This window comes from Pareuzebyella sediminis, from assembly GCF_008367235.1.
GTDB classification, from domain to species: domain Bacteria; phylum Bacteroidota; class Bacteroidia; order Flavobacteriales; family Flavobacteriaceae; genus Pareuzebyella; species Pareuzebyella sediminis.
The window spans coordinates 115344-230686 of record NZ_VTZS01000002.1; the positions used below are offsets into that span (position 1 = coordinate 115344).

The window sequence follows — 115343 nt, forward strand, 5'->3', positions numbered from 1 at the left end:
CATTCCCGTGTGTTTTCCTTAGGGCGAGGGTAAGCTCGGTGCCAATTTGCCCGCAAGCCCCTAAGATTAAAATCGATTTTTGCATTAAAAGTGCGTTAAAGTGTGAGATGGGGTAAAGATAACTGTTTTCAAAATTTGTACATTCGCCCTATGACGAAATGGGTCTTTTTAGGGGTATTCATATTCTTGTGTTTGTCATGCAAAGAGAAGAAAGCTGACATGGGGAGTAATGAGACCGAGAGTCATGAGATACCCTCTGACGATTGGCCCAAGAAAAAAGGCATAGACCCTAAAGCCCAAATGCAATTAAATGATTGGGCGGAATACCAGACGCTGGAAACCAATTTTGATGCTTTGTATACGGTGGCCAATAGAGAAGATCTGAGCTTGGTCATAGAAAATATGATCGAGGCACAAAAAAATTTGGCGAAATCTAAATACCCTGAACCCTTTGACACGCCACGGGTAAAGAGTCGTCAAAAAGTATTTACTACTTATATGTTGAAGGTAAAAGGAGATCTTTATTATAGAATCGACCCGAAAGAATCGATTCTTCAGATGATATCGGCTTATAATGCGTTCCGAAACCAATTCAATATTATTATCAAAAATACGTTGGACACCAAATTGATTTTGGAAGAATGAATCTTAAGTATAAAAGACTAGGGTTCGGAATCGATTTAATTTTCTAGTTTTCCCAAGGCTAGATTTCAAAAGTCCACATAAAATTTAGGTCCTCGGTCAAAGGCTTTAAGCGCTTTGATATCGACGATGCAAATCCGTTTGCCGCCTTGGCTCCCTATTTTTAAGGGATCAGTTTTTTTCCAATCTTTTGATTTCTTTTTGTGGTAGAGCGTAATGGGTTAAAGGTAGAGGTTTGGAAATATAAAATAGAAAAGGCCGGGTTTACCGGCCATCTTTCTGTTTATTTTATGGAAGTCTATTCTTCGTTCTCCGCTGCTGGAGGTGGATTCTTTCTTGCAACCAAGGCTTGTTTGCTCAAACTGGCCAAATTAAAATTAGGATCCAACGCTAAAGCCTCATCGATAATGGCTACGGCAGCATCAATATCCTCTTTGTTCCCGTTGTACTTCGCCAAGCCTTTAAGATGTAAAAATGCCGCTCTAATAGGTACTTCATAGGGTTGTTGTCTTTCATAGAAAGCATATTTCATATCGTCTTTAGCATTGGCAATACCATATTCAATATTTTTCTCGGCCCCTGTATTGTCGCCAGTTTGTATTTTAAGATCGGCAAGTTCGTAGGCCAGATAGGGATTTGGGTTTCTTTTAAAAAGCTCCTCGAACTGTTCGATAGCACGTTTAGGTTGATTAAGCGCTTTTAAGGATACTGCTTTTACTTGAACTGCCATATCGGAATCCGAGTCGTTTTTTTCTATACCGATGGTGTTCAAAGCTTGAAGATGCTGATTGTTGTTCGCATATACATAGGCCAACGTATCTTTTCGTTCCTTTGATGGAGAAATCACATTAAGATGGGTAAGGGCATTTATAACACCGTTTACGTCACCTTGGGCACGCATTTCTTGGTAAAAATCTTCATAATGCTTTTGCAATTCACTTTTGGTTTGCGCATTCAACGAAAAGCCTATGAGCAGAATTAAAATACCGAAAGTTTTTTTCATCTTTAAATGTTTAGTGACTCGATTTTGATTGTTTTGGTGGGCAAAAGTACTAATATTATTGCTATGTATCTGTTAATAAAAGCAGTAATGAAGTTAATAGCCATAAAAAAAAGGTGCAGAAAGACACCTTTTTTTAAATCGGATGGTAGCTACTTGTTTTAGGCAACAAACGTCATGTCCGTTTTCCGATACATCCTTAAAAGCAAGGCATAGAATGCAATACTTTTAGTATCCTTGTCGATACATGATTTTAAAAAATCATGAAGATTTCTAAACCACAAGTTGGCATGTAATGTCGGAATACAGAGATTGATCTTTTGAGGATCATAATCCGTATCATCCATTACAATATCCATTTCGACACGTCTTCGATGATAGTCGATGGAAACATCGGTCGCATTGTAATGCTTTTTTAGGAGTGCTATATGCAACTTTTCCAAATTTTGGGGAACTTTTTGCTTCGGAGTGTTATGGGCAATCAAAGTTTCGATTTCCATCAAAACCCGCCCATGTATACTTGAATTTTCCATGGCAAAGAGTTTTAAATTGAATATAAAATTAGCTTTTAATCGATGAAATACACCTTTTGTTAACAAGAATCGGACAATTTTGTTGTAAAAATGCCCTTAAGTGTGGTCAACGCAAACTAAATCGTTGTAGTAAATCTAAAGCCTTTAACATTTATGAGGTTATGGGCATGTACAATCTTTCCATTTGAGTTCTTATTGGATTCATATTCAGGTGGTTGTAGGCCTCGTAAAAGAGCTTCCGAGGAGTAGTACAATTGTTTGGTCGGATGGTACGGGTATACGCTATTGAATGTTTCAGACCACCAATCGTTAGCCAAAATTTCTGTGATAGTACGAATACAGTCATTAAGATGAACCAAGTTTACGGGCATATTTCCATTGGACAAGTTTTTTCTTTTAGCGAGCATGGTAACGGGGTGTCTTTCCGGACCAATTAAACCACCGAACCTAATAATCGAAGTTTCCCGTTCCTTGTCGTTCTTAAAAATACGCTCTGCCGTTAAAAGTTGCTTCCCTGACTCTGTAGCGGGTTGAGGATCCGTTTTTTCGGTGACCTCCCCTTTAATATTACCATAAACCGAAGTGCTGCTTACAAAAATTACTTTTTCTACCGAGCTGACGCGAACGGCCTTGTGCAACCACTGCATTTTCTTAACAAAGTTTTCATTAGAGCCTCCACGTAACTTGGGGGGGACATTAATTATAATGCAATCTACGCCCCTCAGAAAATCCGTGATATCGCCCTGAACACCGTTTTCAGATATTGAGATTTGATAGGGTATAATGCCTGACATTTTCAATAGGGGTAGTTTGTGTTTTGAAGTGGTGCTACCATGAACCGTTCTCCCCTCATTCAGCAATGTCTTTGCCAAGGGCAGCCCCAACCAGCCACATCCTATTATGGCCACTTTATTAATCAAATCGTACAGTTTTAGTGGTTAGAACGGCATCGTTTAGAACGAATGGCATGGGAATACTGTTTTCTGGGCGTTTCGGAAGGTTTAATGGTGCTTCTCCTATAAGGTTGTTCGATGCCTCATAGAAGGTAAGCTCTAAATAGGTATTTTTAGGAAAAGTGAGCTGTAGTTCCGTATAGTTGTTGTCACTTACAAAGTGCGTCAAGAGCCGAGGCCCTTTTCTATTTTGAAGATAGAAAGAAGATAACGGTATTCCATTAACAAAGGCTTCGGTAATTTCCGTAGTATTAGTAAAAATATCCAAACGATTGATGGGTCTTTGGGGAGTGATACAAACGGTTATTGACCTGTTGTTGCCAATAAGGGTATCTTGCGTTTTTTCTATATTCATCTCGGCAATTTCCTTAACTGGGGCCGGAGCAAGCTTGGTAAAATGGGTTTGGTACTTACTACCCAATGCAAAATATTCGTCTGGATCAGACGCTTTTTGAGGCTCTTTGAAATATTCTTGGTTCCAATCTATTAAAACATGGTCATAGGTGGCCCAATGGGCTTTCTTCTCATCCAAATTTAATATGTACAGTAGACTGCTGGGTTTCCCATTTTCCCGATCGAAACCGGAATGGAAGTGTGCTATTATAATGGTAACGAAAAAAGTTATGAGAAATATATGGCCCCATATTCTTTTATTGCGATAAAATCCGAAAACAGGAAGAAGCAGAAAGAATAACAATGAGGTCAAAACGGTAGAGGCTACAAGCATTTTTAGACCTAGGCCAACGGTAAAACCTTGAATAAAAGGGGTGTAGAGCCAAAGACCGGGAAGTGCTAAAACAATCAGTAACAATGCACTGGGCTCTTTTTGGTTTACTGTGACGAGTAAAGCTGCAAGAAGGGCAAATACAGGTACAATAAAAAAACTGGCTCCCGGCAAAAATATCGCTGCCCCACCACATAAGATCAACCAGATTACCAGGGGCGCAACTAATAGATTAGGGGGTGTAATTTTTTTAAAACGATGATAACTTAAGAAGCCAATGGCTATTGAGAGCGTGACAAAAGCCAATATATAGGTGTATCCATTGTATGTAAAACCATGGAGCATATCGCCATAGCTGGGATATGCCCACTTTAAAACGGGCCATGCATAATATCCAATCAGTCCATTGACAACTATGGTGATCAACATCGGGACAAAGCCCATCAGAATATCTTTGAACCCCAAGGTCTTTCTACGAATGCCTTTGATCAATAGTAAAACGAAAGCGATTACTGCAATCACCAACATGGGCCAGATGTAGTCAAAGGGATAGGAAACCATGCCTATAAACGGCATATTGAAATAGACAAAATCATTAAGACTTTTTAAATCGCCTAGATCGGCATTAGCAAAATAGTGAAGCAGTGGCATGAGATAGCTTCCTTGATGGGCCAAGGTATTTTTATCGAGTCGTTCATAGGAGTCTTGAGCCGTATGGTAGTCGAAATGGTCATCGATGAAGGCGAAATTGAAACCTTCTATATCCCTATGCTCCCTAAAAACGGTCAGATCGGTATCATTGGGCAATAATTTATAGATGCTATAATACAGTGAATTGGCCATAGGATATGCGGGGTTAGCAGCTATGAATCCTTTTACGAGATTTTGATTGCCCCTATTCGTCTCCATAAAGGTATAGCTAGGGCCTCCACTGCCGCGAGCTTCAAAATTTAGTACCAGACCGACGTCTTTTGCCCACGGGTGGTCGTTCACAAAAAGATCGGCACCGTTCAAGCCAAGCTCTTCCGCATCAGAAATCAAAATGATGATATCATTTTTGGGTTTTTGGTTTTCTGACATAAAAGCACGTACACCTTCCAATATAGTAGCTACTCCGCTGCCTGCATCACTAGCGCCTAACGAAGAATGTGGACTGCTGTCATAATGGGAAAGGACAAGAAGCGCTTTTCCGTCTTCTGAGCCCTCAATTCGGGCTAGAACGTTTACTACCTTACTGAAGTTGGCCCAGTCACCGGCGGTATAGCCCACTTGAAGAGTGGCTTCCAAGCCCAATTTTTGAAGCTCCGATACAATGTAGTCCCTTACTTTGCTATGTTCGGGAAAGCCCACCCCATGGGGACTTTTCGATATTTTTTTAACATGATGCAAGGCTTTTTGGGTTGAAAACTCAGTCGTTGAAACCTCTTCTTCGGGATCATAGGTGGGCATCGAAGTCGTATAGGCCAAATAAGCAGCTAAGAGGAGCAATAAAAATGTTATGGGCGAAGGGATATTTTTCATCGATTGAGCTTCTCTTTATAAATGTATGAAATTCCCATCGTATGGCGATTCATGAGTGTGGAGACTTTGATCTTATCGGGAAATAAAAAAGTAAGAAATTTCAACAGTTTTACATAATATTCAGGCAACCAATCAATTATTTTGTTATATTTAATATTTAACCTAAAAACCAAACAATATGGGAATCAAGAGTTTTATGGGGCGAAGGGCGAAGACAGTCGCTAAGAAAGATTATGATGCCCCTATTCTGGTATCGGATTACATGACTTCGAAATTGATAACTTTTTCGCCTCAGCAGTCTATTTTAGAGGTTATGGAAGCCTTTGCAAAATATAAAATATCAGGAGGGCCGGTGATGGACGATAATGGGTTCTTGGTCGGTATTATTTCCGAAGCGGATTGTATGAAACAAATTTCAGAGAGTCGTTATTTCAATCAGCCCATACTCGACAAAAATGTGGAAAACTTTATGACTACGGAAGTGGAGACTATTCCCCATGACATGAGTATCTTTGACGCGGCCGGGGTTTTCGACAAACATAATAGACGACGGCTGCCTGTCATGAAAGATGATATTTTGGTGGGTCAGATCAGTCGAAAAGATATTGTCATCGCTGCATTAAAATTGAGTGGTCAGAACTGGAAATAGTAGAAAGGACTCTTTTTTGGGTCAAAAAGATATATGTCGATGCCCTCTAATAGAGGGCATTTCATTTAGGAAATCTTAAATTGTAGGGCAGTACCTATTCTCTTTTGACAATCATGAAAATATCATTATCAAGTGGAAGATAGCCCAAATCATAAACGAAATAGTAAATCGTTCCTTTTTTGGTGGTGTACAAGTTGGTGATATAGTCAAAATCGAAACCCTTATCGAGCAGACGCGTTCTTGAAGTAGTGGTTTTTCCGTCCTTCAATGGGAAACTGTCTAGAATTCTATAGTTCTTTCGAAGTCGGTTATTGATATTACGTATAAGATTCTTACTGTCTTTATTTACCTTGTTGTGATAGGAATTTCGACAATAGTCAGAGCAGAACTTTTTGTCGGTTCGACCCATTATTTCAGCCCCGCATTCTGCACATTTCTTCTTCAAGTCACTGCCTTTTGTAATTGAACTTCACTTCTTCTTCGCTTCCGTCCTCATGACCTATTAGGCCGTAAATATTGATTTCGTCCGCACTGATTTTTTCAAAGGTAAATCCTTGAAAATAGAGCCGGTTTCCGTCTATTTTAATAAGTTCAAACCGCTGTACCTCGTCTTTTTCCTCCCAGGCCTTGAGAACACCGTCAAAATGTTTGAGTTCGAAAACCAAGGTATTCCTGAGCTCGCGTATATGGCCCAGCTCATAAAAAGCTACTTGTCCGTCGACGACCAGTTTAAAAGAAAACATCATCGACCCACCGAGGGGCGGCCCCCAGATTTCTTCGGTAATTCCACCAAAAGCTTCTCCCCGCCAATGGCCCTCCATCCAAGCAATTTCTGAAATAGTGGCTTCGGGAACATTTTTATTTTCAGGTACTGAGAGCGTATTTTGGGCTTTTAAACCTACTGGTATCAAGGCAATTAGCAAGAAATAATATTTCATAACAGTAATGGCTAGACATTTACAAGATACGAATTATCCATTCACCTAGGAGGCCGCTCTTACCACGATTTGGCAACCATATACTCTATTTATCTGGAATTTTAAGGTTTATCGAGGCGACCGATTTGACTTTTGAAGGGTATCCAAGGCAAGATAAAAGTCTTTCATGGCCCTGATTTTGCGTGGGTCTTCCGCTACGGCGGCCGTCGTAAACATCATTATGCCACTGGATTTTCCGGACAAACCTCCACGCAAAACAGTTAAGAACTCCTCCGGTGATATGGTTTCGGGGTCGTTGTAGGCCTGCACAATGGGCCAAATTTTTGGGGTTTCCTTATCCTTTGTTTCAAGCCGTTCGCTGAGCCACATCGTATTCTCTGCTACCCAGTCTGGTTTTCGCCCCATGCGTTTGTGATACACCATGGGCGAAAAAACATCGACGGTTGTTTTTAATAAATCATAATCCAGCCCTAAAATGCGTTCTCTGGCTCCGTTGAATTCGTCATCTTTCCATGGGCAGTGGTAGAGGCCCACTAGGGCATTTGGCCTAACGCTTTTGACGATTTGCTTAATTTCTTGGGCCCAGGAAAAAACGACTTCCGTTCGCCATTTTCGCCATTTTTCTTCTTCGTTCGTTAATATCCAATTCGCCTTTTCTGCCAAGGTTCCGTGAGGGATTATTACTCCAGAAGCTTTCGTAAATGCGGTCAGGCACGATTCATTGAAACAGGTTTCGGGCAATATCGTTTCAGGTTCCTCGAACTGGGCGTGCCAGTGTACATAATCCATCCAAATACCATCAAGTCGAAATTTGGAGAGAAGTTCTCTAAGCTGTGCCATGCGGTAGTTGCGAAAGTCGCTGTCAGTAGGGCAAACTCCCATAAACCATGAAGCCGCCGGCGCCTTCTCGCCATTTTTCAGGATAGGCCATGCCTCTGGATGCTTTTCAACGTAATTTTTACCATTTAAGGTGGCAAATTCTGCAAAGACCATGATGTTTTCAGATTGGGCTCTTTGCATTAGAGCCTTGTTCAAAGACCCGCTGTGGACAAAAATGGAATTTACCCCTAATTCGGGCAAGGTATACCCTTGTCGCCATAATGCGTTCGGGTTCCCATAGACCCCTCTTATTTGTACTGCTTCTTCTTGGGCAATTACGGTACAGTGGATCGACGATACCAACAGAAGGGAAGAAAATAAAATGATATTTAAAAGGTATTTCGGCATAAAACCTTGGCGATTATTAAAAAAATTAGATAATTACAATATCGAACTTTCTGAGCAGGCCGTCAAGACCGTCTTTCGAGAACTTTGCTTTGGTTATTTTATTTTTAGAAGGGTCAATCGTGAAATTTTGGGCTGTCACAAGATTGGCGTTTTGGAGATTGGTGCGGTCAAAAATAGCGGCGTTTAAATTGCACTTCTCAAACAAGGCTTCATTCAATTCCGTTTCCGTAAAGTCGACTTTTATCAATTTACAGTTAACGAATTTTTGTTTTTTCAATGTCAAACCATAAAAGGAGGAATAGTCGAGAGTACAATCAAAAAAACGGAAATCCATCAAAAAATCGTTACACTCATCGAACCGGAGTCCTACCATTTTACAATGGGAGAAGGCTATTTCCTTAAAGGTTGTATGTTTTAAGTTGGAGTTGCTGAGGTTACAGTCGATGAATTCACATTCCATAAAATTTTGATTGTCCAAAAGGCCGTTCGAAAAATCACATCCCTCAAAAATACAGTTTTCATATTCCCCTCGTGGAAGGCGTTTCTGGGTATATGTTTTTCCCTTGAAGGTTTGATCTGCGATAAAGGAACTCATAGCTTTTTAATTTATTGGTATCATATCTAACGTGCCGTCCATAGTTACAATGAATTCGTTAAATGAGGGAATTTTTCTATTTGAACATAGGGGGAGTGAACCACTCTATTGTAAATAGTCAAGTCTTTTTTTCCAATCGTTAAGGTACTCTTTACGCCATTTGTTAACCGTTTTGGCCCCAGGCTTTCCATTTTCGATGTATTCCGTTTGTGTCCGGTCGGTCCAATATTGTGTTCCATGACCGGTTTTCTGAAAGCGACCTCCCCAACTTTCGGACTCCGGATTCTCCGGATTCCCATGGAGTAAGTATAAAACGGATGGGGTATCTCCCATTTTGATATCCTTTTTCTTTTGAAAAAAAAAGCGCCCTAAATGTCCTTTTTGTTGAATATGCCTTTTCACGAAGGCTTCGTTTCCATAGTCGTCCAACTGATATCCGCCCATGTACATGCCCCTGAAAGTCGAATTGTTCTCTATGAAACATAGGTCAGGGTGTTCTTGATATACGTAGTTTCGCGAGAGGCTGTCTTGTTGGGTATTCCAGGAGCCAATATAGTACGCCCTTATATTCGGTTTAATATGTGGGGCCTTGTGGAGTGCTTGAGCCAGGTCGGTCATAGCGCCCCAAATCAAAATATACAAAGGTCTTTGGTCCCCTTTTTCTGCTTCGGAAATAATCAACTTTGCCCCTTCACTGATTGAGTTATCAGGGCTTGGAGCGGCTTGTGCCTGAATGGCCCCCTGAGCGGTAACGGACCTTAGGTATTCTGGAGAGGGGTAGGAAGGCGACTTTTTCTTGAGTTTAGGATAGTCTTTTTCATACACTGCAATGGTTTCCAAGATATGCTTTTTACGCCCCTTATCGGGAGGAGAAGAAATCAGCCCCACAATGTCAAGGGTGTCGGCATATAAAAATAGATGCACGAGCGACTGGTAATCATCTGGGTCACTACCACCAATATCCGTGGAAACAAGTACGCGTGGTCTAGACGTTCGATCCGTACATGCGATAAAGATAGATGTAATTGTCAAACAGAAGAGCATGGATCGAGCTAAAACGGAAAGGGCTTTTCTGTTCATTTCTACAAGATAATTAAATAATTCTTGACCTTGTAATTCACTAGCGGTGATGCGCTTCTAAATGTTGCTCTAAAAGGCGCTTTCCGTAGTCGTTGCCATTTGGGGTTCTGACCACGGTATGGATGTGGTTTCGGGTAGGTACTTCTTTGTTCGCACCAGGTATTCCTACGGCAATTTGATGATCGAATTCGATTAACAACACCGGACTGTGAATTCGGTAGTAGAATACGGCATTTTCACTCGTATCACCCACCCAGGCGAACGAAGTTTGATTAAGGTATTGCGATACCTCTTCCATTTTTATATCATGGTGCCCCTCACGCATATTGGCAACGTACTGGTCGATGAGATGAAGCAAGGTCTCTTTTTGTCCTTCATTGAATTCGGACACGCTCAAGCCTTGGTAGTTCAGGGTAAGATTATCTTTATTGGCAGCGGCCACGTTATTGTTTTGAACCTTTCTCGTAGCGATGATCGCTTTTTTTCGCTGTGCATCGTCCAATGATCTCATAAGGCCTAGACCGAGGTTTTGTTCATCTTGAAACAGGGTATTGCCCTTATATTTACCGGTAGTCGTTAAAACGGGTTCTGCTCCCATAAAAACAGGCGACATTACAATTTGATCGCCCATCACAAAATAGTTGATAACCAAATGATGGCCATCTAACTGCCAACCCCAGGGCGCTGTGGCAGAAGGTTCGCCCATGATCGTGAAAAAATAGAGATTTTCATCGTAGTCGGCCGAATTGTCGTTGAGTTCACGAAGGGTTTGGTCGGTTTTCATGATGTCTTTACTGAGTTGAAGACCTTTAGCACTTAACGAAGCTTGAAGAAGCTTGAAGGCGGCCTTTTTTTGGGCCGTATCCATCATTTTCAAACTCATTCCCTGTCGCTTATAGATCCCATTGTCTACGTTCGACCATTTACGCCATTCAGGGTCATCGATTGGAAAGAGAATCTTTTGTCTTTGTTCGTTTGATAGGATACCTATAAAAGCCACGGCGCTTTCAACAATGGGCTTGGTAGAAACACCCGTACTGAATATTGGGAACAACCCTTCGGGTTCACCCTCTTCGGTGAAGATACCGTGATAAGGTTGTTCTAGCGCTCGGGCTTCCATTTCCGCGAAGAATTGTGCTACTTTATTTTGGTTATCAATAGCACTTTGTTCACTTTTTTTCGGTTTTTCAGAACAGGCGATACTACAAAGAATGAATACGAGTGAAATCTTTTTTAGCATGGGTCGGTTTTGATGGTATGAAGGTAGGATGAAGATACCAAAAAACGGAGACATCCTTTTCTTTTATTCCGTTGGCTCGCCCGAATCAATTTGTTGGTATCCAAAGCGCTTCTTAAGATATTCGAAGATCAGAATATTGGAATACAACAGGCTGAAGCAATAAAAAAAATCCTCTACAGGGATGGTTCCTAAGCGAATTCCCAAATTTTTTGTGTTGTTATAGAACACGATGGGCTCGTTTGTGAAGCTTCCGGTAAGCCAAGAATTCACTACTAGAAAAGGAATCAATATGAGCAAAAAAGAAAGCATATAGGTTCTGAAAATTGGGGGCCTATAGTATGTCTGTAAGAACATTAAAATTGAAAAAAGGCCAAAACTTACCACCGTATATAACCGATCGAAATGCATTATTGCAATACTTAAGGCTACAACCCCAAATACGACAGGCAAAAATCTGGCTACTGATTTTGGAAGTCCGAACCTTGGAAGGAAATAGACCAATGCATAGTGTATGAAGTTACTTGCATAGGGAATTAAAAGAAAAAAAAGCCATTCTTCTATTGGGAGCGTCGCAATGCGCCATCCAATTAGATAGTCATCGTTGAAACCCCAGACCCCCCAAATGGTAAAGAATACGTCCCAAATGATGAATATCGAACCTACTAACAGCAGTGCGCCGAAATAGGGCTTCCAATATTGTATGAAGTGAATACGCTTGCGTTCAAAACTATAAATAAAGGGTACCGAAAAACTGAGAAGGTCTATAATGAGATAAAGGTAGGGGTTCATTAAATCTTAAAGTATTCTTTGGGAACGAAAAGCATTCCAAAGCATTCGCCTTCTTCTTTCCCCAGATGTTTATGGTGCCTTTTGTGGGCTTTCCGTAATCCGATCAAATAGGGATTCTTGGTTCTTTTGAACCATTTAAACCGCTGATGAATAAGCACGTCGTGCACCATAAAATAGCACAGTCCATAAAGAAAGACTCCTAGGCCTATGAAAAATCGATAATCAATCCCATTTACCGTACCAAAATAGAATAGCAAAATGCTGGGTATAGCGAAGATGACAAAGAAAAAGTCATTTTTTTCAAAGGGGTGTGGATAACCAGGTTGATGATGGTCTTGATGGAAATACCACAAAAAGCCGTGCATCACGTACTTATGGGTCAACCAAGTCACCACCTCCATAATACAAAAAACAAAAACCGTAAGAAGTATGTATGCTATTATGTTCATAAATAAAACTTTAAATCCTGAAGGTCTTGCGAGTATATAGTTTTGAGAACAAGACCATTTTTGCAAAATTGTTCACCCTAACCCTTCCTTGCAGGAGTTTGTCGGGGGAAAGGGCGCATATTTTATGGTAAAGCCCATGGTAATAACGGTAGGCCAGAAGCACGGCATATCTTGAGGTCAAAGGAAGTTTTTTAATGCCCTCCAACGCTACCGAAAAATCCTTGGCTATATCTTCTTCTATATCCCTTTTATCTGCTTCCGTAAAGTTACCAAAATCTACTTTAGGAAAATAGGTACGCCCCAATAAATGATAATCCGCTTCCATATCCCTTAGGAAATTGACCTTTTGAAGGGCAGCCCCCATGTGTTGGGCAGCAGGTTTTAAGGCTTCATATTTTTTGGGATCACCAGCGACAAAAAGAACCAGGCACATGAGGCCGACGACCTCGGCAGAGCCATAGATGTATTTTTTATAGCTCTCGGGTTGGAATGTGCTGACGTCGCCCAAATCCATGTACATGGATTCAAGAAAATCGTCTATAAGGTTTTGCGGGATATCATATTGACGTTGTGTGCGGCAAAAAGCATGTAAAATAGGGTTTGTTGATATTCCAGAATCCAAAGCTTGCCTATAATCTTCGACGAAGTCGTCTAGAAGTTCACGGCGGTCAAAAGTCGTAAAGGTGTCGACAATCTCATCAGCAACGCGTACAAAACCGTAGATATTGTAGACATGTCTCCTGATGACAGGGTCGAGTAGGGTAATAGAACGAGAAAAGGAGGTGCTGTAGCGTCGGGTCACCAATTTGCTCGCCTCATGGCTTACTTCATGATATAGATCTATATAGTTCATACAGCGGCATTAATTATCAGTTCACTTACCAATTTCCCGGAAATCAGGGCCGGCGGAACCCCAGGCCCTGGAACCGTTAACTGGCCAGTGTAAAAAAGATTGCCTAATTTTTTATTTCTCAATGATGGGCGTAAAACCGAGGTTTGCATTAGCGTGTTCGCAAGGCCATAAGCATTACCGCGACAGGCATGGTACCGCTCCTTAAAATGGGTGACGCCGACTGATTTTTTGAAAACAACCTTGTCTTTTAAGTCAACAGCGGTATGTGCCTTGATACGCGAAAAGATCAAATCTAGGTAGTGCTCTCGAACCGCTTCGGTATCTTCTAAATCAACGCCCACCGGAATAAGAAAAAAGGCACTACTCGAATTAAGGGGTGCTAAACTTTCATCGTTTTGCGACGGAAAATTTGCATAGAATAAAGGTTTCTCAGGAAACTGAGGATGATTATATATAGCTCGGGTATGCGCTTCAAAATCCGTGTCAAAAAACAGGTTGTGGTGTTGCAAGCCCTTTACATCGCCTTTTAGGCCAATATAATAAAGTAATGAGGATGGCGCAAATGTTTTCTTTTTCCAATAGGACTGCGAATAATTACGATAAGTATCAGGCAATAGGGTTTCGGTATGTGCATAATCGGCTCCACTGACCACCAAATCAGTTTCTAAGGTTGTGCCATTGACCGCGATGGAAGTGACTTTTGAGTCACTAACGGTTATTTGGGAGACTTCATGATTGCACAAGATTGTAACGCCGAGACCGACTGCGAGTTTTTCCATGGCTAGAACCACTTGGGTCATACCTCCTTTAGGGTACCATGTGCCTAAGCCAAAATCGGCATAGTTCATGAAACTATAGAATGCCGGGGTATCTTGAGGCTTAGCCCCAAGAAAGAGCACGGGAAATTCCAAAATACGTTGTAAATTTTTGTTCAGGGTCACTTGCTTTGCCTCCCGGGCAATAGAAGTGACAAAGAGATGCAACCGACGTATGACGGGCCAACTGATAAGTTCGGTCAGAGACTCTCCGGGGCGATATACCAACCCGCCCATAGCGATTTCATAGTTTTTTTTTGCCTTTTTCATGAATGTCTTGAGGCGTGTGCCACTACCAGGGTCCAGTTTTTCAAAAATAGCGACGATGGCCTCGGGATTATCCGGAATGTCTACAAATTCTGCGCCCTCAAAAAAAACGCGATAAGCTGGGGATAGTTTGACGAGCTCATAAAAATCGGCTACGGTGTGGCCAAAATCTGCAAAAAAACGTTCGAAAACATCAGGCATCCAATACCACGATGGGCCTCTATCAAAGCGAAAACCATCAGCTTCCAAAATGGAGGCCCTACCGCCGATTTGATCGTTTTTTTCTAAAACGGTAACTTGAAATCCGGCCTTGGCTAAGTAGCAAGAAGCGGCAAGAGATGAGAAACCGGAACCAATAATCACCACTTTTTTCATTAAACGTGCTCTGATAGAACGAATATATCCTAAATTTGATTAAAAAGAAAAAAATATTCCTAAAAGACGAGGCTTATGGACTACGCTTTTATTGTCGAAATGCTTGAAGAAATGAACAGCTATCAAGAGAGTGGTTCAAGTACGGCAAGCGTGGAGGGTTTCCGGCACTGGTTGAACCAAAAAGCATATGAACGTGAGAGCCCGACCGTTTTGGCCAGTAAAAATAATCTAGAAGCCAATACACTCGACAATGAACTCTGTAAACAAGTGTTGCTTCTTGGCCGGTATGCTAAAATAGTTTTACGTAAAGGTCTTCAAGAATACCCAGAACTTATAAATGAAGACTTTACCTATCTCTACAGATTGATCGATTATCCCTACCTGACCAAAATACAATTGATTGAAAAAAACGCCCATGAGAAACAGGCCGGTCTGGAAATTATCAAGCGGTTGGTAAAACGAGGACTTTTTGTAGAGTCGCCGGATCCGAACGATGGACGAAGTAAGCGGATTTCGGTAAGTCAACGCGGTCGTAATCTGTTCTTAAAATCTATGAAAGACGTAACCCTCACCTCAAAAGTACTTACCGGTCAATTACCTGTTTCTGATAAAGAAACACTTTTGCATTTACTTAAGGAACTTAACCTTTTTCACGAAATGCTCTATTATAATTTTAGGGAAGATGATATAGAGGTGTTGGCAAGTTTGAATGGAAGGGATAACTAGAACTTCAACAAATACGCCTTTTTAAATGGGCGTATAATGAAAATTAATAATCCGGAATACGTACTAAGATAATACTTTAAATAACTGTTTTTCAATATAATAAGTGTTTTCAAACGTTTACAAACGAAAGTAATTATTTTATAACCGACTACCGTTTGCGCATCGTTCTAAGTTTGCTGTGTCGAATCAAGGAGGTTCGATGGCATTAACTGTTTAACGTAAAATTATTTATTATGAACGCACTTAAAAACAAAGTACAGTTGATTGGAAACTTGGGTCAAGACCCTGAGATCGTAAACTTGGAAAATGGCAGCAAGCTGGCAAAGTTTTCTTTGGCCACCACAGACAGCTATAAAAATGCAAAAGGGGAAAAGGTCGACGATACCCAATGGCACAATGTTGTGGCGTGGGGGAAAACCGCTGAAATCGTAGAGAACTATCTCGTTAAGGGAAAACAAGTGGCAGTAGAAGGGAAATTGATACACCGAAGCTATGAGACCAAGGAAGGTGAAAAGCGCTATATCACCGAGGTAAAATGCAATGAACTTCTTATGCTTGGAAAATAAAATTGTAAGGGTTCACGTGGGACAATTTGCCGGGTAGGTGTACAACGTAAATTGTCCCACTAAACCTTTAGAAAGGTGATTGTTGCAACATTAGGTTGACCTGGCCAATCACCAAAGTCTTCGTCTTAACTTCTTGAGGTACGATTCTACACGATCCCTATCCGGAACGGTCGTGATCTCTTTCTTTTCCGCTTCCAAAAATGCCCGGTATGCCAACGTATCGTAACCCTTCATATAATTATACCTGCCTACCAAATAATGGCTTTCCCAAAAATCTGGATTTAATGCGACAAACTCGGAAAGCAACTGTTGTTCAATGTGCCCTTCTTGTGCAATGGCCGTCATAATTTTTTCACGTAAAGCTCGATATTGCTCATAATTTTGGTAGGAAATAGTTTTTAAAAATGGGTCTTCGGCTATGCTCAATTCGGTATTGGATATCGTTTCCGTACCCGTAAACCTGTTGGCTTTTTGAAACACTTCCTTAAGGTCGTACGCAACGAACTCACCTAATTGATATGGATTGCTAGACACCCAGACCAGTAGGTCTTCTGGCTGAAAGACGATACCATGATGTGCCAATAATTGGTTCAGTGCTTTCTCGTTGCCATAGCCGATGGGTTTTTCATCCAAACCCTTTTTATCCCGAAGAATATTAACGGCAATTTTAGGGGTGATTTTTGGGTTTTCATCCAAAAGTTCGGCCATACGGTCGAATCGATATTTCGAATGACTTTCCATAATCTGTTTTTGGTTTCTAGTATCATCGGCATAGGCCGCACTTTGAAAGTGGTTGGAACAGACGAGTTGATTTGTGTTCTCTACCTCATAGACCCCAAAATTCTCTGGAGAAACTTCTATGAGCGCTGCTTTCTTATCCTTGGCACTACCTACAAAAATGGATTCCGAAACGAAAACCTCTCTTTTTTTGGCAATGGCGATCGCTTCATCGATGGTCGATGCATATTGTAAAATTTCACGGGTTACAAGTGATATAGGGGTTTTGGCGACCAAGGGAAATTTTGATTTTCCGGCATTTATGGTTACGGTCAGTCCCTGATCGTTCATGCCCGATACTACACCGATCATTCCTCCCCAAGTGACGGACATAAATTTATGCCCCTTATCAGGAGCTACGAAGGCGATAATTTTGTGCTTTGCAAACTCATCGCCGGCATAAAAATCAAAATTTCGGGCGATGATGAGCTTACCATTTTCAGAGTGGTCGCCCCAAGCTGCAAAAGAAGAACAGCCCACCAAGGCTAAATCCTGAAGGGCATGGCCAATGTCGTGTGCCCCATGAAAATAGAGCACCCTTGGATAAGGGGCGGCAATAAAGTCTAGGTCGGCAGAGGCATATCGCGAAATACCATAAATCTCTGCTTTGTATTGCTCGTCGATGTTGAGGTACATCTTCCTGTTGAACCAGGCCAAAAATTTTCGCAAGAGTTTTTGTTTGGCTTTCGAAGGCACCAAATCATCTATTTTATCTACGAAAATATGTTCTTGCCTTTGAAACAGTTCTCTGGTCAGGCTCCCGGTTTTCAGGCCGAGTTCATAGGGGTCTCCGTTTACGTAAAGTTCCCAAAGCCCTTCTTTATTTTGGATCAAAAAATTGTTTCCCAGTATATACGATGAATCAGAAACCTTTGTACGTGGTTCAATCTGTGAACCGTAGTCACTGGTATCGGGTATGTCGCGCAGCGATTTCGAAACTCCACAGGAGCAGAGGAGTGCCATTACTAAGAGACTCAAGACTTTCGATGTAAGAAAATGACCCTTGGCTTTGACATACCATAAAGAATATGCAATAAAAGACCTAATAGGCCAGCACCTAGTGGCTTGCTTTCGTCTCATGGGCTTTAAAGTACTTTTTTCCGTTATGAGGAATGCTTTTTTAAATCTAAATTCCGTTCGGTACGCCGTATGGCCAACTTGTCTTTATAGTCAAGCCATTTTTGGCCACGGTATTTGCGGCTGATATTATCGATATGTCGCATTATAAAAACATTGTAGAGCATATGGGCAAACCGTGCCGGATGTCGGGGCAAAGCACGTAAAGTCATTGAAAAGCCTCCGTTAAGATAGCGGATGGAATGCCAGTAACCACTGGGCATGTATAGGGCATCACCGTGTTGCATTTCCGCTCGAATACCCTCGGCATACTGCAGGGCGGGATATTTCTTGAAATCGGGATCGTCCATATCGATATCCTCTACATTGTGAATGGAAAATGGTACGCGATATAGGTATTTGGTCTGTTCCGGTGAAAATAGGGTGACCGACTTATCACCGTCAAAATGAAAATGCATGCTATCGGGCAAATCGATATCGTAATGCATGAAAACTTTTGATTTTCCTCCCCCAAAGAATAGGGCGGGCAGTTTCTTGAAGAATTTTAATCCGATGTCGGGATATTCAAAATCTTCAAGGAGTTCTGGCATTTTATGGAGAATATTGTAAAAGAAAATTCGCAAATCGGTAGGTTGGGTCTTTAAAATCTCTATGTAGTCATAGAGTTTCATTTCCTTTACCGGAGCATACACACTTTCTTTATCCTTTGCGGGCTCGTTGTCGTATAATGGAACGATTTGATCACCGGCCTTTTGTTGTATATAATCGAGTTTCCATTTTTTATAGGCAGGCCAATTTTTGGTCAGTCCCGTAATCAATACCGGCTTTTGTGGTTTATAGTATTTTTTAATGAAATCTGCTTTTGAAATGTTGTCGACCCGATCTACCGGGGTCGTCCTAAATTGTCCCATGATGGCGTTATATTATAATTAACTATCGGGTGTATGATCGGTCAAGTTGAAAATGATTACGGATGTAAGGAAAACAACTTTTATCAAACCCAAATATATTTTCGTTATGCCGATTTATTGTTTTTTTCGCCTTTCAGTATCTTGTTCAGTAGATACTCGCCGCCCAAAATTTCAGAACAAGTTACAATGCTGCTAATCGTTACTCCTAAAATACCATGCATATTGAGGCTTTGGCCCGTAAAGAAAAGGTTCTTTATCTTGGTTCGCGGAGATATAAATGACTTTAACGGATTGTTGACGTCTTTTACATATCCATACATGGCACCTTTATTACAATTGATATAGTCGCGATACGATAAAGGGGTGGAGGTGTGCACCGATTGTATGCACGCACGGATATTCGGGAATTTTTTTTCTAGCTCATTTAAAAAGGTCTCTGTTTTGGCCCGTTTGAACTCCTCATACGTCTCGCCCCGGTTATTTTTGTGGGTCACCGTATTGAACGTTCCCGCCCAGGGTTCCACCTCTTCATAGCGCATATACGTTATGGCGGTCATCTGGTCGCCCCATTCGCCTTGGTCTTTGCGAGCCCCCATTGATACCATATAACTTTCTGGCCAAGTTTTTTGCGTGTATTCGTGACCGTTCCAAACGGCTTTGTAATTTTTAAAATGATAATAATTACGGTTGAGGTACTTGAATGTCTTTGGTTTGAGCACAAAATGAATGCTAAAGGCAGAAATAGTACTTTCAATGTCTTCAATACGGTTCACATACGATTTTCTTAAGTGCTCGGTACCTAACAATTTCAGTGTCACTTTCGGCTCGATATTCGAAATAAAGAGATCGCCTTTCACGATAGCGCCCGTACTGGTCTCTACCGAAACGACGGTCTTGTTGTCTACTTCAAAGCCCGTAACCTCTTGATGTTTATACGCCTCTCCGCCACTTTCCTTCAATTTTCGGAGGAGCATTTTGGTGATTTGGCTTCCTCCATCCGCGCAACGATAGGCACTCTGTATGTATGAATTAACCGAAAGGGCATGCACATAAAAAGGTGTTCTATCTGCTTCCCCTGCATACAGAAGATTGGAGCCCGCAAGCACGGCACGCAATTTTTCATTCGATGTAAAGGAATCTATTAAGGCCTTTGCCGGAAGCTTGAATAATTCGGTATCGTTATGATATGGTTTTCCTAACTGAAGATTATAGAGTGGGAATCTGGCACATGTCTCCTTAATCTTATCGCAATAAGCCTTAATGGCTAGCCTTTCTTCAGGAAATTTTTTCGATAAGGTTTCATGAAAATTATCATATCCCTGGGCATGTGGATATTCGTCGCTATCGTTATCGAAAGTAATGATATCGAAACCGTTCTCATCGAGTTTTTTCAAGTGTAGTCCATCTAGAATATCTAGATAATCAAAGTACCGGTATAAATTTTGACCTTCATTGAGTCCACCTAGGTAATGTACGCCGGTGTCGAAAATAGTGCGTTCTCGTACGAAAGTTTGTAGGTTGCCCCCATATTGGTTGTTTTTTTCAAGCACGCATACACTTTTACCTTCACGGGCCAAAATAATGGCAGCCACCAAACCTCCCATGCCGCTTCCGATAACAACTACATCGTATTTCTCTTTCATAAGGGCAACATTATATTTGGTAAAAAAGCGACTCGATTTTTTGAGGCCAAAGTTCTATACTTTACTGCGGATAGGTAGCTTATCTTAATCTTCGCCCGCCTTTTTTAGGATTATAAAGTTATCATTTTGTTCATCAATTGTGAAACCGAACTTTTGTATTTCTTCGATATCAGGAATGGCTCTTTCGATACGTACCATCACTCGATTTATTCGTTGTAGGTCGATATTTTCTATGACCTTGGTATCGATTGCTCCGTAATCAATGAGTAAAGTGTCGGTATTTGGCCCAATAGTTTCTTCGAGGGAGTCCACCACTGTAATTTTACTGTATTGTCGAAGTAGAAAACTGTTTTTCAATACCTTACGGGTTTTTTCGCTCTCAAGATACACGCGTATCTTTCGGTCTATGGAGTCTAAGGCGAGAAGTAAATCTAGCTGCCCATAGCTATTAGAAATATGGGCGATCTCTTCCTTCTCCCCAAATTGACTCAGAAGGTAATTATGGAATTTCTGGTTTGTTTCAAGATCATTTTTGACCGAACGATATATCGTATCACCCTTGTATCTAAAATTTTCGAGAATCGTACTATGCCAATAAGCGCTATCTTCAACCGCATGGCGCAATCTTCTGAACTCTCGCCTGAAATAAGCGCCTATTTTTTTTGAGCGTTCCGTGTAGGTCTGCCCAAAACGAAAGTCGTCTGCAGCTATTCGAGGCAAGATTTCGATTGTAATGCTTCCATCCCTGATGATAAAACTTCCTTTAGGCAGTACCTCGGAATTTCCATGAATAAGAACAGGAAGAATATCTAGGTTAAAACGTTCCGCAAGATAAAAGGCCCCTTTATGAAAGCGTTTGATTTTATTGCTGGTGGAACGTGTACCTTCAGGGAAGGCAATTAAACTAAAGCCCTGATCAACCTTTTTTCGCAGGTATTCCTCGCCGTTTTCTATTCCGCCCGAAACGGGATAGGCCCCTGCCAACTTTGCCGCCTTGCCGAAAATAGGAGAGTTGTATACCCAATCATTAACTAAGAAAATAATCTTCGGGTTCAGCATACCTATGGCCAGAATATCTAAAAAAGAGGTATGGTTGGCAATGAGCATAGCGGGCTTATCGAACGTTTCTCCCTGAGGATTCTTAATTTTTTTAGAGACGAAAGGGTTGGTATAAAGTACCGATTTCATCAATTTGGAAACGGTAGTATGAAAACCCAAATTGGGTTTTAAATTTTGCTTGGGATAACCTTTTAAAATAATCATGGCATATGCGGAATGCATAAGTCCACCTAAACCGAAGTAAAAGAACGAAAGGGTGGAATGAATCAGATATCGCAGCGGAATGGGTCTTTTCCGGCTGCTTCCTATAAAAAGCTGGAATAAAAGTGGCTGGGCGGCAAAGGCCACGAAGACAGCCGACAAAATACCAATTAGGGATACGGTAGAAATGGTGATGAGTACGGGATGCTTGGCAAAAATCAAAGCTCCCACGCCCGCAAGCGTCGTAATTACCGATAAAATGATAGAAGTTTTATGGGTAGAGAAGACGTTTTCATCGGTCCTAAAATCGGTGAGTAGTCCGTTGGTAACAAAGATGCTATAATCGACTCCGAGGCCAAAAATGAAACTGCAAATTATAATATTGAAAATATTGAACTCAATATGTAAAAGCCCCATAATACCTATGGTCAAAAACCACGTCAGAAATATGGGCAAGCCGGTCACTAAGGTCAGCGATACACTCCGGTAAAATAAAAATAGAATGAGTACGAGAACGATAAGCGAATATCCGATCAGACGGTTGAAGTCGTTCTTTAGGTTACCTAAAAAGGATTCGTTCACTTGTTGACGGTCTATCAACAAAGTGTTGGGTTCATCGTCAAACTGTTTACGAAGTGCATCGATGTGTTCGTCGTCGACCTTGACCAATGATGTTATAGTCGTACCATTGTCATCATCAACGATAAAATCATCGACTGCAAACGATTTTATTTCATTAAAGTCGTCGATTTCCATAGGTTCAAAATCAGCGCTCAATAAATCGTAAAAGGGATTGAAAGTGGTAGGCTTAAAACCAAATTCGGTACCGCTCTCAATAAGCTTATTGCGGATCTCAGCAATTTTTTCACGACTCCAGAATTCTTTCCATGCCTTGATTTGTGCTTCTTGTGAACTATTTGACCTGATGAGGCCACCTATAGAGCTAAAGCTGATGATCTTCTTATCGGCCTCCAATCTTTTCATCTCACGGTAGAGGGAATCATTGCGCTCCAACACCGAATCGGTCGGGGCACCATACGTAGAAAGGTAAATTGACTTTGAGCTAATATCCGTGAGCTTTTCCAATCGCTTTCGAGCGTCCAATAACACCTGGGATTCGAAGTTCAATTTGACAAGGTCCTGGTTGAACACCACTTTGTGGTAGGTAAATAGGCTAATGCCAAATACAATCGCTAAAATTGAAATAGCCCATTTCGAACGATGAAAATCGAACAAGGCTATTTTATCCAATACGGTTTTCTGTTTCGACTTTCGAACTTCATACCGATACACCTGTGGAATGAAGAGGAGGGCGAATATCGAAGCACCAAGCACACTTACGGCGGCAAAAATGCCTAAATCTTGTAAGGCTTGCGATTCTAGAAAGAGGAGGCATAAAAATGCTGAGGCCGTGGTTAAACTGCTCATTAAGATGGAGGGGGCCACCTCTTTATAAAGGGTCTGAATTGAATTTCCACTACGGATATGGGTCAGGATATGCAGGGCATAGTCTAGGGTTACCCCAAGAAGCACAGAACCGATGCCCAAAGAAATAATTGAAATTTTATCGCGTAGCAGATATAAAAAGGCTATTGAAAGCAACGCCCCGAATACCGTCGGTAAGAAGAGAATGAACGGGAGGGCCAGTTTTCTATAAAAAACGATTAAGAGAATGATGAGCAAGGTCATTGCTATGCTTACTGTAAACTGAATATCACTTCTAATTTGCTTGGCATTGGCAACGGCAACCAATGCTGCCCCATAATATTCACTGCGGACTTTAGAATCATAGGCGGAGTTGAGCTCTTTTTGAAGAGCGTAGAGCGCATCCGAAAAGGCCGTGTTTTTATCGGTTTCATTTGATCCGAACCTGGGGGTGATAAATAATAGAATATTAGACTCCCTTTCATCGAGCAAAAATCCATTCTTCAACTTGAAATCTTCCGATATGCCCAACTGCTGTAGCTTTTTCAAGGCTAGAAAGGTCAACCCCAAAGGATCTTTGACGATATTTTTTTTAGCGACGATACCAGAAGGAGAGATCAAAGTGTGGTAGTTTGATTCCGTGATTTTAGCAATGCTATCGCGGTCAAACTTTTCGGTGATGGCCTCATAGTCGGTATCTTCCAAAAAGAGGGGAAGGTTCGCATAGATCAGTTCCATAGTTTTTGGTAGATCGTCACTATTTACCTTTCCCTGAACAGTCTTAATGTATTGCCCTTGATTCTTTTCCAGACTATCAAGGAGGGCATTGGCATAGCGCATCATATCATCCACGGAGCCCTGATCTAGCTTCTGTACGTTCACCACGATCTTGTCGGTAAACGTTATTGATTTGAGTACTTTCTGAATTCTTTTGACCTCTTTATTGGCTGGAATTAATGCGGTAATATCATCGTCGAACTGAACTTTTGAAGACATTAGTGCAAGCCCGAACAAGAGCAAAGAAATGACAACTAGGGATTTCCACCGATGCTGACCGATGAATCGATATGTTCGATACAATAAATCAGCCATTGTTTATTGCCATTTTTTTCCTTTTCATGAACATAAGTATTACATAACCGGTAATCCCGAAGAGTAAAGACATCAAAATAGCCAATGCAAAACTACCTATTACATAGACTTTCAAATGTTGTAATGCAGGAAAATTTGTAACGGCTTTATCGATTGAAAATGACATTTCCTCACCTGTTATCCACATTCCCATTCGTACACTAAGATAAACCACAATCGGTATTAAGGGCGGAATACTCACGTTGGAGAAAGCAAAGGCTATGGATTTATTCAGTCTGAAAAAAACGGCTAAAGTAAACACGAGCAGGGTCTGAAACCCCCAAAAAGGTACAATGCCAAGAAAAACACCCAATGCGATGGAAAGCGCTTTTTTTTTAGGGGAATCGTTACTTTGAAGTACATTTTCAAGAAAAAATTTTTTAAACCCCTTTTTTTTTATTTTTCTGATAAGGTCGCGCGGTTTTATGTAGAAAATCGTGATGACGACCAAGCAGGTATTCAAAATACTTATTCTCGTAAAGTCGGGAACCGTTCTAAAGTGTGATACTCTTTCTCTCTCATTGTAGGAAATCTGAACGGGAACGTTTTTTACCAGAGTTCCTCGCCAGGCCAATCGAACGATAACTTCGATTTCGAGTTCAAATTTTGAGGTATAAAGCTTTAGCTCTTTCAGGGGCTCTAGCGGATAGAGTCGGAACCCACATTGAGTGTCTTTTAACCAAATACCTGTCTCGAACCAAAACCAGAAATTGGAAAATCGATTCCCAAAACTACTTTTTCCCGGCACATCGGATTGTGCCATATTGCGAGATCCAATATAAAGAACATTTTTGTTCTCTTCTTTATGTAGTTCGCTCAAGAAAATGGAAATATCCTCTGGGTAGTGCTGGCCATCTGAATCGATGGTAATGACATATTCGTAACCTTGTGCGGTAGCCTCGGCGAAACCTTTTTTCAGGGCATTTCCCTTGCCCTTGTTTCTTGGGAGGTCGATAACATGGGTTTGAGGATACTCCTTTAATATACGGTGTGTGTCATCGGTAGAACCGTCGTTGACTACGATAATATCTGCCGTACGTTCCAAAATGCCCTCCAAGACCCTTTTAAGGGTGCCGGCGTTGTTATAGGTAGGCATCACCACACAGCACCTGAATCGCTGCATAGTATCTTGAAGTATTGGGGTCGGGCTTGGCACTGATTAATTTGTTAAGAAGCACGGTCTCAAAAAGAATCTAAGATACAGATCAGGAGCCCGTCAATGGTTTTTATCGGCCTTACTGGCCAATAAGAATACTAATCTAACTACGTTTTGTTTTACTACAAAGATAACGATTAGAGACCTTGAAACAATTGTCTTTCATTATCATTGAATACTTTTGATCGCAAAGCATATCCTTTCACAAATTTTTTGGCCCCCTCATCTGTCATCGAATTATAATTTTTTAGGATAAACGCCTTATCGTCATCGATGTTTTTTTTATAACCGGTAATTTTAGGGGCATTTTCTTGAACGCTCAACCTGATACAACGAATTTCCACATTGAGGGAATCTGATGTCACTGCATAGTCCAAAAGTGATACTCCTTCTTTAAAAAGGCTCTTTTTGTCTTTTAGTCCTTTGGCATATTTCGCCATCATGGTGCCTACCGCGCCTTTATAGGCTACTAATACTTTAACATCTGTTGTTGTCACAGAAATCAATTTGGAATTCAATTGTTCTACGGCTTGTTCATCGCCCGAAGCTTTTATATAGGCTGTTCTCACTTCCGAAACATCGATTTGAGAAGGGGTTCCAAGCGTCAGGCTGAGTAGTATAAGTAGATAGCTTATCTTCATTGTACGGTTTCCAGTACCTTAAATTTGGCACTCAGTTTTAGTGCTAAGGTATCATCGAAGGTAGTCGTATTCTTAACCTTTAGGATATCGCCTTCTTCACTGAAGTTTAGTTGTAGTTGTATGAGATCGTTCTTCTCGGGATTGATAATTGCCATGAATTTTACATTCGTTGCGACCGATAGAAAAAGCGATTTGCTTGTGGCCTTTTCCGCTAGCTCCTTAATAATCTGTATCATACAAACCCCTGGCATAACAGGGTTTCCAGGAAAATGCCCCTTGAAAACATCATGTGCGGCATTTAGTTTTATGGTCGCTAGAACCGATAGGTCTTCGTGCTCAAAATCCACAACGGAATAGAGTCCTTCAATCAACATAATTTACAATTTAAATTTATAGGCCGCTCCTATTTGAAAAACGCCGTTCAGGTTACTGCCTTCTTCTTCATAGAGATTGTCCTCACCCAAAAAATCGATACTTATGGTGCCCTGTTTGTACCGGGCTTCCAAAATCAGGCCAAAACCGAATTCGTAACCAACACCTCCCAATATTGAAATGTCAACCGGCGAAATCTCTTCATCGATATTAAAATTGGTCAAATTGACGAAATTGTTTTCAATATTGATGTCTAGCCCCATCCCTATAATAAAATGAAAACCTTTGTTCGGGCGCACATAAAACTTATTAGGAATTCCAATCGATATATAATCGATATTCACATCGCTATACTCATTCGAATTTGAGTTTCCGCCTTGTCTTGAATACAAGACTTCGGGTTGTAGGACATAGTAATCTGTAATAGGAATATGGACAAAACCGCCCACATAAATTCCCGATTTTGAATCAAGTTCCGTTTTGCTGATCTTTGATCGGTTTAACCCCATTTTGATGCCGGGTCGCGTCTGTGAAAACCCCATAACGACAGGCATCAGAAGAATAAAGACAAAGATTTTAGTTACTTTACCCATTTATAGTGCTTTTAATGCAATTTTAAGGTCGATGTTGGAGTGATCGATACGTATTTCCCGTGCAATGTTACCTTTTATTCCCGAAAATAGAAAACTTACCTTTTCGTTGCCGTTGCCCGTTCGGGCAATTTTCTTCAATTGGTTGTCCACATAAAAATAATAGTGCTTTTTATGTCGGCTATTGAGTTCAAGGACTAAATCCGATCCGTCTGTAAAGGATTTTGTAACAGGAGCTTGTTCTTTAATTAGTATTTCGAAATCTTTTCTAAAAAGATCAAGCACTATTTTTCTATCGATTTCTTTTAGAATTTGATTCACTTTAAAATCACTGCCTTGCAAGGTGAAATCGAAAATGGTGTTGCCCATTTCGGTAGTAAAGACTACACGATGGTGTTCAAGGCCTATTTTTTTTATGATCAACAGGCCTCCCAGCCTTTGGTCAAAGGCATTAATAGTCGCTTTATATACATAATCTTGCCTAGCATCGGAAAAATAAGGGTTTTCGATTTTCATTAGTCTTGACTCGGTAGGTTCGAACCCGTTTCTTTTCGGATATGACTTACACCCTATTAACAATAAAAGGCAAATACTATTGATTAAAAACCGCATCGGATATGGATTCGTTCACTTTGCGATTGGCAAATTCAATTTTGGTATAGTCATCCGAAGGTTCTATCATTTTAACGCCAATGACTTCAGCCTTGTCATTAAAGGTTAGGTGAAATGCCTTTATAATTTCTGAAAGTTGATTGTCTTTCGGTAAAAAATACACCAAGCTATTGCCGCCTTTCTTGAAATACTCAATGAAGAACTTACTTTCGTCGAACATATCCCCGCGAATACTTGCAGTAATCAATTGGTTCAGCTGTTTGAAGATTTTACTTGAACCTACGTCGAGATTACTCTTATTTCCGTCATCGTTAATATAGAGTGTCTGGTCTTTAAATAGTACGGAATAGTCGAATGGTTCTATATATTCCCAACGTACCAAATCGGGGGCCTTAAAAGCAAGTTTTCCCTTAGATTCAATATCATTCTCCAAGAAATCCAGATGTTTGTATTGACTGAAATCACTGGTAATGGTCGTCGTAGCCTCAGCCCGATTTTTAACCTCTTTTCGAAGTGCCGTTGCCTCTGGAGGCGACATTTTGGTTTGTGCAGTAATCTGGGTAAGGGCCAAAATAAACAATAGTGAAATCCAGAATATCTTAATTTCTTTGGAGGTACGGCTTGGGCGGTAGGGTACTGTCTTAAGCATAGGCTTCTATTTCTAGCAACTGGTCAACGGTCACCGAACGTAAGTTTTGTCGCTCTAAAAATAACAATAACTGTTCCAAAACAGCTACTGTCTTGTCGCTCGTATCGTGTAGTAATATAATATCTCCCTTAGAAACGGTACCGATTATTCGATTTAGGATCTTTTTTTTAGATCGAGAAGTAGTATCTAGAGAACGTACGCTCCAGCCGATGGATTTTAGTTGTAGCCTACTTACGACACCTTCTATGGCAGGATTGGTAACACCGAATGCGGGGCGGTACAACCTCATGCGCTTACCGGTAATTTTTTCGACCAGCTCCGTTGTTTCCATCAACTCTGAACTCACCTTTTCAGGGCCAAAAAAACCAAATGATCTAGCGTGTGAATAGGTGTGATTGCCCAACGTATGCCCGTTGTCTAGAATGGTATGAAGAACATCAACATGTTTTTCTACCTGGCGGCCAATGCAGAAAAAGGTGGCCTTGGCATTATATGCTTCCAAAAGTTTCAATATCCTTGGGGTAAACGCTTCGTTCGGGCCGTCATCAAAAGTAATGGACACCCAATTATTGCTAACTGATGCATTGGCACAAAGCGACTCCAAATGATAGTTCCATCGAATCATAAAAGAGCCCAGTGCCGTTATGCACAACCAGGGAATAATTAGGACCATTAAAGACCACCATGGAGTAATGTCAATGAGAGAGAGCACAATTAAAACCAAGCAGAGCACCAGGCCCGTGCGATTTACCGATCTGCGCTTCAGCATCTTCGTAATAAAGTGAGACTATGGTTTTCCCCACGATATTGATTGTAAAGTAATACGGTTCCAGTGGTGGGCTTGCTCTTTTGGTTCAGTTGCACCGCTTCCGGAACGGTTTGGGTCTTGAGAATTTTATTGGCTAGCCAAAAAGCAAATCCTGAGGCGGTATCAAATTCACCGCAAAGATGCTTGTAATATGCTTGAGGCGTATCTTTAAAGAGGTCGTTGCGTAGTGTGTCGTAATAATGGTCAAACTCTATATCGCCGTTATTGCCCAAAATGACAAGGTCTATGGTCTCTGGAAGGGTCTTGCTCTCTTCTAAGAAAGATTTGACTTTTGCAATCAGACTTTCTTTCGATAAGGTGTTGTAGGTGCTTATGGCAACCAGTTCGGCATAGCACGAAGGAAGTTTTTTATTGGATAGCACAAAGAAACTGGCCCCTTCACCCATGATCATACCTTTTGTTCCCGATTGAAGCAAATCTTTCGTAGCTACGGGTTCTTTCTTAATATGCCCGATCAGCTTATGCGTATCGATGTGATGGCTTACAAGTTCGTCAACACCGCCGACCAAAATATTTTCCGCCTCATTGTTTTCCAGCATCATTTTACTATCCATAAGGGCAGACTCGAACGAAATACTCGAATGCACGAAGGTGAAGTTATGTCCTTTGCAACCGATGCCCAAGGCAATCTGACCGGCCACGGTATTATGAGATGACTGAATGAAGCGCGTAGGGGTTAAAAATTGTTCGTTATTGTCTATAATGGCACTTACAAATTTTTCGGAATCACCTATACAGCCTAAGCCAGTACCGACTATTATGGCATCTACATTCTCCAAACCAGCTTCGGTCATTGCAATTTGTGAGCTTACCGTACTCATTTTTATTCCCTTTGCCATTCTTCGTGCGGCAGCAGGTGGTATGAATTGCTTGTAGTCCGGGTCGATGACTCGAATTTCGGTATCGAAATAGGAAACCACGTCGGTGAGAAATTCCCTGTTGTTGTAGGTTTTTTGGGCTGAAACCGAACCTATACTGTTAATGTAAATTGGTTTCATCACGCTTCTTTGGAAAAAATTAAGGTGGAGCAATTTCCGCCGAACCCGAAAGAGTTGGAAAGCACGGTACGTAGCTTTTTTTCTTTCAGTTGGGTCTGCGGAATCAAGTCGAACTCTTTCATTGGAGTCTCAAAATTGAGGTTGGGGTAAATTACGTTATGCTGTAGGGCTAAAACCGAATATACCGCCTCTATCCCGCCGGCAGCGGCCAAAGTGTGGCCCGTAAAGGCTTTGGTAGAACTGAAAACTGGCACATTCTTACCAAAAATACGTAGTAGTGCCCTTCCTTCGGATAGGTCGTTGTTCGGGGTGGCCGTACCGTGTGCATTAATATAGTCAATATCATTCTTGTTCAAACCGGCTACCTTCAAGGCCTTTTCCATGGCCAACACGGCACCGTCGCCATCGTCGGAAGAAGCGGTTTGATGAAAGGCATCGTTAGCATTTCCATACCCTTTGACATATGCCAAAACATCCTTATTTCTGCGTTTCACTATTTCTTCGGATTCTAAAACTAGATACGCTGCAGCTTCCCCTAAATTCAGGCCTTTTCTGTTTTCATCAAAAGGGGTATTATGGGTATCAGATAAAATCATTAAAGTCTTGAACCCGTTAATGGTAAATTTGCAAAGACAGTCGGAACCCCCTACAATGACGCGGTCTAACAAACCTGATTTTATCATTCGGGTACCGAGCATAATAGCATTGGCGGCCGAAGAACATGCTGTGCTGATCGTTGTGACCAGACTTTCCTCTAGCCCAAGATATGCGGCAATTTTTTGGGTAGAATCACCGGCATGCAGCCCGTTAATGTGGCCCCAATGTCTATCGTTCTGAAAATAGTCATAATAGTACTGCTCTGATTTGTCCATTCCGCCCACCGTGGTGCCTGAAATCAAACCAGTTCTGCAGTCATTTATGTCTTGAACATGGGCCGATTTAATGGCCTGAGCGGCAGCTACGGCACCCAAAAGAGCCGTTCTTGAAAAAGGTAAATCTAGAGACAGGCCCAGTTGTTGTTTCAACTCGGCATTGGTAGCCTTGATCTCCCCCACCATAATTTCATTCTTATGGATTGTATCGATTTTGGTAATCCTGGAGATGCCTGCTTTTTCCGAAATCAAGGAAGCATGGTTATCCTCTGGGGTATTTCCTATGGCAGATAGAACGCCCATTCCAGTTATCGCTACGCTTTTACCCATATAAGATTGAAACTATAATAAAATTAGCGGTTAAAGTACGAATATTCGATATTTTGAACGAATTTTTAAGATATTACAGGCAACGTTCGAAACCAAAGGTAAGCGATATAGGATGGTATTTTGGCGGTATTCAAGTAGTTCTGTTTGCCGTAATATAGGCAGCCATGGTATTGATCGATTCAAAGATTTTTCTACCTTCTTTTGGGTCGGCCAGTTTAATACCATAATCCTTGTCGAGCATAACGATCAGTTCAAGGGCATCGATTGAATCCAGTCCTAGTCCTTGGCCAAAAAGAGGGTCATCATTGGCAATTTCATCAACAGAAATATCTTCTAAATTTAATTGCTCGATAATTTTTTCTTTCAATTCCTGTTTTAATTCACTCATGTCTTTCGATATAATCTGGTTAATTCATCCGTAGTGTACGGATAGACGCCGGTTCTAGCTATTAGGTATAAAAAAGCGTCGTATTCTTGTTTGTCCACATCAACCCACCCACATAATATCTTTTCGGTCTTTCCGGTAGACAACAGACTGTCGCAATAATCGGTCAGCAATCGAGGATTGAATTCGTCAAAGATAAAAAAACTATTCTCAGAATAAAGCGAATGTCTAATGCTTATTTCACCTAAACAGATATTAGGTAAGGTGTAAACAAATATAGCTGGACTGGCATAAGGATGTACCGAATCTGTAATGGATGCACTATGTTTTCTGTCCGTATCGAGACTTGAAGACTTGTTCGAAAATACCAGTGCCGTATTTTTTTCTACCGAGTCTTTTAGCAAAGTTTCGGCAGCAATGAATGCCAGTTTGCTCAGTGTATCCATTTTAAAGAATTTTGGATACCGTATTTCCATATGTTTATAGGCCTTCTTAAGAAAGGAAGAGAGATCGCCGGTCTTTTCGGTAAAGAGAACCTCGTCATTCTTTACGATGTTGTTATCGATAATTCGGCAGTAGGATGCTATGTGAAAAGAAGAAGGCTTCATGGCTTTGCGCTTTGGAATATGGCCGCTGTATTGCAGCCCCCAAAACCGGAGGCGGTCTTAATAAATGTACGCAGGGGTTTTGACGTAGTATCTTTGATAATATTGAGGGGACGGGAAACGCCTAACTCTTGAAATCCTTTAGAGGCAAAGAGCATATTCTTTTGCAACGAATGCATGCCAATCAAGGTTTCCAATAATCCGGAGGCCCCTAAGGTATGCCCAAAATAGCCCTTTAAACTGTTAAGAGGTGTCTTTTGAAGGTTGGCCCGGTTAAAAGCGATAGCCTCCATTTCATCATTGAACAAGGTGGCCGTGCCGTGGGCCGAAATGTAGTCTATACTTTCAATAGAAAGGCCCGACTGCTCCAGTGCAGCCTGAACACTTCTAAAAAGCCCCTCTCCGGTTCTTGAAGGGCCGGAGATATGATTGGCATCGTTACAAGACGCTTCGCCCATAATTTTAACCGCTTCCCGGGCCATTTGGCGCGTATCGGCCGTAACCAAAACACTACTTCCGACTTCACCTATATTAATGCCCGAACGCGTTTTGCAATACGGACGGCAAGGTTCTGGACTAAGAGCCTGAAAGGCATTGAAACCACTCATAATGAACTTCGTAACCAGATCGCCACCTACGACAAGAACATGGTCGTACGTTTTCTGGGAGATTAACCTTTTAGCCACCGCTAAAGCGAGCACTCCTGAGACGCAGGCATTTGACAAGATGATGGCATCGTTTTGAAATTGGAAGAATTCTTTTATCTTCTTTCCGAGCTGGGCCAAATAGGCCCTTTTTTCAGGAAAAACACTATGCTTCTCCAATACATCGATATTTCCTTTGGTCGTCGAGACAATCAAGCCGACGCGGTCATCAATTTCCAAGTCCGCCTTTTCCAAAGTATCCGATAGGGAAGCGATCAATATTTTTTCCAGTCGCGTATAATTTTCGGTGGGCCGAAGTCTTTCAAACTTTTCGTTCAATAAATCGTCTGAAATTCGTGAAGAATAAAATGGCCCTTCAAGTAGGTAACTGTCTTCTACCAATTGCAAACTTGAAACGCCCTCTTTTATTTGGGCTATCGCCGAAACACTGTCAGGGCCATAGGCAGAAAAGATATTGTTATGTGACAGGAATACGCTACTCATCTAAAAGGCCAACTTTTTTCTTCCACTTTGCAAAAAACTCTGGAATTACCAAAGACAATTCTCCATGAAGTTCTACGAAGACCTGTACGGTCTCTCCGGTGCAAACCAGTGCTCCTTCCTGATTGAAAATTTCATATTTAAATATCATTTTCGCTGCGGGGGAGTCAATATATGTGGTCTTGATTTTAGCCACATCACCATATCGCAAAGGTAACTTATGTTCGCAGGCAGATTTAACGATTGGTGTAGAGAAATTGTGGGCCTTCTGATGAAGGTAAGAAATACCATGGTGTCGACCAAAGGCCTCCCTACCGTCTTCAAAATATTGTATATAGTTGCCGTGCCATACGATGCCTAAAGGATCGGCTTCCGCAAAACGTACCCGTATTTCACTAGTATGGCTAATTTCATTTTTTAGTTTAGACGGCATTTTTTCGTTTATTGTAGCTAATGGCGATTAGTGTAGTGAATAAAAAGAAAGCAAAGAGTTTGCCAATTTCAGGGAGCAAGTCGGTAAAACCTGCGTTCCGCAAAAATACATCATAGAAAGCATTTAGTCCCCAATTCATGGGCGATAAATGGGACAGGACTTGCATAAATTTCGGCATGGCGAATACCGGAACCCATACCCCACCAATAGCAGCAAGTATAACTACGAAGGTAGCCCCAAAGGGGGCAGATTGCTCTTGGGTTTTTGCTACAGTGCCCAATAAAAGGCCCAAACCTACAGCGGCTAAACCTGCAAAGAATGCGACCAGAAATAGTAACGGCAATCGGCCGGAGATGTCAAGTTTAGGAAGACCGATGAGCGGAAAAAGAAAGATGCCCACCATAACCATGACCGCAAATTGCAATAAGGAAATCGCTAAAAAAACAAGGGTTTTTCCGCCAAGTACGGTAGCATAGGAAACCGGGTTTGTACGTAATCGTACAAAAGTACCTTGGTTTTTTTCGTTGACCATATTGATGGCCAGCGGCAAAATGATAAAAAATATCGCAAAAAGTGTCCATGCGGGTATATTGTGCTGCGTTGAATTCGGAATAAGTATCTTGTCTCCCTTGGTAGGAACGATCTCCGTGAATGAAATAAAACTTTCCGTTTCGAATATTTCTTCTAAAGGGTCATCGGTCAGTTGTTCTTGAAACGTTTTGTAGATGGTTTCGGTCTCGATTTTGGAAATCATCTTGTCGATATTGTTGCGTACCGAGCTTTTGAAGGATTGCTGGGTCGCTGGATCGAAATAAAGCTTTACCTCCTTGGGTTCAAGGTTTGATTTACCGTTTGGTATATTCTCTTCGTTGTCACTGAACTTTGCCAGAATAGCGTCTACATTTTCATTTATTTTCAGGTCAAGATCCACGGAGAGATTCTCGGGAATTACGATGGCTAACTGATATTTGCCTAAGGACACTTGATTTCTAGCACGTGTTTCGGAGGTATCCGTGTCTACGCGAAATAGATTTGACTCGGCCAGGTTATTGAGAATATCTTTGGAGACCGATCCTTTATCATTGTCAACTACCAGAATGGGCAGTTTGGTTTCTTGAATGCTTTTAAAAGAGTTGTCCTGAATTGTTGTGATGACCACGACCAGCAATACCGGCATTAGAAAGAGTACGGCAAGCCCACCTACATCGCGGGTAATCAGTAAGAATTCCTTATATGTAGATGCCCAAAGTTTATGCATGGTCTCGAAGTGCTTTACCGGTTTTGGCCAAGAATACTTCTTCAAGGTGTTGGGCATTATCCTGTCCGGCGATCAAGGCGGCGGGTTTGCCCACGCAAATTAATTGCCCGTGGTCTATTATGGCGACGCGGGTACAAAAGTTTTCTGCTTCGTTCAAGTGATGAGAGGTATAGATTATCGTAGTTCCCGAGGCGTTCAACTGTTTCAGGTGTTCGATGATCACATTTTTTGATTGCACGTCGACCCCGACCGTAGGTTCATCTAAAAAAAGCACTTTCGGACGATGTAAAATACTGGAAATTAAATTTACACGTCTTTTCATCCCTCCAGAAAACGCTTTTATTTTTTTATGGGCAAATTGAGATAGGCCTAAAGTTTTTAAATGGGTATTTATTTCGTCTTTCAGTCGTTTTCCCCGAAGGCCATACATACTTCCAAAATATCTCAGATTTTCATAGGCCGTGAGAGAGGGATAAAGGGCATACTCTTGAGGAACGATGCCAATACGTTGTTTTAGGGCATTCTTATTGTTTTTATAGTCCAGGCCGTCGATACTGAATGACCCAGAGGTAGGTTTTAACAGGGAGCTTAGTATCGATATCAAGGTTGTTTTTCCAGCTCCGTTTGGCCCAAGCATCCCAAAAATTTCTCCCTCATCAATGGTGAGGTCGAGATGATTTATAGCGTATGTATCTACACCTTTGTATTTTTTAGAAAGTCTATTGATTTGAATCATAGCATTAGACGGCTTGAAAAGTGTAGTAACGAATTTAGATGGCTTTTTTTAGTTTCTTAAAGAAAACGGCTTCCCTGTGAGAAAGGTCTTCTAGCTCGTCGGCAACTTTATTATAGGCATCGGTCCTGGCACTTCTATTTCTATATATTCGGGAAGCCTCCACGGCAAAATCGCGCCAAGAATCACCGATCTCGGTCATTTCTTTTGAGAGTTCCATGAGCTCTTCATTTTCCAAAACTTGGCTTGCCTCTTGTAAAAAGGCCGCATAGATGTATCGAAAGCCACCTCCTCCTGTACCAATTTCTTCTTGCATGCGAACAATCTGGCCTAAGTAATGATTCGCTTTTTTGACTCCCACTTTTTTGGGCCACTTACGAATCAATTTTGAAATGGTTTTAATTCCCTTAGCCCCCACAACGGGTACTGGGGCAAGCATTTCCCTACAGGTCTGTCTTATGCCTTTTTTAATAGCTTCTTTCAATTCTAGGGTTTCCGGGAATGCCGTAGGATAGTAAATGTGTCCTTTAGGGGCGAAAGCACCTTTTGCGAAACGAACCTTTTCCAATTGCTTTTCCGTTAAGGTGGTCACCTCTTCCATAACGGGGTCACTTATGAGGTAGTTTGCCCCTTCTTTTCCATAAACCACCAAATTATGGGCATTAAAATGAAAACGGTATTCGTCAGGAAAATAAACCAGATTATAAACCCCGACTTGAAGCCCGACTGGATTATTATTTTTCAGATTTTCGTCAAGTCGTGCTTGGGCGGTCTTTGGGTTTTTGAACTTTTCCCTCTTTATTTTGATGCCCACGCGCTTTGCAAAACGGTTAAAGATATAACCGGGCATGGCACGATAGGTGATTGCGGGGGCATGATTTACTTTGAGTAGCGGTATATAGCAAAACAAGAGCCCTGAACCTATTCCAAAAACCATGGGTTCACTAACTTCAAAACCATTGTATCGCATCAAGTTACTTACTACACCGTTTTCACAATGGGCCGATTGTTTGTGGCTAAAGTTTATTTCCATCTATGGTTTTTCGGGAATGTTTTTCAGTTCATCAATACTAATATCGAAGATATCGGCATATTTTTGAAGGGTTTTATGTTTCAATTTTTTGAAAACGGAAGGTTTGAAATGTCGTTTGACCCTCCATTTCCAAAAGCCGGCGTAGCTGGCAAGAATGGGTAAATCCATTTTATGAAGTTCCATGTAGTACTCAATAGGGCTCGTCTCTTCGTTCATTACCCGTTGCCTGGCCTTTGAAACACGCTCCTCAATTTCCCTGATCGCATTGTCCAGGGCTATGGTTTTGGGATCCCATCCCGAACTAAGTTCCGTGATATAGTCGCCATTTTTGTCAACCGCATAAGTCAGTTCCCTAAATTTTTTAGATTCAAGTACACTTTTATCCTGTGGTACTTCTTCTTTTTTCACCATTACTATTTTATGGATTAGTAGAAGCGATTTCTAATGTTCATGTATTAGAAAATTCAATGTACAAGCTACGATTAATTCCTCTTTTATAAAAGTAGTAGAAGCTATTGTACAACTACTAAAAGCCTCGTTATCGTAGCGTGATAAAAGTTTCCCATTGGTAACTATGGTATCGCCAACTTTGGGCAATCTAAGAATCTCTATTTTTTTTATGGCACTGATATACCCTACAACATTGCTGCTGGTTCCTTCGGTATCATTAGGGTCATAGAAACTTTGGCCTACAATCGTTGCACAGGTCTGCGCTGCATTCTCAATGAGTCCGGTTTCTGACAGGAGACCATTTTGAACAAAAATGCAGGAATCATCAATCTTAAAATGAGTTTGTGACGACTCTTGGTCGAGGTAGGGCATGAAGGCCGCCATGAGCATAGGCTCGCGATGGGGCAAGTATTTTTTGATGTCTATGTTGATTCTTGCCTCCAAACTATTTTGCCAATGCGGTTTTCATCTCGCTGGATGCCCAAATCGTATGTTGCGATGCCACCGTAGCCTGTACCAAGGTTATGCCCATTATGTCGTGCAAGATATTTACCGTTGTAACCAATTGTTCTCCCACTTCGGGTAATTCGTGAATGGTAACCTTGCTAATGGCACCGATATACCCTGTTGGGGCCGGTCGTTGTAAAAGATGATATTTATACCCGGTATGAAGGGCTACGGTCTGTGCCATATTCTCAATAAGTCCAGGGGCCGCTAGATGGTTATTGTCAACTAACAGGTTCTCTTTGGAAACCACAAAACCAGATACAACCTTTTCCTCGGAGTAGTGTTTCATTTCTCCAATCATTACAAAGGGCGGTTTCTGAGGAATTAACGTTTTTAAAAAATCGAAATCGGTGATAGTGCTATCTAAAAGATTTTTCATATTAGCATACGGTTAGATAGGCATAAGTATAAGAAAACCGTGCACTTTCCGGAACACTTAATAGAATTTTTTGACCCTTTTTCAATCTTCCCGATGCAACCAGTTCTTCGAGCATTATATAAATGGATGCAGAACCCACATTGCCCACATGCTCTAAATTTAAGAACCATTTGTCCCAAGGCAATTCCAATCCTTGTTTTTTCATTTCTTCATACAGCCCTTTCTTAAAAAAATATGAAGAGATGTGTGGCAGGTAGTAATCTACGTCATCCGGACCTATACCATGTTTTTCGAAGACTTTTTTCAACGAGTTGACTCCTTTGACCAATATATATTCTCCTAAAAGCTTCACATCTTGCTTGATGGCAAAAACAGATTTTCTTGTCCATTCCTCAGGATGGTATTCACTCCATGGTTTTAGTTCGCCATTTTTCATTTTTTCCGCTCCTGCATACATACAGGTTTCCATTTCATGGGCATACGAAAAACCTTGCATCCATTCTATCTTGAGCGCGTTTTGGCCACGGGGTTTGTCTTCCAAGAGCATAGCCCCTGAACCGTCGGATAGCATCCACCGTAGAAAATCTTTTTCAAAGGCAATCATTGGATTGTCTTCCAGTGCTTTCAAATGCCCTATTTCTTCTTCGTAGAATTCGGCTTTAGTCCAAGTGGAAACACGTTCAGACCCCGTACAAACGGCGTTGTTGACCTGTCCTGTCCGTATGGCCATATACCCATATTTCAAGGCGTTCATTCCTGAACAGCATACCCCGGATGTAGAATTTATTTCTAAAATGCCATTCTTTAGAATTCCATGTACCATTGCGGCATGGGAAGGCAGTAGTTGATCGGGGGTAGAGGTGCCGCACGATAGCAATTCTATATCATCTTTTGTAAAATCCGAATCGCAGAGGGCTTCAATTGCCGTTGCGGTTAGTTGAGCGTTGTTATGAGTGACGTTTCCTTGCTCGTCAATGGCGTAGTACCGTTGTTTGATTTGGTTGTTTCGGAGGATGATATTTTTTGCCCTTGACTTTTTCCCGTCGATATAGCCTAACTTTTCTTCAATCTGATGGTTTTCGACGGGTTTGTTAGGCAAAAACTTGGCTACTTTGGTAATGTAAGCGTCTTTCATGTGTGTTTTCCTACTCCTTTAGCTCAACAGAGGCGTAATATTTTTCGTCCCTTTTTATTTTGTGGTACAAGGGAATATAAGTGAGCAAAAATACAATAAAAACTATTGGTGCGATTGCCCAAATCGCAATTAACAGGTAATAGTTAAAAAACCGAAGCCATTTTTTCCTGGAAGGATTGCCTACTCCCCCTTTTTTAATGATAAAATTTGCCCATTTCGAAAATAATAGGTTGGCACGTTTATCCATTAATACTAGGGAAGGCTTTATTTTCACTGCACCTAAGCGCACAAGTTCTTGCTGTAAATTCGAAAAGTCTCCTTGTAATAGGGATTCGTTGATCGGTCTGCCAAATTTTTTCGCTGCCTGTATCGACCGTGATGAGACCCCTGGTTTTGGAAAAACACCCCAAAGCCGGTCTTTTTTCCCCTTCATCATCCAGTGTACTATGGTGATGACACTTATATGATTGATGTTTTTGTCTACCAGAGCTATGTTGCCTACCAATTCTGCCTTGCAGTCGACCAAAAGTTTTTTTACTTTTTCTTGAGACATTACCCACATATTACGGGCTCCAATAATCGTTATGGTAGGGGTGTCCTTCAAGAGTTTTTTGGCAGATTCTGATTTTAAGAAAGAATTTAAGGGGATGGAGGGTGACAGGTACCATACTTGATGGCCAAGTAGAACCAAGTCATACTTTTTGCTAAGAATGGCATTATCGGGCCTTTTTAGTTTGGTTGGAATTTGAAGGAAAGATTCTGGAAACACATCAAAGAATTTTTCTTTGTTCCAAGGGAAGGGGTAGGGCGTTTCGGGAAGGATTTGATAATAGGTAACATTGACCTTATCGGTTTCAAAAGGTTCCAAAATATGATCTATAATATCTCGCAACTGACCGGTCTGTGAATAGTAAATGACTAGTACTTCTTTCATTGTCCTGCGAGTATGGCCCGGGTTTCAGGGTTTAAGATTCTCTTTTTTGCCCCAAAAGTTAAAATAGTTGAACCATTGGAAAGGGTATTTATCAAGAATCCATTCGAGGTTATCGACATATGCTTTAAGCAGTCCTTGCGCATCGCCACGTTTTACCTTTGTTGTTCGTGCATAAAGATGGTATTTTTTTTTGGACTCTTTCATCACATATACAAAAAGTACCGGGAAATTTAGGCGGGAGGCCAATAAAAACGGACCGAGTGGAAACTTTGCGGTCTCCCCCATCAGGCTGTGTTCTAAAAACTTGGCACCTTCAATATGCCTGTCCCCGGTAAAGCACACCAATTCTCCATTGCTTAAAGCAGAATGAATTTCAAAAATATGAGATAGGTCTTCTTGAATGCGAATAAAGGAAATACTCGATTTGGAAGTTACGGTTTCGAGGTACGCCTTGATTTCTTCATGCTCCCTGTCCCATGTAATAATGCTGATTTTCGAAACCGCATTTACTTCTTCCAAAAAGAATTGTGCTACTTCAAAATTACCAACGTGGGCACTTACAAGAATTCCACCTTTGTTCTTATCAAGCAGGTTTTTAATGTTCTCGATGCCATCAAAAGTGTAAGAAAACCTATTTCTCAGGCCAGAAGATATGGCCGCTTTGTCAATGAGGGTTTGGCCAAAACTATAGTAGCTACGGTATATGCTCAATAGACTTTTGAGCTTGCCGTAATGTCGTCGTTTGTGAAAATAATAGAATATCGCCCTTGAACTGCTCAAAGAGAAGAAACAAAAATAGAGTACTACGAAATGCAGGAAGAAGTAAGAAAAATCGAGACCTAGCTTTTTTATGAAGAATATAAAAATTCGATATCCTAAAACGGTACCTCTCGATTTACCTTCCCATTCTGTCGCCATTTCAAAATAGTCTCTTGAGGATTTAAGGATGCCTTAGTGGAGTTTCCCTTCGATAAGGTTGTAAAAATCTTGTAATGTGGTCACATTCACAAAATCTTCACCAACAAGCTTAACACCAAAATTACTCTCAACGGCGACCACCAAATCGACAAAATCAAGACTATCAAGACCTAGCGTGTCTTTTAGATTGGCTTCAGGCGCGATTTCTTCCTCTTCGACTTCGAATTCGTCGATGAGAAAATCATCAATTTTCTTAATAATAACTTCTTTGGTCATTACCATCTTTAACTAGCATTTTTTTATAATCAGTGCGGAGTTCGTGCCTCCGAACCCGAATGAATTAGACAAAAATACGTCAATTTTTTTATTTAACGTTTTTTTAACTATGTTTAATTGGGCGAATTCTTCATCGACATTTTCGAGATTAATATTGGGTGCTATAAATGAATTTTCCATCATTAACATAGAATATATTATTTCACTTGCCCCTGCCATCCAACATTCGTGGCCGGTCATTGATTTTGTGGAGCTTACCGGTGGTGAATTATCCCCAAAAACTTCTAGAATAGCCTTGGCTTCATTCGCGTCGCCTACTGGAGTGGAGGTCGCATGTGCATTTACATAGTCTATATCAGATCTTTTCAAGTCTGCATCATCCAATGCTTTTTTCATGGCCCGAGAAGGCCCTTCTATATTGGGTGTTGAAATATGGTCTCCATTTGAAGAGAAACCATACCCAATAATTTCTCCCAAAATGGGTGCACCTCTATGTACCGCAGATTCATAGCTCTCTATAACTAAAGTAGCCCCACCGCCACTTGGTACTAAACCATTTCTATCTTTGTCGAAGGGGCGTGAAGCTTTGGCAGGATCACCGTTGTACGTAGCAAAAACACCAAGTCCATCAAAACTGCCCATGGCTAATTTGTTTATTTCTTGTGCTCCTCCAGTGATGATGCAGTCCTGAAGGCCACTTTTGATCAAATGATAACCAAGACCAATTGAATGGGATCCGCTTGCGCAGGCAGCACTGACGGTCAGGTTAATGCCCTTGAGTTTGAAAATAGTCGAGAGGTTCATGGTTATGGTCGAGTTCATAGCCTTGAAAATAGCTCCAGAGCCTACCAAAGTGGTATCACGCTTTTCGCGGAGGGTGTCTACGGATTCGACCACGGATAAGGCGGTACTATCATTTCCATAAAGAATGCCCACTTCATTGGCGTTTAAAAAGTCTTGGTCGATATGAGCATTTTTCAAGGCTTCTAAAGTAGCCATATAGGCATAGCGCCCTTCTTCGCCCATACTGAGACGTTGTCTTCGAGATAAAAGATTTTTAAGTTCGGGCTCATCGACCCGGCCCGTGAAAGGGGAACGATAGCCGAAATCTACTCGGTCTTGATCATATACAATACCAGATTTCCCTTCAAAGAGTGAATCTTTCACTTCATTAAGGTCTCTGCCGATGCATGAATATATACCCATGCCTGTTATTACGACTCTTCTCATTGCCCCATGGTATCTTTAAGAATAGATGCCGCCGTTAATATTGATTACTTCGCCAGTAATATAGGCCGATTTTTTTGAAGCTAAAAAAGATACCACATGAGCGACTTCCTCGGCTTCGCCAAAACGATTGGCCGGAATCATCCGCTTTAGTTCTTTTTCATCAAGATCGCCTGTCATATCGGTTTTGATAAATCCTGGTGCAACGGCATTTACAGTAACGTTTCTTTTGGCAATTTCTTGTGCCAGGGCTTTGGTTGCACCGATTACCGCTCCCTTGGCCGCCGAATAATTGGTCTGGCCCGGTGTGCCTTTAAGTCCGGATACGGAAACTATATTAATAATTCTGCCATATTTATTGACGAGAAGTCGTTGGATGAGGGTATTGGTCACATTGAAAAACCCATTGAGGCTGGTATCTATTACTTTCGACCAATCTTCTTTCTTCATCCACATGAACATACCATCTTGAGTGATACCCGCATTATTCACGATAACTTCTATAACAGCTTCAGGATGCGCTACATACCAATCGTCAAAAACAGTTTTTACTTTTTCCGAATCTACTACGTCGAACTGCACAAGTTCTCCTTCGCCACCAACTTCGTTGACCAAGCTTAGGGTTTCTTCGGCTGCTTTCGGATTGCTATTGTAGTTGATTAGAATCCGGTAGTCGAAATCTTTGGCCAATTGTATACAGATTGCCCTGCCAATGCCACGTGAGCCACCGGTTACCAAGGCATATTTTTGTTTCTCCGATTTTTTTTCTTCCATGTAAAAACTAAATTTTCACTTCCTTATGGTCGGGAGCAAGAACTAAATACTATACGCCGCATAAAAAGGGGGTATACTTGCAGTGTGCAATTAGAAGTTAACTTTTTATTTTAGAGATACAAAGGGTTCGGCGTTCTTAAACCATTTGTTGGCCAATAATTTGCCTGACTCGTCGAAATAGCCCCATCCTTTCTTGGATTTTACCCGTGCCAAACCGTTGACAAAGCCCTTTTCCTCTGCGCCTTTTAAGAATGCAAAATTTCCTGAGATTCCATATTCCATAGGGATGATCAATTTACCCGAAGTATCTATAAAACCCCAGTCTTTGTCTTTGACCGGTGCAAACCCACTTTCAGAAAATACTTCAGCATCACGATACTGGGGTTCAATGACCATTTCACCCTTTTCGTTGATATATCCCCATTGTTTTCCATCTGCTACCGGGGCCAACCCATTTGAAAATGCCCTAGCCTTGTCGAATTTCGGTTCGATTACCCATTGTCCTTCGCTGTTTACAAAGCCTATTTTTTTGTCTTTTTCTGCATAGGTCAGACCAGAGTTTCCATAAAAATTCCATACTTTCTGGGCCCCATCAATAGCGTTGAAGCTTCCATTATGTATGATGCCATAAATTTCCCCTTTGCTGCCATACACCCCAAAAGTAGTAAAGGTGTTTCCGATATCTTCATACTCCACCGGAATGATTTCTTTACCCTTGTTGTCTATCATACCCCATAAGTCTCCTTTATTGACTTTGGCATGGCCATTACGGAATTTTTTGATGCCATCATATGTAGGTTCAAGTACTACCGTTCCGTCAGTACCCAAAAGACCAATTTTGTCATCTTTACGATAGAGGGCAACCCCATCTTCAAAATCGTAATATTTTTCTGCTGATGGCACGTTCAGAACTTTCCCAGAAGTGTCAATGTACATCCACTGATCATCTTTTTCAACCAGTGCATACCCCGAACTAAACATTTTGACCCGATCATATTCTGGGGCGATGGCCCATTCTCCCGATGCGTTTAGATAACCCCATTTCTCTCCATTAAAGGCCGCCGCCCGCCCATCGGAAAAACTATCGGCCTTTTCGAATTGAGGATTTATAATATAAGCTCCTGATTTGTCGATAAAGCCAAATTTGTCGTCTTCCCTTACGACCGCGATTTCTTGGGCCAATAGGTTAATTACGTTGGCTAGCAAAAGTATTGTAAGTGTAATCGTTCTCATTTTATTTCTTGTTTTGATGGTTAATAATATAGTTCTTGACTTCGTTTACGTACGGATACATCACCGTATCATTCTTAAAAGGGGGAACTATTTTACGAACAGCATCGTACATTTCTTTTGTTTTTGACGATACCTTTTTTTGCAGTTTGAGATATTCGATGGCTTGGACCACGGTAATCATCTCAATAGCGATGACCTCAAAAGCATTTTCGACAACTTTTTTAGTTATTAAGGCTGCATTGGTACCCATGCTCACTATATCTTGATTGTCGTTGTTGTTGGGAATACTGTGCACATACATAGGGTTAGACAGCATTTGGTTCTCTGCAGTGGTCGATGTGGCGGTAAATTGTACGCCTTGCATCCCAAAATTAAGGCCTAATTTGCCTAAGTTTACAAATGGAGGCAATATGTCGTTGAGTTTTGAATTTAGCAAATAATTCAATTGGCGTTCGGCCAGCATGCTCATTTTAGCAACTACTAGCTTAAGCTTATCCATTTCTAAAGAAATATAGTCACCGTGAAAATTACCGCCATGATAGACCTGCTTTTTAGCTACATTTACTATAGGATTGTCATTTGCCGAGTTCACCTCTTCTATAAGTATTCGCTCCACGTTGTTCAACGTGTCGAGCACCGGACCTAGAATTTGAGGTACACAACGAAGAGAGTAATACTCTTGTACTTTTTCCTCAAAAACAGACACCCCTTCATTGTTAGTATAGAGATGATGTTCTCTTTTACGGGTCAGTGTACTGTCTTTTAAGTGGCTCCGCATGGCCCTGGCAATTTCGCGCTGACCCCTATGTCTTTTTGTCGAGTTAAGGTCTTCCGATAAATGATCATCGTAAGCTTCTACAATTTCATTGATTGCAGCAGAACAGGCAATCATCCATTCTAATAAGCGTCGTGTATAAATCGTATTGACAATTCCTATCCCTGTCATTACCGAAGTACCGTTGATAAGGCCAAGGCCTTCCCTTAGTTCGACCTTAATAGGGCTTATGCCTTCTTCTTTGAATACCTCTAAGGTATTTCTTAGTTCACCTTTGTAAAAAACTTCTCCTTCACCGATAAGCACCAAGGCCAAATGTGCCAATTGAACCAAGTCACCACTGGCCCCTACACCGCCATGCTCATAAATTAGCGGGGTTATATCCTTATTTATCAAGGTAGTCATTACCTCTAAGACCGAGGTGTGTACGCCCGAATTACCCAGACTTAAGGTATTCAGACGGGCCAACATGGCCGCTTTTACATACTTAGGGGGAATTGGGTTTCCCGTGCCGGAAGCATGACTTCTTATTAAATTGTATTGTAACTGTATCGTCTCAGCATCCTTAATCTTGTATTGGGCCATGGGACCAAAACCTGTATTGACCCCATAAATGACCTTGTTTTTTGAGAATTCCTTTAAGAAATCAAAACTTTTTTGAACGGTTTCAAAAACCTCGTTGTTGATAGTTAGGTACTCCCCATCAAAAATAATGCTGTAGAATTCATCTATTCCTAGCGTTCCTTGGATTTCTGGCATTTATGGTCGATTCTGTTGCTCAGTAAGACTGATTTAATAATAAAAATAAGTATTTTGGTTTGCAAATCTATAATAATTAAAGAATCTAAGCCGTAAATTAGTACCTTAAAAGAACGAAAGTAACCACGACCACAAGATTCGATTAATTATGGCCGTAAAAAGTGAAAATGTCGATGTGCTTATTATTGGTGCAGGCCCATCCGGTTCTGTAGCCGCAGCTTATTTACATAAAGAAGGATTTAAAACAAAAGTTGTAGAGAAAAGTAAGTTTCCTCGATTTGTAATTGGAGAAAGCTTAATACCACGTTGTATGGATCATTTTGAGGCCGTGGGTTTGCTACCATGCCTCGAAGCCCAGAATTTTGAAATCAAAAGAGGGGCTCGATTCATTAAGGACAATCTTATCTGTAATTTCGACTTTAGCCAAAAATATGGAGAAGGTTGGGATTGGACATGGCAGGTACCCCGGGCAACTTTTGACAAAGTGCTTACCGATGAGTTGCAATTATGGGGCGTAGATATCGATTTTGAAAAGGAAGTAGTTGGCGTCGATTTTAAGGCAAATGGTTCTTCGACCACTACGATTAAAAACCTCGACGGTAACCTATCTAAAATTCATGCAAAATATATTGTTGATTCGAGCGGGTTCGGACGCGTACTGCCGCGTCTTCTCGATTTGGAAAAGCCTTCTGAAATACCAAAACACTCTTCGATATTCACCCATTTGAAAGACGTTAAAAGACCTGAAGGAAAGGAAGGCACCTTGATCACCTTTGACGTGGTGCGTGAAGATACATGGCTTTGGGTCATTCCTTTCTCGAATGGAGACTGTAGTGTCGGTTATGTAGGGCCTACTGAATTTATCGAATCCTTTAAGGGCTCAACCACGGAAAGGCTTCGTGAGATGCTCAGGCTTTCTGAGCATTACTTTGACCGTTTTGACGGAATTGACTTTTACTTTGAGCCCAAACTAATCAAGAATTTTTCGAAATCAGTAAAGCAATTATATGGGAAGGGATACGTGCTGACCGGTAATAGCGCCGAGTTTTTAGACCCCGTTTTTTCATCGGGCGTATCTTTTGCCACGGAGTCGGCGCATCTATCGGCCAAGCTAATTGCGGAAGAGCTCAGGGGCAAAAAAATAGATTGGGAATCCGAGTATACCGATTATATATTGGACGGGGTATCCGTTTTTTCCACCTATGTTAAGGAATGGTATACCGGAAATCTTCAAAAAATATTCTTCCACAGCAATTCAAACCCGGTCATCAAACAACAAATTTGCGCCGTTCTTGCGGGCTATGTATGGGACAAATCAAACCCTTTTGTAAAAAACCATGATCGTTTGGTACGAACGGTGGCCTATATAGCCGATTTAGAGATGCAAGCGAGCCGATAACCGGTGACTCGAGAATTACCAATCGAAATCGGAATATACTTTGGGTAATTTATCAATCATCAATGGCCGCAAACACCATTTGACGGAATTTCCAACCCGTCTGATCCGTTGTTCTACCTTGTGTTTGCTTCATTAGAATACCGATTACTTGTTCTTTAGGGTCGGCAAAATATTGAGTATTAAAGTACCCTCCCCAATCGAAAGTACCTTGACTACCTATACCTCCAGCATCTTGTCCGATCCCATTGACTACTCCGAAGGCCAAACTATAATATTTTTTTGGATCGGCGAATAGGTTCGAAGTATGATTGCCCAGCATACTTTGTACCGTTGTACGACTCAAAATCCGTTGTCCATTGAGCTCTCCATTATTGAGGTACATTTGTAAGAAGGTAGCGTAATCTTTTGCGGTGCTTGAAAGACCCGCTCCACCAGAAAAAAAGCGTTTTGCACCCTTAATAGGATAATCGGTATCATAAAAGGTTACCGGGTATTTTTTCCACTGGCCTTCCTCAAAATGTTGCACGGAAACCAGACGCCCATGTTTGTCTTTCGGAAGGTAAAACCAGGTATCGTCCATTTCCAATGGGTCAAAAATGTGGGTTTTCAAAAATTCATCGAATGGCATTCCGGATACGATTTCTATAAAATAACCCAGTACGTCAAGACCTTCACTATATACGTATGCATCACCGGGATTATGGTGCAAAGGTAATCGAGCCAGTTTTTTCACACTGCTTTCTATGGTAATGTTCTCGGTGGTGAACAAATCGGTTATTCCCGCCTTGGCATAGATCTTTTTAAATCTATCGTCACCGTCGATTACCCCATAGCCCAATCCTGAGGTGTGGGTCAAAAGGTGACGGATAGTAATCTGTTTGTCAGCAGGCCTTACGGTATACGAGGAATCGCTTTGATTGAAGGTATCTAGAATTTGGGCTTCTCCGAACTCCGGAATAAACTTTGAAATGGGGTCGTCCAATCTAAACTTCCCTTGCTCCCATAATATCATAACGGCTGTGGAGGTTATGGCTTTGGTTTGGGAGGCTATCCTAAAAATAGCATCCTTTTCCATTTCTTTATTCGAAGCATTTTCCGCCATGCCATAGGCCTTGTGGAATACAATTTTGCCGTCTTTGGAAATAAGGGCGACCGCACCGGGCACTTGGTTCTCGGTAATTGCATTTTCCAACATGGTATTTATTCTTGACAAGCGATCAGGCGACATCCCCACACTTTCCGGCTGAGCCGGTACGAGTGGATCGGAAACCTGTACAGAAGGTGTTTGTGCCGATATCGAAAGAGTTGAAATGCAGAGGAATATGAGGCAAAGACGTTTCATTCGAAGGATGATTTAAATTATTAGGTCTACGAATATATGAAATATGTCCGTTCTGATCTGAGCGCTAAGTAATGAACACTAAAATGTCAAAGTTAATCCGACTTGACCAGGACCGAAGTTGAGGTTCCAACTTACCCTCTTGGTCTTGTCATTATACTTCTCGTTGTACTTTTTATCCAGATATCGATCGACCGATTCTACGGTTGCCACACTTATGGCAATCGCAAAAACGAAATCGCTCAGCCAGTGCTGCCCGTCCCAGATTCTTGAAATTCCAGGTATGGCACCGATGGTATAGATACCCGCTTTTACCCAAGGACTCTTAAACTGTTTTCCGATAGCATATGCGTTGGTAAATGCCATAAGGGCATGACCGGAAGGAAAGGAATGAAAATTTCGACTGCTATTGAATGGATCAAAGGTGTCTTTGCCCAATTCGGCTAAGGGCCTGGCGCGACCTACGACCGATTTCAGCACCTGTTGCAAGAGCCCTGCCGAAGTTGCCGAAGCTATTAAAAGCACTCCTGTTCTTCTTAGCTTCTCATTTTTTGAAATTAGACCTGCAAAATAGACCCCTGAAGTGGCTATATAGTTGTTTTCCGGACTGCCGTAAAAAGAGCCATAATCTCTAATCCATTCAGGAACACTTTCGCGATTTGCCCTTATAAACCGTGAAGTGTTGTCATCTGCCAAATACACTAGACCTGTACCGGCGACTACCGCTCCAAAACCTGCCCATTGTTTCCCCTTCCAATGAAACGGGCGGGCGTACGAATATCCAACGCCTTTTAACATGTTTACAAAATCGTATTTGAACATGTCCCAACGTGTTTCGCTACTATCAGCGACAATGTTCTGTGCATAGGTTGAGGTAGCTAAAAGTAGTACCAAGGCGTATGAATATAGTTTCATAGTGTAATAGGGTATAGCCCTAAAAATAAGGGTTGTTGATTCAATAAAAGTGCTCTAAAGGTTTGAAAATTTAAAAATAAAGTTCGTTTGCTATTCTAAAGGTGTTGGCATGAGCATCCACAATCGTCTTGATTTCAGGTGAATACCCCCCTCCCATGCTGCATTGAACCGGTAGGCCATGACCATGGCAGGTTTCAAGTACAATTTGATCACGCTTTTTACATCCTGCAACAGTTAGTGCCAAGGTTCCCAGTTTGTCAGAACCGATCACATCGACCCCGCATAAATAAAATAAAAAATCGGGCTTTACCTCATTTATCAGTTGGGGCAGGGTCCGTTGTAAGATGGTAAGGTATTCATCGTCTCCTGTTCCTTTCGGTAATGCAATGTCCAAGTCTGATTTCTCTTTTTTAAACGGATAATTGCTAGCACCGTGCATTGAAAAGGTAAAGACTGATGTATCATTCTGAAAGATTTCTGCGGTACCGTTCCCCTGATGTACATCAAGGTCAACGATCAGAATTTTTTTGGCCAAATTATGGGCTAGTAGGTATCGGGCGGCGATGGCTTGATCATTAAGCATACAGAATGCTTCCCCATGATCGGAATAGGCATGGTGGGTGCCTCCGGCAATATTCATCGCAATGCCATGCTCTAACGCAAATGTACATCCTTTGATTGTTCCATCTGCAATAATCCGCTCTCGTTCGATCAATGCCGATGATAGGGGAAACCCTATTTTTCTGGCTTTTTTAGGAGGAACCTCCAAATTTAGAAGGTTATAGAAATACTCTGGTTCATGGACGGCAAGAATAAATTTGTCATTCGGAATTTCTGGACGGAAGAAATTAGATGGCATACATGTGCCTTCATGAATCAACTGCTTCGGCAGTAATTCATATTTCAGCATTGGAAAACGGTGGCCTTCCGGCAATGGGTGTTTATAAATCGGATGATAGGCTATTTTGAGCATTGTTCCTTAACGCTAGTATGGATCCACCCAAAAAAGACGAAAATGCTGGGCGATATTGGGGGTGGTACTAACTTATGATACCCCCATTGACCACCCCCGTTTCGTCAGGGTTCATGAAAATTAGCTTCCCCTCTGCATTTTCAGTCATTAAAATCATACCCTCGCTTTCCACTCCCCTCAATACCCGTGGAGCAAGGTTAACCAGTACTGTTACCCGTTTTCCTAAAATTTCTTCAGGGGAAAAACTTTCGGCAATGCCAGAAACAATAGTTCTGGTATCCAACCCCGTATCGACTTTCAAAACCATTAATTTTTTTGTCTTCGCCATTTTTTCCGCTTCAAGAATGGTACCGACCCGGATATCCAGTTTTGTAAAATCTTCGAACGTGACAGTCTCTTTTTGGGGCATGACGGTACTATTTATTGTATGGTCAGACGTTTCGTGCGCCGCGTTGGTCTTTTTGGTCGCGTCGAGCTTGTCCAATTGCTTTTTAATTTCGTCATCTTCGATTTTTCGAAAGAGGAGCTCGCCCTTGCCAATTTTTTGGTTCGGCGGAAGTAGGATGCTTTTCGATGCTACCTTGGACCAATCGAGTTGCTTAGGGCCAATGTTAAGGATTCCCTTCATTTTTTCGGAAGTGAACGGTAAAAACGGTTCGCATAAAGCAGTTAGAGCGGCGGCTATCTGCAGGGCGACGAACATGATTGTCTTTACACGTTGTTCATCTTGTTTGATCACCTTCCATGGTTCTTCATCTGCCAAGTACTTATTACCGAGCCGGGCCAAATTCATCAATTCTTGCCCCGCTTCACGAAAGCGGTACCGCTCTATCGAATCTGAAATACTTTGGGGAAACCTCCGCATTTGTTCAAGCGCATCGAGATCCACTTGCAACAGTTCTCCCGAACTTGGAACTTCACCTTGATAATATTTATGGGTCAAGACTACAACACGGTTGACGAAATTACCCAGAATGGCCACAAGTTCATTGTTGTTACGTGCCTGAAAGTCCTTCCATGTAAAGTCATTGTCTTTGGTCTCCGGTGCATTGGCCGTTAACGTATAACGCAATACATCTTGCATATCTGGAAATTCCTCCAAATATTCATGAAGCCAGACCGCCCAATTTTTGGAAGTCGAAAGTTTGTTGCCCTCCAAGTTTAAAAATTCATTGGCCGGTACATTTACAGGCAGAATATAGTCGCCATGGGCCTTTAGAATGGAGGGGAAAATGATGCAGTGAAATACGATATTGTCTTTACCGATAAAATGTACCAATTGGGTATTCTTATCTTTCCAATACGGCTCCCAATCTTTTCCTTCTCGGGCAGCCCATTCCTTAGTCGAGGATATATAACCTATTGGTGCATCGAACCAAACATAAAGCACTTTACCTTCGGCTCCTTCCAAGGGAACCGGAATACCCCAATCGAGATCACGGGTTACTGCCCTCGGCTCAAGTCCACCATCGATCCAACTCTTACATTGACCGTAAACGTTGGGCTTCCAATCTTTCTTGTGCCCTTCAAGAATCCATTTGCGTAAAAAATCCTCGTACCGATTCAGAGGTAAAAACCAATGTTTGGTTTCCTTTGTCGTCGGGGCACTGCCTGTAATGGTCGATTTGGGATTAATCAAATCAGTGGCATTAAGTGAAGACCCACAGTTTTCGCATTGATCACCATAGGCTTCTGGGTGGCCGCATTTAGGACAGGTGCCGATGACAAACCTATCGGCCAAGAACTGGCCTGCTTTCTCATCGTACAATTGGGCCGTCGTCTCTTCGATAAAATCGTGTTTCTCATATAGTTTCAAGAAAATATCGGACGCCGTTCGATGATGTATGTCTGCCGAGGTACGCGAATAGTTGTCAAAGGTAATGCCAAATTCGGCAAATGATTTTTTGATAATCGTATGGTACTTATCAATAATCTCTTTAGGGGAGACCCCTTCTTTTTTTGCTTTCATCGAGATGGCAACCCCGTGTTCGTCACTGCCACAAACAAAAGCAACGTCATGGCCTTTTAAACGTAAATATCTGGCATAGATGTCGGCGGGTACATACACGCCCGCTAGGTGCCCTATGTGAATGGGGCCATTTGTATAAGGCAGGGCGGCAGTAATGGTATATCTGCCCTTGGCTGTCTCTGATTGTGTTCGATTTTTATCGTATTCGGCCATCTATTTTTAATTAGGCCACAAAAATACCATTTTTTATGGGCCGCCCATATGTTCGTCACAAAAAACGAAAGCCCCTGCTGCCCTGTTATAGTGGCTGCAAAGGCTTTCACCGTAATTTGTGCATAAGTAGGTTAAGTGACCATTACGGATTTACTCATTTGGTGACTTTGCACCTGAATACGATAGATATATTTTCCGGCTGCTAGATGTCCAGGAATACTTTCGCGAATGTTGATTTCATTGGTACCCTCGGACATGATGGCATTTTGCAGGGTACCGACCTTTTGCCCCAGTATATTAAACAATTGAATGTCAACATGGGCCGTAACCGGCATTTCCAAATAAATATGCGGATTATTTTCGGAAGGATAAAAAGGTCTATGCACAATGGCATTAAGCTCATCTTCATTAGGTACGACAGGTTCAGAATCCGGTGAATCCGGAGCGGTCGGTAAGGTTGGATCCCCGTTGCTATATGCAATGTCAGGGAAATTGGTGCCGCTACAATTGAAACCTAAATTTACCGGGGCGTAGGGATGATCCAATAAGTGCTGCTCCACTAGCGGAATAGGTACACAGAGCCATTCAGCCAACACGGTGGCATAGAGGTCCCTGAAATCCATCGTATATTCTAGGTTCCCCCTGCCATCAGGATTTGTAAGCGTTGGATGATCACCGACAAAAGCGCTACCGTTTAGACCTTTTCCAAAGAATAGGGTAGGGGCCGCCTTACCATGGTCGGTACCGTTCGAACCGTTTTCGAAAATTCGTCTACCGAACTCGGAAAAAGTCATGCTCAAAACCTTATCGTCTTGCTGGGTGAAGGCCAGGTCGTCGTAAAAATTGTCTATCGCTATAGATAGATTGCTCATAAGGCGCTCGTGTGCCAAGGGTTGATTACCGTGTGTGTCGAAACCGCCCATGGATATCATGTAGACTTTGGTCCCTAAATTTCCTTTGATTAAACGCGCTAGTAGGGCAAGCTGTCGCGCAAAACCGTTATCTTGATATTCTACTTGATTTTGACCTCGTTCCCAAGCGTCATGAATCGTTCCGGAATATTCATAGGTTGTATTAGCCACTCCGCGCAAAAACTGTAACTGGTCGCCATACATACAGTCATTGAACAAGGCATCATCAAGTCCGTAACGAACTCCTGATTCCGCTATTTCTTCGAGTTGATCGATATTCGAGGTCACAAAGGCATAGTTGGTCTCTTCGCCCTGAAAAACCAAACTTCCGAACTGACCGATTTGTATGGCCGCGGGCGAGGGGGGTGGAGACATGAGGTAATTTGGATAGAGGTCTTCGAAGTAACGTCCCATCCAACCCGTGTTCAAACCGCTAAAACCCGTCGAGGTCAAGTCGGTATTGGCAAAAATATCGGAGCCGGTAAAATGCGAAAGGCTCTGACCTTCGTAACCTACACCGTGAACTGCCTTGAACTGGCCTTCATCCCACATTGGTTGTAGGGCCTTCATATAGGAAGGAACTCCGAATTCATCGGTCAATTTTAGTACTTTGCTTTCCGGAATATAGATGTTGGGGCGCGCATTCGCATAATCATCGTATTGTTCGATCGGAATGACGGTACTCAACCCGTCATTACCCCCATTCAATCGTATTAAAATTAGTATTTTATCCGTTTCTGCTGCTGCTATTGCCGAGGTAAGGGGCGATGGGGAAGAGGCCGTTAAAAAATTACTGCCCAGCATCATCGAACCCGATCCTGCAATACCAAGGGCCTGTAGAAAAGAGCGACGGCTCCACGTCTTATGTTCCATGTCATGACCTTTATGATGTAGGCCCTTATGGGGAGAAGAATGGTTTATATCACACATGATCGTAGTTTTATTTTAGTTGAAATTCGGGCTGTCTTGCCAAATATTGTAACAATAGATAAACTTGGGTGGGGGCTTCCATGGCGGTGGCCAAGGTCCATGTCGGCGATGTGCCGCCCTCGTAATACTGGGGTTGAACATCGCTTCTAAAAATGGTAAAGGCTTTATCGTATTCGGCTTCGTTCAACAAACCTTTGGGTAGAATGAAGTCGATGATCGGTCTTGCAATGGCGTCAGGATTGTTGCTCGTTAGGCCTTCGTTTCCTGTGAGGGATAGTGCAAAAGTCCTAAATTGTTCGTCATCGGCATTAAAAAAGTCTTCCATCAATGCTTCGAGAGTGAGCCATCTTCCGATCATAAAGTTTGTATTGATCCATGAACGGTTACGCTGCCAGCCTGCAACATCTATGGGGTCGAATAACTCTTGACTTAGAAGACCACTATAATTGACCATTGCCAATATTGTAGTATCATCATATGCGAAGCTGGATTCCTTAAGCAGGTTGAAATACACATCAAACGGACTTTTGATAATTACCCCTATGGCCTCATCATCGAAAAAATGCTGGCTTTTGAACAATTGTGAAAGTACGGGCGCAATTTCGAAATCGTTTGCCAAAAAGGTGGCCGCCATGCCTGATATAATCATCTGAGCGTTGCCTGCATCGTCCCTGGAGTCGGGATGTACAAAAAACTCGTAGAGCTTTCTACAAATGAATTCCGAAATTTCATTGGGTCTTTGGGCGAACAAAATGTCAATAACGTCATCATATCCCCAATTCCCCGTTTGTCCAAAGATTGTCTTGGTTCCGGTATCATGCCTATCTGCCCTGAAGGTGACGGGTTCACAACCTATTTCACCTCTTTCGACATATCCGGTCAAGGCCCGTGCAGTTTCTATAATGTCTTGTTCGGTATACCCGTTACCTTCTCCTAAAGTAAAAAGTTCATAGAGCTCACGGCCATAGTTCTCATTGGGATTGTTACCGTTGTTAAATACTCCATCAAGATAGTATAGCATAGCATCGGTAAGTCCGATTTCACTAACGAAAGTCTTGAAATTACCCAATGCATTGCGCTGAAGGCAATTGATGTAATGATATAAAAACGGGTTACACTCATACACATCTAGTTCCGTCACAAAGTGATTACTCCAAAAGAAGCTCATTCGGTCACGAAGGTTGTTGTTCAGCATTTGGTTAGCGTAGTCAATTCTAAACTCATTGCGCTGTGAAATCTTTAGCTGCCTGCTCGCATCCTCGTCTGAAGGATAGTTGCTATTGTTCCAATTTGCCCAGGCCGGGGCAGGTATTGCAGGTTCGTTGATGGCCTGATTCATTAAATTGTCCACGAGCGTTCCGGCATTTTGGCCAACGACCTGATCGATATTCTGCACAGAAGTGCTGAACCCAATTCTTCTGTACAAATGCGCGACCCTGTAACGATCCAAGGGAGTTGTATACGGTGCTAGCGAGGCCGTATTGCAATTAATAAAGTATTCCATATTCAGTAGGCTTTAAGAACCGTTCATGTGTTTGGGGCTAAGTCTTAACGCACTAAAGTTTTGGATAGTATTGGTATTGGAGTATTTTCGATATGTGGTATATAAAATTTACGCTACACCAACAATTTAGGACTTTAAGAAGTATTTTTTTTCGATGAAATACACTTTTTTAGTCGAGTTTAAAGGGGTTTGATGGGAAAACATAATGAGTTTGGAAAGGAAGGTGAAAGAATCGGAGTAGATTTTTTAAAGAATAAAGGCTATTCGATTTTGAGCACCAATTATCGATATCTTAAATCGGAGATCGATATCATTGCAAAAAAGGACGGGATTTTGGCCATTGTCGAGGTTCGGGCTCGCAGCAACGACAGAATCATGCCCATCGCCGACACTATAACCCCTCAAAAAATTAAATTATTGGTCATGGGCGCCGATCATTTTGTGACGGATAATGGACTCGATTTAGAAGTACGCTTTGACCTTATCACCATTTTAAAGAATAGTAAAATTTTTAAAATCGAGCATCTTGAAGGTGCCTTTTATCACTTTTAGTCATCGGGTAAATTTTAACTAAAACACAATTTGTTTTATTTGTAACAATATGTTATTTTTGTTGCCAATCGAACCAATATACCTATGAAAACTATTTCCTCTGTCGTTGAACAATACATTAAAAAGAAACCCTTTTTACAAAGTGCCCTGGCCCAGGGCATCATCAATTTGACATCTTTGTCGAGGATTGTAAAGCCCGAGATCGAAGAGGAAATTGGCAAGGAAATACGAAATGGGGCCATTGTTATGGCCTTAAAACGGCTATCTGACGATCTCGAATTTAGGGCTACGCACAAAATTATAAAGGTGCTGAAAAACATTGGTGAAATTACGGTGCGTTCTTCCTTGACCGATTTTACTTTTCTAGTCTCTGAGTCCGTTTTGGAAAATCAGGCACAATTACTGGATGAGGTGAACAGAAACAAAGATGTATTCTACACCTCTTCAAGAGGCGTAAACGAGCTTAATATTGTTGTGAGCAATAGTTTGGATTCCACCGTTGAAACGTTGTTCAAGGAAGAGAAGTGTACCCAAAAAGCCGAAAATCTTTCATCGATTACGGTCAAGCTTCCTGCCGAGAATGTGTCAGTTCCAGGAATCTATTATTTCATATTTCAGCGCTTGGCTTGGGAGGGAATCGTACTCTACGAAGTAATATCGACCACCAATGAATTTACAATTCTGGTCGATGACAATCAAGTTGATGTAGCCTTTAAAACCATAAAAGATTTGAAGACTTTATAGGAGCTTACATTTGGTTCTTGAATTGCGGTTCTTATTCTGCGTAACTTGGACTTGGAAAGAAGGTTCTGTCATGTGCTTTATACCCTAAAGTTAAGGAATTAAGGATTTTGATATTTGTGGAATGAATAAGTTGGGTGATATCGTCGTCACTCATAAGCGACTTTTAGACCGGATTTTTGATTGCCAACGCGAAAAAGTGACCTTATTTTTTTAAAAAGTCGATAATATCGCGGTCGCTTTCGGGCTTGGCAATAAAGCGTTTATCCTTATCAAGGATAAAATAGGTAGGCGTTCGATGAATGTCATAGATATTGGCATATTCACTATCCCATTTGCCCAAGGCAATAGCATGTTCGAAGCGGTTCAACTTTGCCCGTTCTTTTTCCCAAGAGGCCGCATTGTCTTCTAGACCTACAGCAAGCACTTTAACGGATGGATAGTTTTTCAATTCTTTATGTAATGCGGGAAGTTCATTGAGGCAGTGTGGGCACGTACTGCTCCAAAAAATGACGATATAACAATCGGCTCCCTTCATATCACTTAAAGATTTTGCGACTCCATTATCATCCCAAGTGATTTCTGGTGCTTTTGCACCGATTTGTAATCGTTTTTTTGTTTCAATCTCAGAAATCAATTCCTCATTTTGGGTTTTCTGGGCTAGGTTTTTTAAATAAGAACCGTAGATAAAATCGGCCGTCTCATCAAGTTCATTGGCTTCGGCAATGTTCCATAGACTTTGGAAAATATGAACGCGGTATTCCGCTTTCGTACCTTGAAGTTTTTCGTGGACCGTTTTTACATTTTCCATAAGGATTTTTTCAGTAGCCGTTTTTGAAGTTTTAACCATCGAAACAGGGGTGAAAACATAATTCGTCAGTTTATCGCTCAAAAATCCCGAAGCTTGAAGTTCGGTATTATTGATATCGAGATGTTTAAAAAATTCATCTTTCTTATGTTGCCAATAGGTTTCCGACGCTTCATAATTTGAAGGAATATAGGGCCGATTTGCTTTTACGAACTGATGTAAAAGCATTCCTGTGGTACTTTCTTCATAACTGGTTTGTAGCGTCTCTAGATTTTCGGCCAACTTGTTATAGGCACTTTTATCGGTTCTTTTTTGGGTATAATAGTCGATAAACTTCTGTTTGGCGGCATTGATTTCAATGAAATAGGAATTGAAGAGCTTATTCTCATCAGAATTTTCAAACACGATTCCCTTCTCCGCATCAAATTCCAATTTAATATCCTCTTTGCCATTGTACAAAACGTCGAAATAATATTCTTCTTGGGGTACGCCATATACCAGTCGATAGGTTCCGGTCGCAGCATTGGGTGGAATCTGCATGCTGAACTCACCATCTGTTATTGCCGTATCAGCGATATAGCCCTGTGTGCCCGGTTGTAGATGGTACGCGATCAACCAAGTAAAATCCTCAGCAGGTGAAAAGCTGCCGGAAATAGTATGCTGCGCGATTAATGGTGAAAAATAAAGTATGGAAATCACTAGAATAAAAGTTCTCATAGATTTTTTTTAAATGTGTACTAGCCTCTAATCCTTTGGCATTTTCATACCTTCCATTTGAAAAGGAGCAGGTTGACAACAGTTTTGGGTACCTCCGACCTTTACGCTTGATGAACCATAAACCTTGATGGTCGATTTGATGAAATCTTCCTCTTGGGCTTTATAGATATTTTCAACGTATTTTTGAGGATTACGGTCTATGTAGGGGAACCATGTGCTATGAATTTGTATCATGATGCGGTGCCCTTCCTTAAAGGTATGTAACACATCCTGTAGACGAAAATCGACATCGCTTATTTGTCCTGGAACAAAAGGCTCCGGTTTTTCAAAACTCTTTCGAAACCTTCCCCGAAAAACTTCTGCCCTAACCAATTGTTGGTAGCTGCCCATCACAATGTTCGGGGGATTGTGTTCATAATTGGGGTGGTCAGGGGGATACACATCGATGAGCTTTACAATGAAATCACCATCGGTTCCTGTCATCGACACCTTGAGTTGCGCCATTATCTCACCCGCCAAAACCCTATCTTCGGTCAAAACCTCTGTTTCGAACGTTAGCACGTCGGGACGTCTGGAAGCCTCACGTTGATCATCGGACATATACCTTCTTGGTGTAAAAGTAAGTCCTTCGATTTGAGAAGTATAGGGCACCGGTTTTTTTGGATCGCTCGTATACTCAAACACCGCCTTTTGATCTGTAGGGGTATTGATACTCAATCTGCCATTTTCACCAAAGTTCAAACTAACAGGTTCTATTTCCTTGGGGGGCCATGCATCGAATTTTTTCCATTCTTTGGATCCTGTATCGAACATATAGGCCTCTGGCAAGGGTGCTGTTTTTTTGTCTTTCAGATGATGGGCGAAAAAGTCACGTTCGATTTCCCTAAGGAAAAAAGTAGAAATACTATCCCCGAAATAGATATGGTTGTGGGTCGTTTTCCCTTTTTCACGCGCCCAGCCGCCGTGATCCCATGGCCCCATAACAATAGTGTTGGTTGTTTCAGGGCTGGTAGCTTCGACGGTCTTGTAGATATTTAAAGGCCCGTAAAGGTCTTCCGCATCAAACCAACCGCCCACAGTCATTACGGCCGGGGTAACATGCTCCAAATGGGGAAGAATATTTCGCTTTTGCCAAAATTCGTCATAGTTCGGATGGTCCACTATCTGTTGCCAGAAGAAATTGTCATAGTGGTATTTTTGGGTAATATTTTTTAACGGGCCTAGACGTAAAAAGAAATCATAGGCATCTGCCGGTGGGCTGTCATAAAGGCGATTCAACTTATCACGGTACCAAGGTTCTTTGGTACGTTCTTCCTTTTGATAGCCAAATACGGCGAAGGCCGCGGTATAACTTTCCAAAAAGGCTCCTTGATGGTGAAAATCATCAAAAAAGAAGTCCGCAATAGGGGCTTGGGGCGATGATGCTTTCAAGGCGGGGTGGGCGTCGATCATTCCTGCGGCGGTATAATGGCCAGGGTATGAGATGCCGTACATACCGACTTTGCCATTATTGCCCTCAATGTTCTTGAGCATCCATTCAATAGTGTCGTAGGTATCTGAACTTTCATCGATATCGGTCTTGTTCCTAGGATCGTTTCCTGGAATATTCGGGCGCATGTTGTCGAAGGTGCCGTCTGACATATATCGCCCCCTTACATCTTGAAAAGCTAGAATATATCCATCTTCCACCAAATATTTTGAAGGGTAACCGCTGTATTGAAAATTTGAATAGCTCGAGGCATTGTAGCAGGTGCGGTTCAATAGTATGGGATACTTCTTTGAGGTATCCTTGGGGGTATAAACAGCGGTAAAAAGCTCGGTACCGTCGCGCATCGGAATCCGGTATTCGTTCAGGTTGTAGTGTTTCCTCAGAAACAGGGAATCTTCATTTTGTGCACACGAGTTAGTGATCAAAAATAGTAAGACGAAGAATGGTAAGAAACGTCGAGACATGTTATTGGTATAAATCAAGGTTAAAGATAATCAATCGCCGTGGTCGTACCGGCCATATACTGCGTCGCGAAAGCCCTTATGCAATCTGATTTGATCGTAAGGTCTCAGTTGTACGAAAAGCACGGCGGTAAGTTGGTTTTTGGGATCAACCCAAAACAGGGTGCTCGCGGCTCCGTCCCAGAAAAATTCACCTACGGCACCGTTGTTTTCTTCGGCATTTTTCGGAGGCCCCACACGAACGGCAAAGTCGATTCCGAAGCCCACATTACCTTTGCTGGGTAGCCAAGAACGTTCGGTAATACTATCGGCCAGCTGATTGGTAGCCATCAGATCAATAGTTTCGGATTTTAGTAAGGTTATCGAATCGAGGGTGCCTTTATTGACCAACATCTGGGCAAAGCGCATGTAATTATCTAGGGTAGACGTGAGGCCTGAGCCACCCCTTGTTAAAGGCCATTTTTCGGTATAATTGCTATAGGTCAGCGAGTCACGTACCAAAGTACCCTTTCCCGTGCGGTGATACAGCGCGGCAAAACGATCCCGGTCTTCCCGGGGGATGAAATAACGAGTCTCTGTCATACCAAGTTTGTCCAAGACATTTTCACGAACGTATTGCCCATAGGGCATACCTGAGATACGTTCGACCAAAAGTGCTTGAACATCAACACTAGGCCCATATTCCCACTGTGTTCCGGGTTGAAACCATAACGGTATACGTCCGAGTTTCTCTCCAAGGTCTGTAAGGGTGGTTTCGCGGTCATAAATGTTGGCCTCGGAAAGCACTTTACTGAGACCTGGAATATTGTCCCTGTTGGGAAAACCCGCCGTATGCCTCGTTATGTCGCGTATAGTAATCGGCCTATCTAGAGGTTCTGTCAAAATATTTCCTTGATCGTCAACTCCCTTGTAGACGGTCATATCCTTAAATTCGGGCGCATACTTTGAAATCGGATCATCAAGTTCAAATTTTCCTTCCTCATATAAGGTCATCAATGCGGTACCCGTAATAGGTTTGGTCATGGAATAAATCTGCACTAGCGTGTTTCTTGCCATGGGTTGCTTTGCTTCTCGATCGGCATAGCCAAAGGCATTATAGTAGACTTCCTCACCGTTTTCATAGATGAGGGCCGAAACGCCTGCAATGTCGCCGGCATCCACAAATCCGGACAAGGTCGAGTCAATACGCGCTTTCGCCTCTTCATCAATGATTACAGCTTCTTTCCCTGAAATAGCAGCTTTGCCGTCACCGCTTTGCTTACAGTTATGAAGTGTACATAGAGTTAAAATAAGAAGAAGATAAAGTTTAGCTTTCATGGGTTCGTTTTTTGACTCGACAGCTACTTTTGAGCGGCCAGTTGTAAAATTTTTGTCCAAACCTCTTCACTCACGGGTATGCCCTCTTTTGTGTTTTTGGCACGGGTGAGCAAAGTTTTTTCACCAGGGTAGTAAGTGCGGTCCCCCTCATGCATAGGTTCGACATTATGTGTATAGTCGATGATTTCCTGTAACAGGTTTTCCTGAATTTCTGTATCGTGAAAGAGTTTCGGATAGATGCAAATGTACACTTGGGAAATTCCGCTTTCAAATTCTTTTTTCCCAATCTTTGCCGTAGAATCTCCGGCGGACAAAATGGTCGCCAGCATATCCAGTACCATCGAAAGGGCAGAACCTTTCCAATACCCTATGGGCAGGCCCCTCTCATTGCCCAATATTTTTTCGGGATCGTTAGATAGTTCATCTGCGTCGTCCCAACCGCCGGGATAGGGTAGTTTTTTTCCACGAAGGCCGTAATCCTTGATTTTTCCAAAAGCAAATTGTGAGATGGCCATATCTAAGACCACATGACCCTCTTTTCGCGGAATGGACACAATCAAAGGGTTGTTGCCCAATCTGCTGTACTTTCCTCCCCAAGGAGGCATATTGGGTTGGGTATTAGTAAATAAAAGCGCAATGCAACCTGCGTCGGCAGCGCGCCGGCCATAGGTTCCGCCGCGCATCCAATGATTGGTATTACGAAGGGAGACCATGCCTATGCCATATTCCTTGGCAAGCTCTATCGCCCTATCGGTGCATTTGACGGCATTTATGATTCCGGGCCCTAGCTTTCCATCCCAACGCTCGATGCTTCCCAAAGACTGCACTTTTTGTGCCTCGGCGTTTATATCGACCTGTCCCTTTTCAATATACTCGATGAATAATGGCACACGATTGATTCCGTGGGAATTTACACCGTCGATTGTTGAGTTTGTATACGTTTGAGAAAGTAGGGAGGCCTTTGCATCCGTGAAGCCATATTTCGTAAATAGGGATTTGAGGGTTTCCCGCATTGTAGATGAAGAAATTTTTAGGATATCCGATGCCATTGGTGTATCAATAAAAGTTTCAATTTTTTCAAAAAATCACAAGTTCTAAAAATCGAAGCAAAATGAAAAAATCAATTTTTGTGGTTTTGGCTGTAAGTTACCCTTTTTTTGTATTGCTTCGAGTAATGAAATAGCTACTTGTCACTATCAAAGTTCCACCGACTATCGTATTAGCAGTAACAGTTTCCTGCAATAACAAATAGGCCAAAATAATGGCACTAACTACTTCAAGGTACATGAGTGATGATGCGGTTGAAGCTTCCAGGTATTTCAACCCATAAAAAAAGAGTTTAAACACTACGATTCCGATCAAGAAACCGTAAAAGATTCCAACACCAATCTGTTTCCACTGTATTTCAGGTAAAAAGAAGATGAACGGAGTGAAGAACAGTGCGCTTATCAAATTTTGATACATGATAAGCTGTTCCTGGGTATAGTTCCCCGATTCTCCCTTTATGAGGATGACGGTTATGGCATAGGCCAACGCAGAGAGTAGAGCCGCAACCATTCCAATAAGGTCTTCGTTGCCGAAACCGAACGATTTGTTAGAATAGGTGATGATCATGCCTAAAAACGCAATAAATAATAGGGCGGCATGACTTTTTTTCAAGCGTTTTTCCATGAATGAAACCTCAATGCCGAAAACAAAAATGGGCCAGGAATAAATCAAGACTACCGCATTTCCTATAGACGTGTAAATAAAGGCCACTAAGTACAGGTAAATGCGCACCACATTGATAGAAGATACGAGAAGCATTTTTCCATAGTTGCCGGTAAAGAAGGGCCTCGATTTGCTGAACAATACCGGGAACAGAAGCACAACGGGCACCATACTTCGGAAAAAAGCGATTGTGCCGGTGGACATGCTAGAAAGATATTTGATGAGAATACCATTATTACCAGCAATTAATGCGCATAGAAGAATAGCATAGATGGCTTTTTTCATCGTAAATTAATCGGTCTTATCTACCTTACATAACATGGGTAAATTACTATTTTAGGGATGACAAAGTGCCAAGATGGTTCTAATTGCTACGTCTTACTTTCAACTAGCATTTTTTCCGCAATTCGGTCGAAATCTGCTTTTGGAATTTCAAGGAACCCCTTCATGAAGTGAAACCCCCAACGCTTCTTATTGGTGACAAAACTAAAATCACCCAATAAAGGTCTAATATCGACATCCTGAGCGGGATGAAAATGGATCTTTCTTCGCCAGGGTTCAAAACCATCACTCACCTTGACTTGAAACGGTGCTTCGTCCTTGACCTGCCCAATGGCAGTGAACTTTTGAAAAGGCTTTGTAACGCCATATGTTTCTTTTGAGGAATAATAGATAACCCAATCGTTTTTTTTGAGTTTGATCAAGTGATGTTTTTTTCCATGGTCCGATTGGGCGAAACCTTCTTTTACTCCCTTTTTTACATGGTCTTTTGAAGCGACAATAATATAATATTTCATAGGGTAAACGATAGCTATTCCCTTAACTTTTCGAACAACCACGTATTTCGCATTTCTCGTTGTTCCGGAAAGGTCCAGTGTTGCGTTTCCTGAAATACGTGCAACTCTTTTTTAGCTGGAATGACATTATAGGCGGCAAAAGTAGAGGCAGGGGGGCAAACATTGTCGTTATATCCCCAGCTATACCATCCTTCGGCCTTAACGAAACGTGCAAAATTGACTACATCATAGTATTTGGAAACCGCGATTTTCTCGGGTTTATTGGTAAACTCATCCGTAAAAATCTGTGGCCATCCCCCGGCGCGCCCATGAAGAAAGCCCGTTAAGTCGGAAAGGGCAGGATAAAATGCCGCTAAATAGTCGATTCGGTCGTCGAGACCTGCAGTTACAATAGAAAGGGCCCCACCTTGGCTACCACCGGTAACCCCTATAGTTTCACCATTGAATTCTTTCAGCCCTGTAAGAAAATCGACGGCTCGAACGCATCCTAAATACACCCTTCGATAGTACATTTGATCTTTATCGTCTAGATTGAACATTTGGTAACCATTTAGGGCACCAGCGCGTAAATCATCATAGACCGCTTTATCGAGATTGACGGGAATACCATGAATTCCAATAGTGAACGATACGAAACCTTGGGCCGCATCATCAATTTCTCCATAATAGGGGCGGATACCTGCCCCTGGAACGTGTAGTATGGCGGGATACTTTCCTTCTTTCTTTGGGGTCGTGAGAATACCGTAGATTTTTCCTTGGATATTATCTAATTGTACATGATACACATTTACATCTGCCGTGCACCGTTCGGGCATCAAAGTCAGTATTGGATTTACGGGTATTTTGGCCAGTTCTTCCTTGCCTTTTTTCCAGAAAGACTCAAAATCGGAGGGCAGCGTAGTCGTCGGCTTTATTTTGTCGGGGGAAAAACCTGCAGTAGCGTACGAACTATATTCCTTGCCGTCTACCATTACCGTAGCGGTACACCGCAAAAAACCAGGTTCGTTAAATTTAGGGGTCTTTATTTTGGTATTGTTATCTAAGGTAAGGGTTCCTTCATCCCAGATCTCTATTTGGCGATACCCGGGGTCAGTTTCGATTTTATAATCAATGGTCACACCATCCAAGGGAACATTATTTCTTAATACGTTAAATGAAAATTCCGCACGATCACCTACTTGGTAGGTCCAATCCGTATGATCGGGGCTAACAATGACTTCGACCAACTTCTTACTGGGCTGGGCGACTAGGTATGCATTGCAGAGTAATACGGCTAAAATACAGAGGTAATTCTTTGGATTCATTTTAAGTTGGAATAGTTAATTCTTATTTAAGATGCCTGATTTTATTGGAAAGATAGGGAATCTCTAAATTGGCGCCCCATTTTTAGGCGACAATTATGCGCTGTAAAAGTACAAGTTTGGTGAGTTCTTCGATCAATGGTCCCCATGTAACATGTGATAATTTATTCGGGCAAATAATCCTTAAAACGTATCAATGGACTACCGGTTTGCTGATAAGTAATCGGTTTGGGGTCTAGCCACTGTACCAAGGTATCTTTGAGTGCAAAGGCAAAAAAGTGATTTCCGGATGGATTATAGTGACCGATAAAATAACGTTTCATATAATCATCCAAACTCAAATTAAACTTTTTAAAATCTTCAAAATGTACCTCGTTCATATCGAAAAAGGAATATTCCTTGGCTTTAATAAAGTCTATAACCTCTTGATCGTATCGCTTTTCACCATTTACCATAGGGCGAAATACATTATACGGGTCAAAATGTATGAGCAACAACTTTTTCCCGTTTTCATGGCAAAAGGAGGCCGTTTTTTCCAAGATGTGTTTCGTCGCTTCAAAACCATATTTATTTTTTAAAGCGATTGCCGTAGTTTTCATCCTTTCTATATTGGAAAAATCAACTTCTGGCATTTTGAGTATGCCGGCCAGTTTCTTCAAGCCTTTGGTATCTACATCGGAGTTGACCATATTACTGCTCAATAAGTGTAGTTGTACCATAAGATCGTCTTTCAGGTTTTCGTACATGAATTCCGGATCCGACATCTGATACATGTCGGCCTTGTTTTGGATACGGTTTTCCTTTTCGACAAGTTGGCCGCTGGTGGTATCCATTTCAATATTCGACCAAAAATTCCCATGGAACATATAACCGCCATAGTCGTTCCATTGGGTGTAGTAGGTTGCATAGCGGCAGCGGAATACACTGCGCATATAATCGTCGCCCCACATATACAGGATGACATATTTCGAATCTTTATCCTTTTTTTCACGTCTTAGGAGTCTTAGATAAGCTTGATAGACGCCGAAACCGCCCATGCCAAAATTTTGAACGGGCTCACCAAAATGGGCAGCCAAATACTCTTGCCAAGTCTCCCCGTCGCTTACCTGATGGCACTGAGTAAAGCTGTTGCCATAGGTATTGATCCGGCAGGGTCTGTCGGTATATAAGCTATTCGTTCTTTTGTCGCCCTGGCTGGCCGTGGATATGGTGTAGCTATTGTCCATTCCATCGTGCGGCATGTAATTTCCCATAATATATCCTACTTCGGGGTCGAATTGTGCCCAGCTATTTTCGTTCAGAAAAATATCGAGTTCTTCTTTGGGAACGGCACTGTTTCTAAGATATTCGGCATATGACTTTTTACCGTTTTCTTGGCTTCCACCAATAAGGAAATCGGGAAGCAAGGAAAACCCACCGAAGGCCACGGCACTGAATGCATTGGCACGAATAAAGTTTCTTCTTTTCATACATTGAATTTTTTTTAGACTTGATAATCCATAGGTTCATAAAAAAACCGTTATTGAGACCTATTCTAACATGGGTCGGCCTTTATGGACTAAAAGTCAATTATTTGACTGGATGTATCTAAAAATAAGGTAATTTATTTTATTGATCAGGAGATGGTCTTGGCAGCATATTTCGAATGGCGGCAATCTTCCAACGGTCATCTATTCGAACATTTATAAAAGTACTCCACATTTTTCGTATACTGCCATCGGTATTCTTGATTTCATAACGGGCATCCACAACAGCGGTTCGATCATTTAGGTAACGCACATGTTCAACGGTCAATATTCGGCTGCCCGGGTTGTTGGACGAGCTTCGTAGCATCCCGGCTTTGGCCGTATCGAAACCTCGGCGCCACTCACCTGTAGATACCAATTGATCGATATCTTTCGTTAGAATCTTATCGAGAAGTAGCGTGTCTTTGGTTTCCCTAGCTTTGGCATACTGCTCGATTAAGGCGTAATGGGCCGTATCATCCAAATTGTCAGATTGCTGTGCGGAGACCGTCCAAGCTAGAAAAAGATAAAATCCGATTACTGTTAGGTGCTTTTTAGTAAAGGTCATGCCGTTCTTTTAAGTCAAATTGAAATATGATAGTATCTTAAATATAACCAATTGTAAGCGTATTACGGCTTAGAACTGGTAACAAGAATATCGAAATCTGCAATAACGTGTACAGCAACAGGGTTTAACCATTTACTAAACGGACCAATTTCATACGATTGTTGATACCTACTTTCGTATAGATACGATGTGTATGGTCTTTAACGGTTTGTAAACTAATAAAAAGCGTATCGGCAATTTGTTGGTTGGTCTTTCCCAAACAGATTTGTTCAATAACTTCCTGCTCACGTCGTGTGATTCGATATTTTTCAAAAAGATGTTTCTTTCTGTTAAGGTCAAGGCTTTCTCCCGCTATGGGGCGAAATATTAGGTCCGACTGTTGTCTTATGTACCATAGGCCGGGTAAGGGAGAAAGAAAACAAAGCAATAAAAGCAAAGGCCTTATCCATATCCCCACTTCGTTCAAGGCGGTCAGGCCTATCCTTAGTGACAAACCTAGTAAAAACAACAAGGTAAAGCCGATAATTATTTTTCGCCTAGGGATGGAGCTACTTTTTAAATATCCTACAATGATGCCAGTGAACAATATAAAATAAATACTTTCAATGCTCACCATTAATACGATAGAGGCAGAGTGGTCAGTAACAAAAGACCATGAACCTTGCACTAGATAAATGCCCAAAACGACTAGGGCTATGGTTAGATATGCACCGAGATGTATAAAGTAAATCCTTATACTAACGGATTGGCCTACCAAAGCATAGGCCATTCTTATGACCATAATCATGGCAATGATAAAAAAGGGAAATCCTATTAGGGGCATAATTCCTGTAGCAGCTTCTTCCACTTCTATCCTAGCCTCCATGGAAGATATTAGGGCCTGCATTCCAATTTGGCCCCAAAACGAGTAGATAGCAAAAATGCAAAAGGCCAATATATAATAAAAATAATAACGTAAAAAAGGAGATTGATAGGTATTTACAAGTTCATGCGCGATCAAACAGCAAAAAACGGCTATGGTCAAGCATAGTATAAAGGCCACGATAAAAGTCAGGCTGAGCATGGTCTAAAAATAGATAATTAGGGCCAATGCCGCCCCCTACTTTGGTCGTGTTCTTGCAAAACACTACTAAAGTTGGACATTTTTTAAAAGAGGCCGCCCTACATTTATCGAAATTAAAAACTAAACCCATGGAGAATAGCAAGGGAGAGAAAATTCCTTATGCGACGAGTAGAGCAAGTTATGCATATGGATGGCAACAACTCAAGATAAATTTTCTTTATTTTTTGGTCATCGTATTAATTATGGGCATTGCGGACATTCCCTTTTCGAAAGTCAAGGATATGGAAGGAGAGAGCAATCCGATTATTTATGGGTTGCAATTATTAGGTATGGCTTACGCCATTTTTTTCTTGCCAGTTCTTAAGTACGGCGCCGACTTGCTCATACTTCGCGGTATCCGCAATGAACCTTTGGAACTTGGGGAGTTGGTCCTCGGTTTTAAAAAGAACTACATTAATATTGTCTTGGCCCATTTAATAACCACGGCGATAATCATCATTGGGTTCCTGTTTCTTATTGTTCCCGGTATTATTTTGGCCTGCAGATTGGTCTTTGTTTCTTATTTGGTAATGGATAAAAACATGGAGCCCATAGCAGCCCTTGAGAAAAGTTGGGCCATGACCAAAGGACATGGCTGGCGTATTTTTGGAATGGGCCTTTTGGCCATACCCATTTTTATTCTTGGGTTCTTGTGTTTTTTCGTAGGGGCTATAGTATCCATCATGTGGATTCATGCTGCCTTTGCCTCTTTGTACTATGCCATCGACAGGAAGGAGGAGGAATCTTTGCTGGCTTGAGCCAAGCGAATGAGAAGTAATTGAGCCAATTATTCAGACTCACCACCGATACCGATGTTCTTGAACGTCTGAATGATAAGTTCCATTTCATTCTCATGCAAGTTCTGGTCCGCTATCGCCATATCTTCTAAGATCTTGGCCAACTCCTTCTTTTTTTCGAAAGACATTTTGTGGAGGGGGACGAGTGCCTCATCAGTATCTATTTTTTGAGCGGCGGCAAAGAACTTTTCATCGAAGCCGATTTTCGACTTCAATGTTTCGAAAGCTTCGATTTCGCTTGGATGTATTTTTCCGTCGGCTAAAATGACTTCATAGGTCATTTTGATGACCGCCATTTTTTCTTCGTGATCAAATTTCATGGTATTTTAAATTATAGTGATCAATTTTGCATTCGTATTCAGTCAATAGCTTAGGTAAAGTTCTCTCCTTGCTTCTTCAATGAACGATACCCATGCCATTGAAAATATAATGCATTAAACCTTTTTCATTTATGTGAACGAACCCGTCGGAAATTGCAACGATTTTTAAAATCTCCACTACGCCTTTTTTCTTTTCCGGGGGCATTTTCTCTAAGATCTGAATAACCTGTTCCGATTCTATGTTTCGCGCCTGGAGTATAAAGTTGCTATCAAAATCCAGATGGTTCATCAACTGCCCCATTATATTGACTTCGCCCTTACGAACATAACCGTCAATCAAGATAACGGAGTTGATGGCATGAACGATCGCCAATTTCTCTTCGAGGGTAAGCATGATTTTAGGTAATTCCATACACATTAGAATCGGATAGAAAGTGGCAGAAGATACATTTTGTCGATTATCGAATGCGATAAGGCAATCGATAATTATTAACGAATTAGTCAACAATATAAAGAAGCGAATGGGTCAAGTTCTAATTGCTTCTACCAGATCAAAGGGGGCCAATGCCCGAAGAGCTTTGTTGATTGAAGTTACATTTTCGAAAACCAAGAGCAACCGTAAACCGTTACGGGTTTGCTTTTCCTTTATTTTACAATGCCTGGGATGAGTCTGCACAAACTGTAATAATTCGGTAAAAACTTGGCTTTGATAGAAATCCGATTGCTGGTCAGCAATAAAATAACCGATTAACTTTCCTTTTTTCATCACTAGTTTTTCGATTCCGATTTCGGTAGCAATCCATTTGATTCGTACAGAGTTCAAAAGGTCTTCGGCTTGAGCGGGCAACTCCCCGAAACGGTCAACGAGGTCCGCTTCGAATCTTTGCAATGCTTCCTCTTCTTTTACCTGATTAAGTTGGGTATATAGGTTGAGTCGCTCGGTGATGTTGTTGATATAGTCATCAGGAAACAATAGTTCAAAATCGGTATCGATTTGCGCATCCTTAACGTAAACCTTGTCGTGATGGCCTTCCACTTCTTCATAGAGTTCCTTGAATTCATTCTCTTTGAGCTCATCGATGGCCTCAGCCAATATTTTTTGATAGGTCTCAAAACCAATTTCGTTGATAAATCCGCTCTGCTCGCCTCCAAGCAGATCACCGGCCCCCCTGATTTCAAGGTCCTTCATCGCAATATTAAAACCACTGCCCAATTCGGTGAATTGTTCAAGTGCCTCAATACGTTTGCGGGCATCGGTGGTCATACTATCGTAGGGCGGGGTTATAAAATAGCAAAAGGCCTTTTTGTTGCTTCTTCCCACGCGACCTCGCATTTGATGCAAATCGCTCAAGCCAAAATTATTGGCATTATTGATGAAAATGGTATTTGCATTCGTTACATCAAGACCGCTTTCGACTATAGTTGTCGAAACGAGTACGTCGAACTCCCCGTTCATAAAACTAAGCATGAGCTGTTCCAGTTTTTTACCCTCCATTTGACCGTGACCTATACCTATTTTTGCATCTGGTACAAGACGTTGGATCATTCCTGCGACTTCCTTGATGTTTTCTACACGGTTATGAATAAAGAATATCTGTCCGCCCCTTTCAATTTCATATCCAATCGCATCGCGTATGACCTCTTCGGAAAAACGGATAACCTGACTTTCAATAGGGTATCGGTTTGGCGGTGGTGTATTAATTACGGAAAGGTCACGTGCCGCCATTAGACTGAACTGTAATGTTCGGGGTATGGGTGTTGCAGTGAGTGTAAGTACATCGACATTTTCCTTTATCGATTTCAATTTGTCCTTAACAGCTACTCCAAATTTTTGTTCTTCATCTACAATAAGGAGGCCCAAGTCTTTGAATTTAACGTTTTTATTGACCAGTTGGTGGGTGCCAATTATAATGTCGACCTTTCCAGAAGCCAAATTCTCTAACGTCTGGCGTCTTTCTTTTGTCGTTCGAAAGCGATTAAGGTAGTCTACCGTGACAGGCATATCGCTGAGACGCTGCCCGAAGGTGCGATGGTGTTGAAAGGCCAATATGGTTGTCGGAACCAGTACTGCGACTTGTTTCCCATTATCGACGGCCTTGAATGCGGCTCTGATGGCAACTTCTGTTTTTCCGAAGCCTACATCCCCACAAATCAGGCGATCCATCGGTCGCTCACTTTCCATATCACGTTTGACGTCTTCGGTGGCGGTACTCTGATCGGGGGTATCTTCGTATATGAAAGATGCTTCTAATTCATTTTGCAAGTAGCTATCAGGGTTGTACTGAAACCCTTTTTCAAGACGGCGTTTTGCATACACCTTTATAAGGTCAAAGGCAATTTTCTTGACACGTGTCTTTGTTTTTTGCTTCAGCTTTTTCCATGCGGCCGAGCCTAACTTATAGATTTTGGGAACAGCCCCATCCTTACCGTTGAACTTAGAGATTTTATGTAATGAATGAATGCTGACGTATAGAATATCACGCTCCCCGTACATCAACTTGATGGCTTCTTGCTTTTTACCCTCCACATCAATTTTTTGAAGGCCGCCGAATTTGCCGATACCATGGTCTATATGGGTCACATAATCGCCAATTTCAAGTTTATTGAGTTCTTTAAGGGTAATCGCTTGCTTTTTGGCATAACCATTTTTTAGATGGAATTTATGGTAGCGTTCAAAAATTTGATGGTCGGTATAACATACCAATTTTAGATCATCGTCTATAAAACCTTGGTATAGCGGAAGCACGAGGGTTTCATAATGTACGTGTTCATTGGCATCTTCGAAAATAGCTTGAAATCGCTTGGCTTGCTGTTCACTAGCACAAAAAATATAATTGGTGTAGCCTTTCGACTTGTGCCCATTGAGGTTGGCGATAAGTAAATCGAACTTTTTGTTAAAGGCGGGCTGTGGTTTGGTGTTGAAAACAATCGATAGGGCATCTGAGCTTGACGACGTCTGGCTGCATAATTGGAAAGTGAACAGTTGTTGCCTTAAGGCCTTTGAATTTAAGAACAATTCTTCAGGTTCTGCATGCTTAAGCTCCTTGGAGAGCTTATCGAAAGCTTCCTCGGCTTTTTTGAAAAAATCATCCAATCGGGCGAAAAGCAGATCCGTATTCTTTGAAAAAATTATGGTATCCGAAGCAATATAGTCGAGAAAACCCTGTCTTTTTTCATGAATAAATTTATCGGCTACATTAGGTATTATAGTAATCTTTCCCACCTTGTCGGTCGACAATTGCGTCTCCACGTCAAAGGTGCGTATGCTTTCGACCTCATCCCCAAAAAATTCAATACGATAAGGTTCGTCATGTGAGAAGGAAAATACGTCGACAATACCCCCACGTACGGAGAATTCACCAGGCTCTGTTACGAAATCGACCCTCTTGAACTTGTACTCGAACAGTACCTCATTTAAAAAATCTAACGAAAGCGTATCGTCAATTTTTATCCTCAGTGTGTTTTTGTCCAATTCCTTACGGGTGACCACTTTTTCAAACAGGGCATCGGGGTAGGTTACAATGACAGCCGGCTTTTTTCTTGAATTAATGCGATTCAGAACCTCAGCACGTAGCAAGACGTTGGCGTTATCGGTTTCCTCAATTTGATAGGGCCGACGATAACTCCCTGGATAAAAAAGTACATTCTTGTCGCCGATGAGTTGCTCGAGATCGTTGAGATAGTAGGCGGCTTCTTCCTTATCGTTAAAAATAAGCAATAAAGGTTTTTCAATTTCCTTGAAAATATGGGCTAGAATAAATGAAAGTGAAGAGCCGGTAAGGCCTTTAAGGTGCACATGGACAGGGTTGGAGCCTTCGGAATGGGCAAGGGTTTCCCTCAGTTTCTGGATTGGAGAAGACTGGGAAAACAGGTGTTGGATTGCAATTTGGGTCAACCGTTACAATTTTGTGCAAAGATAAAAATAGATGCAATACCGATACCATTCATGTTTATCTAATTTAAGCTATCAATTGACCCAAAAAATTACAACCTTGTAGAACGAATTTCAAATCAATACATATATGGATTTAAAATTAACAAATAAGAAAGTGCTCGTTACCGGGTCTACCAAGGGTATTGGAAAGGCTATTGCCAAAACCTTGGTGAGGGAAGGTGCGGAAGTAGTTATAAACGGGCGTTCGCAAGAGTCTGTCGAAGCCGCCCTTTGTGATATTAAAACCTCGGTAGAAAACGCCAAAATATCCGGGATACCTTGTGATTTCTCAAAGCCAAAGGAAATTGAGGAATTAATAGCGGTAACGGGAGACGTTGATATTCTTATTAATAATGTGGGGATCTTTGAACCTAAGGATTTCCTTGATATTCCCAACGAGGACTGGCTCCGATTTTTTGAGATTAACGTAATGAGCGGGGTACGGCTTTCAAAAAGTTTTCTACCCTATATGTTGAAGCAAGATTGGGGAAGGATTATTTTTATTTCAAGTGAGAGTGGTATAAACATTCCTGTAGAAATGGTTCACTATGGAATGACCAAAACGGCACAGTTGGCCATATCCAGGGGTATTGCCGAAACGACAAAAGGAACCCAAGTTACGGTAAATGCCATTTTACCGGGTCCTACACTGTCCGAAGGCGTAAAAGAATTTGCTGAAATCGGTGAAAAAAACTCAAAGAAAGAAGTAGAAAAAGAATTTTTTAAAACAGAACGGCCATCATCTTTACTCCAACGTTTTGCCGATCCACAAGAAGTTGCCAATATGGTTGCCTACATCTCCAGTCCCTTGTCTTCTGCAACGAACGGTGCTGCGCTGCGGGTTGATGGAGGCGTAGTAAAAACGGCATTTTGAGAGGGCATACATAGGAGCGATGTTCATCATTTCGAATGTATGAGATAGAAATACCTACTATAGGGGCTTTTGATTTTAGAAGAGGTAGAATATAATAGAAAGAAGAAAATGGAACAAAATAGTAATGAAAAATTCGACGTGTTCGTTATAGGAAGCGGCATTGCTGGTCAAACTGTTGCCATGGCCTGTGCAAAGGCAGGTTTGAAAACCGCCATTGCTGATAAACGAGAATTTGGGGGTACTTGTGCAAACCGGGGATGTGACCCGAAAAAAGTATTGCTCGGGGCGACCGAAATTCTGGAAAGGGCAGAACATTTAAAGAATAAGGGGATACAAAAAGCACCTAAACTTAGATGGGGGGACCTACAGAAATTTAAAAGGAAGTTTACAAGGTCGATTCCTAAAAAGACAGAAGAAAATTTAAGTGCTGCCGGTATTACCCTTTACCATCAATCCCCTAAATTTTTGGATACCCAAACCTTATCCGTAGAGGGAAAGACCGTTGATGCCGATAAAATCGTAATCGCTACAGGTTATGAACCGAGACCTTTGTCTTTTAAAGGGAGCAAATATCTTAAGAACAGTGATGACTTTTTAAATCTTAAAAAACTTCCCAAGAGTATTGTTTTTTTGGGAGCAGGTTATGTGGGTATGGAATTTGCCCACATGGCTGCAAGGGCCGGCTGCGAAGTAACCGTAGTCGATACGTCGGAGCGGGCACTCACTCCGTTCGACCCCGATTTAGTGGAGCAGTTAACGGAGTACTCAAAGAAAATGGGAATTAAATTCATTTTCAAAGCGGAAACGAAATCGGTCGAAAGGCTTCTAAAAAATTATAAGCTTACCTATAAGAAGAATGGAAAATCAAAAATTATAAAATGCCGTTCGGTTTTCAATACTTCAGGACGTGTGCCTTCCATTGCAAAACTTGATTTAGAAAAAGGTGATGTAGCTTTCAGTGATAAGGGAATTCAATCCAATGCGTTTCTTCAAAGCATTTCCAATGACAACGTATATGCTTGTGGAGACGTTTCTGACCATGGGCTGCCGCTCACCCCATTATCAGGAAGAGAAGGCTACGTGGTCGCTGAAAACATTATCAAGGGAAACCGAAAACAAATCGACCTTGATATAATTCCCTCAGTGGTATTTACCTTACCACATCTTGCTTCGGTAGGGCATTCAGAGGAAGAGGCCAGAAGCCGATATAAAAATATAATCGTCAACCAAGCATCTGTTTCCAATTGGTTCAATGCTAAACGTATCAATGCACCTGTCTACTCGTATAAGGTGATATTGAATGCCCGTAACGAAGAAATCGTAGGAGCACATTTGTTAGGCCCGAATGCAGCGGAGACCATCAATATTTTCACAATGGCCATCAAAGCCAAAATGAAGGCCGATGAATTTCAAGCGACTATTTTCACTTATCCTTCATGGAGCAACGACCTGAAAAGTATGGTGTAAGGAGTTGGTGTAACTTTTTAGTGTGCGTATTTATTAGTGCGGGTAACCGATAATTGAAATCAAACAAAGTGCCTTAGCTTTTTCGAAGCCTTTGCATCAATTTATGAACTGGGTTGGTTTTTCTATTATGGTAACCGTGGACCATAATTGCGATTAGAATAATACTACTGCATACAAGTGCTGTCTGTGCAATATTTTCGTAGGCTTCTCGATGTCGAATAAAAATAGCGAATAATGCCCAAACGCCTACTGCCGCAAATTCACGCATGTTTCTTTTCCAAATCATTACAAGATTGATCACCGTGGCTATAACGATAAGAGCGATTGTACAGGTTTCTGGTGAAAATGGAGCTCCGTTCCAGTTCAGTTTGGTCAAATAAGCGGCTATATTGGCTATGGTGGCTACGGCAATCCAACCACTATACAGACAGATAGGCCACCACACAAAAGCGATGATTTCAATAGGGGCATCCCAGCGTTCCATATTGGTGTTCAAAATGATTTTAATCAGGGAAAAAAGAATGCCCAACATGATAAGAACCGAAAGAGCCACGTAATCGTACACGAAAGCAAATACCCAAAGGGCGTTGAGTGTATTGGCAATCGCGAACCAATAGCCTATCTGAACGATGAAATCCGTTCTTTTTTGACTGAAATAAGCCCTTCGCAATTGAAAAAGGCTAAATAAAAATAGACCTAGAAAAATCACCCCCCAAATGGCAAAGGCATACGATGCGGGCGTAAATAGATTGTCATACCGTTCACTGACCTCTCCTATGGTGGTTCCGTTAAGACGTAGAGACTGCGATATGTAGTTGACCGATATCACCAAGATTACCGACCAAAGATTGAATAGGACAAGCTTTCGTACGTTCAAAATACGCTGTTTGAATTAAAAATATTTTGGGGGAACTTCTATGTAAGCTCGGAGCCTGATTAATAAACTATTGTAAAAAGCCCAACATTTTTCGAATCAAACCAAGGCAATTATAAGGCCTCTAAAACCTTAACGAGGCTCCCGCTGTCAAAAATGCGGCCCCATAACCAGCCTCTGCAAACACGCCGAAGGCTTCGGTGAAATACCAGCGCCCACCTACGAATACCGTGCCTCCAGGGCGACTGCTAAAGTCCCCGAAAGCGTCATACGTGTCGTTATCATAAGAAAGGATGTTATAGGAAGCCATAACACCGCCATATACATCAAGATTGTCCACGTCAAGACCAAGAAAGTGATAGGCACCGCGTACTCCGATGATGGTATATCTCCATCTATCGTCGTTGTCATATTTGTACGCCTTAAATCCTAGGTAGCCCCCTAGACTAATAACGCCAGGGCCTCCAACTTCCCAAATACCTCTTTCATAGCTCACACTAAAACCCGGGCTTTCACTAGGACCACGATACACATCAAAATCTCCTCCCAAACCAATTCCGGCATTGATAACATTCGTGCCTTGGCCAAACTCTTGGGCCGTTACAAAGAGTGTTGAAGAAAGCGCGCAAATTAATAGTAGAATTTGTTTTTTCATGATTTTAATTTAATGTTCAGTTGCTTTTTTTATAAAAAAGATCTTATCTCTCCACCATAAAATTAGCAGTTTTTTTAGAAGAAAATGGTGCCATATCATAATGTTTTTGATTTATTCGATTTTGTGGTGCAGCCATGATCGGTTATGTAGAGTTTCAGATTTTGAGTACTTCGTTATGGGCCATTACAAAGATTTCGTTATGCGTATCGGTCTCAAGTACGTGACTGCCGGTAAACGCACCGAAGGCAGGGAGTATCATTTGATATTTCGTTTTAAAAAAACAAGATAGCCGTAAAGATTGACGCCCAGCGCCATGTAGACGTACTGCTGGATGAATGTGGCCCGAAAAGGTGAAAAATCCTTCACGCTCTTCGGGATGATGTGTTAAAAGGAAGCCATCGATCTGGAGTTCGGGAACCACTTCTATTCCCAGATTTTCATATTTTAAAGGAGAGATAATATCATGATTTCCCACCACCAAGACCATTTTTGACGTTCGAGAATGGGCCCATTTTTCGAAAAGTTGCCATTCTTTGTTAAGGGAAGAATGGAAAAGGTCGCCTAAAAAAATGATGTCTTGTGGATGAAAGAAGTTTATCGCCTCGTCCATAAGAACAAAGTTTTTGAGAATGGCTTTTTGCGGCACCGCTGCCCCGAACTTTCTAAAATGGGAGACTTTCCCAAGGTGCACATCGCTGATTAAAAGTATGGATCGCTCTTTCCAAAAAAGTGATCCTGTGGGATGCATTATAAAGGTGTTTTTTCTTATTTGAATGGATTGGGTCATATCTCAAAAGTAGCTATTTCTTTGCCAAAATAGCTGCCATTCTCTTTATTCGGTCAGTCAATTTTTCACTCGATAGTCTTTCGCGGCTGAGTCTATCGGTTATCAGCGGAAAGGCGAAAGGAGTAGGGTTTTTGCAGGGTTTCCAAATGATTTTTTGCTCGGCAATACGCTCTAGGGACAGACGTAAACGACCTTCTTCCAATTGGTGCTGGAACGTTTCGATAAATGCCTGTTGAAATAGTAGGTTTTCAGGCTCGTAATCCCTGAAAACTTCGAATAAGAGCTGCGAATTGCTTTGAAGGTGTTTCATTTTTATCCCTTTGTGGGGATACCCTGTAAATACCAACCCACTGATGATGGCAATATCCCGAAACTTCCGCCGCGCCATCTCGGTGGCGTTGAGGCTTTTTTGCAAGTCGTCCAATAAATGATCGGCGGTGAACAGATTGTTGTCGATGACTTGCTGTATGTCGATTTCCTTATCTGATAATAATTCGAATCCGTAATCATTAAAAGCTAGTGAAAAGGTAATCGGGGCCAGAAGGCTGATGCGATACCCAAGAAGACTCCCCATGGCCTCATGCACGAATCTCCCTTCAAAGGGATAGAACAAATGATGGTATCCATCTCGTGTCTTAAAAGTTTCTATCAAGAACTCTTCAGACCTCGGAACGATACTTTCTCGTCTCTGCCGTTTGAAAAGATGGGACAATGAACGTATTTCTACGGATTGTTTTTCTGGATCTTCCCTAGAAGTATAGAGCTCTTCGCGTAAGAGCTTAGACATTTGTGCAGAAAGAGTAAGCCGACTTCCCATCCAACTGGAGACCTTACTTGTTTTTTTCTTGGAGTTTTTAACAAATACCTGCATGTCTTTAATGCGAATGAATTCAAGATTCCGGCCCGCGAAAGTGAATACGTCTCCTTTATTCAGTTTTGAAATGAAAAATTCTTCAATGGTGCCGATATACCCCCCTTTTTGATATTTTACCGTTAGGTTGGCATCCCCGACGATAGTGCCGATTTGAAATCGATGGCGCATGGCCACCCCACGATTATTGACTTTGAATTTACCGTTCTCCTCTACTTCAACTTTTTTATACTCGTCATAAGATTGTAGGCTTTGACTGCCCATAACCAAGAAGTTCAGCAACCATTGCCATTGATCTTGGGATAAGTCTTGGAAACAAAAGGTCTGACGCACTTCATGAAAGATTTCTTTAGGGAAAAAACCGTTCGAAATGGCCAAGGTGGTCAAATATTGCAACAAGACGTCAAAACTATTCAAATAAGGTATTCGATCTTCCACCGCATTCTGTTTGACCGCTTGTTGTAGAGCTGACGCCTCGATAAGCTCAATGGCATGGGTGGGCAAAAAATGAATAACACTTTCCTTGCCTGGGCGGTGCCCACTTCTGCCGGCACGCTGCAGAAAACGTGCCACCCCCTTCGGGCCACCGATCTGTACGACCGTCTCAACAGGGGCGAAATCAACACCCAGATCAAGGCTTGACGTACATACCACCGCTTTCAAAGTTTCATTGCGTATCGCATTTTCGACCCAATAGCGGGTTTCTTTGTTGATGCTGCCATGGTGCATAGCTATTTCCCCGGCATATTCTGGATGTTTCTCCAATATTTTTTGAAACCAAATCTCACATTGACTTCGCGTATTGGTAAACAGCAGCGTCGTTTTGCTGTTATTGATGATAGGTACGACATACTCCAATAAGTGAAGCCCCAAATGCCCTCGCCAAGGGAAGGTCTCCATTTTTTTGGGAATGATGCTTTTTACGGTAATCTTTTTCTTTAGATTGGCCCTAATCATAACGGAGTTTTGTAATGCTTTCGAAGCCGGGCCCAATAGTACTTGTCTAGCCTGTTCAAGATTGCCTATGGTAGCAGAAATACCCCAAATGCGTAGGTCTCTACAAATCGTTTTGAGTCGTGATAGGGCAAGTTCCATTTGAACGCCCCTTTTAGTACCGAGAAGTTCATGCCATTCGTCGACCACAATGGCCGAGCAATCCTTGAAAATTTTATCATAACCTTTAGTGGCCAATAATAGTTGTAGGCTTTCAGGAGTCGTGATTAATAGATCGGGCATTTGTTTTTTCTGTTGAGCCCTTTCTTTGGTAGTGGTATCCCCGGTTCGGATACCCACGGTCATCTGGGTATTCAGATCGTGGGTGACACGTTCAGCCGATTGTTTGATTTCTTGTGAAAGGGCCCTAAGTGGGGTGATCCATACGGCCTTTAACCCTTTCTTATGATTGCTTTTATACCCTGGATTTTTTTTAATGTAGTTCAATACTATTGGAAACCAAAGGGCATAGGTCTTTCCGCTACCCGTTGGTGCGTTCAGTAGGCCGTTTTTGCCCTGTAAAAAAGCGTTCCAAGTATCTTTCTGAAACTTAAAGGGTTTCCAGTTTTGTTGCTGGAACCAATTTTGGGCAATCGTATATAGTTCTTCTCTGGTCATACTGAAAAAGTATTAGGGATCATACTTTTTACTGCGATTAGCTTTTCTCGTGTCATGTCGCTACATTATATGATCAAAGCCTTTAAATCATCCAAGGTGTTGGCCTCGTGTATCGATTTGTCTTGCCGCCATCTCAAAATTCTTGGAAATCGGGTGGCCACCCCGCTTTTATGTCGTTTTGAAGGGGCTATACCTTCAAAGGCTATTTCAAAAACATGATGAGGGGTAACACTTCGTACCGGGCCGAAACGTTCAAGGGTGTTTTTTTTTATCCAATTGTCGACCTTTCGAAATTCAGCGTCGGTGAGCCCTGAATAGGCCTTTGCAAAAGTGACCAATTCTTTTTCTCCATCTTCGCTTTCATTCCATAGGGCGAAAGTATAGTCGGTAAAAAGATTGCTTCTACGACCATGGCCGCGCATGGCATAGGTCAAGACAGCGTCTATGGTTAGCGGGTCTACCTTCCATTTCCACCAATCCCCTTTCTTTCTTCCTACCAAATAGGGTGAATCCTTTCTCTTTAGCATAAGTCCTTCACTATGCTTTTCACGGGAAAGCTCCCGTTCTTCGGTCAGTGCCTCCCAAGTGTCGAAATGCATGGTTTCGGAAATATAGAGCGGTAGCCTGTCCGATATATTGGCCATATCAGGATTTGTAGTATTGAAGCTTTTGTGATAGAGTTGCTCTAAAAGCCTCCTTCTTTCCATAAACGGTTTTTCCCGGATATCTTTGCCCTTCCACTCCAAGAGATCATAAGCCTTTAGTACCACGGGAATCTTTTTTAATAGCGTTCTTGAGACTGTTTTCCGCCCTATGCGTTTCTGCAGGTCGTTAAAGGTGCCGATTTCTCCTTTAGGAAAAGGTAATATTTCGCCATCGATGACGGTGCCGTTCGGGATGACGTCAATGAGACTTTCAAATTCCGGGTATTTATCGGTGACGAGTTCTTCACCTCGACTCCAAACAAAAATTTCATTATTGCGCAAGATAACTTGGCAGCGAATACCGTCCCATTTATGTTCAACTGACCATTTGGAAACATCACCCAGATTTTCTACTTCTCCTTCCAAGGCGTAGGCCAAGTAAAACGGATACGGTTTCGAGAGAAAGTCGCTTTCATTCTCTTCGAGAATAAGTTTTTGAAAAGAAATGGTGCTGGGGTCCCAATTGCCCATCAGCTTGTAAGCAAGTATATCTTCATCGATTTGGGTAGACTTGGCGAGGGCCCTGGTCATTAATTTTTGACTCACCCCAATACGAAAGCCTCCGGTAATCAGCTTGGTGAAAACAAAGCGTTCGTAGTAATCAAGGGCCTTCCAGTTTTGGTAGAGGTACGATTTTTTGTCTTGATCTGATTTTTTTTTCAGGATAATCATCTCTTCCAAAAATTGGGTTAGGCTTTTATCGGTAGAAGATGATGTGGAAGGAACTACTAGTGCAATGGTTTCCGCAAGATCCCCTACTATATGGTAGCTTTCTTCAAAAAGCCAGAGAGGGATATTGGCCAGCTCCGAAGCCCATTGTCTTAGCAATGTAGTGTTGACAGGTCGAGGTGGACGTCGGTGTGAAAGAATGGCGATGGTCCAAACTTTATCATGGTCATCGGCCATGTTGAAGTATTCGGTTAAGGCAGCTACCTTTATATTGGTTTTGTTCGTACTGTCGAGTGTTTTGATAAGCTGAGCGAATTTTCTCATTCGATAGTGTTCAAAGGGTTTGAATTTTTGGTATACCCTAACGGATCTTAATGTCCTCTCCATCAGGGGTGTTCAATTCTGAAGACTCTCCCTCATACTGCGTTTCTTCCGTACGGGCATCATATCCTTGTTCACGCAGGTATCTGGAAAATATTTCCGTATATCCGTGGGTGCAAATAATTTTTTCGGCTCCCGTCGACCGTATACAATCGAGAAGGCCTTGCCAATCACAATGGTCACTTAGTACAAAGCCCTTGTCTATGGCCCGTCGTCGGCGAGCGCCTCGAAAGGTCATCCAACCACTGGCAGCAGCAGTAACATAGGGTACCATTTTACGGATCCAAGTACTGCCATGGGCACTTGGGGGCGCAATGACAATGTTTCCAATAAGTTCTTGTTTTTTGGTTTCCTTGGTAATACGTACAGTTTTGGGAAAATCGACCAGCGGCCGTAGTACTTCGGTCATATTCTCCACAGCTCCATGGGTATATATTCTTCCGATATCAGTATCTAGATGTTTTAATAAGCGTTGTGCTTTTCCCAAAGAATAACCAAAAAGTACCGATGTTTTCCCTTCAGATTTATTCTCGTACCACCATTGATTAATATTCTCGAAAACTTCGCGCTGCGGGGTCCATTTGAATGCAGGTAGGCCGAAGGTACATTCGGTAATGAACGTATGACATTCGACCGGTTCATAGGATACACAAACACCATCGTTTTCTGTCTTATAGTCCCCGGTAAATACCCATACATTTCCTTTATGTTCTACTCTTATTTGAGAAGATCCGATGATATGACCTGCGGGATGTAGGCTGAATTTCACATTGTTAACGGTAAAACTTTCTCCCCATTCCTTGCCTGCAACCGTAATGTCGCCCAACCTGTGTTTGATTATAGGTACATTGCTATGATGAGTGATATAATGTTTATGTCCCCACCGGCTGTGGTCCGCATGCCCGTGACTGATAATCGCATTGTCAACGGGTTTCCATGGATCTATATAGACCTTGGCCTTTGCGCAATAAATACCCTTTTCGGTGAATTCAAGAAGCGGTTTTTCCATAGCATTTGAAAGGTACATAAAAACTTAAAATTAGTGACCTACTATTTTTAGTGGTAGACCCTTTTGTATACCCACATAAGAGCAGTTAATCTTTTGTTCGGATGATGATAACTCTAATAAGCGCCCGATACAGATTTATGGCTCTTTTTTACCAGCTTTCAGGTCTAGGGAAAGACCAAAATAATTAATGTGATAGCTAAAATGACCTCTAAAAAAATTATATTTGCTGCCTATAAAATATTAGATATGGCAATTGCAGATTTATATTCAAGTGGAGAACACAGAAGAAACCTTGCCCATTTTGCGGCTATAGCGACCTTGGCCAGTGTAGATGGTGAGGTGAGCAAGGAGGAAAAGATGATGTTAGACCGCTTTGCCAGTAAATTGGATATTACCGAAGAGGAGTACAAAGAGGTCATGAAGAAGGAGAACAAGTACCCCATTGACCCTCCGCATAATTCTGAAAGACGCTTGGAGCGACTATACGATCTTTTTCGGATTATATTCTCAGATCACATTATCGATGAACAAGAAATGTTGCTTTTGAAGAAGTATGCCATCGGCTTAGGCTTTTCAGGTCAACAGGCCGATACGGTCATCGAGAAATCCGTGGATATTTTTAGTGGTCGAATTGATTTTGATGACTACCTTTATCTATTGAAACATTAGGTCTTTTAGAATGATCTAATGGTACTTTTTTAAAAACTCCTCAAGTTTTTTAACCATTTTTCGACTGCCGCAGAAAAAGGGTATTCTTTGATGTAACTCTCTAGGCTGAACGTCTAGAATTCTGCTCTTGCCGCCAATGGCAAGGCCGTTGGCCTGTTCAGCGATAAAGGCCATAGGGTTGCATTCATAGAGTAGCCTTAACTTGCCTTCTTCGGTGACACTGCTCTTCGGATACATATAGATACCCCCTTTAATCATGTTCCGATGAAAATCGGAAACCAGAGAACCTATATATCTCGATGTATAGGGCCTGTCACCCTCCTCTTTTTGACAGTATTTTATATAATCTTTAACTCCTTGATGAAAATGCACATAATTACCTTCATTTACAGAATAAATTTTACCGGTTTCAGGAAATTGCATATTGGGGTGCGAGAGATAAAAAGTACCGATAGCCGGATTTAGGGTAAACCCGTTCACCCCGTCACCAGTCGTATAGACCAACATGGTCGAAGTGCCATACACTATATACCCTGCCGCTACTTGATTCTTACCAGGTTGAAGAAAATCTTCGAGGGTAACCGGAGTGCCGATTGGGGTAATTCTTCGATAAATGGAGAAAATCGTACCTACCGAGACATTGACATCAACATTAGATGAGCCATCTAAAGGGTCAATAAGTACCACATATTTATTTTGGTGGTTCTCATCATTACTGTTTATAGTAATAAAATCATCTTCCTCCTCTGAGGCAATGCCACAGACTATTTCACGATTGGTAAGGGTCTTTATAAATTTTTCATTGGCAAAGACGTCTAACTTTTGTTGGTCTTCCCCTTGAATATTGGTTTCCCCTGCCTTTCCTAGAATATCTACCAAACCTGCTTTGTTGACCTCATGGTTTACCACTTTGGCAGCGAGCCGAAGAGCATTGATCAATTTCGAAAGTTCACCGGAAGAGTATTGAAAGGAAGCCTGATTCTCTATTATAAACTCGCCTAATGTCTTTTTTTTGGTGGATGTCATAGACAGACTGTTGGGTTGTCCACAAATATCGGGAATTTTGTGAAACTATGTGGGAAATGACCGATATACGTTTTTGAAATTTATAACTTTGTGTTTTATTTATAACAATATGAAGTTTACAGTTCGAAAAGCAGAAGCTGATGATATGGCCCAGGTTCATAAGTTAGTGCAAGAGCTAGCCCAATTTGAAAAAGAGGCCGATGCGGTTGAAATTTGTGTTGAAGATTTGATAAGTCATGGCTTTGGTACAGTACCCTTATTCCACTGTTTTGTGGGGGAGGTTGCCGATGAAATTGTGGGAATGGCCCTGTTTTATCCTAGATACTCAACATGGAAGGGACCTGTCGTACATTTAGAAGATCTAATCGTTACCAAGAAGATGCGTGGCAGTGGTTTAGGATCGGCTCTTTTGACCGAGGTCGTGAAATATGGCAAACAGCTTGGAGTCAAACGAATTAGCTGGGAAGTATTGGATTGGAACGAACCGGCCATTCAGTTTTATGAAAGCAAAGGCGCCAAGGTGATGCGCGACTGGGACGTCGTACAATTGGACGAAATGGGAATTGAACGCTTTTTGCACAGTTGATACGTATTTTCTAATAGGCTATGAACTATAACAATAAAAAATTCAAACCTTTACACAGCTCCGATAACGCAGAGGCTTCAGAGGAGACTATTTTTCATTATCGACAGGAGGGGGCAATTTTGACTTCTGAATATCAGGGCGGTAAAATTGTTAAAGGTCATTTAATAGGAATTGTCGATCAACATGGCACTATCGATATGCGTTATCACCAAGTGAACACAGAAGGTGTTTTAATGACGGGAAAATGTATGTCTAGGCCTGAAATGGATGCCGATGGAAAGATTAGATTGTTTGAAAGTTGGCAATGGACCAGTGGAGATCGATCTGAGGGAAAGTCCATTTTAGTAGAACTATAAAAAGTGATAGGATTTCGCTCTGTAGCACAGTGTGAGAATCAAATTGGTTAAAGAAACGATATCTATGAGAGTTTTTAAATTTGGAGGGGCTTCCGTTAAGGATGCCGAGGGCGTTAAAAATGTAGTGAAGGTTTTACAAGAGACCGGCTATGACAATACCATATTGGTCATCTCGGCCATGGGCAAGACTACGAATGCCATGGAGGCGATTGTCAACGCCTATTTTAACAATAAATCAGAAATGTCTTCTGCAATTCAGGAGACCATTGCTTACCACGATAGCATCTTAAAGGATTTGTTTACTAATGGAAGCCATGAAATTTTTCGTAAGGTAAGAGCACTTTTTGAAGAGGTCAAGGGTTTTTTAGCGTGGAACAAATCACCCAAGTATAATTTCGTCTATGATCAGGTCGTAGGTTACGGTGAGCTTATCTCGACTACTATAATTAGCGCATATCTCAGTGATATCGGAATACAGAACACTTGGGTTGATATTCGTGACTTTATCAAAACGAACAATAGTTATCGTGATGTTTCGGTGAATTGGGAGAAGACCCAAGAACAAATTTCAACTAACATTGATAGGTCAAAGCTAAATATTACACAAGGTTTCTTAGGCAGCGACGACAACAATTTCACCACGACCTTGGGGCGGGAGGGGTCCGACTACACAGCGGCTATTCTTGCCTATTGCCTAAATGCCGATTCCGTAACCATATGGAAAGATGTACCGGGAGTGTTAAACGCCGACCCTCGGTATTTTAAGGATCCTCAGCTACTTAATAATATATCATATAGAGAAGCCATAGAATTGGCCTTCTACGGAGCTTCGGTTATTCATCCCAAAACATTACAACCCTTGCAACAAAAAGAGATACCGTTGCATGTCAAGTCTTTCATCAACCCGAAAGACCCGGGAACTACAGTTGGAAAAGGTATTGGTATAGAACCCAAAGTACCTTGTTTTATCGTAAAAAAGAACCAGGTATTGATGAAACTATCTTCCCTCGATTTTTCCTTTATCGTCGAAGATAGCATTAGCGAGCTATTTAAACTTATGCACGATCACAAAATGAAGGTAGATCTCATTCAAAACTCGGCCATTAGTTTTTCTGTCTGTGTAGACAATCGTTTTGGAAGGCTGGAAGAACTTTTGAATATCCTTAAGAGCAGGTTCAAAGTTGTGCATCATGAGGGTGTCTCGCTATATACCATACGTCATTTCGATGAAAAGGCGATTGAATCCCTTCAAAACGGGCACGAAATCCTTCTGGAGCAACGAGGTAAGGAGACAGTTCAGTTGGTCGTAAAATAACATTTGTGCCATAGACTAAATTGGTCTTACCTGTTCCGCCTTTAGTGTTTTTCCTATCTTAGCAGATATCAAATAGACAAGAACACTATGGGTTTAGTGACCGCAAAAGAAGTGGCCCAAGCTACCAATCTCGATAAATACGGAATCTTGGGCACCTTTCTGGCTTGGCTTATTCTCAAGGTTACCAAAATCTCTCATATGAATCGGCGGTATGATAAGATCAGTCACCTCAACGGAAAAGACTTTATCGATGCTGTTCTGAACCTCTATGAAATTGATTATGAAATCCCGGTCGATGAATTAAAACGGTTGCCTAAAGACGGTGGTCCTTTTATTACGATAAGCAATCACCCCTTGGGCGGGATAGATGGAATTGTTTTACTGAAATTGATGTTGGCCCATAGACCTGACTATAAGGTTATGGCTAATTTTTTACTACAGCGATTCGAACCTTTGGAATCCTACATATTTCCCGTAAATCCATTCGAAAACCATAAGGAGGTCAAAAATAGTATGGTCGGCTTTAAAAAAGCTATGCTCCATCTCAAGGAGGGGCATCCTGTCGGGATTTTCCCTGCTGGTGAGGTCTCTACACAAAAAGAAGGTCAAATTATTGTGGATAAGGCTTGGGAGCCTGCCGCAATTAAGCTTATTCGAAAGGCCCAAGTACCCGTGGTACCCATTTATTTTCATGCTCGTAACAGTAAACTCTTCTATCGTTTGGCCAAAATAAGCGATGTCTTTCGAACCGCCAAGCTACCCTCAGAAGTATATTCACAACACAAAAGACCCATTAAAGTACGTATCGGACAGCCTATTTCGGTGGATACCCAGAACGAGCAACTTACGTTGGATGAATATACCGAGCTTTTGCGCAGAAAGACTTATATTCTATCGAATGTGTATGAAAGGGAACGCCTCATCCATCAGTTTCAGACTACCCTGAAATTACCCAAACAGCCACGAAAAATTGCCAAGGCGATTCGTGCGGAAGTAATACAGGGAGAAATTGAGAAACTTATTGAAAAAGATAGAAGAATGCTTCAGAGCAAGAACTACGAAGTCTTTTTGGCCCCTGCCCAAGAAATGCCTTTCACCTTGCAAGAGATTGGTAGGCAGCGTGAGATAACCTTTCGGGAAATTGGGGAGGGCACCAATAACTCTATCGATATCGATAAGTTCGATGCCTACTATCACCATATGTTCTTATGGGACAATGAGGCCAAGGTAATAGCGGGTGCCTATCGAATGGGGTTGGGATCACGTATTTTTAAGAAGTATGGTATTGATGGATTTTATCTGCAAGACCTTTTTCGTTTTGAACCAGAGCTTTTTGGTATGATGGCACAATCCATTGAGATGGGCCGCGCATACATCATGAAAGAATATCAGCAAAAGCCCATGCCCTTGTTTTTATTGTGGAAGGGTATCGTTCACACAACTTTGCGACACCCTGAGCACAAGTATTTGATCGGTGGGGTGAGTATCAGCAATCAATTTTCAAATTTTTCGAAATCGTTGATGATCGAGTTCATGAAGAGTAACTACTGGGACCCCTATGTGGCGCAATATGTAAGACCGAAGAAAGAATTCAAAGTCAAATTGAAGGATGCCGATAAAGAGTTCGTTTTTGATGAAACGCAGGCCGATTTAAATAAGTTCGATCGTTTGATCGATGAGGTCGAACCAGGAAACCTTCGTCTGCCCGTCTTGATCAAGAAATACATCAAGCAAAATGCCAAGGTGGTCGCTTTTAATGTTGACCCCCTTTTTAACAATGCCGTTGACGGTCTAATGTACATCAAAATTGCAGATTTGCCAGAAAGCACGGTCAAGCCGGTTATGGAAGAATTTCAAGCTGAGCTAGAACGCAAGTTGATGGAAGCCCAACAAAGCGAATTAGGTTCATAGGTCTTTTCAGGAAGTATCGGTGCATGAGTTTAATCGATTCCGACAGTGGTACTTCTTCGTTCGAACAAAAGATTGTCTTTCCAAACTCCGTCAAGTTTTCCGATCCTTTCCCTTTTTCCTATATGTCGAAACCCCATTTTATAATGAAGCGCAATACTCCCTTGATTTTCTGGGAATACGCCGGACTGTAGAGTCCAGAACCCTTCTTTTTCGCTTAGAGCTATTAAGGTTTCCAGTAGGGCTTTGCCCACCCCTCTACCGCGATGGTTTTTCGACACATACACACTGATCTCCGCTACGCCCCCGTATACACATCTGCTCGAGACTGGCGACAAAGCAGCCCATCCTAAAACATGAGGATCATCTATGGCCACCAAACGGCAAGATTTTAGGTGTGCTTTATCCCAAGTTTCATAGGGCGGTACCGTCGTTTCAAAGGTGGCAAACCCTGTGGCAATACCTTCAGCATAGATTTCCGAAACCTTTACCCAATCTTGGGCCTGCATAGATCTTATCTCCATATTACATTTTCATGCTAGCCTATTTCACTTAGGTCATGCAATATTTTATGATTAGGAACTTAAAAAGCCCTATTAGACCTATAAAGTGAGTTGAATTAAAGGCTTTTGAACCAGTCCTGAAAGAGATGGCCAACACCCACGGTGGGTACCATTTTGTTATTTGCCGCATTGATTAGGCTCATTATGATCAAAACAAGTCCAATAATAGCCGAAAGGCATCCCACGATAGGTATGAGTCCGAGAATGATCATTAATATCCAAATACCCAAGGTCTGTCGTATGTAAAAGCTTCCAAATTCGGTTTTATTTTGACTATTCATTATGATAGCGACAATCCAGCCGATTACGGTTATGTGTGCCAATATGGCTACCGTCTTTCCGCTATCCGGATTGTTCGGGTCGAATGTCTGTTTCATGTCGTCCTTGAAATCGTTGGCAGCCTTTTTTGCATCCTTGGCAAATTCATCCGCAGTCTCTTTGGCCTCTTCACTAAATTCTTTTCCTTTTTTCTTAGCACTTTCCGTAAACTCCTTCGCCTTTTCTTTTACAGACTCGGAAGCATCATTTTTTTTATCAGTGGCTTTCGATGCTTCGCTTTTCAAATCTCCTTTGTCGGGGTTAATACCATCGATAGCATCTTCCCCTTCTCCTTTTCCAAAGTTTTTCTTGTTTCCAGTACCAGCTTCATCCTTAGGAAACTCCGTAGGTTCTCTAGCCTCTTCGAGGTTTTTTGAAGCTTCGCCCTTTATATCGCCTTTTCCTTTGTTGAGCTTATCAATGGCATCTTTCCCATCTTCTTTTCCAAAACCTTTTTTATCTCCGGACATCGTTTTTTCTTTTGACGGTTAAACTGTTCTAAATGTACCGAATATTTCAATACTATAAAAAGGCTTTGTCCACAGGTTCCCAGAGTTCCAATTTATTGCCATCTGGGTCTAATATCCATCCGAATTTTCCGTAATCATATTCTTCGACTTCCCCTACAACCGTAACGCCTTCTTTTTTCAACTCTTCCAACAATTCAACTAAATTAGCCACCCTAAAGTTCATCATAAACGATGATGTGCTGGGTTTGAAATAGTCCGTGTCGGACTTCATAGGGCTCCATTGAGTGGAGCAATCCTTACCCTCCTTATCCTTCCACCAAAAAGTACAACCATACTTATCCGTATCCAGTCCCAGATGGGTTCTGTACCATTGCCTAATTTTATCCGGATTTTCGGTCTTAAAGAAAAATCCCCCTAAGCCAGTAACTCTTTTTTTCATATCTAGCGGTTTTATCTATTTTTTCTTATGCCTACAACTTTTCCTCATAAAGGGTTTTATAAATTGTTTTGATTTGACATTCTGACTTACGCAAAAGGCACCTAATGGCATTGTGTTTGATTTTAGTGTTGGCCATGATTCAGTCTTTACGTTGCAGCATAAGGCTCGAAATCAATGAAATGATAAAACCGATAATGAAAACTGTCAGCGACATGACCAGAAAATTGAACCAAATATTGGAAAAAAGTTCTTTTTCCGATTCCATTTCCGCCAATCTTTCCTCAAATTCATCGGAAGCGAGGCTTTCTTTCATTTCTGCTACCGCAACTTCGTAATATTCCGTCAAAAAATCAGGATTGATATATTTAATGTATAGCATATCCAAGATCCCGAAGGCAAGAGCGGCTAAAAGACTTATCAAGGTACCTATGAATAATGCTTTTCCAAACGTAACCGTACCGTTATTCTCGTGGTCTCTAAAATGCTTAATGCCAAAATAGACGAAAGAAAGCGAAACGATCATCGATGCATAACCGAGTACTTCTTGGGTAGAAAAATCAAGGTCTTTGCCCAAAAACCAGCTCAATAAAAATAGAACACAAATAGTGATACTGGAATAAAGACCATACGTTCTGATAGTGGTGTTCATGGTAAGCCTCCTATAAGTTAAGTCTCAATATAGGTCACTCGCTTAAAATGGGACTCATACTAAAGTACTAAATTGTTTTCTTTAGCGGAAGAAGAACGTTAAAGTGGAATAATTTGAAATTCCCTGGCTTTTTTTATGGCCTGGGTCCGTCGCTTGGCATCGAGTTTGACCAGAATGTTGGATACGTGTGTTTTTATGGTACTTTCAGAGACAAAAAGCTTTTCCGCAATTTCCTTGTTTGACAGTCCTAGTGATATTTCACGTAGGACTTCACATTCGCGTTTGCTCAAGCCGAGCTGTATTATTCTTTGGGTATTAATATGTTTTGGAGGAATTGGTTTCTTGTGTAGGCTTTTTTTGTTAAGGTAGATACCGATTACAAGAAAAACGACCGCTATAATAGCTAATACCAATTCATTTGATATATTCCTTGAAAAGTAGGCATAATGGCCTAGCTTGAATACACTCAATAAGAAGATGATCAATGCCGTAAAAATGAGGATTGCACGTGTCACGATTTAAATTTAGCAAAACTTTTTCTTGATTTTGTCTACGATGGTCAAGGCTAATTTCTCAAGACTTTCCACCGTCCAACCTGCCACGTGCGGTGAAAGGATTACGTTGTCGGCCTTGATCAAATATTGAAAGGCTTCCGGAAGTTCATTTTCGACAAACATGTTTTCGAAAGAGGCCTTCTCATATTCGAGTACGTCTAAACCCGCACCCCATATTTTACCGCTTTTTAAGGCAGTCACTAGGTCTTCAGTAACGACACATTTACCGCGAGCGGTATTTAATAGCCAAAACGGATGTTGAAACTTGTCAATAAATTCAGCGTTGACCATTCCCATAGTTTGATCCGTCTGAGGTACATGTAAGCTTAGTACCTCGGTACGCTGATGAAGTTCCATGATACCCACCTGGCGGGCGTTTTCGTCTCCAACACCTCCCTTTATATCGTAGCAGATGACCTCGACGTTGAAACCCTTTAATTTTTTGGCAAAGGCTTTCCCCATATTACCATATCCTACAATCCCCACCGTTCTTCCATCGAGCTCCCAACCTCGATTGCCTTCACGATCCCAAAGGCCTGAACGGACTTCCCTGTCTGCCTTGTTCAATTTGTTGAGCAAAGAAAGCAACATGCCGAGAGTATGCTCGCCCACGGCATTGCGATTCCCTTCGGGAGCCGCGGCGAGGAAAATACCCTGGTCTTCGGCATGGGCCACATCAATATTCTCCAATCCGGCACCTAGGCGCCCTATAAATTTGAGGTTTTCGGCCTTGTTAAGGAATTCACTATCTATAGAGAAGCGACTTCTGATGATCAGGCCATCGTATTCATGGATTTTTTTTTCGATTTCTTTTTTTGAGGAGGTATAATCTTCATCGTTTTCAAAACCCAATTCAGAAAACTTTTGTATCAACAATGGATGGTTTATATCGACGTGCAGTATTTTCATTTTTCTTCCCATAAATTTTGAAGCCATATCCCGGCCCGTTTTAATTCCGTTACATACGAGCAACCTTCATAGTGCGAAAGTGCTTCATTCGAGGCAAAGATAAGTTCGGTGCCCGCATTTTTAGTCTTTTCGACCCACTTTCTTGTTTTTGAAATACTAAACAGTTCATCTTTTTCACCATGAATAACGTATAGCGGAACAGCTATTTTTTTATAAATAGGATAGGAGCTTGCCATGGGTATGGCCGCTGAAAACAAGGTGGGATAATGCTCGGCAAAGTACCAGCTGCCGTTACCTCCATTACTGTATCCCAAAATAGCTATTTTATCGGGGTTCACGTTCCAGTACTTCTTACTATACGTTACTATAGCGCGTATTTTATCAATATTGTTCGCGGTAGACCATAGTTGGTTTTCTCCTTCTGGGGAAATTATAATGGCATTCAAAGATTTCAAGGCGGGGAGCACAAGGCAATCGTTGAAGTCTTTATACGCTTTTTCTCCACCTGCCCAGTGTAAGGCGATAACAAGACTATTTTTCGTTCTCCTCTTTTCAGGAAAACTGACCCTTGCTTTCCAGCGTTTTCCGGAAGTATTGGTCAATGTTTCGTCCCTTGTACCGCTTTTAGGCTTGATTTTTGAGAATGATTTTTCGGATTTGGTAAGCTTTGTTTGCGCACCGATTTGATCTTGGCAGCAGAGGAGTATAAAAATGAGTATAAAATAATGGAGTTTCATAATTTGTGATACTGCCTTTTTTACCTGTAAGTAATCCTTTGGGAGTCTAAAGTACCAAGTAATACTTCTAAGGATATCTATAAAAATAGGTCGATTTATGGAATATCTGGAAATGGAACTTTAAGAAATACCGGGATATAACTTGAAATTAAATTCCCAAAATAATTTTGGCGATGCTAAAATATATGAGAATGCCAAAAATATCGTTACTGGTCGTTATGAACGGACCGGTCGCGATCGCTGGATCGATGCCCCTCTTATGAAGAAACAGGGGTGTAAAAGTGCCGATGATACCGGCCACTACAATAACCACGACCAACGAAATGGAAATCGCCATGGCCGTTGGAAAGTTGCCTTTATAGATCCAGGTAAATAAGAGCAAGATAATGGCTAAAATAAGGCCGTTCAACGTGGCCAACAGCATTTCTTTGATCAAGCGATTTCCTATACTGCCCTTTAGGTCGTCATTGGCAAGCCCTTGAACGATAATCGCACTAGATTGTACCCCGACATTTCCGGCCATCGCTGCAATCAACGGGGTGAAAAAGAATAAAATGGCATGTTTGCTGATCATTTCCTCAAAACCGCCCATAATTACCGCAGCCCCAACGCCACCTACCAAACCTAGGAAAAGCCACGGCAGACGGGCCCGGGTCAGATCCCAAATACTATCGTCGGCCTCAACATCTTGCGAAATACCTGCCGCCATCTGATAATCCCTATCGGCCTCTTCCCGGATAACGTCGACAATGTCATCAATGGTGATACGACCAACAAGTCGGCCTATTTCATCTACAACGGGAATGGCTTCCAAGTCGTATTTGGACATGATTTTAGCCACTTCTTCCGGTTTTTCGTTCACGTTTACGGAATCTACTTTCGGTATATACACATCGCGAATGTGGGTACGGGTCGAGGTGGTCAAAAGATCTTTTAAAGACAGACGGCCTTTGAGCTTGTCTTCCTCGTCTACTACGTAAATGGAGTGCACCCGTGTTACGTTCTCGGCTTGAGCCCGCATTTCCTTCACACACTTGAGAACATCCCAGTTTTCCCTCACCTTGACCAACTCTTTGGCCATAAGACCACCTGCAGAATACTCATCATACCGAAGCAGGTCAACGATATCTTTTGCGTGTTCACGGTCTTCAATTTCTGAAATGACCCTTTGAACGATCTCGTTGGGAAGCTCACCAACTATGTCGGCCGCATCATCGGTATCGAGTTCTTCAAGTTCACCGGCAATTTCTTTTGCTGAGAGGTTTTTCAGAATTGATTCACGTACATCTTCGTCGAGTTCGGTAAGTACATCGGATGTTTTGTCGCTATCCAATAATTTGATGAGGTAGGTGGCCTCTTCTTCGTTCAGCTCATTGATGATTTCTGCAACGTCGGCATAGTGAACATCTTCCATAAGGGTGACAAGTGAGCTGCCCTTTTGGTCTTTTATCAGCTGTTCGATTTCAGCTAGAAGTTCATCTGTGAGTTTAAATGGGGTCATGTTACCATTTTCAGCTGTACTGCGGATGGGGCAAAGCTAAACAAAATGTTTCTAGTTTTAGGTTTTCGCCAAGGTAAGTTCAGACCGCTTACCGCTTCTTTTAAAAACAAATTTTCGAAAAAAGTGAAACGCTACAAGAGGTCGATTTTAAACCTCGTTTTCTTTGAGGTCGTTTTGAATGTTATTGGTAAGCGTGATGAAATCTATGACCCCAATTTGCTCAGGTCGTTTATCGAAAACATCGGTTTCCCTGAATGTTGAAGAAAGATTAAAACTTTTTAGGCTGTTGCGAAGCGTTTTTCTACGCTGGTTAAAAGCGGTTTTTACGACCCTAAAAAATAGTTTTTCATCACAGTTCAATATCGGATCCTCCTTACGTACGAGGCGTAATACACCTGATTGTACCTTTGGTGGCGGGTCGAAAACTTGTGGAGGTACCGTGAAAAGATACTCCGCATCGTAAAAGGCTTGCACCAACACCGAAAGTATTCCATAGGTTTTAGTTCCTTCTTTTTCGCAAATCCGTTTCGCCACTTCTTTTTGGAACATCCCGGAAAATTCGGGAACCTGCTCCTTTATTTCCAGTAGCCTAAATACAATCTGTGTAGATATGTTGTAGGGGAAATTGCCCGTTATGGCAAAAGGCTCATGGCCAAAAAGGGTATTCAAATTATATTGAAGAAAATCTCCTTCGATGATTTGAAACGTACGGTCGTTTCCCACTGCGCTAGGATGTTCTAGTGGAAAGCTGTGGTTGAGGTATATAACCGAATCTTTATCTAAATCCATAGCGATAAGGTTTACATTGCGGGTCAATAGATATTTGGTAAGCACCCCTGTACCCGGACCTATTTCAAGTACGTTCTTATAGCCATCTAAAGAAAGGGTGTCCGCTATTTTTTGTGCAATCGCCTCATCTTTTAAAAAATGCTGGCCTAGGTGTTTTTTTGCTTTTACGGGTCCTTTGGCAGATTTGGAAATGGGCCGTTTGGCATGGCTATTTTGACTTGATTTTCTTTTTTTTGCCATATTCATCGATTTGCACTAATTGGCTATATACAACCAAGCTCGTTTTCCTGATTCAAGTTCAATTAGCTTTCTTTTGTAAGCTTCACCTTCATAGACATCGGCTTGTATAAGCTCTTGTTCGGATAGTTCGAATACGGTTCCCGATATACGATGGGCAGGGTTTTTTGTTTCATTCAGTATGGGGTAGGCACCATATGCCTTTTCTTTCGACAGCACGAAGCCCGAGACCACGTCGGGCCATCCCCTTAATTCCCGATCGAATAGTTTTAGTTGTATGGTTGCTTCCTGCAGGCTACCATAGGAGAAAAGGTATACCATTAGTGCTCGCTAATAATTTCAAGTTCGGTATCGAAGTGGACGAACTTGTTGGGAAATTTTTTTTGGGCCTCGCCACGCAGTTTTGGGGCATCCTCCTCATAGTATTTTTGAAGAGTTTCATAATCGATGGTAGTGTATTGTACCGAATAGCTCATACCGCCCATTTCTTCCTTTACCAAGATCTTACTCATTTTAGCATTCAGAAACTTGCCGGTTGCGAGTACTTCGGGTATATGGGTTTCTTGCATCCATAGTAGCCATTCGTCGTTCACCGATGCGTCAATATTTGTGGTAACGTTATAAATGAGCATTAGGGTTCGGTTTCTGGGGTTATACATTGATATTCATATGTTGTTTCCGCCATGTTGGTTTGGTTTTGGAGTATTATGGTATATAATTTCAGTTGATCAAATCTCCTCGGAGTATCCTAAAATTCTTTCTTGCCTGAGGGAAATAGTAACTATCCCGATAATTATAGATAATGCGTTCATAGAGGGCCTTGGCCTTCTCGGGTCGGTTCAAGATATTTTTGTAAAGTTCGGCCAGTGCGAAATGTGCATCATCGGCCAAAATATCGCTCCCATAGAATTCTATGATTTTTTTATAATTCAATTCGGCCGCATCGTATTCTGCCAATTGCTCCAGTAGCTTTCCTTGCTTCAATAGGGCCTCGTCCTCGATTTTTTCCCCTTTATGGTTTTGAAGGATGTCGTCAAAGGCAGCAATCGCTTCCTTCGTATTGTTTTGGTAGGCCAATAGATCGGCCCGGGCATATTTTTTCAATGCCGTCTGTGTAGAATCTTCCAAGGAATTATCTGAAATCAAAAGGCTCAGTTGCATGGCATCATTTGCGATAAGCTGTGAAGTAGATCCGCGCAGCACTTTCAATTGGGTAAAGGCCCAATCAAAATCGCCCTTATAAAAACTGGTCTGAGCTACTTTGAATCTGGCGTTTTGGCCCAATACATCATTTTTGAGATTTCTTTGTATTTGCGAAAAATAAATTAGGGCTTCATTGAATTTGCGATCATAAACTAATATATCGCCCAATGCCAATTTTATAAACGCCCTGCCACGGTTGTTCAACGGAAGCTCTAAACTCTTTTTAAGGATATCGATGGCAATAGCTGGAGTATCTCTTTTAAAAGTAAGGAAGTTGGCGTAGGCTACCTGAAGCTGAAGGGTCTTGCTTTTATAACCATGTATCTCTATCAGCGATTCGAATTGCTTTTGAACGGCATCCATTTGACGGTCGTTGGCGTCTAAAAGAGTCAGATCGATCAAATTGAGTTGGGCGTTCAGTTTGGTGACCTCATCATTGGTGTTGGAGACGATATATTCAAAAATTTCTCGTGCAGTTTCGGTTTCTTTATCAGCAAGAGCCAAATCGGCAAGGGTTTCGAGGCGCTGCATCGAAGCAACATCTACCCTCTTGTAAATGGCCTTCTCCTGTCTAAAAGCACTATCGTACTGTTTTTGTTGTACAAAGAGCCAGCTCAAAAGTTCGTTCCATAAAATATCTGGATTTTTCTGGGCATTTTTCAGGAGAATCTGTTTGAATTTGATGTTATTCTCCGATTGTGCATCGGAAGTAATAAAGTCGTCGATATTGCGAAGTACGTTCGACTTCGAAGTTCTACCCTCGCTGATCAATTGCAGGTAAGATTCGTACATTTTCTCCACATTTCCTTGTTCTCCGTAAATTCGGGCCATTTGGTAATGATAGTCTAATTGTGGACTTAAAGTCATGGCTTTCTGATAGGCCTTCAGGGCTTGATCTAACAGGGCATACTTTTGAAAACGATAGCCTATACCATAGCCGTAATTCGGATTCTCTTCAATCGTCGCAATGGCTTTTTCATAATACGCATCGGCTTTTTCACTGAGGTCTTGAAGGGTATAGTTATACCCCAATTCTATGAAAAGGGTCGGGTACATATTATCTTCCTCGATTTTTTGGAGCAAGAATTTTTCCGCATCATCGTAACGTTCCAGTTGTTGGTACGTCGCAATGAGACCTTCGGCATAGTCTGTGCGCCTCGGGTTTTTTTCAACTAGTTTTTCATAATAAACCACGGCTTTTTCGAAGTCACCATCACTAAAATACTGTTTGGCCAGAAAGTCGTTTTGGGCATAGGTCATAAGTGAAAAAACCATGACCGTCAAAAATGCAAATAACTTCATAATCGAAATTTATCAAATTTACGTTTCCCCCGATAAATAATCTGTTAACGAGAAGATAATTCAGGGAAAAGGGGCGTTCAAAGCGGTGTATCCCATCGATTTACACATTATTGGCACCCATCTACACAACTACCAAACGCAATCGCTTTTACTTCTGATATTTTTAGATTAAATAATTAATAAAAAATTTAAATCGGAAATCATGGCAACATTTGTTAAAAATTGTGAGCGGTACGCGGCATTCTTGTATCCAAATGGTAGCAATTCGGCGAGAATTAATCTTTACTGTGCCGATGGGTATCGTCTTTATCTCATCTTCAAAGAGGGATCCCTTCAGAATAATACCTTCAATGAAGGCATCAAAACCGGAGTAGGCTATCAACCCATAGAACGTTATAGCGATTTCATAGATTTAGTACGCAATGAAAAACCTGTACGTGTGACCTTTAACACAACCAACAAAAACTACGTGGTTTACGTTTCTTCCGAAGAAGTTGGTGAAGGCGAGGTTTAGCAGGTGGCGACGAACTTCTTAGTCTATGGTATCAAAACCGCAGTAGGGTATGAGCGCTTCTGGTATTTTTATACCATCGACTGTTTGATAATTCTCTAAAATACCGGCTAAAACCCTCGGCAGGGCCAAAGCACTTCCATTTAAGGTATGTGCCAATTGGCTCTTTCCATTCTCGTCTTTGTACCGTAGTTTGAGACGATTGGCTTGAAAAGTTTCAAAGTTGGAAACCGAGCTGATCTCTAGCCAACGGTTTTGGGCGGTCGAGAATACCTCAAAATCGTAGGTCAGCGCAGATGTAAAACCTAAATCAGCCCCACATAGACGTAGAATACGATAGGGAAGTTTCAGTTCTCGCAATATCGATTTAACGTGTTCGACCATGCCATCAAGCGCGTTATACGAGTTTTCAGGGTACTCTACCCGAACGATTTCGACCTTATCGAACTGATGCAAACGGTTGAGACCGCGAACATGTGCTCCGTAACTACCCGCTTCCCTTCTAAAACAAGGGGTATATGCAGTATAGCGGACCGGGAATTCATCTGGTTTTAAAATTTCTTCACGCAGCATGTTGGTCACGGGTACTTCGGCCGTGGGAATGAGATAAAGGTTGTCCTCCGTTATATGATACATTTGCCCCTCTTTATCCGGTAATTGGCCCGTGCCGAAACCCGAGGCCTCGTTCACCAAATGGGGCACTTGTACTTCGGTGTAGCCAGCTTCAGAATTTTTATCTAAAAAGTAGGAAATCAATGCGCGCTGCAGCTTGGCTCCTTTTCCTTTATAAACGGGAAATCCGGCCCCGCTAATCTTTACGCCCAGCTCGAAGTCGATAATGTCGTATTTTTTAGCCAAATCCCAGTGAGGCAGGGCCTTATCATGAAGCACGGGAACATTTCCTTCACGAAATACTTCTTCGTTATCATCTTCCGAACTGCCCGAAGGAACCGATTCATGGGGTATGTTGGGCAGTTGGTAAAGCAACTTTTGTAGGCTCTGGGCCGTTTCGTTCAATAGATCCCCCAATTTCTTGGAGTCTTCCTTTAAAGCTCCTGATTTTTTTTTCAATACATTGGCTTCCTGTGCTTTTCCACTCTTGAAGAGCATTCCGATTTCTTTAGAAAGCGTATTGCTTTCAGCCAGGGTATTGTCCAGTTGTGCCTGGGTATGGCGCCTCTTCTCATCTAACTGAACTATTTCATTCACCAAGGAGGTGGCATCGATATTACGTTTTTTTAGCCCTGTGATAATATCTTCTTGGTGTTCGCGAATGCTTTGTAATTGTAACATTTCGTTTCGATTTTGCGTGCAAATTTAAGTTTTCTTGCGTTAATTGGATACTTTTAGAACGGATATTAAAAAATCAAGTACACTATGATTTTCGAGCATTTCGCCCTCAACGTAAATAATATAGAGGATAGGATAAAGTGGTACGTAACGTATTTAAATCTGCAGATAGCTAGCGCTCAGCAAGAACCTCCTTATATGACCTTTTTGGCGGATTCAGGAGGGCGCGTAATTATGGAGCTCTACCATAGACCCGATGAAGAAATCACCAATTTTGCAGACCAGCATCCTTTAACTTTTCACCTCGCATTTGTGAGTGAAAATTCTGAAAGTGATAAAGATCGTCTTGTGGCTCATGGCGCAACCTATGTAGAGGAAGTAAAAAAAGAGGATGGCAGCCATCTAATCATGTTACGTGACCCATGGGGAATGCCCTTGCAACTCTGCCAGAGAACGACAAAATTTTGAAGGGACCCCTAACTATTTTTAGTATTCAGAAGGTAATATCCATTCATTGTGCCAAAAATAATTCCATGAAGTATGGGCCAAATCGGTCTTCGGGTCGATAAATGCCCTATAGGGCTTTCCATTGATGCTTACTTTTGAGTTGATGGCATAGACCGAAACAGATTTGCCTTTACGTGCGTACTCTTTTTTCAAGTGTTGCGCGAATTGCCAAATGAAATCGGGGTAAGAGCCAATGCGATTTTGTTGTTTTTTGGTTAAATACTTCTTTAAATCGATAATTTCAGAAGTTCCATTTTCTTTATCGATCACTTTAAATTGTATCGTTCCGTAGCGGCTTCGTAACATCATACGCCAACTGAGACGGTGACCTTCCTCCGTCCATAGTACATTGTCTTGAATAATATGGTGGCGAAGAGGAAGAGCCAATTGGATAATAAAGTATGTGCCAACGAGCGCGTAAAAACCATTTTGACGCCGGGGAATCTCTATTTTGTTTGTAAGAAAGGGCTTTTTCTTTTTGAAAAAAATATGGCGAATCGTTTCTGGTTCAAAAAAGAATACGGTAAAGGCCAAGGAGAGGTAAGGAAAAATACCTATTTGGAAAACAATGGAATTGAATAAATGAAAAACAATAGCCGCTACGAAGGCCATTTTTCGGGTAGGTTTCCATAAAAGGGCTGGAACGACAAGGAGGTCAAAAAGGATGCCTGCAATCCCAATGAATTTATGAAGCCATGGTTGCTGCAGTAGGTTTCCGATGATAAAATAATCAGCTTTGTTGCGCATTAGAAGTTCAATGATGCCGTAATTCAGCCAATCGCCATAGAGTTTGGCGAACGAAGCATAGGTATAGACAATTAAAAGCTGTAGCACGACTATCCATTTTATGTAGGCGTACATCGAGTCGCTTTTAAGAGCCTGATTTTTCCTTACATCCACGGCGTAGTTTCTATGTGCCGGAAAAAAGCACATCAACCCTGAAATCAAAATCAATAAATAGTAATGATTGTTGTATGAAGTTTTCTGCATGAGGTATACCCCGGTCCAGAGAAGGGTAAAAGAAATGATGCTAAAACGGTATTTATAACCAAGGGCTATAAAAATCCCAAGGGTGCCCATGGCAAAAAAGTATATATACATGCCGAAGCCAGGTAGGGGCTGTAGCCAATCAAAACCGATAAAGTTAAAGGTGAACTTTGGTTCCAATAGGGTCCTTCTCACCCAACCTGTGAAAATAGCACCATAGCACTCCAACGCGATCAATGCACCAAAGAACATTCTAAAAATGAGAAGGGGCGAATTATCGATTCTCGTGAATAGAAATCGATTAAACATAATTATGAAATTAATTCAAAGCTTTTTTGCTTGTCTTTTTGCAACTGCGCCTTCAGGGCATCGACCGATTCAAACTTGTGCTCATCGCGTAAGCGATGAAGAATATCGATTTGAATTCTTTGCTCATAAAGATCTTGGTCAAAATCGAAAAAATGAATTTCGACCTTTTCCTTTCGATCATTAGAAGTACGGGTCTCACCCGATACGGTAGGGTTAAAACCAATATTCATCATGCCAAATACTTTTTTGCCAAAAAGCCTACTCTGCACTACGTAGGCTCCCTTTTTAGGGATTAACTTATATTCCTCCTCGATAAAAAGGTTTGCCGTTGGAAAACCAATCTGTCTGCCGAGACCTTTTCCGCTTTTGATTTTTCCGGTTAGCATATAGTTATATCCCAAATAGGCATTCGCGGTCGGAATATCACCTGCTTCCAAGGCCTTTCGTATTTTAGTGGAACTTACCGAAACCTCGTCGATTTCTTGGGCGGAAATCTCTTCCACTTCAAAATCAAAGGCATTCCCGAAAGCTTTCAAATCGTTGATGTTGGCATTGCGGTTTCTACCGAACCGATGGTCGTATCCTATGATGATTTTTTTAATTTTAAGGTCGTTTACCAATATGTCCCTTACAAATTCGGTCGCTGATAGGCGAGAGAATTCTTTGGTAAAAGGATGGATAATTAATTGCTCGAGCCCCAATTTCCTTAAAATTTCGGTTTTCTCATCAATAGTATTAAGTAATTTGATACCCGCGTCTTTTTGCAGGACCATTCTTGGGTGGGGGAAAAAAGTTAAAACGGTAGACTTTAAATGATATATGGCCGCATTTTTGATTAAGCGTTCTAGAATTTTCCGGTGTCCGATATGTACACCGTCAAAAGTGCCAATTGTAATAGCCGTGGGATGCCGTTTGTCGTATTTGGAAATGCTTTGGACTGTTACCACCTACTAAAAATAATAAAAAGACTTATATTTGAGATTGCGCTAATACCCCTTGATGCTTACAAAATTACGTCTACTTTTTTCAACTGCCATATTATTTTTTTCCTTTTACGTATCTGCACAGGGTGAGTATTGGAAAAAGACATCGATGCGGGGTAGTTTTCCAAAGGAAATATCGAAGCGTTTAGATACCGAGAATGGAAAGATTTTTATGCTTGAGGAGGGTGTTTTTAAGCGAGAGCTTGAGACCGTTTCCAAGGCCGCTAAACGTTCCAAGGTTATTTATTTTCCTGATGTTTCTGGAAAGATGGTCGCCTATAGGGTGTTCGAGACTCCCGTACTGGCTGCCGACCTTACCAAAAAGTATCCCGAAATAAGGTCTTATACCGGTCATTCGCTAGACAATCAATCCGATAAGATACGCCTAAGTGTTTCCCACAAAGACATTCAGGCCATGATTGTGCACGGCGATGGTAGTCAGAACAGTTTTATTCAAAAGGCCTCGACAGATCAATATATTTTGTATTCGCGAAATGCTACGTCTGCGAAGGAAGCCAATTTTATCTGTGCGACCAAAGATAAGGTCTCTATATTAAATGCATCAATTTCGGCTAAGCCGGTTAATGAACAGGTGTTACGGAAGTATCGATTGGCCGTTTCCGCCACTGCTGAATACTCGACCTATCACGGGGGTACGGTGGCCGATGCCCTAGCAGGGATCAATGCTACCTTAACACGTATCAACGAAGTGTTTGAAAGGGATCTTGCGGTGACCTTAGAGCTGGTCGCCGACACCGATAAGGTTATTTATACCGATACCGAAACAGATCCATATGGGGGCAGTCTGAGTACCTTGGGTTCTGAGGGCCAGCAGGCATTTACTGATGAGATTGGAGAACAAAACTACGACATCGGCCATGTTTTTCACAAGGGTTTTAACGGCGGGAATGCCGGCTTTATCGGTGCCATTTGTGTAGATAATAAAAAAGGGAGTGCCTATGCATCTAGTGAAGTACCGGAAGGCGATATCTTCGATCTTGATTTTGTGGCCCACGAAATGGGTCATCAACTAGGGGCGAACCATACATGGTCATACGAACTGGAAGGAACCCTTGTGCAGGTTGAGCCCGGTAGCGGAAGTACTATCATGGGCTATGCGGGTATCACTGAGAATGATAATGTACAAAGCCAAGGCGATGATTATTTTCACTACGTGAGTATTGAACAGATTATTGAAAATTTGAAGACAAAAAGCTGTGGCGAAGTCATATCCATTCTAAATAACCCTCCTGAAGTGTCGCCCATAGGAGACTTCGTTATACCAAAATCTACAGCCTTTCAACTGACGGGAAGTGCTACGGACCCAGATGGCGACATGCTTACCTATGCATGGGAGCAAATAGATAATGGGGTAGTTACTAGAGCGACCTTTGGCCCCACAAACCCTGGGGGGGCTAACTTCAGATCAAGGGCACCAAGCACTGATCCAACGCGATATTTTCCACTATTGTCAAGAGTCATGAGTGGCAATTTGACCCAAGTATCCCCTTCGGAAGGTGCGGCTTGGGAGACGGCATCCGATGTCGAAAGGGAAATGAATTTTGCTTTTACGGTTCGCGACAATGCGGTGGGCGGAGGGCAAGTGGTTTCCCGATTGGTCAATGTTTTTGTATCCAACAGCGCAGGCCCCTTTCAGGTAACGTCCCACACAGATAGTGCGACCTACATTGCCGGGGAGAAACAGCAAATCACTTGGGATGTAGCAGAAACAAATTTGATGCCTGTGAATACGCAGGCCGTTGATATTTTACTATCTACCGATGGTGGGCAGACTTTTCCCCATATTCTGGCCCAGAATGTTGTAAATGATGGTTCTCATGATATCGTGGTGCCTGGGCTTCCTACTGATGAAGCCCGAATCATGGTCAAGGCGGCAGGTAATATTTTTTATGCCGTAAATGAGAGTGATTTTGTAATTGAAGCTTCAGAAATCGTAATGAACTTTTCCGAATTGGAGTTCGAAGTCTGTCACTTCACCGACTTGACCATCCCTTTTACGTATGAGACTTTTCTTGGTTTTACCGAAGAAGTCACGTTTAGTATCGATGATGCTCCTGTAGGTTTGGGCGTTTCTTTCGTACCGTCTACTGCAACGTCAAACGGAACCAAGGTAGAACTGTTGTTCGAAGATACCGAAAATGTTCCCCAAGGTCATTATCCAATAACGATAACGGCTACTTCAGCAAGTGTTACCAAAAATATAACTGCAGTCCTGAACATTTATGACAATACGTTCTCCGATGTGTTGCTATTAGCACCTGTAAACGGACTTGAAGGTGTTTCTACAGGTATGCTTTTGCAATGGGAAGAAAATTCTACCTATACCTCTTATGAGGTCGAAATCGCCACGGATATTTCATTTACCAATATTGTGGAAGCGACCACGGTAGCTGTGAACTCTTACGTCCCTACCGGACTTGAGAATGAAACGACCTATTTTTGGAGGGTGAAACCTCTTAACATATGTGGCTCGGGAAATTTTAATACTCCGTTCAGCTTTACTACTCTCTCCCTTGATTGTGACAATAAAAGTGCATCGGACCTACCCCTTAGTATCTCAAGTTTTGGTCGCCCGAAAATAGTATCAAAAGTGGCTTTTTTTGAAGATTTGCCCGTTTCCGATATCAAGGTCAATTTAAATATTGACCATAGTTTCTTGGCCGACTTGGTGGTCAGGCTAACGTCACCTGCAGGTACTACGGTGACCCTTATATCCAATTCTTGTGGAGAGCTTCAAAATCTCAACGCTACTTTCGATGATAGTGCTTCTAGTTTTATTTGTGGTGCTCAGACGGGTATCGCTATTTCAGGAACGGTTAAGCCCTTGGGGGCTTTAAGCTCTTTCAAAGGGGAGTCAATTTTTGGGGAATGGATTTTAGAAGTTTCCGATAATGCGTCTTCCGATGGCGGTTCGCTTAATAGTTTTTCACTGGATATTTGCGTGGAAGGCAGTTTTCGGCCTGATGCAGATAACGATGGGGTTTTTGATGATGGCGATGATCTCTGTTTGGGCACTCCGGAAGGAATTGAGGTCAATGCATCCGGCTGCCCGATTAATTATTTTCCGAATGATAATTTTTCCATTTTGGTTCAAAGTGAATCATGCCGTAACAATGATGACGGTTCGGTATTCATTGAGGCGATGCTTCCTCTTGATTATATAGTCAACATCGTGGGTAATGGTCTAGATGTTACCGATAGCTTTACCGAGAGTTTTATGCTAACAGATTTGACCTCTGGCACTTACACCTTATGTATCGAAGGGTCCGATGCGAATTTTGAATATGAGCCATACTGTTTTGATGTGGTCGTGGTACAGCCAGAACCCCTAGGGGTTACTTCAAAGATAAGCGACGACGGAAAGCAGGTAGTCATCGCCATGACCGGATCAGATCGCTATACCATAGAATTGAACGGAAAGGTTATACATACCGAAAAATCGGAAATGACTTTAGACTTGGGTTCTGGCACAAATATTTTAAGGGTATCTACGAACCTGCCTTGTCAGGGTATATTTGAAGATCATATGTTCGTTACTGATCAACCGATTGTATTCCCGAACCCCTTCGATGAGCGTACACAGGTATTTTTGGGAGAAACCCATGAGAAGATAACCGTTGATGTGTTTACTATCGACGGACAATGGATACGAAGTAGCGATTATTATCCTATTACCAACAAAATCGATCTTGAATTCGCGGGAATACCCCCGGGCATCTATTTTGTAAAATTTAAAGGGGATAATATACAGGCAGCCACAAAACTTATCAAGCGATGAAGAGAATCTCATTGATTTTTATGACTTGTATTGTCTTTTTGGGTTGCAAAAAGAAAGACAGTCCCAATTCTCCCGAAAAAGCACTGCTTACTGCACCGGCCAAGAATTCGGAATGTACACCGGTTCAGACAACAACAGGAACCAGTAATGTAGTAAGGTTCAGCTGGCAAGTTGCAGATTACACCGATCTTTACGAATTACGGGTCACCAACCTCAATACAGGAACTGTTCAAACAAAAAGCACGTCAAGTACGGTGGAGACACTTTCTTTAGAAAAAGGCATAGCCTTTTCATGGGTAGTTGTCTCAAAGAATTCACAGACTACGACAACAGCTACAAGCGATTCGTGGTTTTTTTATAATCCTGGGAGTCAAACGACCTATACCCCTTTTCCAGCAGAAATTGTTGCCCCGAAGTCAGGTAGTACCATCATCAAGGATATTAATAATGAAGTCACTTTAGATTGGGAAGGGACTGACATAGATGGTGACATAGAAAGTTATGAAATCTATTTTTCTACGGAAAACCCTCCTGAAACTTTGATTGCCACCCTGAACGCGAACACTACAGAGCAAAAAGTGAGTGTAGCTTCGAATACGGTGTATTATTGGAGAGTGATTACCAAAGATGCAGCCGGTAATTCTTCAGATACCGGCACCTTTGATTTTAGGTGCCATTAAATTCATTCATGGTATTTTTAGGGCCTGCGAATACGTAGGAACGTAGTAGCGCAACAGATCGGTCCAATCGCTCAGGTAAGGCCTTGATCTCATCTTCATTCCATTCTCCCAACACATATTCTATTTGCCTTCCTTTACCGAAATCGGAACCGACGCCGAATCGAAATCTATGGTATTGTGAGGTTCCCAGCACCTTTTGAACATCTTTTAGGCCATTGTGGCCCCCGTCACTTCCTTTGGCCTTCAGTCGTAAAGTTCCAAAAGTAAGATTGATATCATCGGTGATGACCAAAACATTGTCCAAAGGAATATTTTCCTTGTCCATCCAATATTTAAGGGCTTTTCCGCTGAGGTTCATGTAGGTAGAGGGTTTTAGGCAGAGAATGCTTCTTCCCTTGATTTTTAATGTGCCAATATCTCCCAGCTTGGCAGTTTCGAAAGAAAAGTTTTCGGCTGTGGCAAGAGCATCCAATATTTTGAACCCGATGTTATGGCGGGTCTCACTGTACTTTTCCCCTATATTTCCCAATCCGACAAATAAATATTTTTTCATGGTATCTTCTTCTGGTAGTATGTTTTTTTCTGTGCGGAACAAAGATTTTAAAAAGTGAAACACGACTATCGTTTTTCCTAAAATACAAAAGCGCCCCGATTGTACGGGACGCTTTCAAATTATTTATAAGGAAAATTTATTCTTGGCTTTCCCCATCTTCAGCTCCTTCACCTTCGGCACCTTCGGTTGCTACGCCTTCAGCTCCTTCTACGCCTTCTGCTTCCTCGTCATCTTCGACTACGACGGCCGCACGTTGCGTCTTAATTTGCACCACAACGGTTGTATCGGGGTGCAAAATGGTGAAATCGTCATTGAGAAGCGATTCCACGGTGATGTTATCACCGATTTTTAATTTCGAAATATCAATGTCGAAGAAATCGGGTAATTTGTCGGGTAAGGCCCGAATGGCCAATTTACGTTTTCTAAAAAGTAATCGACCACCGTTCCGAACGCCAGGGGCATTTCCTTGAAGACGCACTGGAATATTCATGGTTACCTCTTTGTCTTCGAAAAGTTGATAAAAATCAATGTGCAAGATTTTATCCGTTACCGGATGGAATTGGATGTCTTGCATAATGGCTCTTATCTTATCTTTTCCCAAGTCAACCTTTACGGTATGGGCTGCCGGAGTATACACTAAATCCCTGAACGCTAGTTCGTCTGCTGAAAAGTGTAGCGGTTTTTCCCCTCCGTATACTACGCAAGGAACCTTTCCAGCATTACGTAGGGCCTTCGTTGCCTTCTTGCCCACGCTTTCTCTTTCTGATCCTTTGATTGTAATTGACTTCATTTTATGTATTAAAAATTAATATTTCTTATTTGTTATGGGTGTTGCCACCGGTGATTACATCAAAAATTTGGAGGCGATTGAGGTATTATGGTGTACCCGATGCATTACATCGGCAAAAAGGTTGGCGCAACTCAACACCTTCAATTTATCGCTCTGTTTTTTTATGGGAATGGAATCGGTTATAATCAATTCCTTCAACTTTGACTTTTCGATTTTTTCGAAAGCACCGCCGGATAAGAGGCCATGGGTCGTAATGGCCCTAACGCTTATTGCACCGCGCTCCATCATCAAATCCGCAGCTTTGGTCAAGGTGCCGGCCGTATCGACCAGGTCATCTACAAGAACAACGTTTTTACCCTGTACATCACCGATTAGCTCCATGTGCGATATGACATTGGCCTTCGCCCTTTGTTTGTAGCAAATAACAACATCGCTCTGTAAGGCTCTTGAATAGGCATACGCCCTCTTGGATCCTCCCATATCGGGAGAGGCTATGGTCAGGTTATCAAGGTTCAGATTTTTCAAATAGGGCAAAAACAGGGTAGAGGCATACAGGTGGTCTACGGGCTTTTCGAAAAAGCCTTGAATTTGATCGGCGTGCAGATCCATCGTGATAATACGTGTAGCACCTGCCGTCTCAAGCATTTTCGCAACCAATTTTGCGGCAATAGGCACTCTTGGCTTATCCTTTCTGTCTTGCCTTGCCCACCCAAAATAGGGCATTACCGCTGTAATATGTCTTGCCGATGCCCTTTTTGCGGCATCGAGCATCAATAACATTTCCATGAGGTTTTCGGGTCCGGGATGGGTAGATCCAATGACAAAAATTCTCGAGCCCCGAATGGACTCCTCATAAGATGGTTGAAACTCACCATCGCTGTATCTCGAGAAGATAACGTTCCCTAAGTTTTCACCGTAAGACTCGGCGATTTTCCGACCCAGTTCAGAACTTTGGGTACAGGCAAAAATTTTAGGTTCGGGAACTTGATAAGGCATTGGTAATCTATTGTGAACTAGTTTCTTGACAACCCTTTTTTCAAGGGAGGTGCAAATTTAGAAATTTATTTGTGTTGCTAAAGGATAAATGTTGATATTTTTAGGTGGGAAATAAAATAATTTTATAGTTTTGCAATCCGTTTTTGCCTTGGTGGCGGAACTGGTAGACGCGCTGGATTCAAAATCCAGTGTCTTCGGACGTGTGGGTTCGATTCCCACCCAAGGTACTTTTAAGCCCTGTCAATCATTTGATTTTCAGGGTTTTATGTTTTTTTAAAGTGATGTAGGAGTAACGGTTTTTAATAAAAAAGTCTTTATTCCCCTTTAAAAAATTAGGTAGGGAGACAATATTTTGCAATGTGAATCTGGCTTGGTAGGTTCAATACAAATAGAATGAACAACAAGGTTGTTCAAGAGAGTTCGACAATTTGCCATTCCCTGTTTCCTGAGCGATATACGTTTAGGTTTTTGAACCCTATTGCATAGTGTGCCTGAAGCGAGCGCTCGTTCGTGGAATCGACTTCGGTAATGATTGTACTGTATTCTGGCCGAAGTACGTCTAACATGGTGCGGTAAAGCATTCGAAAAATTCCTTTTTTCCGATATTTTTTTTCGATGCATATTTGACCCATCGCCATATAGTCGACAACTTTAGGAAACAGGGCGTTAATTTCTTTGAACATTGGTCGTAGCACTTCAATATCTTCCGCAAACTTGGGGTGCATACAAAGGGCATATCCTACAACTTGTCCCTGAGATTTGGCTATTAAATGGGGGCAGGCGTCATTCATTTTTTCAAGCATTTCAAAGGTGTGCACGACGGTTACGAATCCTTCCCTCTCCCTTTCCAATTGGGAAATGGCCATGGGTAGGTTCTTCCGCTGTAGGGCCAGAATTTGATGGAGTTCTTTTTTCGAATGTACCCGACCGTACGTAATCAAAACTATTCGATTTTAAGCCAAGCTTTTCTGTTGTTCAATTGGCTTGGGTTAGGTTGTTCATCGAATTTTTCCATCAAATGGATACCATATTCAGGGTTTTGTTCCAACACTACCGAGGCAGTTTTTAAAACTCCGAAACGCTCAAATTCGACGGAGAGCGTATCACCCACGGCGAACCTCTTGAGGAAAGTTTCGAATTGTTGTCCATCAGGGAAAGGCGACCCGTTGATGCCGGTAATAACATCTCCGTTATCAAGTTTTGCAGTGTAGGCCGGGCTTCCCTTTTTTGGATGGGTTACAATAGTGCCATTACCATCACCATTAAGGGATGCGGAAGCTCCAAAATATGCTTCTTCAATGTTTTGGGAAAGTACTACGCCCACGGATTCAAAAAGACGTTTATAATTTGGCATACCGCTTTTATAAATGTATTTGTCAAAGAAATCGTCGGCAAAGGTGTTTCCTGCGTATTGCCCCAAACTTTTTTGTAAGTCTAAAAGCGTATAAGGTATTTCGGGCTTTCCGTAGGTTTGCCAAACCTGTGTCATAAAATCGTCAAGATTCAAATCATTTTGCCTTAGTGAGAGGTCAAGGGCCAAGCCCAGCATGCTGCCATAGGAGTAGTAAGAAATGAACGTATTTTCGCGGTTCATTGGATCAATAGAGGTTGCGGCATCAACAAAAGGGGCCTGATAACTCATTTCAATAGGATTGAACAATTCACGGGCCGGTGAGTTCCAGACATAATTAAAAGTGCCCGTCAACCCTTCGACATACTTTTCCGGAGAAATGATTCCTGCTCTACATAAAAGCAAATTCGTGTAATAGCTGGTAAAGCCTTCGGCAAACCATAGGGCCCCACTCATGTTGACTTCCTCAAAATCAAAGGGCTCCAGAGACTTGGGCCGAATGCGTTCTACGTTCCATGCATGAAAAAATTCGTGGGATACGGTGCCGATATTTCCTTCCATTCCCCCCTCTGCGAGACCGCGACTACTGGTCAAAACGGTAGAGTTGCGATGTTCCATACCATCTCCGGAGGCATTGGCCACATAGCATGCCAAGAATGTGTAAGTACCATAGTCGAAATCAGGGAGCTCCCCAAAGACCCTCTTTTCGGCCATAACTATTTTCTTGACCTTTTCGAAATACGCATCCAGTTGTTGATCCGTACCGTTATGATGCAGCACAAATCGGATTTTCTGGTTTTTTCCATTTCGGGGCGTTTCGAATTCGCGAAGTCCATAGTCACTGATTTCAACGGGACTATCCATAAAGTAACTGAGATTAGGGGCGGTATAAGTGGTGCCTGAAACCAAGGGAAGCTGTGTGGCTACTTTCCATTTTAGGTCTTTCCTGACCTTAAAAGTAATCTCTATATCACGTTCATGCAACTGGGGGGCATACATAAAAGTGGCAGGTATGTTCAAATGGGCATGGGTTTCGTCAACTTGTGAATAGGTGCCATCGGCACGGTTGGCAAATAGGGTATAGCTGAGATTTATAGTACCGTCGTGACCGCTTACCAACCATTGATAGGGGTCGGGTCTTGATATGGTTAAAGGTTTGCCTTTGTGATTGGTAGCCTTAACATCATAGACGTTCTTGGCAAACTCGTGAAGGGCGTATCTGCCAGGTGATGTCCTGCTCATTCTGAAGGCAACGGTATCATTTTTTAGGTTCGGAAAGTTCGCATTGATTCGCGCTTCATGATGCACCGCATTTTCAAAGGATATTTCATAACTAATGGTTTGGGCTTCAATAGCCGATGCCGTGAAAAGGCAAAACCAAAAAATATAGGTTTTCATCGTTCTTTCGGTAGCTTTGTTCCAGCGAAGATACTACTTAACATGACGATATGTTACATTTGCCACTATGGATGACCTACCAAAAAAATTGAGGGAAAGATTGTCAGCGAGGTCTGCAAAAGGACTTTTAAGGTCGCTTCCGGGCATCGAAGACTTGATAGATTTTTCTTCCAATGATTATTTGGGTCTTTCCAATATTTCCAAAATAGCCGAAATGGCCGCTGTTTTATTGGAGGAAAAGGGTTTGGGGCAGGGTGCGACCGGTTCCCGACTGATATCAGGTAATCACTCTCTTTATGCCAAACTTGAAGAAACCCTGGCTACTGTTCATAAAAGTGAATCGGCCTTGGTTTTCAATTCGGGCTATGACGCCAATATCGGATTTTTCAGTGCGGTACCGCAACATGGTGATGTTATTTTGTACGATGAATATATTCATGCTAGTATTCGGGACGGTATTCAGCTGGCCAAAGCAAAAAGCTATAAGTTCTCCCATAACGACGCTTATGATATGCAAGAAATAGTGGTGCGTTTGAGGGAGCGTGGGCAAATGAATAGTGGTACTGAAGTTTATGTAGTTACCGAATCGGTATTCTCTATGGACGGTGATTCACCCTACCTAAAGGTATTTGCCGATAATTGCCGCGAACAAGGGTTTCATTTGGTTGTTGATGAGGCACATGCCATTGGGGTGTTGGGCAATAATGGAACAGGGCTCGTTCAGAAGCTCGATTTGGAAACTCAAGTCTTTGCGCGTATCGTCACCTTTGGAAAGGCCATAGGAAGTCATGGGGCGGCCGTATTAGGAGGAAAGTCATTAAGGGACTATCTGATCAACTTTGCCCGTAGTTTTATCTATACGACGGGCTTGCCGCCACATTCCATTGCTGCGACACTGGCATCCTACAATTATCTTGTGTCGAGCGGGCGGGAATTAAATCGATTAAGGCGAAATATTGATCTTTTCAATTCGGAAATCGAAAGGCTTCAATTTAATGAGGCCGGGAATGGAGCTGCACAAGTGCTTTTTTTACCCAGTAGTTCGGCTATTCATTCCTGTATCATTCCTGGAAACCTAAAGGTTCGTTCGATTGCTTTTAAAATTAGGGCAGAGGGTTTTGACGTCAGGGCCATCATGGCCCCTACGGTACCGGAGGGTCGGGAGCGCCTGCGATTTTGTCTTCATAGTTTCAATTCAAAAGAAGAAATTGTACGGGTTTTGCAATTATTGGCTATTTTTACCAAAGAGGTATAACTAATTACATCGGTTTGGTCGTACGATATCTTGAACATATAAATAACAAAGAGAT

Annotated in this window: 113 protein-coding genes and 1 tRNA gene (2 of these 114 cut by a window edge); 22 read left to right on the forward strand and 92 right to left on the reverse strand. The window is 41.8% G+C overall.

The annotated features are described in order from the left end of the window. A protein-coding gene (locus tag F2B13_RS07100) for an NAD-dependent epimerase/dehydratase family protein (protein WP_149303846.1) crosses the window boundary here: on the reverse strand, positions 1-85 show its beginning. 857 nt of this gene lie to the left of the window's left edge; only the first 85 of its 942 coding nucleotides appear in the window; its start codon is at positions 83-85; its stop codon lies off the left edge, out of view. Between the two features lie 107 nt (positions 86-192). Here F2B13_RS07100 and F2B13_RS07105 point away from each other — a divergent pair, with 107 nt between their 5' ends. Next, positions 193-645 (forward strand): hypothetical protein, encoded by a 453-nt coding sequence (locus F2B13_RS07105; protein WP_149303848.1) that lies wholly within the window; start codon positions 193-195, stop codon positions 643-645. A 295-nt stretch (positions 646-940) separates the two neighbouring features. Here the strand turns inward: F2B13_RS07105 and F2B13_RS07110 are convergent, their stop codons facing one another. From F2B13_RS07110 to F2B13_RS07125, 4 genes are all read right to left on the reverse strand, one after another. Further along, entirely contained in the window at positions 941-1645 is a 705-nt protein-coding gene (locus tag F2B13_RS07110) for a tetratricopeptide repeat protein (protein ID WP_149274397.1), read from the reverse strand. Between the two features lie 158 nt (positions 1646-1803). Then, positions 1804-2175 carry a hypothetical protein gene (locus F2B13_RS07115; RefSeq protein WP_149303850.1) on the reverse strand — a complete coding sequence of 124 codons (372 nt, stop codon included), beginning with the start codon at positions 2173-2175 and terminating at the stop codon, positions 1804-1806. 116 nt (positions 2176-2291) lie between these two features. Next, the gene (locus F2B13_RS07120) at positions 2292-3095 is read right to left on the reverse strand and encodes an NAD-dependent epimerase/dehydratase family protein (protein ID WP_149274399.1); all 804 of its coding nucleotides are present in this window, start codon (positions 3093-3095) and stop codon (positions 2292-2294) included. Then, the gene (locus tag F2B13_RS07125; RefSeq protein WP_149303852.1) at positions 3088-5373 is read right to left on the reverse strand and encodes a M28 family peptidase; all 2286 of its coding nucleotides are present in this window, start codon (positions 5371-5373) and stop codon (positions 3088-3090) included. The genes F2B13_RS07120 and F2B13_RS07125 overlap by 8 nt, the downstream gene beginning before the upstream one ends. Positions 5374-5551: 178 nt before the next feature. On the opposite strand from F2B13_RS07125, the gene F2B13_RS07130 reads away from it, so the two are divergent. Beyond that, entirely contained in the window at positions 5552-6022 is a 471-nt protein-coding gene (locus tag F2B13_RS07130) for a CBS domain-containing protein (protein ID WP_149274401.1), read from the forward strand. A gap of 94 nt (positions 6023-6116) precedes the next feature. On the opposite strand, the gene F2B13_RS07135 is transcribed toward F2B13_RS07130, so the two are convergent. From F2B13_RS07135 to F2B13_RS07180, 10 genes are all read right to left on the reverse strand, one after another. Next, entirely contained in the window at positions 6117-6467 is a 351-nt protein-coding gene (locus F2B13_RS07135) for a hypothetical protein (protein ID WP_149274402.1), read from the reverse strand. 1 nt (position 6468) lies between these two features. Continuing rightward, complete coding sequence (locus F2B13_RS07140; RefSeq protein ID WP_149303854.1) at positions 6469-6960, reverse strand: DUF6265 family protein; 492 nt, start codon at positions 6958-6960, stop codon at positions 6469-6471. A gap of 108 nt (positions 6961-7068) precedes the next feature. After that, positions 7069-8187 carry a glycoside hydrolase family 10 protein gene (locus F2B13_RS07145; protein WP_149303856.1) on the reverse strand — a complete coding sequence of 373 codons (1119 nt, stop codon included), beginning with the start codon at positions 8185-8187 and terminating at the stop codon, positions 7069-7071. A gap of 25 nt (positions 8188-8212) precedes the next feature. Then, entirely contained in the window at positions 8213-8782 is a 570-nt protein-coding gene (locus F2B13_RS07150; RefSeq protein WP_149303858.1) for a pentapeptide repeat-containing protein, read from the reverse strand. Positions 8783-8887: 105 nt separating this feature from the next. After that, positions 8888-9862: a DUF1593 domain-containing protein gene (locus F2B13_RS07155; RefSeq protein ID WP_198440094.1), complete on the reverse strand. Its 975-nt coding sequence runs from the start codon at positions 9860-9862 to the stop codon at positions 8888-8890. Between the two features lie 40 nt (positions 9863-9902). Continuing rightward, positions 9903-11102 carry a DUF3500 domain-containing protein gene (locus F2B13_RS07160; protein ID WP_149303860.1) on the reverse strand — a complete coding sequence of 400 codons (1200 nt, stop codon included), beginning with the start codon at positions 11100-11102 and terminating at the stop codon, positions 9903-9905. Between the two features lie 63 nt (positions 11103-11165). Beyond that, complete coding sequence (locus F2B13_RS07165) at positions 11166-11891, reverse strand: lycopene cyclase domain-containing protein (protein WP_149303862.1); 726 nt, start codon at positions 11889-11891, stop codon at positions 11166-11168. Further along, complete coding sequence (locus F2B13_RS07170) at positions 11891-12340, reverse strand: sterol desaturase family protein (protein WP_198439714.1); 450 nt, start codon at positions 12338-12340, stop codon at positions 11891-11893. The genes F2B13_RS07165 and F2B13_RS07170 overlap by 1 nt, the downstream gene beginning before the upstream one ends. Positions 12341-12350: 10 nt before the next feature. After that, positions 12351-13193 carry a phytoene/squalene synthase family protein gene (locus F2B13_RS07175; RefSeq protein ID WP_149274408.1) on the reverse strand — a complete coding sequence of 281 codons (843 nt, stop codon included), beginning with the start codon at positions 13191-13193 and terminating at the stop codon, positions 12351-12353. Next, a complete protein-coding gene (locus F2B13_RS07180; protein ID WP_149303864.1) occupies positions 13190-14650 on the reverse strand; it encodes a phytoene desaturase family protein in 1461 nt (486 codons plus the stop codon). Before F2B13_RS07180 ends, F2B13_RS07175 begins: the two co-directional genes overlap by 4 nt. Positions 14651-14725: 75 nt before the next feature. On the opposite strand from F2B13_RS07180, the gene F2B13_RS07185 reads away from it, so the two are divergent. Beyond that, a complete protein-coding gene (locus F2B13_RS07185) occupies positions 14726-15376 on the forward strand; it encodes a MarR family transcriptional regulator (RefSeq protein WP_149274410.1) in 651 nt (216 codons plus the stop codon). A 233-nt stretch (positions 15377-15609) separates the two neighbouring features. Next, complete coding sequence (locus tag F2B13_RS07190; RefSeq protein WP_149303866.1) at positions 15610-15942, forward strand: single-stranded DNA-binding protein; 333 nt, start codon at positions 15610-15612, stop codon at positions 15940-15942. A gap of 108 nt (positions 15943-16050) precedes the next feature. Here the strand turns inward: F2B13_RS07190 and F2B13_RS07195 are convergent, their stop codons facing one another. From F2B13_RS07195 to F2B13_RS07345, 31 genes are all read right to left on the reverse strand, one after another. Continuing rightward, positions 16051-17697: a C45 family peptidase gene (locus tag F2B13_RS07195; RefSeq protein ID WP_317132003.1), complete on the reverse strand. Its 1647-nt coding sequence runs from the start codon at positions 17695-17697 to the stop codon at positions 16051-16053. A gap of 125 nt (positions 17698-17822) precedes the next feature. Further along, positions 17823-18707, reverse strand: coding sequence for a cupin-like domain-containing protein (locus tag F2B13_RS07200; protein ID WP_149303870.1), 885 nt, complete (start codon positions 18705-18707; stop codon positions 17823-17825). Between the two features lie 104 nt (positions 18708-18811). After that, positions 18812-20350: a phytoene desaturase family protein gene (locus F2B13_RS07205; RefSeq protein ID WP_149303872.1), complete on the reverse strand. Its 1539-nt coding sequence runs from the start codon at positions 20348-20350 to the stop codon at positions 18812-18814. An 84-nt stretch (positions 20351-20434) separates the two neighbouring features. Beyond that, a complete protein-coding gene (locus tag F2B13_RS07210) occupies positions 20435-24127 on the reverse strand; it encodes an MMPL family transporter (protein ID WP_149303874.1) in 3693 nt (1230 codons plus the stop codon). After that, complete coding sequence (locus F2B13_RS07215; RefSeq protein ID WP_149303876.1) at positions 24120-25289, reverse strand: DUF2062 domain-containing protein; 1170 nt, start codon at positions 25287-25289, stop codon at positions 24120-24122. Before F2B13_RS07215 ends, F2B13_RS07210 begins: the two co-directional genes overlap by 8 nt. Positions 25290-25459: 170 nt before the next feature. Beyond that, positions 25460-25963 carry a hypothetical protein gene (locus tag F2B13_RS07220; RefSeq protein WP_149303878.1) on the reverse strand — a complete coding sequence of 168 codons (504 nt, stop codon included), beginning with the start codon at positions 25961-25963 and terminating at the stop codon, positions 25460-25462. Next, positions 25960-26337: a hotdog family protein gene (locus F2B13_RS07225; RefSeq protein ID WP_149274418.1), complete on the reverse strand. Its 378-nt coding sequence runs from the start codon at positions 26335-26337 to the stop codon at positions 25960-25962. Before F2B13_RS07225 ends, F2B13_RS07220 begins: the two co-directional genes overlap by 4 nt. A gap of 3 nt (positions 26338-26340) precedes the next feature. Next, positions 26341-26928, reverse strand: a complete 588-nt coding sequence (locus tag F2B13_RS07230) for a porin family protein (RefSeq protein ID WP_149303881.1) — start codon at positions 26926-26928, stop codon at positions 26341-26343. After that, positions 26929-27441 (reverse strand): hypothetical protein, encoded by a 513-nt coding sequence (locus tag F2B13_RS07235; protein ID WP_232622905.1) that lies wholly within the window; start codon positions 27439-27441, stop codon positions 26929-26931. It lies immediately after the preceding gene. 76 nt (positions 27442-27517) lie between these two features. Beyond that, positions 27518-28186 (reverse strand): LolA family protein, encoded by a 669-nt coding sequence (locus tag F2B13_RS07240; protein WP_232622906.1) that lies wholly within the window; start codon positions 28184-28186, stop codon positions 27518-27520. Further along, the gene (locus F2B13_RS07245) at positions 28179-28955 is read right to left on the reverse strand and encodes a polysaccharide deacetylase family protein (protein ID WP_149303883.1); all 777 of its coding nucleotides are present in this window, start codon (positions 28953-28955) and stop codon (positions 28179-28181) included. Before F2B13_RS07245 ends, F2B13_RS07240 begins: the two co-directional genes overlap by 8 nt. Then, entirely contained in the window at positions 28949-30013 is a 1065-nt protein-coding gene (locus F2B13_RS07250; protein WP_149303885.1) for a beta-ketoacyl synthase N-terminal-like domain-containing protein, read from the reverse strand. Before F2B13_RS07250 ends, F2B13_RS07245 begins: the two co-directional genes overlap by 7 nt. Further along, positions 30013-31215: a beta-ketoacyl-[acyl-carrier-protein] synthase family protein gene (locus F2B13_RS07255; RefSeq protein ID WP_149303887.1), complete on the reverse strand. Its 1203-nt coding sequence runs from the start codon at positions 31213-31215 to the stop codon at positions 30013-30015. Before F2B13_RS07255 ends, F2B13_RS07250 begins: the two co-directional genes overlap by 1 nt. A 130-nt stretch (positions 31216-31345) precedes the next feature. Then, the gene (locus F2B13_RS07260; RefSeq protein WP_149274423.1) at positions 31346-31603 is read right to left on the reverse strand and encodes a phosphopantetheine-binding protein; all 258 of its coding nucleotides are present in this window, start codon (positions 31601-31603) and stop codon (positions 31346-31348) included. After that, on the reverse strand, positions 31600-32208 hold the full coding sequence (locus tag F2B13_RS07265) for a 3-oxoacyl-ACP synthase (RefSeq protein WP_149303889.1): 609 nt from the start codon (positions 32206-32208) through the stop codon (positions 31600-31602). Before F2B13_RS07265 ends, F2B13_RS07260 begins: the two co-directional genes overlap by 4 nt. After that, positions 32205-33353: a beta-ketoacyl synthase N-terminal-like domain-containing protein gene (locus tag F2B13_RS07270; RefSeq protein WP_149303891.1), complete on the reverse strand. Its 1149-nt coding sequence runs from the start codon at positions 33351-33353 to the stop codon at positions 32205-32207. The genes F2B13_RS07265 and F2B13_RS07270 overlap by 4 nt, the downstream gene beginning before the upstream one ends. Then, positions 33346-33783 carry an acyl-CoA thioesterase gene (locus tag F2B13_RS07275; RefSeq protein WP_149274426.1) on the reverse strand — a complete coding sequence of 146 codons (438 nt, stop codon included), beginning with the start codon at positions 33781-33783 and terminating at the stop codon, positions 33346-33348. The genes F2B13_RS07270 and F2B13_RS07275 overlap by 8 nt, the downstream gene beginning before the upstream one ends. Continuing rightward, entirely contained in the window at positions 33773-35041 is a 1269-nt protein-coding gene (locus F2B13_RS07280) for an ABC transporter permease (RefSeq protein WP_149274427.1), read from the reverse strand. Before F2B13_RS07280 ends, F2B13_RS07275 begins: the two co-directional genes overlap by 11 nt. Continuing rightward, positions 35034-35777 carry an ABC transporter ATP-binding protein gene (locus F2B13_RS07285; RefSeq protein WP_149303893.1) on the reverse strand — a complete coding sequence of 248 codons (744 nt, stop codon included), beginning with the start codon at positions 35775-35777 and terminating at the stop codon, positions 35034-35036. The genes F2B13_RS07280 and F2B13_RS07285 overlap by 8 nt, the downstream gene beginning before the upstream one ends. 34 nt (positions 35778-35811) lie before the next feature. Further along, entirely contained in the window at positions 35812-36807 is a 996-nt protein-coding gene (locus tag F2B13_RS07290; protein WP_149303895.1) for a BtrH N-terminal domain-containing protein, read from the reverse strand. Next, entirely contained in the window at positions 36808-37215 is a 408-nt protein-coding gene (locus tag F2B13_RS07295) for a hypothetical protein (protein WP_149304120.1), read from the reverse strand. It abuts the gene before it with no gap. 33 nt (positions 37216-37248) lie between these two features. Beyond that, a complete protein-coding gene (locus tag F2B13_RS07300) occupies positions 37249-37701 on the reverse strand; it encodes an ABC transporter permease (protein ID WP_232622907.1) in 453 nt (150 codons plus the stop codon). 1 nt (position 37702) lies between these two features. Next, positions 37703-38143: a hypothetical protein gene (locus tag F2B13_RS07305; protein ID WP_149274430.1), complete on the reverse strand. Its 441-nt coding sequence runs from the start codon at positions 38141-38143 to the stop codon at positions 37703-37705. Position 38144: 1 nt separating this feature from the next. Further along, on the reverse strand, positions 38145-39278 hold the full coding sequence (locus tag F2B13_RS07310) for a beta-ketoacyl-ACP synthase III (RefSeq protein WP_149303897.1): 1134 nt from the start codon (positions 39276-39278) through the stop codon (positions 38145-38147). Between the two features lie 10 nt (positions 39279-39288). After that, entirely contained in the window at positions 39289-40212 is a 924-nt protein-coding gene (locus tag F2B13_RS07315) for an NADPH-dependent FMN reductase family protein (RefSeq protein ID WP_149274432.1), read from the reverse strand. 24 nt (positions 40213-40236) lie between these two features. Further along, a complete protein-coding gene (locus tag F2B13_RS07320) occupies positions 40237-41130 on the reverse strand; it encodes an LpxL/LpxP family acyltransferase (protein ID WP_149274433.1) in 894 nt (297 codons plus the stop codon). Positions 41131-41163: 33 nt separating this feature from the next. Further along, complete coding sequence (locus tag F2B13_RS07325) at positions 41164-41406, reverse strand: acyl carrier protein (RefSeq protein ID WP_149274434.1); 243 nt, start codon at positions 41404-41406, stop codon at positions 41164-41166. 12 nt (positions 41407-41418) lie between these two features. Continuing rightward, complete coding sequence (locus F2B13_RS07330) at positions 41419-42636, reverse strand: beta-ketoacyl-[acyl-carrier-protein] synthase family protein (RefSeq protein WP_149303898.1); 1218 nt, start codon at positions 42634-42636, stop codon at positions 41419-41421. A 15-nt stretch (positions 42637-42651) separates the two neighbouring features. After that, positions 42652-43407, reverse strand: a complete 756-nt coding sequence (fabG, locus tag F2B13_RS07335) for a 3-oxoacyl-ACP reductase FabG (RefSeq protein WP_149274436.1) — start codon at positions 43405-43407, stop codon at positions 42652-42654. Between the two features lie 105 nt (positions 43408-43512). After that, positions 43513-44640 carry a WG repeat-containing protein gene (locus tag F2B13_RS07340; RefSeq protein WP_149303900.1) on the reverse strand — a complete coding sequence of 376 codons (1128 nt, stop codon included), beginning with the start codon at positions 44638-44640 and terminating at the stop codon, positions 43513-43515. Position 44641: 1 nt separating this feature from the next. Beyond that, entirely contained in the window at positions 44642-46174 is a 1533-nt protein-coding gene (locus F2B13_RS07345; protein ID WP_149303902.1) for an HAL/PAL/TAL family ammonia-lyase, read from the reverse strand. Positions 46175-46322: 148 nt separating this feature from the next. Between F2B13_RS07345 and F2B13_RS07350 the strand changes: the two genes are divergently transcribed. Then, positions 46323-47573, forward strand: coding sequence for an NAD(P)/FAD-dependent oxidoreductase (locus F2B13_RS07350; RefSeq protein WP_149303904.1), 1251 nt, complete (start codon positions 46323-46325; stop codon positions 47571-47573). A gap of 52 nt (positions 47574-47625) precedes the next feature. On the opposite strand, the gene F2B13_RS07355 is transcribed toward F2B13_RS07350, so the two are convergent. The 6 genes from F2B13_RS07355 to F2B13_RS07380 all read right to left on the reverse strand — a co-directional run bounded on the left by F2B13_RS07355 (position 47626) and on the right by F2B13_RS07380 (position 56327). Further along, positions 47626-48915, reverse strand: coding sequence for a serine hydrolase domain-containing protein (locus F2B13_RS07355; protein ID WP_149303906.1), 1290 nt, complete (start codon positions 48913-48915; stop codon positions 47626-47628). Between the two features lie 78 nt (positions 48916-48993). Beyond that, entirely contained in the window at positions 48994-49827 is an 834-nt protein-coding gene (locus F2B13_RS07360; RefSeq protein ID WP_149274441.1) for a phosphatase PAP2 family protein, read from the reverse strand. A gap of 70 nt (positions 49828-49897) precedes the next feature. After that, positions 49898-50800, reverse strand: coding sequence for a histone deacetylase family protein (locus tag F2B13_RS07365; RefSeq protein ID WP_149274442.1), 903 nt, complete (start codon positions 50798-50800; stop codon positions 49898-49900). Positions 50801-50867: 67 nt separating this feature from the next. After that, positions 50868-52982, reverse strand: coding sequence for a methionine--tRNA ligase (gene metG, locus F2B13_RS07370; RefSeq protein WP_149274443.1), 2115 nt, complete (start codon positions 52980-52982; stop codon positions 50868-50870). Positions 52983-53113: 131 nt separating this feature from the next. After that, the gene (locus tag F2B13_RS07375) at positions 53114-54823 is read right to left on the reverse strand and encodes a DUF1501 domain-containing protein (RefSeq protein ID WP_149274444.1); all 1710 of its coding nucleotides are present in this window, start codon (positions 54821-54823) and stop codon (positions 53114-53116) included. Between the two features lie 10 nt (positions 54824-54833). Continuing rightward, the gene (locus F2B13_RS07380) at positions 54834-56327 is read right to left on the reverse strand and encodes a DUF1800 domain-containing protein (protein WP_149274445.1); all 1494 of its coding nucleotides are present in this window, start codon (positions 56325-56327) and stop codon (positions 54834-54836) included. A 192-nt stretch (positions 56328-56519) separates the two neighbouring features. On the opposite strand from F2B13_RS07380, the gene F2B13_RS07385 reads away from it, so the two are divergent. Next, the gene (locus F2B13_RS07385) at positions 56520-56879 is read left to right on the forward strand and encodes a YraN family protein (protein WP_149274446.1); all 360 of its coding nucleotides are present in this window, start codon (positions 56520-56522) and stop codon (positions 56877-56879) included. 84 nt (positions 56880-56963) lie between these two features. After that, positions 56964-57623, forward strand: a complete 660-nt coding sequence (locus tag F2B13_RS07390; RefSeq protein WP_149274447.1) for an aspartate kinase — start codon at positions 56964-56966, stop codon at positions 57621-57623. Positions 57624-57825: 202 nt separating this feature from the next. Here the strand turns inward: F2B13_RS07390 and F2B13_RS07395 are convergent, their stop codons facing one another. The 10 genes from F2B13_RS07395 to F2B13_RS07440 all read right to left on the reverse strand — a co-directional run bounded on the left by F2B13_RS07395 (position 57826) and on the right by F2B13_RS07440 (position 69179). Further along, positions 57826-59145: a TlpA family protein disulfide reductase gene (locus F2B13_RS07395; RefSeq protein ID WP_149274448.1), complete on the reverse strand. Its 1320-nt coding sequence runs from the start codon at positions 59143-59145 to the stop codon at positions 57826-57828. A 27-nt stretch (positions 59146-59172) separates the two neighbouring features. Then, positions 59173-61098 (reverse strand): CocE/NonD family hydrolase, encoded by a 1926-nt coding sequence (locus F2B13_RS07400; protein WP_149274449.1) that lies wholly within the window; start codon positions 61096-61098, stop codon positions 59173-59175. 30 nt (positions 61099-61128) lie between these two features. Beyond that, complete coding sequence (locus F2B13_RS07405; RefSeq protein WP_149274450.1) at positions 61129-62412, reverse strand: serine hydrolase domain-containing protein; 1284 nt, start codon at positions 62410-62412, stop codon at positions 61129-61131. A 23-nt stretch (positions 62413-62435) separates the two neighbouring features. After that, a complete protein-coding gene (yiaK, locus tag F2B13_RS07410; protein ID WP_149274451.1) occupies positions 62436-63461 on the reverse strand; it encodes a 3-dehydro-L-gulonate 2-dehydrogenase in 1026 nt (341 codons plus the stop codon). A 97-nt stretch (positions 63462-63558) separates the two neighbouring features. After that, entirely contained in the window at positions 63559-64407 is an 849-nt protein-coding gene (locus F2B13_RS07415; RefSeq protein WP_149274452.1) for a DMT family transporter, read from the reverse strand. An 86-nt stretch (positions 64408-64493) separates the two neighbouring features. Beyond that, positions 64494-64919 carry an EVE domain-containing protein gene (locus F2B13_RS07420; RefSeq protein ID WP_149303908.1) on the reverse strand — a complete coding sequence of 142 codons (426 nt, stop codon included), beginning with the start codon at positions 64917-64919 and terminating at the stop codon, positions 64494-64496. A 14-nt stretch (positions 64920-64933) separates the two neighbouring features. Continuing rightward, positions 64934-66223 (reverse strand): acetylxylan esterase, encoded by a 1290-nt coding sequence (locus F2B13_RS07425; protein WP_149274454.1) that lies wholly within the window; start codon positions 66221-66223, stop codon positions 64934-64936. Between the two features lie 161 nt (positions 66224-66384). Further along, positions 66385-67689 carry a hypothetical protein gene (locus tag F2B13_RS07430; protein WP_149274455.1) on the reverse strand — a complete coding sequence of 435 codons (1305 nt, stop codon included), beginning with the start codon at positions 67687-67689 and terminating at the stop codon, positions 66385-66387. 139 nt (positions 67690-67828) lie between these two features. After that, the gene (locus F2B13_RS07435) at positions 67829-68293 is read right to left on the reverse strand and encodes an SgcJ/EcaC family oxidoreductase (protein ID WP_149274456.1); all 465 of its coding nucleotides are present in this window, start codon (positions 68291-68293) and stop codon (positions 67829-67831) included. 124 nt (positions 68294-68417) lie between these two features. After that, positions 68418-69179 carry a helix-turn-helix domain-containing protein gene (locus tag F2B13_RS07440; protein WP_198440095.1) on the reverse strand — a complete coding sequence of 254 codons (762 nt, stop codon included), beginning with the start codon at positions 69177-69179 and terminating at the stop codon, positions 68418-68420. A gap of 305 nt (positions 69180-69484) precedes the next feature. On the opposite strand from F2B13_RS07440, the gene F2B13_RS07445 reads away from it, so the two are divergent. Then, the gene (locus F2B13_RS07445) at positions 69485-70153 is read left to right on the forward strand and encodes a DUF975 family protein (RefSeq protein ID WP_149274458.1); all 669 of its coding nucleotides are present in this window, start codon (positions 69485-69487) and stop codon (positions 70151-70153) included. A gap of 29 nt (positions 70154-70182) precedes the next feature. Here F2B13_RS07445 and F2B13_RS07450 read toward each other — a convergent pair whose 3' ends face one another. The 3 genes from F2B13_RS07450 to mfd all read right to left on the reverse strand — a co-directional run bounded on the left by F2B13_RS07450 (position 70183) and on the right by mfd (position 74407). Further along, positions 70183-70512 carry a TerB family tellurite resistance protein gene (locus F2B13_RS07450; protein WP_149274459.1) on the reverse strand — a complete coding sequence of 110 codons (330 nt, stop codon included), beginning with the start codon at positions 70510-70512 and terminating at the stop codon, positions 70183-70185. A 76-nt stretch (positions 70513-70588) separates the two neighbouring features. Continuing rightward, positions 70589-70924, reverse strand: coding sequence for a tellurite resistance TerB family protein (locus F2B13_RS07455; RefSeq protein ID WP_149303912.1), 336 nt, complete (start codon positions 70922-70924; stop codon positions 70589-70591). Between the two features lie 114 nt (positions 70925-71038). Then, entirely contained in the window at positions 71039-74407 is a 3369-nt protein-coding gene (gene mfd, locus F2B13_RS07460) for a transcription-repair coupling factor (RefSeq protein WP_149274461.1), read from the reverse strand. A 127-nt stretch (positions 74408-74534) separates the two neighbouring features. On the opposite strand from mfd, the gene F2B13_RS07465 reads away from it, so the two are divergent. Together F2B13_RS07465 and F2B13_RS07470 are read left to right on the forward strand one after the other, a co-directional pair. Beyond that, positions 74535-75320, forward strand: a complete 786-nt coding sequence (locus F2B13_RS07465; RefSeq protein WP_149274462.1) for an SDR family NAD(P)-dependent oxidoreductase — start codon at positions 74535-74537, stop codon at positions 75318-75320. A 108-nt stretch (positions 75321-75428) separates the two neighbouring features. Continuing rightward, positions 75429-76787: a dihydrolipoyl dehydrogenase family protein gene (locus tag F2B13_RS07470; protein ID WP_149274463.1), complete on the forward strand. Its 1359-nt coding sequence runs from the start codon at positions 75429-75431 to the stop codon at positions 76785-76787. Between the two features lie 73 nt (positions 76788-76860). Here the strand turns inward: F2B13_RS07470 and F2B13_RS07475 are convergent, their stop codons facing one another. From F2B13_RS07475 to F2B13_RS07500, 6 genes are all read right to left on the reverse strand, one after another. Continuing rightward, entirely contained in the window at positions 76861-77664 is an 804-nt protein-coding gene (locus F2B13_RS07475) for a tryptophan-rich sensory protein (RefSeq protein WP_149274464.1), read from the reverse strand. A gap of 121 nt (positions 77665-77785) precedes the next feature. Further along, a complete protein-coding gene (locus F2B13_RS07480; protein ID WP_149274465.1) occupies positions 77786-78316 on the reverse strand; it encodes a hypothetical protein in 531 nt (176 codons plus the stop codon). A gap of 154 nt (positions 78317-78470) precedes the next feature. Further along, positions 78471-79103 (reverse strand): ligase-associated DNA damage response endonuclease PdeM, encoded by a 633-nt coding sequence (pdeM, locus tag F2B13_RS07485; RefSeq protein ID WP_149274466.1) that lies wholly within the window; start codon positions 79101-79103, stop codon positions 78471-78473. 13 nt (positions 79104-79116) lie between these two features. Then, a complete protein-coding gene (locus tag F2B13_RS07490) occupies positions 79117-81585 on the reverse strand; it encodes a ligase-associated DNA damage response DEXH box helicase (RefSeq protein WP_149274467.1) in 2469 nt (822 codons plus the stop codon). 65 nt (positions 81586-81650) lie between these two features. Further along, entirely contained in the window at positions 81651-83282 is a 1632-nt protein-coding gene (locus F2B13_RS07495) for an ATP-dependent DNA ligase (RefSeq protein ID WP_149274468.1), read from the reverse strand. Positions 83283-83319: 37 nt separating this feature from the next. Further along, positions 83320-84348 (reverse strand): ligase-associated DNA damage response exonuclease, encoded by a 1029-nt coding sequence (locus F2B13_RS07500; protein ID WP_149274469.1) that lies wholly within the window; start codon positions 84346-84348, stop codon positions 83320-83322. Positions 84349-84594: 246 nt separating this feature from the next. Here F2B13_RS07500 and F2B13_RS07505 point away from each other — a divergent pair, with 246 nt between their 5' ends. Then, the gene (locus F2B13_RS07505) at positions 84595-85017 is read left to right on the forward strand and encodes a tellurite resistance TerB family protein (protein WP_149274470.1); all 423 of its coding nucleotides are present in this window, start codon (positions 84595-84597) and stop codon (positions 85015-85017) included. A 15-nt stretch (positions 85018-85032) separates the two neighbouring features. On the opposite strand, the gene fbp is transcribed toward F2B13_RS07505, so the two are convergent. Then, positions 85033-86043: a class 1 fructose-bisphosphatase gene (fbp, locus tag F2B13_RS07510; RefSeq protein ID WP_149274471.1), complete on the reverse strand. Its 1011-nt coding sequence runs from the start codon at positions 86041-86043 to the stop codon at positions 85033-85035. A gap of 109 nt (positions 86044-86152) precedes the next feature. Here fbp and F2B13_RS07515 point away from each other — a divergent pair, with 109 nt between their 5' ends. The 4 genes from F2B13_RS07515 (at position 86153) to F2B13_RS07530 (ending at position 90211) form a co-directional block, all read left to right on the forward strand. Next, the gene (locus tag F2B13_RS07515; RefSeq protein ID WP_149274472.1) at positions 86153-86629 is read left to right on the forward strand and encodes a GNAT family N-acetyltransferase; all 477 of its coding nucleotides are present in this window, start codon (positions 86153-86155) and stop codon (positions 86627-86629) included. A gap of 20 nt (positions 86630-86649) precedes the next feature. Beyond that, positions 86650-86985, forward strand: a complete 336-nt coding sequence (locus F2B13_RS07520; RefSeq protein WP_149274473.1) for a n-acetylglutamate synthase — start codon at positions 86650-86652, stop codon at positions 86983-86985. A gap of 64 nt (positions 86986-87049) precedes the next feature. Next, positions 87050-88300, forward strand: coding sequence for an aspartate kinase (locus F2B13_RS07525; protein WP_149274474.1), 1251 nt, complete (start codon positions 87050-87052; stop codon positions 88298-88300). Positions 88301-88387: 87 nt separating this feature from the next. Beyond that, positions 88388-90211: a GNAT family N-acyltransferase gene (locus tag F2B13_RS07530; protein ID WP_149274475.1), complete on the forward strand. Its 1824-nt coding sequence runs from the start codon at positions 88388-88390 to the stop codon at positions 90209-90211. 29 nt (positions 90212-90240) lie between these two features. Here the strand turns inward: F2B13_RS07530 and F2B13_RS07535 are convergent, their stop codons facing one another. The 12 genes from F2B13_RS07535 to F2B13_RS07590 all read right to left on the reverse strand — a co-directional run bounded on the left by F2B13_RS07535 (position 90241) and on the right by F2B13_RS07590 (position 99879). Continuing rightward, on the reverse strand, positions 90241-90732 hold the full coding sequence (locus F2B13_RS07535; RefSeq protein ID WP_149303914.1) for a GNAT family N-acetyltransferase: 492 nt from the start codon (positions 90730-90732) through the stop codon (positions 90241-90243). A 95-nt stretch (positions 90733-90827) separates the two neighbouring features. Further along, entirely contained in the window at positions 90828-91559 is a 732-nt protein-coding gene (locus F2B13_RS20385) for a hypothetical protein (RefSeq protein WP_198439717.1), read from the reverse strand. 52 nt (positions 91560-91611) lie between these two features. Then, complete coding sequence (locus F2B13_RS07545; protein ID WP_149274477.1) at positions 91612-91998, reverse strand: VOC family protein; 387 nt, start codon at positions 91996-91998, stop codon at positions 91612-91614. A 139-nt stretch (positions 91999-92137) separates the two neighbouring features. After that, entirely contained in the window at positions 92138-92647 is a 510-nt protein-coding gene (locus F2B13_RS07550) for a DUF4199 domain-containing protein (RefSeq protein WP_149274478.1), read from the reverse strand. Positions 92648-92745: 98 nt separating this feature from the next. Further along, positions 92746-93162, reverse strand: a complete 417-nt coding sequence (locus F2B13_RS20760; RefSeq protein ID WP_149303916.1) for a response regulator transcription factor — start codon at positions 93160-93162, stop codon at positions 92746-92748. 9 nt (positions 93163-93171) lie between these two features. Further along, complete coding sequence (locus F2B13_RS07560) at positions 93172-94110, reverse strand: 2-hydroxyacid dehydrogenase (RefSeq protein ID WP_149304121.1); 939 nt, start codon at positions 94108-94110, stop codon at positions 93172-93174. After that, entirely contained in the window at positions 94107-94847 is a 741-nt protein-coding gene (locus tag F2B13_RS07565) for a dienelactone hydrolase family protein (RefSeq protein ID WP_149303918.1), read from the reverse strand. The genes F2B13_RS07560 and F2B13_RS07565 overlap by 4 nt, the downstream gene beginning before the upstream one ends. 148 nt (positions 94848-94995) lie before the next feature. Then, entirely contained in the window at positions 94996-96348 is a 1353-nt protein-coding gene (mgtE, locus tag F2B13_RS07570; RefSeq protein ID WP_149274481.1) for a magnesium transporter, read from the reverse strand. 147 nt (positions 96349-96495) lie between these two features. Then, on the reverse strand, positions 96496-97377 hold the full coding sequence (gene rsmA / locus F2B13_RS07575) for a 16S rRNA (adenine(1518)-N(6)/adenine(1519)-N(6))-dimethyltransferase RsmA (RefSeq protein WP_149303920.1): 882 nt from the start codon (positions 97375-97377) through the stop codon (positions 96496-96498). A 15-nt stretch (positions 97378-97392) separates the two neighbouring features. Then, positions 97393-97695 (reverse strand): gamma-glutamylcyclotransferase family protein, encoded by a 303-nt coding sequence (locus tag F2B13_RS07580; RefSeq protein ID WP_149303921.1) that lies wholly within the window; start codon positions 97693-97695, stop codon positions 97393-97395. After that, positions 97695-98006 carry a DUF4286 family protein gene (locus F2B13_RS07585; protein ID WP_149303922.1) on the reverse strand — a complete coding sequence of 104 codons (312 nt, stop codon included), beginning with the start codon at positions 98004-98006 and terminating at the stop codon, positions 97695-97697. Before F2B13_RS07585 ends, F2B13_RS07580 begins: the two co-directional genes overlap by 1 nt. 88 nt (positions 98007-98094) lie before the next feature. Further along, complete coding sequence (locus tag F2B13_RS07590) at positions 98095-99879, reverse strand: tetratricopeptide repeat protein (RefSeq protein ID WP_198440096.1); 1785 nt, start codon at positions 99877-99879, stop codon at positions 98095-98097. Positions 99880-100081: 202 nt separating this feature from the next. Between F2B13_RS07590 and F2B13_RS07595 the strand changes: the two genes are divergently transcribed. Then, positions 100082-100393 (forward strand): hypothetical protein, encoded by a 312-nt coding sequence (locus tag F2B13_RS07595; protein ID WP_149274485.1) that lies wholly within the window; start codon positions 100082-100084, stop codon positions 100391-100393. A gap of 18 nt (positions 100394-100411) precedes the next feature. On the opposite strand, the gene serS is transcribed toward F2B13_RS07595, so the two are convergent. After that, positions 100412-101683 carry a serine--tRNA ligase gene (serS, locus tag F2B13_RS07600; RefSeq protein WP_149303923.1) on the reverse strand — a complete coding sequence of 424 codons (1272 nt, stop codon included), beginning with the start codon at positions 101681-101683 and terminating at the stop codon, positions 100412-100414. A gap of 84 nt (positions 101684-101767) precedes the next feature. Here serS and F2B13_RS07605 point away from each other — a divergent pair, with 84 nt between their 5' ends. Next, entirely contained in the window at positions 101768-102148 is a 381-nt protein-coding gene (locus F2B13_RS07605; RefSeq protein WP_149303924.1) for a VOC family protein, read from the forward strand. 18 nt (positions 102149-102166) lie between these two features. On the opposite strand, the gene F2B13_RS07610 is transcribed toward F2B13_RS07605, so the two are convergent. Both F2B13_RS07610 and F2B13_RS07615 read right to left on the reverse strand, forming a co-directional pair. After that, positions 102167-103483: an HTTM domain-containing protein gene (locus tag F2B13_RS07610; protein WP_149303925.1), complete on the reverse strand. Its 1317-nt coding sequence runs from the start codon at positions 103481-103483 to the stop codon at positions 102167-102169. 2 nt (positions 103484-103485) lie between these two features. Next, on the reverse strand, positions 103486-104430 hold the full coding sequence (locus tag F2B13_RS07615; protein ID WP_149303926.1) for a bifunctional riboflavin kinase/FAD synthetase: 945 nt from the start codon (positions 104428-104430) through the stop codon (positions 103486-103488). Between the two features lie 52 nt (positions 104431-104482). Between F2B13_RS07615 and F2B13_RS07620 the strand changes: the two genes are divergently transcribed. Together F2B13_RS07620 and F2B13_RS07625 are read left to right on the forward strand one after the other, a co-directional pair. Continuing rightward, entirely contained in the window at positions 104483-108265 is a 3783-nt protein-coding gene (locus F2B13_RS07620) for a reprolysin-like metallopeptidase (RefSeq protein ID WP_149303927.1), read from the forward strand. Beyond that, entirely contained in the window at positions 108262-108945 is a 684-nt protein-coding gene (locus F2B13_RS07625; protein WP_149303928.1) for a hypothetical protein, read from the forward strand. The genes F2B13_RS07620 and F2B13_RS07625 overlap by 4 nt, the downstream gene beginning before the upstream one ends. Here F2B13_RS07625 and pth read toward each other — a convergent pair. The 3 genes from pth to F2B13_RS07640 form a co-directional block, all read right to left on the reverse strand. After that, positions 108932-109561: an aminoacyl-tRNA hydrolase gene (gene pth / locus F2B13_RS07630; protein ID WP_394348964.1), complete on the reverse strand. Its 630-nt coding sequence runs from the start codon at positions 109559-109561 to the stop codon at positions 108932-108934. The genes F2B13_RS07625 and pth overlap by 14 nt on opposite strands. Before the next feature lie 73 nt (positions 109562-109634). Continuing rightward, on the reverse strand, positions 109635-110288 hold the full coding sequence (locus F2B13_RS07635; protein WP_149274493.1) for a 50S ribosomal protein L25/general stress protein Ctc: 654 nt from the start codon (positions 110286-110288) through the stop codon (positions 109635-109637). 54 nt (positions 110289-110342) lie between these two features. Continuing rightward, the gene (locus F2B13_RS07640; RefSeq protein ID WP_149274494.1) at positions 110343-111284 is read right to left on the reverse strand and encodes a ribose-phosphate pyrophosphokinase; all 942 of its coding nucleotides are present in this window, start codon (positions 111282-111284) and stop codon (positions 110343-110345) included. Positions 111285-111429: 145 nt separating this feature from the next. On the opposite strand from F2B13_RS07640, the gene F2B13_RS07645 reads away from it, so the two are divergent. Continuing rightward, positions 111430-111511: transfer RNA gene (locus F2B13_RS07645), tRNA-Leu, on the forward strand. 183 nt (positions 111512-111694) lie between these two features. On the opposite strand, the gene F2B13_RS07650 is transcribed toward F2B13_RS07645, so the two are convergent. Together F2B13_RS07650 and F2B13_RS07655 are read right to left on the reverse strand one after the other, a co-directional pair. Continuing rightward, the gene (locus F2B13_RS07650; protein ID WP_149303930.1) at positions 111695-112225 is read right to left on the reverse strand and encodes a GNAT family N-acetyltransferase; all 531 of its coding nucleotides are present in this window, start codon (positions 112223-112225) and stop codon (positions 111695-111697) included. Positions 112226-112227: 2 nt separating this feature from the next. Further along, positions 112228-114033: a M61 family metallopeptidase gene (locus tag F2B13_RS07655; protein WP_149303931.1), complete on the reverse strand. Its 1806-nt coding sequence runs from the start codon at positions 114031-114033 to the stop codon at positions 112228-112230. Positions 114034-114100: 67 nt separating this feature from the next. Here F2B13_RS07655 and F2B13_RS07660 point away from each other — a divergent pair, with 67 nt between their 5' ends. Further along, the gene (locus F2B13_RS07660; RefSeq protein ID WP_149303932.1) at positions 114101-115288 is read left to right on the forward strand and encodes an aminotransferase class I/II-fold pyridoxal phosphate-dependent enzyme; all 1188 of its coding nucleotides are present in this window, start codon (positions 114101-114103) and stop codon (positions 115286-115288) included. A 14-nt stretch (positions 115289-115302) separates the two neighbouring features. Beyond that, positions 115303-115343, forward strand: partial view of a putative signal transducing protein gene (locus F2B13_RS07665; RefSeq protein WP_232622908.1) — the 5' portion only. Its footprint extends 403 nt past the window's final position; 41 of the gene's 444 nt are visible here — the first part of the coding sequence; it begins with the start codon at positions 115303-115305; its stop codon lies beyond the right edge, outside the window.

Coding starts and splice junctions, on each gene's coding strand:
- F2B13_RS07605 (WP_149303924.1), top strand. CDS start 101,768: ATGATTTTCGAGCATTTCGCCCTCAACGTAAATAATATAGAGGATAGG.
- F2B13_RS07455 (WP_149303912.1), bottom strand. CDS start 70,924: ATGGAATTACCTAAAATCATGCTTACCCTCGAAGAGAAATTGGCGATC.
- F2B13_RS07330 (WP_149303898.1), bottom strand. CDS start 42,636: ATGAGAAGAGTCGTAATAACAGGCATGGGTATATATTCATGCATCGGC.
- serS (WP_149303923.1), bottom strand. CDS start 101,683: ATGTTACAATTACAAAGCATTCGCGAACACCAAGAAGATATTATCACA.
- F2B13_RS07445 (WP_149274458.1), top strand. CDS start 69,485: ATGGAGAATAGCAAGGGAGAGAAAATTCCTTATGCGACGAGTAGAGCA.
- F2B13_RS07170 (WP_198439714.1), bottom strand. CDS start 12,340: ATGAACATAATAGCATACATACTTCTTACGGTTTTTGTTTTTTGTATT.
- F2B13_RS07155 (WP_198440094.1), bottom strand. CDS start 9,862: ATGAACAGAAAAGCCCTTTCCGTTTTAGCTCGATCCATGCTCTTCTGT.
- F2B13_RS07655 (WP_149303931.1), bottom strand. CDS start 114,033: ATGAAAACCTATATTTTTTGGTTTTGCCTTTTCACGGCATCGGCTATT.
- F2B13_RS07205 (WP_149303872.1), bottom strand. CDS start 20,350: ATGAAAGAGAAATACGATGTAGTTGTTATCGGAAGCGGCATGGGAGGT.
- F2B13_RS07430 (WP_149274455.1), bottom strand. CDS start 67,689: ATGAAAAGAAGAAACTTTATTCGTGCCAATGCATTCAGTGCCGTGGCC.
- F2B13_RS07400 (WP_149274449.1), bottom strand. CDS start 61,098: ATGTCTCGACGTTTCTTACCATTCTTCGTCTTACTATTTTTGATCACT.
- F2B13_RS07525 (WP_149274474.1), top strand. CDS start 87,050: ATGAGAGTTTTTAAATTTGGAGGGGCTTCCGTTAAGGATGCCGAGGGC.
- F2B13_RS07165 (WP_149303862.1), bottom strand. CDS start 11,891: ATGAACCCCTACCTTTATCTCATTATAGACCTTCTCAGTTTTTCGGTA.
- fabG (WP_149274436.1), bottom strand. CDS start 43,407: ATGGAAGAAAAAAAATCGGAGAAACAAAAATATGCCTTGGTAACCGGT.
- F2B13_RS07360 (WP_149274441.1), bottom strand. CDS start 49,827: ATGAAACTATATTCATACGCCTTGGTACTACTTTTAGCTACCTCAACC.
- F2B13_RS07470 (WP_149274463.1), top strand. CDS start 75,429: ATGGAACAAAATAGTAATGAAAAATTCGACGTGTTCGTTATAGGAAGC.
- F2B13_RS07435 (WP_149274456.1), bottom strand. CDS start 68,293: ATGACCTTTACTAAAAAGCACCTAACAGTAATCGGATTTTATCTTTTT.
- F2B13_RS07145 (WP_149303856.1), bottom strand. CDS start 8,187: ATGCCGAAATACCTTTTAAATATCATTTTATTTTCTTCCCTTCTGTTG.
- F2B13_RS07495 (WP_149274468.1), bottom strand. CDS start 83,282: ATGAGAAAATTCGCTCAGCTTATCAAAACACTCGACAGTACGAACAAA.
- F2B13_RS07115 (WP_149303850.1), bottom strand. CDS start 2,175: ATGGAAAATTCAAGTATACATGGGCGGGTTTTGATGGAAATCGAAACT.
- F2B13_RS07345 (WP_149303902.1), bottom strand. CDS start 46,174: ATGCCAGAAATCCAAGGAACGCTAGGAATAGATGAATTCTACAGCATT.
- F2B13_RS07635 (WP_149274493.1), bottom strand. CDS start 110,288: ATGAAGTCAATTACAATCAAAGGATCAGAAAGAGAAAGCGTGGGCAAG.
- F2B13_RS07520 (WP_149274473.1), top strand. CDS start 86,650: ATGAACTATAACAATAAAAAATTCAAACCTTTACACAGCTCCGATAAC.
- F2B13_RS07415 (WP_149274452.1), bottom strand. CDS start 64,407: ATGAAAAAAGCCATCTATGCTATTCTTCTATGCGCATTAATTGCTGGT.
- F2B13_RS07210 (WP_149303874.1), bottom strand. CDS start 24,127: ATGGCTGATTTATTGTATCGAACATATCGATTCATCGGTCAGCATCGG.
- F2B13_RS07565 (WP_149303918.1), bottom strand. CDS start 94,847: ATGAAACTCCATTATTTTATACTCATTTTTATACTCCTCTGCTGCCAA.
- F2B13_RS07625 (WP_149303928.1), top strand. CDS start 108,262: ATGAAGAGAATCTCATTGATTTTTATGACTTGTATTGTCTTTTTGGGT.
- F2B13_RS07560 (WP_149304121.1), bottom strand. CDS start 94,110: ATGAAAATACTGCACGTCGATATAAACCATCCATTGTTGATACAAAAG.
- F2B13_RS07240 (WP_232622906.1), bottom strand. CDS start 28,186: ATGCTTAAGACAGTACCCTACCGCCCAAGCCGTACCTCCAAAGAAATT.
- F2B13_RS07110 (WP_149274397.1), bottom strand. CDS start 1,645: ATGAAAAAAACTTTCGGTATTTTAATTCTGCTCATAGGCTTTTCGTTG.
- F2B13_RS07285 (WP_149303893.1), bottom strand. CDS start 35,777: ATGATTCAAATCAATAGACTTTCTAAAAAATACAAAGGTGTAGATACA.
- F2B13_RS07420 (WP_149303908.1), bottom strand. CDS start 64,919: ATGAAATATTATATTATTGTCGCTTCAAAAGACCATGTAAAAAAGGGA.
- F2B13_RS07275 (WP_149274426.1), bottom strand. CDS start 33,783: ATGCCGTCTAAACTAAAAAATGAAATTAGCCATACTAGTGAAATACGG.
- F2B13_RS07545 (WP_149274477.1), bottom strand. CDS start 91,998: ATGAAAAAAAGAGTTACTGGCTTAGGGGGATTTTTCTTTAAGACCGAA.
- F2B13_RS07595 (WP_149274485.1), top strand. CDS start 100,082: ATGGCAACATTTGTTAAAAATTGTGAGCGGTACGCGGCATTCTTGTAT.
- metG (WP_149274443.1), bottom strand. CDS start 52,982: ATGGCCGAATACGATAAAAATCGAACACAATCAGAGACAGCCAAGGGC.
- F2B13_RS07395 (WP_149274448.1), bottom strand. CDS start 59,145: ATGAGAACTTTTATTCTAGTGATTTCCATACTTTATTTTTCACCATTA.
- rsmA (WP_149303920.1), bottom strand. CDS start 97,377: ATGGCAAAAAAAAGAAAATCAAGTCAAAATAGCCATGCCAAACGGCCC.
- F2B13_RS07315 (WP_149274432.1), bottom strand. CDS start 40,212: ATGAAAGAAGTACTAGTCATTTACTATTCACAGACCGGTCAGTTGCGA.
- F2B13_RS07125 (WP_149303852.1), bottom strand. CDS start 5,373: ATGAAAAATATCCCTTCGCCCATAACATTTTTATTGCTCCTCTTAGCT.
- F2B13_RS07365 (WP_149274442.1), bottom strand. CDS start 50,800: ATGCTCAAAATAGCCTATCATCCGATTTATAAACACCCATTGCCGGAA.
- F2B13_RS07140 (WP_149303854.1), bottom strand. CDS start 6,960: ATGAAATATTATTTCTTGCTAATTGCCTTGATACCAGTAGGTTTAAAA.
- F2B13_RS07465 (WP_149274462.1), top strand. CDS start 74,535: ATGGATTTAAAATTAACAAATAAGAAAGTGCTCGTTACCGGGTCTACC.
- F2B13_RS07250 (WP_149303885.1), bottom strand. CDS start 30,013: ATGAAACCAATTTACATTAACAGTATAGGTTCGGTTTCAGCCCAAAAA.
- fbp (WP_149274471.1), bottom strand. CDS start 86,043: ATGACATCCACCAAAAAAAAGACATTAGGCGAGTTTATAATAGAGAAT.
- F2B13_RS07550 (WP_149274478.1), bottom strand. CDS start 92,647: ATGAACACCACTATCAGAACGTATGGTCTTTATTCCAGTATCACTATT.
- F2B13_RS07450 (WP_149274459.1), bottom strand. CDS start 70,512: ATGAAATTTGATCACGAAGAAAAAATGGCGGTCATCAAAATGACCTAT.
- F2B13_RS07350 (WP_149303904.1), top strand. CDS start 46,323: ATGGCCGTAAAAAGTGAAAATGTCGATGTGCTTATTATTGGTGCAGGC.
- F2B13_RS07260 (WP_149274423.1), bottom strand. CDS start 31,603: ATGAGTGAATTAAAACAGGAATTGAAAGAAAAAATTATCGAGCAATTA.
- F2B13_RS07405 (WP_149274450.1), bottom strand. CDS start 62,412: ATGAAAGCTAAACTTTATCTTCTTCTTATTTTAACTCTATGTACACTT.
- F2B13_RS07225 (WP_149274418.1), bottom strand. CDS start 26,337: ATGTTGATTGAAGGACTCTATTCCGTTGTGGATTTTGAGCACGAAGAC.
- F2B13_RS07390 (WP_149274447.1), top strand. CDS start 56,964: ATGAAAACTATTTCCTCTGTCGTTGAACAATACATTAAAAAGAAACCC.
- F2B13_RS07355 (WP_149303906.1), bottom strand. CDS start 48,915: ATGAAACGTCTTTGCCTCATATTCCTCTGCATTTCAACTCTTTCGATA.
- pdeM (WP_149274466.1), bottom strand. CDS start 79,103: ATGACCCAATCCATTCAAATAAGAAAAAACACCTTTATAATGCATCCC.
- F2B13_RS07290 (WP_149303895.1), bottom strand. CDS start 36,807: ATGGAAATAAACTTTAGCCACAAACAATCGGCCCATTGTGAAAACGGT.
- F2B13_RS07320 (WP_149274433.1), bottom strand. CDS start 41,130: ATGGCGACAGAATGGGAAGGTAAATCGAGAGGTACCGTTTTAGGATAT.
- F2B13_RS07270 (WP_149303891.1), bottom strand. CDS start 33,353: ATGAGTAGCGTATTCCTGTCACATAACAATATCTTTTCTGCCTATGGC.
- F2B13_RS07215 (WP_149303876.1), bottom strand. CDS start 25,289: ATGCAGCGATTCAGGTGCTGTGTGGTGATGCCTACCTATAACAACGCC.
- F2B13_RS07185 (WP_149274410.1), top strand. CDS start 14,726: ATGGACTACGCTTTTATTGTCGAAATGCTTGAAGAAATGAACAGCTAT.
- F2B13_RS07230 (WP_149303881.1), bottom strand. CDS start 26,928: ATGGGTAAAGTAACTAAAATCTTTGTCTTTATTCTTCTGATGCCTGTC.
- F2B13_RS07500 (WP_149274469.1), bottom strand. CDS start 84,348: ATGGAAAAACCGCTTCTTGAATTCACCGAAAAGGGTATTTATTGCGCA.
- F2B13_RS07280 (WP_149274427.1), bottom strand. CDS start 35,041: ATGCATAAACTTTGGGCATCTACATATAAGGAATTCTTACTGATTACC.
- F2B13_RS07580 (WP_149303921.1), bottom strand. CDS start 97,695: ATGGTATACCTTTTCTCCTATGGTAGCCTGCAGGAAGCAACCATACAA.
- F2B13_RS07440 (WP_198440095.1), bottom strand. CDS start 69,179: ATGCAGGCCCTAATATCTTCCATGGAGGCTAGGATAGAAGTGGAAGAA.
- F2B13_RS07480 (WP_149274465.1), bottom strand. CDS start 78,316: ATGAAAAAACAAATTCTACTATTAATTTGCGCGCTTTCTTCAACACTC.
- F2B13_RS07660 (WP_149303932.1), top strand. CDS start 114,101: ATGGATGACCTACCAAAAAAATTGAGGGAAAGATTGTCAGCGAGGTCT.
- F2B13_RS07340 (WP_149303900.1), bottom strand. CDS start 44,640: ATGAGAACGATTACACTTACAATACTTTTGCTAGCCAACGTAATTAAC.
- F2B13_RS07490 (WP_149274467.1), bottom strand. CDS start 81,585: ATGACCAGAGAAGAACTATATACGATTGCCCAAAATTGGTTCCAGCAA.
- F2B13_RS07245 (WP_149303883.1), bottom strand. CDS start 28,955: ATGCTGAAGCGCAGATCGGTAAATCGCACGGGCCTGGTGCTCTGCTTG.
- F2B13_RS07305 (WP_149274430.1), bottom strand. CDS start 38,143: ATGAAAAATCTTTTAGATAGCACTATCACCGATTTCGATTTTTTAAAA.
- F2B13_RS07180 (WP_149303864.1), bottom strand. CDS start 14,650: ATGAAAAAAGTGGTGATTATTGGTTCCGGTTTCTCATCTCTTGCCGCT.
- F2B13_RS07160 (WP_149303860.1), bottom strand. CDS start 11,102: ATGCTAAAAAAGATTTCACTCGTATTCATTCTTTGTAGTATCGCCTGT.
- F2B13_RS07150 (WP_149303858.1), bottom strand. CDS start 8,782: ATGAGTTCCTTTATCGCAGATCAAACCTTCAAGGGAAAAACATATACC.
- F2B13_RS07425 (WP_149274454.1), bottom strand. CDS start 66,223: ATGAATCCAAAGAATTACCTCTGTATTTTAGCCGTATTACTCTGCAAT.
- F2B13_RS07200 (WP_149303870.1), bottom strand. CDS start 18,707: ATGGGACAATTTAGGACGACCCCGGTAGATCGGGTCGACAACATTTCA.
- F2B13_RS07130 (WP_149274401.1), top strand. CDS start 5,552: ATGGGAATCAAGAGTTTTATGGGGCGAAGGGCGAAGACAGTCGCTAAG.
- F2B13_RS07535 (WP_149303914.1), bottom strand. CDS start 90,732: ATGGAGATAAGATCTATGCAGGCCCAAGATTGGGTAAAGGTTTCGGAA.
- F2B13_RS07220 (WP_149303878.1), bottom strand. CDS start 25,963: ATGAAGATAAGCTATCTACTTATACTACTCAGCCTGACGCTTGGAACC.
- F2B13_RS07505 (WP_149274470.1), top strand. CDS start 84,595: ATGGCAATTGCAGATTTATATTCAAGTGGAGAACACAGAAGAAACCTT.
- F2B13_RS20385 (WP_198439717.1), bottom strand. CDS start 91,559: ATGTCCGGAGATAAAAAAGGTTTTGGAAAAGAAGATGGGAAAGATGCC.
- F2B13_RS07610 (WP_149303925.1), bottom strand. CDS start 103,483: ATGTTTAATCGATTTCTATTCACGAGAATCGATAATTCGCCCCTTCTC.
- F2B13_RS07175 (WP_149274408.1), bottom strand. CDS start 13,193: ATGAACTATATAGATCTATATCATGAAGTAAGCCATGAGGCGAGCAAA.
- F2B13_RS07515 (WP_149274472.1), top strand. CDS start 86,153: ATGAAGTTTACAGTTCGAAAAGCAGAAGCTGATGATATGGCCCAGGTT.
- F2B13_RS07640 (WP_149274494.1), bottom strand. CDS start 111,284: ATGCCTTATCAAGTTCCCGAACCTAAAATTTTTGCCTGTACCCAAAGT.
- F2B13_RS07620 (WP_149303927.1), top strand. CDS start 104,483: ATGCTTACAAAATTACGTCTACTTTTTTCAACTGCCATATTATTTTTT.
- F2B13_RS07585 (WP_149303922.1), bottom strand. CDS start 98,006: ATGCTCATTTATAACGTTACCACAAATATTGACGCATCGGTGAACGAC.
- F2B13_RS07380 (WP_149274445.1), bottom strand. CDS start 56,327: ATGGAATACTTTATTAATTGCAATACGGCCTCGCTAGCACCGTATACA.
- mgtE (WP_149274481.1), bottom strand. CDS start 96,348: ATGACCCCATTTAAACTCACAGATGAACTTCTAGCTGAAATCGAACAG.
- F2B13_RS07590 (WP_198440096.1), bottom strand. CDS start 99,879: ATGAAGTTATTTGCATTTTTGACGGTCATGGTTTTTTCACTTATGACC.
- F2B13_RS07265 (WP_149303889.1), bottom strand. CDS start 32,208: ATGAAGCCTTCTTCTTTTCACATAGCATCCTACTGCCGAATTATCGAT.
- F2B13_RS07190 (WP_149303866.1), top strand. CDS start 15,610: ATGAACGCACTTAAAAACAAAGTACAGTTGATTGGAAACTTGGGTCAA.
- yiaK (WP_149274451.1), bottom strand. CDS start 63,461: ATGGCATCGGATATCCTAAAAATTTCTTCATCTACAATGCGGGAAACC.
- F2B13_RS07310 (WP_149303897.1), bottom strand. CDS start 39,278: ATGAAAGACGCTTACATTACCAAAGTAGCCAAGTTTTTGCCTAACAAA.
- F2B13_RS07235 (WP_232622905.1), bottom strand. CDS start 27,441: ATGAAAATCGAAAACCCTTATTTTTCCGATGCTAGGCAAGATTATGTA.
- F2B13_RS07255 (WP_149303887.1), bottom strand. CDS start 31,215: ATGGGTAAAAGCGTAGCGATAACTGGAATGGGCGTTCTATCTGCCATA.
- F2B13_RS07385 (WP_149274446.1), top strand. CDS start 56,520: ATGGGAAAACATAATGAGTTTGGAAAGGAAGGTGAAAGAATCGGAGTA.
- F2B13_RS07375 (WP_149274444.1), bottom strand. CDS start 54,823: ATGTGTGATATAAACCATTCTTCTCCCCATAAGGGCCTACATCATAAA.
- F2B13_RS07325 (WP_149274434.1), bottom strand. CDS start 41,406: ATGACCAAAGAAGTTATTATTAAGAAAATTGATGATTTTCTCATCGAC.
- F2B13_RS07530 (WP_149274475.1), top strand. CDS start 88,388: ATGGGTTTAGTGACCGCAAAAGAAGTGGCCCAAGCTACCAATCTCGAT.